General features: G+C 33.8%; 82 protein-coding genes and 1 pseudogene. 42 read left to right on the top strand and 41 right to left on the bottom strand.

Annotation, left to right across the window (positions count from 1 at the left end; all coding sequences use genetic code 11):
• Positions 1–1359 (top strand): annotated as a pseudogene (locus tag ABS764_RS16085) (hypothetical protein); the annotation flags it as partial.
• A 145-nt stretch (positions 1360–1504) separates the two neighbouring features.
• Positions 1505–2020 carry a hypothetical protein gene (locus ABS764_RS16080; RefSeq protein WP_408082814.1) on the top strand — a complete coding sequence of 172 codons (516 nt, stop codon included), beginning with the start codon at positions 1505–1507 and terminating at the stop codon, positions 2018–2020.
• 54 nt (positions 2021–2074) lie between these two features.
• Here the strand turns inward: ABS764_RS16080 and ABS764_RS16075 are convergent, their stop codons facing one another.
• Positions 2075–3025 carry a TerC family protein gene (locus tag ABS764_RS16075; RefSeq protein ID WP_408082813.1) on the bottom strand — a complete coding sequence of 317 codons (951 nt, stop codon included), beginning with the start codon at positions 3023–3025 and terminating at the stop codon, positions 2075–2077.
• 137 nt (positions 3026–3162) lie between these two features.
• Entirely contained in the window at positions 3163–4179 is a 1017-nt protein-coding gene (locus ABS764_RS16070; protein WP_408082812.1) for a glutamine synthetase beta-grasp domain-containing protein, read from the bottom strand.
• 272 nt (positions 4180–4451) lie between these two features.
• Here ABS764_RS16070 and ABS764_RS16065 point away from each other — a divergent pair, with 272 nt between their 5' ends.
• The 3 genes from ABS764_RS16065 (at position 4452) to ABS764_RS16055 (ending at position 8452) form a co-directional block, all read left to right on the top strand.
• Positions 4452–6641, top strand: a complete 2190-nt coding sequence (locus ABS764_RS16065; RefSeq protein ID WP_408082811.1) for a glutamine synthetase III family protein — start codon at positions 4452–4454, stop codon at positions 6639–6641.
• 158 nt (positions 6642–6799) lie between these two features.
• Positions 6800–7978 carry an AIR synthase related protein gene (locus tag ABS764_RS16060; RefSeq protein ID WP_408082810.1) on the top strand — a complete coding sequence of 393 codons (1179 nt, stop codon included), beginning with the start codon at positions 6800–6802 and terminating at the stop codon, positions 7976–7978.
• A 108-nt stretch (positions 7979–8086) separates the two neighbouring features.
• Positions 8087–8452, top strand: coding sequence for a hypothetical protein (locus tag ABS764_RS16055; RefSeq protein ID WP_408082809.1), 366 nt, complete (start codon positions 8087–8089; stop codon positions 8450–8452).
• A gap of 47 nt (positions 8453–8499) precedes the next feature.
• Here the strand turns inward: ABS764_RS16055 and ABS764_RS16050 are convergent, their stop codons facing one another.
• Positions 8500–9984: a PAS domain-containing protein gene (locus tag ABS764_RS16050; RefSeq protein WP_408082808.1), complete on the bottom strand. Its 1485-nt coding sequence runs from the start codon at positions 9982–9984 to the stop codon at positions 8500–8502.
• Positions 9985–10069: 85 nt separating this feature from the next.
• A complete protein-coding gene (locus ABS764_RS16045; protein WP_408082807.1) occupies positions 10070–11965 on the bottom strand; it encodes a heavy metal translocating P-type ATPase in 1896 nt (631 codons plus the stop codon).
• A gap of 276 nt (positions 11966–12241) precedes the next feature.
• Between ABS764_RS16045 and ABS764_RS16040 the strand changes: the two genes are divergently transcribed.
• Complete coding sequence (locus ABS764_RS16040; protein ID WP_408082806.1) at positions 12242–12682, top strand: hypothetical protein; 441 nt, start codon at positions 12242–12244, stop codon at positions 12680–12682.
• Between the two features lie 60 nt (positions 12683–12742).
• On the opposite strand, the gene ABS764_RS16035 is transcribed toward ABS764_RS16040, so the two are convergent.
• The 7 genes from ABS764_RS16035 to ABS764_RS16005 form a co-directional block, all read right to left on the bottom strand.
• Complete coding sequence (locus ABS764_RS16035; protein WP_408082805.1) at positions 12743–12964, bottom strand: hypothetical protein; 222 nt, start codon at positions 12962–12964, stop codon at positions 12743–12745.
• Between the two features lie 169 nt (positions 12965–13133).
• On the bottom strand, positions 13134–14303 hold the full coding sequence (locus tag ABS764_RS16030) for a peptidylprolyl isomerase (protein ID WP_408082804.1): 1170 nt from the start codon (positions 14301–14303) through the stop codon (positions 13134–13136).
• A 36-nt stretch (positions 14304–14339) separates the two neighbouring features.
• The gene (locus tag ABS764_RS16025; RefSeq protein ID WP_408082803.1) at positions 14340–15458 is read right to left on the bottom strand and encodes a peptidylprolyl isomerase; all 1119 of its coding nucleotides are present in this window, start codon (positions 15456–15458) and stop codon (positions 14340–14342) included.
• A 17-nt stretch (positions 15459–15475) separates the two neighbouring features.
• Positions 15476–16138 (bottom strand): gliding motility-associated peptidyl-prolyl isomerase GldI, encoded by a 663-nt coding sequence (gene gldI, locus ABS764_RS16020; RefSeq protein WP_408082802.1) that lies wholly within the window; start codon positions 16136–16138, stop codon positions 15476–15478.
• Positions 16139–16143: 5 nt separating this feature from the next.
• Positions 16144–17148 carry a DHH family phosphoesterase gene (locus ABS764_RS16015; protein WP_408082801.1) on the bottom strand — a complete coding sequence of 335 codons (1005 nt, stop codon included), beginning with the start codon at positions 17146–17148 and terminating at the stop codon, positions 16144–16146.
• A 69-nt stretch (positions 17149–17217) separates the two neighbouring features.
• Positions 17218–18465: a voltage-gated chloride channel family protein gene (locus tag ABS764_RS16010; protein ID WP_408082800.1), complete on the bottom strand. Its 1248-nt coding sequence runs from the start codon at positions 18463–18465 to the stop codon at positions 17218–17220.
• Between the two features lie 111 nt (positions 18466–18576).
• A complete protein-coding gene (locus ABS764_RS16005) occupies positions 18577–18963 on the bottom strand; it encodes a RidA family protein (RefSeq protein WP_073246716.1) in 387 nt (128 codons plus the stop codon).
• A gap of 240 nt (positions 18964–19203) precedes the next feature.
• On the opposite strand from ABS764_RS16005, the gene ABS764_RS16000 reads away from it, so the two are divergent.
• The 12 genes from ABS764_RS16000 (at position 19204) to ABS764_RS15945 (ending at position 33406) form a co-directional block, all read left to right on the top strand.
• On the top strand, positions 19204–19803 hold the full coding sequence (locus ABS764_RS16000; protein ID WP_408082799.1) for a hypothetical protein: 600 nt from the start codon (positions 19204–19206) through the stop codon (positions 19801–19803).
• A 145-nt stretch (positions 19804–19948) separates the two neighbouring features.
• Complete coding sequence (locus tag ABS764_RS15995; RefSeq protein WP_408082798.1) at positions 19949–20623, top strand: hypothetical protein; 675 nt, start codon at positions 19949–19951, stop codon at positions 20621–20623.
• Positions 20624–20747: 124 nt separating this feature from the next.
• On the top strand, positions 20748–22277 hold the full coding sequence (gene guaA, locus ABS764_RS15990) for a glutamine-hydrolyzing GMP synthase (protein WP_408082797.1): 1530 nt from the start codon (positions 20748–20750) through the stop codon (positions 22275–22277).
• Between the two features lie 111 nt (positions 22278–22388).
• Positions 22389–24266 (top strand): LysM peptidoglycan-binding domain-containing protein, encoded by a 1878-nt coding sequence (locus ABS764_RS15985; RefSeq protein WP_408082796.1) that lies wholly within the window; start codon positions 22389–22391, stop codon positions 24264–24266.
• 11 nt (positions 24267–24277) lie between these two features.
• Entirely contained in the window at positions 24278–24511 is a 234-nt protein-coding gene (locus tag ABS764_RS15980; RefSeq protein WP_408082795.1) for a DUF3820 family protein, read from the top strand.
• Positions 24512–24654: 143 nt separating this feature from the next.
• Positions 24655–26268 (top strand): CTP synthase, encoded by a 1614-nt coding sequence (locus tag ABS764_RS15975; protein ID WP_408082794.1) that lies wholly within the window; start codon positions 24655–24657, stop codon positions 26266–26268.
• Between the two features lie 65 nt (positions 26269–26333).
• The gene (gene yidC / locus ABS764_RS15970; protein WP_408082793.1) at positions 26334–28226 is read left to right on the top strand and encodes a membrane protein insertase YidC; all 1893 of its coding nucleotides are present in this window, start codon (positions 26334–26336) and stop codon (positions 28224–28226) included.
• A 93-nt stretch (positions 28227–28319) separates the two neighbouring features.
• Positions 28320–29033: a toxin-antitoxin system YwqK family antitoxin gene (locus ABS764_RS15965; RefSeq protein ID WP_408082792.1), complete on the top strand. Its 714-nt coding sequence runs from the start codon at positions 28320–28322 to the stop codon at positions 29031–29033.
• A gap of 103 nt (positions 29034–29136) precedes the next feature.
• Positions 29137–30324, top strand: a complete 1188-nt coding sequence (gene mnmA / locus ABS764_RS15960) for a tRNA 2-thiouridine(34) synthase MnmA (protein WP_408082791.1) — start codon at positions 29137–29139, stop codon at positions 30322–30324.
• 86 nt (positions 30325–30410) lie between these two features.
• Positions 30411–32024 carry a S8 family peptidase gene (locus ABS764_RS15955; RefSeq protein WP_408082790.1) on the top strand — a complete coding sequence of 538 codons (1614 nt, stop codon included), beginning with the start codon at positions 30411–30413 and terminating at the stop codon, positions 32022–32024.
• 7 nt (positions 32025–32031) lie between these two features.
• Positions 32032–32976: an NAD(P)H-dependent flavin oxidoreductase gene (locus ABS764_RS15950; RefSeq protein WP_408082789.1), complete on the top strand. Its 945-nt coding sequence runs from the start codon at positions 32032–32034 to the stop codon at positions 32974–32976.
• 10 nt (positions 32977–32986) lie between these two features.
• Positions 32987–33406: a hypothetical protein gene (locus ABS764_RS15945; RefSeq protein ID WP_408082788.1), complete on the top strand. Its 420-nt coding sequence runs from the start codon at positions 32987–32989 to the stop codon at positions 33404–33406.
• 69 nt (positions 33407–33475) lie between these two features.
• Here ABS764_RS15945 and ABS764_RS15940 read toward each other — a convergent pair whose 3' ends face one another.
• From ABS764_RS15940 to ABS764_RS15925, 4 genes are all read right to left on the bottom strand, one after another.
• The gene (locus ABS764_RS15940) at positions 33476–35446 is read right to left on the bottom strand and encodes a DUF3857 domain-containing protein (protein WP_408082787.1); all 1971 of its coding nucleotides are present in this window, start codon (positions 35444–35446) and stop codon (positions 33476–33478) included.
• Entirely contained in the window at positions 35443–37380 is a 1938-nt protein-coding gene (locus ABS764_RS15935) for a DUF3857 domain-containing protein (RefSeq protein ID WP_408082786.1), read from the bottom strand. The genes ABS764_RS15940 and ABS764_RS15935 overlap by 4 nt, the downstream gene beginning before the upstream one ends.
• The gene (locus ABS764_RS15930) at positions 37355–40609 is read right to left on the bottom strand and encodes a hypothetical protein (protein ID WP_408082785.1); all 3255 of its coding nucleotides are present in this window, start codon (positions 40607–40609) and stop codon (positions 37355–37357) included. The genes ABS764_RS15935 and ABS764_RS15930 overlap by 26 nt, the downstream gene beginning before the upstream one ends.
• A 63-nt stretch (positions 40610–40672) precedes the next feature.
• Positions 40673–41110 (bottom strand): DUF4268 domain-containing protein, encoded by a 438-nt coding sequence (locus tag ABS764_RS15925; RefSeq protein ID WP_408082784.1) that lies wholly within the window; start codon positions 41108–41110, stop codon positions 40673–40675.
• Between the two features lie 86 nt (positions 41111–41196).
• On the opposite strand from ABS764_RS15925, the gene ABS764_RS15920 reads away from it, so the two are divergent.
• Together ABS764_RS15920 and ABS764_RS15915 are read left to right on the top strand one after the other, a co-directional pair.
• Positions 41197–41847: an NUDIX hydrolase gene (locus ABS764_RS15920; RefSeq protein WP_408082783.1), complete on the top strand. Its 651-nt coding sequence runs from the start codon at positions 41197–41199 to the stop codon at positions 41845–41847.
• 61 nt (positions 41848–41908) lie between these two features.
• Positions 41909–42721, top strand: a complete 813-nt coding sequence (locus ABS764_RS15915) for a lysophospholipid acyltransferase family protein (RefSeq protein ID WP_408082782.1) — start codon at positions 41909–41911, stop codon at positions 42719–42721.
• On the opposite strand, the gene ABS764_RS15910 is transcribed toward ABS764_RS15915, so the two are convergent.
• Entirely contained in the window at positions 42722–43726 is a 1005-nt protein-coding gene (locus ABS764_RS15910) for a DUF3810 domain-containing protein (protein WP_408082781.1), read from the bottom strand.
• A 168-nt stretch (positions 43727–43894) separates the two neighbouring features.
• Here ABS764_RS15910 and ABS764_RS15905 point away from each other — a divergent pair, with 168 nt between their 5' ends.
• Entirely contained in the window at positions 43895–45358 is a 1464-nt protein-coding gene (locus ABS764_RS15905; protein WP_408082780.1) for an aminoacyl-histidine dipeptidase, read from the top strand.
• Between the two features lie 78 nt (positions 45359–45436).
• On the opposite strand, the gene ABS764_RS15900 is transcribed toward ABS764_RS15905, so the two are convergent.
• The 11 genes from ABS764_RS15900 to ABS764_RS15850 all read right to left on the bottom strand — a co-directional run bounded on the left by ABS764_RS15900 (position 45437) and on the right by ABS764_RS15850 (position 54837).
• Positions 45437–46201: a carboxypeptidase-like regulatory domain-containing protein gene (locus tag ABS764_RS15900; RefSeq protein ID WP_408082779.1), complete on the bottom strand. Its 765-nt coding sequence runs from the start codon at positions 46199–46201 to the stop codon at positions 45437–45439.
• Positions 46202–46287: 86 nt separating this feature from the next.
• Entirely contained in the window at positions 46288–48153 is a 1866-nt protein-coding gene (locus ABS764_RS15895) for a DEAD/DEAH box helicase (RefSeq protein WP_408082778.1), read from the bottom strand.
• Positions 48154–48359: 206 nt separating this feature from the next.
• Positions 48360–48938: a non-canonical purine NTP diphosphatase gene (locus ABS764_RS15890; RefSeq protein ID WP_408082777.1), complete on the bottom strand. Its 579-nt coding sequence runs from the start codon at positions 48936–48938 to the stop codon at positions 48360–48362.
• Positions 48939–49211: 273 nt separating this feature from the next.
• Positions 49212–50720, bottom strand: coding sequence for an FMN-binding glutamate synthase family protein (locus ABS764_RS15885; RefSeq protein ID WP_408082776.1), 1509 nt, complete (start codon positions 50718–50720; stop codon positions 49212–49214).
• Positions 50721–50865: 145 nt separating this feature from the next.
• Positions 50866–51663 carry an NYN domain-containing protein gene (locus ABS764_RS15880; protein ID WP_408082775.1) on the bottom strand — a complete coding sequence of 266 codons (798 nt, stop codon included), beginning with the start codon at positions 51661–51663 and terminating at the stop codon, positions 50866–50868.
• Between the two features lie 153 nt (positions 51664–51816).
• Positions 51817–52329: a pyridoxamine 5'-phosphate oxidase family protein gene (locus ABS764_RS15875; RefSeq protein ID WP_408082774.1), complete on the bottom strand. Its 513-nt coding sequence runs from the start codon at positions 52327–52329 to the stop codon at positions 51817–51819.
• Between the two features lie 18 nt (positions 52330–52347).
• Positions 52348–52728: a SpoIIAA family protein gene (locus ABS764_RS15870; RefSeq protein WP_408082773.1), complete on the bottom strand. Its 381-nt coding sequence runs from the start codon at positions 52726–52728 to the stop codon at positions 52348–52350.
• A gap of 127 nt (positions 52729–52855) precedes the next feature.
• A complete protein-coding gene (locus ABS764_RS15865; RefSeq protein WP_408082772.1) occupies positions 52856–53206 on the bottom strand; it encodes a DUF2200 domain-containing protein in 351 nt (116 codons plus the stop codon).
• 35 nt (positions 53207–53241) lie between these two features.
• Positions 53242–53442, bottom strand: coding sequence for a YqaE/Pmp3 family membrane protein (locus ABS764_RS15860; protein ID WP_408082771.1), 201 nt, complete (start codon positions 53440–53442; stop codon positions 53242–53244).
• Between the two features lie 8 nt (positions 53443–53450).
• On the bottom strand, positions 53451–54260 hold the full coding sequence (locus ABS764_RS15855; RefSeq protein WP_408082770.1) for a DUF695 domain-containing protein: 810 nt from the start codon (positions 54258–54260) through the stop codon (positions 53451–53453).
• A 139-nt stretch (positions 54261–54399) separates the two neighbouring features.
• Entirely contained in the window at positions 54400–54837 is a 438-nt protein-coding gene (locus tag ABS764_RS15850) for a hypothetical protein (protein WP_408082769.1), read from the bottom strand.
• Positions 54838–55129: 292 nt separating this feature from the next.
• Here ABS764_RS15850 and ABS764_RS15845 point away from each other — a divergent pair, with 292 nt between their 5' ends.
• Both ABS764_RS15845 and ABS764_RS15840 read left to right on the top strand, forming a co-directional pair.
• Complete coding sequence (locus ABS764_RS15845) at positions 55130–56398, top strand: aminotransferase class I/II-fold pyridoxal phosphate-dependent enzyme (protein ID WP_408082817.1); 1269 nt, start codon at positions 55130–55132, stop codon at positions 56396–56398.
• Between the two features lie 120 nt (positions 56399–56518).
• Entirely contained in the window at positions 56519–56995 is a 477-nt protein-coding gene (locus tag ABS764_RS15840) for a hypothetical protein (protein WP_408082768.1), read from the top strand.
• Between the two features lie 65 nt (positions 56996–57060).
• On the opposite strand, the gene ABS764_RS15835 is transcribed toward ABS764_RS15840, so the two are convergent.
• Positions 57061–58179, bottom strand: coding sequence for a GTP cyclohydrolase (locus tag ABS764_RS15835; RefSeq protein ID WP_408082767.1), 1119 nt, complete (start codon positions 58177–58179; stop codon positions 57061–57063).
• A gap of 14 nt (positions 58180–58193) precedes the next feature.
• Entirely contained in the window at positions 58194–59147 is a 954-nt protein-coding gene (locus ABS764_RS15830) for a transporter (protein WP_408082766.1), read from the bottom strand.
• Between the two features lie 120 nt (positions 59148–59267).
• Between ABS764_RS15830 and ABS764_RS15825 the strand changes: the two genes are divergently transcribed.
• The 5 genes from ABS764_RS15825 (at position 59268) to ABS764_RS15805 (ending at position 65251) form a co-directional block, all read left to right on the top strand.
• Positions 59268–59549, top strand: a complete 282-nt coding sequence (locus ABS764_RS15825; RefSeq protein ID WP_408082765.1) for a DUF4834 family protein — start codon at positions 59268–59270, stop codon at positions 59547–59549.
• A 45-nt stretch (positions 59550–59594) separates the two neighbouring features.
• Positions 59595–62018 (top strand): YfhO family protein, encoded by a 2424-nt coding sequence (locus ABS764_RS15820; protein WP_408082764.1) that lies wholly within the window; start codon positions 59595–59597, stop codon positions 62016–62018.
• 47 nt (positions 62019–62065) lie between these two features.
• Entirely contained in the window at positions 62066–63352 is a 1287-nt protein-coding gene (locus tag ABS764_RS15815) for a glycosyltransferase family 4 protein (RefSeq protein WP_408082763.1), read from the top strand.
• 9 nt (positions 63353–63361) lie between these two features.
• Positions 63362–64831: a lipopolysaccharide biosynthesis protein gene (locus tag ABS764_RS15810; RefSeq protein ID WP_408082762.1), complete on the top strand. Its 1470-nt coding sequence runs from the start codon at positions 63362–63364 to the stop codon at positions 64829–64831.
• Positions 64832–64960: 129 nt separating this feature from the next.
• A complete protein-coding gene (locus ABS764_RS15805; RefSeq protein WP_408082761.1) occupies positions 64961–65251 on the top strand; it encodes a hypothetical protein in 291 nt (96 codons plus the stop codon).
• A gap of 57 nt (positions 65252–65308) precedes the next feature.
• Here the strand turns inward: ABS764_RS15805 and uvrA are convergent, their stop codons facing one another.
• The gene (uvrA, locus tag ABS764_RS15800; protein WP_408082816.1) at positions 65309–68095 is read right to left on the bottom strand and encodes an excinuclease ABC subunit UvrA; all 2787 of its coding nucleotides are present in this window, start codon (positions 68093–68095) and stop codon (positions 65309–65311) included.
• A 285-nt stretch (positions 68096–68380) separates the two neighbouring features.
• Here uvrA and ABS764_RS15795 point away from each other — a divergent pair, with 285 nt between their 5' ends.
• Positions 68381–68965, top strand: coding sequence for an RNA polymerase sigma factor (locus ABS764_RS15795; RefSeq protein ID WP_408082815.1), 585 nt, complete (start codon positions 68381–68383; stop codon positions 68963–68965).
• A gap of 55 nt (positions 68966–69020) precedes the next feature.
• Positions 69021–69164: a hypothetical protein gene (locus ABS764_RS15790; RefSeq protein ID WP_408082760.1), complete on the top strand. Its 144-nt coding sequence runs from the start codon at positions 69021–69023 to the stop codon at positions 69162–69164.
• A gap of 58 nt (positions 69165–69222) precedes the next feature.
• Here the strand turns inward: ABS764_RS15790 and ABS764_RS15785 are convergent, their stop codons facing one another.
• Entirely contained in the window at positions 69223–69870 is a 648-nt protein-coding gene (locus tag ABS764_RS15785; protein ID WP_408082759.1) for an endonuclease III domain-containing protein, read from the bottom strand.
• A gap of 152 nt (positions 69871–70022) precedes the next feature.
• Between ABS764_RS15785 and bcp the strand changes: the two genes are divergently transcribed.
• Entirely contained in the window at positions 70023–70475 is a 453-nt protein-coding gene (gene bcp, locus ABS764_RS15780) for a thioredoxin-dependent thiol peroxidase (RefSeq protein ID WP_408082758.1), read from the top strand.
• Positions 70476–70845: 370 nt separating this feature from the next.
• On the opposite strand, the gene ABS764_RS15775 is transcribed toward bcp, so the two are convergent.
• Both ABS764_RS15775 and ABS764_RS15770 read right to left on the bottom strand, forming a co-directional pair.
• The gene (locus tag ABS764_RS15775; RefSeq protein ID WP_408082757.1) at positions 70846–71676 is read right to left on the bottom strand and encodes a hypothetical protein; all 831 of its coding nucleotides are present in this window, start codon (positions 71674–71676) and stop codon (positions 70846–70848) included.
• A gap of 216 nt (positions 71677–71892) precedes the next feature.
• On the bottom strand, positions 71893–73347 hold the full coding sequence (locus tag ABS764_RS15770) for a TonB-dependent receptor (protein ID WP_408082756.1): 1455 nt from the start codon (positions 73345–73347) through the stop codon (positions 71893–71895).
• Between the two features lie 102 nt (positions 73348–73449).
• Between ABS764_RS15770 and ABS764_RS15765 the strand changes: the two genes are divergently transcribed.
• Positions 73450–74214, top strand: coding sequence for an MBL fold metallo-hydrolase (locus ABS764_RS15765; RefSeq protein WP_408082755.1), 765 nt, complete (start codon positions 73450–73452; stop codon positions 74212–74214).
• Positions 74215–74224: 10 nt separating this feature from the next.
• A complete protein-coding gene (locus tag ABS764_RS15760; RefSeq protein WP_408082754.1) occupies positions 74225–74725 on the top strand; it encodes a hypothetical protein in 501 nt (166 codons plus the stop codon).
• 89 nt (positions 74726–74814) lie between these two features.
• On the opposite strand, the gene ABS764_RS15755 is transcribed toward ABS764_RS15760, so the two are convergent.
• From ABS764_RS15755 to ABS764_RS15740, 4 genes are all read right to left on the bottom strand, one after another.
• Positions 74815–75768, bottom strand: coding sequence for a transketolase family protein (locus tag ABS764_RS15755; protein WP_408082753.1), 954 nt, complete (start codon positions 75766–75768; stop codon positions 74815–74817).
• 61 nt (positions 75769–75829) lie between these two features.
• Positions 75830–76684 carry a transketolase gene (locus tag ABS764_RS15750; RefSeq protein WP_408082752.1) on the bottom strand — a complete coding sequence of 285 codons (855 nt, stop codon included), beginning with the start codon at positions 76682–76684 and terminating at the stop codon, positions 75830–75832.
• A gap of 408 nt (positions 76685–77092) precedes the next feature.
• Positions 77093–77650, bottom strand: a complete 558-nt coding sequence (locus tag ABS764_RS15745) for an RBBP9/YdeN family alpha/beta hydrolase (RefSeq protein ID WP_408082751.1) — start codon at positions 77648–77650, stop codon at positions 77093–77095.
• Positions 77651–77885: 235 nt separating this feature from the next.
• A complete protein-coding gene (locus ABS764_RS15740) occupies positions 77886–79448 on the bottom strand; it encodes a protein adenylyltransferase SelO (RefSeq protein ID WP_408082750.1) in 1563 nt (520 codons plus the stop codon).
• A gap of 390 nt (positions 79449–79838) precedes the next feature.
• Between ABS764_RS15740 and tgt the strand changes: the two genes are divergently transcribed.
• From tgt to ABS764_RS15705, 7 genes are all read left to right on the top strand, one after another.
• A complete protein-coding gene (gene tgt, locus ABS764_RS15735) occupies positions 79839–80969 on the top strand; it encodes a tRNA guanosine(34) transglycosylase Tgt (protein WP_408082749.1) in 1131 nt (376 codons plus the stop codon).
• 63 nt (positions 80970–81032) lie between these two features.
• Entirely contained in the window at positions 81033–82121 is a 1089-nt protein-coding gene (locus ABS764_RS15730) for an LptF/LptG family permease (protein WP_408082748.1), read from the top strand.
• Positions 82108–82998: a DMT family transporter gene (locus ABS764_RS15725; protein WP_408082747.1), complete on the top strand. Its 891-nt coding sequence runs from the start codon at positions 82108–82110 to the stop codon at positions 82996–82998. The genes ABS764_RS15730 and ABS764_RS15725 overlap by 14 nt, the downstream gene beginning before the upstream one ends.
• Positions 82999–83173: 175 nt before the next feature.
• Positions 83174–85114 carry an LTA synthase family protein gene (locus tag ABS764_RS15720; protein WP_408082746.1) on the top strand — a complete coding sequence of 647 codons (1941 nt, stop codon included), beginning with the start codon at positions 83174–83176 and terminating at the stop codon, positions 85112–85114.
• Between the two features lie 218 nt (positions 85115–85332).
• Complete coding sequence (locus tag ABS764_RS15715) at positions 85333–86286, top strand: acetyl-CoA carboxylase carboxyltransferase subunit alpha (protein ID WP_408082745.1); 954 nt, start codon at positions 85333–85335, stop codon at positions 86284–86286.
• Between the two features lie 143 nt (positions 86287–86429).
• A complete protein-coding gene (gene dnaB, locus ABS764_RS15710) occupies positions 86430–87974 on the top strand; it encodes a replicative DNA helicase (RefSeq protein ID WP_408082744.1) in 1545 nt (514 codons plus the stop codon).
• A gap of 32 nt (positions 87975–88006) precedes the next feature.
• A complete protein-coding gene (locus ABS764_RS15705) occupies positions 88007–89269 on the top strand; it encodes an asparagine synthetase B (RefSeq protein ID WP_408082743.1) in 1263 nt (420 codons plus the stop codon).
• A gap of 94 nt (positions 89270–89363) precedes the next feature.
• Here ABS764_RS15705 and rplT read toward each other — a convergent pair whose 3' ends face one another.
• The 4 genes from rplT to thrS form a co-directional block, all read right to left on the bottom strand.
• On the bottom strand, positions 89364–89708 hold the full coding sequence (rplT, locus tag ABS764_RS15700) for a 50S ribosomal protein L20 (RefSeq protein ID WP_035633036.1): 345 nt from the start codon (positions 89706–89708) through the stop codon (positions 89364–89366).
• 173 nt (positions 89709–89881) lie between these two features.
• A complete protein-coding gene (gene rpmI, locus ABS764_RS15695; RefSeq protein ID WP_007810722.1) occupies positions 89882–90079 on the bottom strand; it encodes a 50S ribosomal protein L35 in 198 nt (65 codons plus the stop codon).
• A 118-nt stretch (positions 90080–90197) separates the two neighbouring features.
• Positions 90198–90755, bottom strand: a complete 558-nt coding sequence (gene infC, locus ABS764_RS15690; protein WP_373862918.1) for a translation initiation factor IF-3 — start codon at positions 90753–90755, stop codon at positions 90198–90200.
• A gap of 16 nt (positions 90756–90771) precedes the next feature.
• Positions 90772–92718 carry a threonine--tRNA ligase gene (gene thrS, locus ABS764_RS15685; protein WP_408082742.1) on the bottom strand — a complete coding sequence of 649 codons (1947 nt, stop codon included), beginning with the start codon at positions 92716–92718 and terminating at the stop codon, positions 90772–90774.
• A 204-nt stretch (positions 92719–92922) separates the two neighbouring features.
• On the opposite strand from thrS, the gene ABS764_RS15680 reads away from it, so the two are divergent.
• Together ABS764_RS15680 and ABS764_RS15675 are read left to right on the top strand one after the other, a co-directional pair.
• Positions 92923–93525, top strand: coding sequence for a biliverdin-producing heme oxygenase (locus ABS764_RS15680; protein ID WP_408082741.1), 603 nt, complete (start codon positions 92923–92925; stop codon positions 93523–93525).
• Positions 93522–95783 (top strand): ATP-binding protein, encoded by a 2262-nt coding sequence (locus ABS764_RS15675; RefSeq protein WP_408082740.1) that lies wholly within the window; start codon positions 93522–93524, stop codon positions 95781–95783. The genes ABS764_RS15680 and ABS764_RS15675 overlap by 4 nt, the downstream gene beginning before the upstream one ends.
• Positions 95784–95957 lie beyond the last annotated feature (174 nt).

Raw genomic sequence — 95957 nt, 5'->3', positions numbered from 1 at the left:
GTGACAACTACTTATACCGTAACTAAAACGCATATTGCTTCCGGTTGTAGTGATACTGACGAAGTAACTGTGACAGTGAATAAAGTGTTACCAAATGCTAATGCAGGAAATGATGGGCTTATCTTATGCGGTACAAGTACTGTATTGCTTTCAGGGTCTTCGACTACTCCAGGAGCTACGTTTGCCTGGGTAGCCAGCAATGGAGGTAATATTGTTTCAGGTGCTGATACAGCGACTCCAACTGTTAATACTGCCGGTACTTATACTTTAACCGTTACTAATCCGGCTAATGGTTGTACAGCTACTGATGATGTCATGGTAACTGTTCAGGTTTGTTCCGATGCATTATGTACTTATACCCAAGGTTACTATGGAAACATTGGTGGTATGTCTTGTGCTCCTGATGGATTAGGTGGATTTGCGAGTTATACAACCAAATCGCTTATCGAAAAAGCCTTGGCTAATTATGGAGGCGCTATGTATATTGGTATAAAAGATGTTCGCCATGTTTCAGTCATGAATACGATGACAGATATTGATGCAGTTATAGCGGTGTTGCCAGGTGGTGGCATGAGTAAAGTGCTTCCTACCGGACCTAATAATGGATTGCATTCAATAAGTAATCTTCCTCAAAGTTTGTTGAGAGATGGAAACATTAATAATACTTTATTAGCGCAAACTATTGTTTTAGGTTTGAACTTAGGAATCAATTCGAATTTGGGTAACTTTGAACTACAGGCTGGAACTTTTGCAACCGCAGATTCTGAAGGAGGTTGCGGATCTGATACCGCCAAAGCACGTTCTTGTAATCCTGATGGTACAGCAAATAATGAATATGAATTTTATAGTATTCCTGCTAATATTGTAACTGCTTTAGGCGGTAATGCTACTGTTCAGGGATTATTTGCCTTAGCAAATCAGGCTTTAGGTGGCGGAAGCACTAATGGAGTATCGTTAAGTGCTATTGCAGATGCGGTTGATAAAATCAATAATGCTTTTGATGGTTGCAGGATACCAATGGGTTATGGTATTCAGCCATTAGAGTGTCCGGTAATTGAGCCCGTTGCGTCTGACTTAACAGCTAAAACAATTGAAGCTGCCGGTTTTATTGCTTACCCTGTTCCAATTGAAGGGCAATTGTCAGTACAATGTACTTTTGATTATACTTCCGGTGTTACTATTGAAGTGTTTAATAGTAAAAATCAATTGGTTTATACTAAAACAGAAGCTCAATGTACTAATGGTACAATAATTACATTAGATTATAATTTTAATAGCGAACAACAACAGGTTTTCTATATAAGATTAACAACTAGCGAGGGATCTACAGTTCATGATGTAATATCTGCTGCTAAATAGTTACTAATAAATTTAAATTAAAGGAGTACCCGTTTGTGTAACGGGTACTTTTTTTATTGGTAAAAGAGAAAAGTTGTTTGTAAATTAAATTTTGGCACAATTAATGAATAATAAATTACATATCTTAATCATAAAAAAAAATATCATGAAAAAAATAATAACACTTTTTGCCTTTGTTGGTCTTTTGGCTTTTTCTGCTTGTTCATCTTCAGATGATTTTGATGAAGATAATGATACTATTCCATTAGTTTTTGAAATTGAAAGTGAGGATTTTGTATTTAATAATGTTGATGGTTATAACTTAAGTTATACTTTTCAACAATGGATAGGAGATGATTTGTATGATGATGAAACGGTTCTGATTTACAGGCTTGAGGATGTTCTTAATTCAGGTGCTCCGGTATGGCAGTTGATACCAAGAACGCTTTATCTTGATGAAGGAGAGCTTGATTATGATTATAATTTTAGCCCAATCGGATTTAAAATTTTTGCCGGAGGTAATTATAATTTGAATTTAACGCCTCAATATTTAAATAATCAAACTTTTAGAGTTGTTATAATTCCTGCAGTTTTTGCAACTTCATTAGATACAACTAATTATAATGAAGTGATGAATACCTTAAAACTGTCTGAAAATCAGGTTAAAAAAGTCAAATTGTAAGAGCTTAATTTAACACAAAAAAAGGAAATCTTTCGGATTTCCTTTTTTTATGTGTTATACTTTTTTCTTGCGTTTTTCTTTTCGAATCGAAGCAATAATCCCCGACAGCAGAGCAATTGCAATAAATGCTAAAGAAGCCCATTCCGGCAGGTGTATAAATTTATGAAGTATCATTTTTAAACCCACAAAGGTTAAAATAGCAATTAAGCTATATTCTAAATAACTGAATTTTTCCAGCATATTTGCTAAGAAGAAGTACATAGAACGTAGTCCTAAAATGGCAAAAATATTCGAACTAAATACCAAAAAAGGATCGGAAGTAATTGCTAAGATAGCCGGTACGCTGTCTAATGCAAAAAGAACATCCATTACCTCAATAAGAATCAAAGCTACAAATAACGGTGTAGCGGTATTAATGTTGTCGATTTTAACAAAAAAATGCTCTCCTTCAATTTTTGTTGTGATTGGGGTGAGTTTTCTTAAGTATTTGTATATTGGTGAGTTGTGCGGATTGTATTCATGGTCTTCTTTTGTGAAAAACATTTTGATAGCTGTGTAAATCAGGAAAGCACCAAACAAATAAGTCGTCCAGGCAAATTTGTTGATAATCATAACACCAAAATAAATCATAAGACCTCTAAAAAGGATAGCACCAATGATTCCCCAAAATAAGACACGATGCTGGTATTTTTTAGGTATTCTGAACGAAGAAAATATAATAGCAATTACAAATATATTATCGATACTTAAAGAGAGTTCGATCAGGTATCCTGTGATGTACTTCATTGTGGCAGCCATCGGTTTCAGATGATCCGGATTTTCTATATAATGATTTTGGTATAACCAATACACAACACCTGAAAAAAGGAAAGATAAGGAAACCCAGATTCCGGTCCATTTTCCGGCTTCTTTGGAACTAATTACATGAGGCGTTTTGTTGAATACTCCAAGGTCAAGTGCCAGAAATATTAAAATTGCTGTTAAAAAACAAATCCAGACTAGCATAGAAATTTTTTTTGATGATTTACAAAGATAATTTTTTGAACTCTATTATGTGTTTATTCTTTGTTAATCTGTTTATTGATTAATAAAAAAAGTGCCTCCATTTCTGAAGGCACTTTAGTTTTATAAAGAAGCAATTATTACAATGCAGATTTAACTGTTTTGATAATTCTTGCAGCAATTTTGTATGGATCACCGTTAGAAGCTGGTCTTCTGTCTTCTAACCATCCTTTCCATCCTTTTTGAACAGTCATTAAAGGAATACGGATAGAACATCCTCTGTCAGATACTCCGTAAGAGAAATCGTTGATAGAAGCAGTTTCGTGTTTACCTGTTAAACGTTGGTCGTTGTAAGCTCCGTAAACAGCAATGTGTTCTTTAGTTACAGGACGGAAAGCCTCACAGATTTTTTCGTAAACTTCCTGAGAACCACATGTTCTTAATACTTCGTTAGAGAAGTTAGCGTGCATACCAGAACCATTCCAGTCAGTATCACCTAGTGGTTTTGGGTGGTATTCAATATAGTAACCATATTTCTCAGTCAAACGGTCTAATAAATATCTTGCAACCCAGATTTCATCACCTGCTTTTTTAGCTCCTTTTGCAAATAATTGGAATTCCCATTGTCCGCAAGCAACCTCTTGGTTGATTCCTTCAAAGTTGATTCCTGCAGCGATACATAAATCAGCATGCTCTTCAACTAATTTTCTACCGTGAGTGTTTTTTCCACCTACAGAGCAGTAGTACATTCCTTGTGGAGCAGGATATCCTCCAACAGGGAAACCTAATGGTAATAAAGTTTTAGTATCCATGATGAAATATTCCTGTTCGAAACCAAACCAGAAATCATCATTGTCATCATCAATTGTAGCTCTACCGTTAGATGGGTGTGGAGTTCCGTCAGCATTCATAACCTCACACATAACTAAGTATCCGTTGATGCGGTCTGGATCCGGATAGATAGCAACTGGTACTAAAAGACAATCAGAAGAACCACCTTCAGCTTGTCTTGTAGAAGAACCGTCAAAAGACCAGTTACCAATTTCTTCTAAAGTTCCCTGAAAATTTTCATGCTCTTCAACTTTAGTTTTGCTTCTAAGATTTTGAGTTGGTTCATATCCATCTAACCAAAGGTACTCTAACTTTATTTTTGCCATAATAATATAAATTAATTTTCTTTATTTTAACTGAGGTGCAAATATATAATAATTTTTTTAGTGCTGAAAACCCTGGGGTATCTTTTGTTTGAATGAATGTTATTTTTCACATTACTATATTTTGGTGGGGGGTATATTCAAAAAAAAGCAATTTTGATACTAAATAAAATATAATTTGATAATGGCTCATCCTTCTTTTTTTAGTTCAACTTTCTTTATCTTTGTGTTTTTTAATTATAAATTGATTATTAACAGTTTAAAAAACACTCCTGATGTCAACAATACGTTTTCAAGCGCTACAAGAAGCTTCTAATAGAAAAGCAGTACATTTTGAAGAAACAAACAGAAAGTCAAGCATTTTTGGCTCAAATGTATTTAATGAAAAAGCAATGAAGCAATATTTGACTTCGGATGCATTTAAAGCGGTACAGGGAGCTATTGAAAGTGGTACAAAAATAGACAGAAAGCTGGCAGATTATATTGCTATGGGTATGAAAGAATGGGCACTTGCCAAAGGAGTTACTCATTATACCCACTGGTTTCAGCCTTTAACCGGCACAACAGCTGAGAAACATGATGCTTTTTTTGAAACTTCTTTTGATGGTAGTGATCCTGTAGAAAAGTTTGGAGGAGCTCAATTAGTACAACAGGAACCGGATGCTTCGAGTTTCCCTAACGGCGGAATCAGAAACACATTTGAAGCCCGAGGTTATACTGCCTGGGATCCAACCTCTCCTGCGTTTATTTATGGTACAACATTGTGTATTCCAACAGTTTTTATTTCTTATACAGGTGAGGCTTTAGATAATAAAATTCCTTTATTAAGAGCTCTAGCAGCTATGGATGAGGCAGCTACTGAAGTCTGTCGTTATTTTGATAAAAACGTAAAAAAAGTTACCGCAACTTTGGGTTGGGAGCAAGAATATTTTCTGGTAGATAAAGCCTTAGCGCATTCCCGTCCTGATTTGATGATGACCGGAAGAACATTGTTAGGACATACTTCAGCTAAAGGGCAGCAACTTGATGATCATTATTTTGGGTCGATTCCTACACGGGCTTTGACTTATATGCGTGATTTGGAACAGGAATGTATGTTGCTTGGAATTCCGGTAAAAACCCGTCATAATGAGGTGGCTCCTAATCAATTTGAGTTGGCTCCTATTTTTGAAGAAACTAATTTAGCGGTAGATCATAATTGTCTTTTGATGGATATTATGCAAAAAGTGGCTGAGCGCCATGATTTTAAAGTGTTATTGCATGAAAAACCTTTTAAAGGAGTAAATGGTTCCGGGAAGCACAACAACTGGTCATTGGCAACAGATACCGGGGTGAATCTATTGAGTCCAAGTAAAACCCCAATGAGTAATTTGCAATTTCTGACTTTCTTTATTAATACAATTAAAGCGGTAAATGATTATGAAGAATTACTTCGTGCATCGATTGCAACGGCAAGTAATGATCACCGTTTAGGAGCTAATGAAGCGCCACCGGCCATTATTTCGGTATTTATTGGAGAACAACTAACGAAGGTTTTAGCCGAATTAGAAAGTGTGACCAGAGGGAAATTATCCCCTGAGGAGAAAACCGATTTGAAACTCAATGTAGTTGGGAAAATTCCGGAAGTAATATTAGATAATACAGACAGAAACAGAACGTCCCCTTTTGCCTTTACCGGAAATAAATTTGAGTTTAGAGCAGTGGGTTCTTCAGCAAACTGTTCCAATGCAATGACTACTTTAAATACTATCGTTGCTAAGCAATTACGAGATTTTAAAGTAGAAGTAGATGCTTTGATTGATTCGAAAGCAATGAAAAAAGACGATGCAATCTTTAATGTTTTAAGAGAATATATCAAGGTTTCTAAAGATATTCTTTTTGAAGGTGACGGCTATAGTGAAGCCTGGGAAAAAGAGGCTAAGAAAAGAGGATTGAGTAATTTTAAAACTACTCCGGAAGCTTTAAAAGCCAGAGCATCAAAACGAGCCTTGGATTTGTTTTCTGAACTAGGGATTATGAATCATGTGGAAGTAGAAGCGCGTTACGAAATTGAATTAGAAGAATACACTAAGAAAATCCAAATTGAAAGCAGAGTCTTAGGAGATATTTCTAAAAATCATGTGATTCCAACGGCTATTCGTTACCAAAATACTTTGATTGAAAATGTAAAAGGTCTGAAAGATATTTTTGGCAATGAATTTGAATCTATAGCTAAAGAACAAATAGGTCTGATTAAAGAAATTTCACTTCATATTGAAGGCATTAATGCTAAAGTGGAAGAAATGCGAAATGAAAGAAAGAAAGCTAATATGCTTAACAATGCTCAAAAAACGGCAGAAGCTTATTGTAATAAAGTAAAACCGTATTTTGAAATTATTAGAAACCACTGCGATAAATTAGAATTATTAGTAGATAATGAGTTGTGGACCTTAACTAAATACAGAGAGTTGTTGTTTACGAAATAAATAGAAGTTAGAGGTTAGGCGTTAAGAGTCATGGGTAATGAGAAGCAACTCTTAAAACATAACTCTTAACACCTAACTTTTCCTCCTTTAACTTCTAAAAAATAATTATCTTTGCCGCAAAACCAAGTTGCCTTAATGCAACTACACAATTACAATTCATGAGTTCAGATACTTCAAAAAGATATGCACAAAGAGGTGTTTCGGCATCTAAAGAAGATGTACATAATGCTATAAAAAACATAGATAAAGGATTGTTTCCTCAGGCATTTTGCAAAATTGTTCCTGATTATCTAACCCAAGACGAAGAATATTGTCTGATTATGCATGCCGACGGAGCTGGAACTAAATCTTCGCTGGCTTATATGTACTGGAAAGAGACAGGAGATATTTCTGTCTGGAAAGGTATTGCTCAGGATGCATTGATTATGAATATTGATGATTTATTGTGTGTAGGGGCAACCGATAATATTTTACTTTCTTCAACTATCGGAAGAAATAAAAACCTAATTCCTGCCGAAGTAATTTCGGCAATTATCAACGGAACTGAAGAGTTAATTCAGGAGTTAGCTTCTTTTGGAGTTAGTATCCACTCAACTGGTGGTGAAACTGCCGATGTGGGTGATATAGTTCGAACTATTATTGTCGATTCTACTGTTACAGCCCGAATGAAACGTTCTAAAGTAATTGATAATGCTAATATTCAGGCTGGTGATGTCATCGTTGGATTGGAATCTTTCGGGCAGGCTTCTTATGAAAAAAGCTATAATGGCGGAATGGGAAGTAATGGATTAACATCCGCTCGTCATGATGTTTTTGGGAAATATTTGGCAACAAAATACCCTGAAAGTTACGATGCTGCTGTTCCTGAAGAATTAATTTATTCCGGTCAGGTAAAATTAACTGATGCAGTAGAAAATTCTCCAATCGATGCCGGACAATTAGTGCTTTCTCCAACGCGTACTTATGCGCCAATTATCAAGAAAATTTTAGACCAATATTCGTCTGATGAAATTCACGGTATGGTTCACTGTAGCGGTGGAGCGCAAACTAAGATTTTACATTTTGTAGAAAATTTACACATTATAAAAGATAATTTATTCACAGTTCCACCTTTGTTCCAATTAATTCAGGAGCAATCAAAAACGGATTGGAAAGAAATGTATCAGGTATTCAACTGTGGACATCGTATGGAAATTTATGTTCCTGAAGCCGTAGCACAGGATATAATTGCTATTTCAAAATCATTCAACGTAAACGCTCAAATTGTTGGTCGTGTTGAAGCTTCGGATAGTAAAAAGCTGACTATTATCAGCGAATACGGGACTTTTGAATATTAATTAGGGAGTTGCTAAGAAACTAAGACGCTAAGTTACTGAGATTTCATATTTCAGTTTATAAAGTATCTCAGTACCTCAGAATCTTAGAGCCTCAGAAACTTTAACAACATGTACGAATTAGTTTTTTGGAAATATTTAGAAGAAGTTTATCTGAATCATCAGGAGGTCTATGAAGCTATTGGTGAACAGGAAACCATTGATGGATTAGAAGAACTTCCTTTATCTGTTATTATGAACCGAATTGCTTCTGTCTTTTCCAAATGGGAACGAGTAGATGAGAACAGCTGGAAAAATAATGACGGAGTAGGTGCTTTTCAGGTAAAAACAACTGCTCAGACGGTTGAAATAGATTGTTACGGAACATCCGGAAAAACCATGGATAAATTAGTAGATATTATGGAAGAATTTAAATGTCCTCTTTTTGACCCTCAAATTCCGGCCCGATATGACGAAATGTACGAAGAGGAAGAGTAAAATACAAAAGCGTTAAGATTTAAACTTAACGCTTTTTTTTGTTTTTATCACTTTTTAGTGGTGTCGTTTGTATCGTTCTCTTCTTCTTTATTTTGTTTAGGAGTGTTTTTAAAACCAATCAATTTACGGTATTTGGTTTCAGTTTCTTCAAGTTCTTCCTCCATTTTTTTGTATTTGCTAATATCTTTAATGGTTATTACCGCTGCAATCACTTTATTGTCCTGATCAATCAAAGGACGTCCACTAATGAGCACTCTTCTTTTTTCACGGGAATCAGGATCCCAGAGTACTAAATCTACATCGTCAGTGATTTCACCATTAAATGCGCGTTCCATAGGTAAATTTTGTGCAGGGAATATGGTTTTCTCATCGGGGAAATAGAGTTCAAAATGGGCTGTTAAATCAGTCGAGATTTTATCATCTTCTTCAATGCCAAAAATATCATTTGCCATATAATTAGCCAGAATTACTTTTTTATCCGCATTAGCTACTATAACTCCTTCGCCAATATTTTCAACTATAACCCGTAATTTTTCTTCATTTTCAGACAATTCATCTACGGCTTTTTGCTGTTCCTGTTCCAACTTCACTTTTTCAGTGATATCTCTGGCTGCAGAATAAATAATTCCTTCTTTGAGATCAATACTGCTGTTCCAGTCCAGCCATCGGTAGCTACCGTCTTTGTGTCGGATTCTGTTTTTAAAACTGATAACCGTGTTGCCTTTTTTTATTTTGGAAAATACTTCATCTGAAACTGAACGGTCATCCGGATGTGTGAGATCTATAAATTTTATCTCATCCATGTCTTTTTGAGTGTATCCCAGTGTATTTGTAAATGCAGCATTTATTTTGATAAAATGATTGTTTTTAGCAACGGTAAAAATATCAAAAGACATATTGAAAAAAGCATCGGTGGCTTTTAAAGAATCCTCCAGTTTTTTTCTTTCCGTGATATCAGTAGAAATCCCTCCGATTGCATAGATTCTTCCTTTAGCATCAAACAACGGAAATTTTACAGCCAGATAGGTATGAGGACCGTCTTTTTCCTGGATGGTTTCTTCGGATTTTAATTCGACTAATTTTTTTGCTACTTCTAAATCAGAATTCCGGTAAATTTCAGCAGTTTCTTTTGGTAAGAAATCAAGGTCTGTTTTTCCGATAATCTTATCGTTTTCGGTTCCGAATAATGTGTCAAAATGTTTGTTGACTAATAAGTATTCCCCATTTAGTTTTTTTATAAAAATAGGATTCGAAGTATTATCAATAATAGATTGTAGTAATTGTTGGTTTTCTTCCAGTCTTTTTTGTACTGTTTCCTTAGCTTTTAATTGTGCTCTGATAATAAAATAAACTACAATTAATAAAAACGCAGAAAGTATAAACAGTATTATTTCTATTACTTCAAGTTTAGAGTCCATTGTAGTATCCCGGTCAGGATCTAATCGCATCAGGAAAATAAATGCGGCGGTTATGACAACAAACAGATTAATAATAAAACCAGGAAATATTTTTTTTTCAAGTGAAATGTTCATGATGAAATAATTTTTATTTGGTTTTATGAAGTTAACAAATATTATTCTGATTCCCGGTTTTTGCTTTGTAATTTCAGCAAAAGTCTCATGGCTTTACTTTTTCAAATCGCATTAAATTTAAACTGAATATAATGACAATCAGAGTTACCCCTACATCAGCTGCAATGGCCAGTACTAGATTACTGTATCCAAAAACAGCCAGTAAAATAAATACCAGTTTTGTTATAATAGCACCAAACGTATTGATTTTTATTTGCTTTATTGTCTTTTTACCCAGTCGCACAAGAAATGGAATTAAGGAAAGCTGATCATTCATTAAAGCTATATTAGCAGTTTCTATTGCGGTATCACTTCCTGCGGCTCCCATGGCGATTCCTACGGTACTCAATGCGAGTGCAGGCCCATCATTAATGCCGTCTCCTACCATCGCAATTTTATCATACTGCTGCAATAATGCTTTTATTTCTTCTGATTTTTGTTCAGGTAGTAAACCGCCAAAAGTTTTTGTAATCCCTACTTTTCGGGCTACATAATGTGCCGCTTTTTCACTGTCGCCGGTAAGCATAATAACCGAGATGTTTTGTTCCTGTAATTGTTTAATAGCATCATAACTATCCGGTTTAATTTCATCGGTTAATCCGATAATGCCGTTCACTTCTTTGCCAAAACTAATAACTACACTTGTTTTGCCTTCACCGGATAATTTAGCTACAATAGACTCTACTTCTTCAGATATAGTATTGTATTCCCGGATAAAATCTAATTTGCCAATCATTACCGTATCTGTGCGACAGGCTTCCATTTTTGCAATAGCTCCTTTTCCAATGACGGTTTTAAAATCTTTTGCTGTCTGAGGCTGAAAACCTTCTTCTCTGGTAGCTTTGATGATGGCTTGCGCCAATGGATGCTCTGAAAATAATTCAGCTCCGGCAGCACAGGAAAGTAGTTCCTGACGGCTGGTTCCCACCAGTGGAAAAACATCTGAAACTACAGGATTTCCATAAGTAATTGTTCTGGTTTTATCCATGGCAACAGCCTGGATATCCGCTAAGGCTTCGATATATTTCCCTCCTTTGACCAGAGCACCTTTTGCGGAGGCATTCCCAATAGCAGCATAAATGGCCACCGGTGTAGAGATGACTAATGCACAGGGACAGGCAATTACTAAAAGTGTTACGGCCTGTTGAAGCCAATGATCAAAATCTAATTGAAGCAGAAATACAGGAATAATAAAAATTAAAAGGGCTATCCCGATAACAATAGGTGTATAGAGTTTGGAAAAACGCTGAATAAATTTTTGAGTTTCACTTCTCGCAGCTCCGGATTCAAAAGTAAGTTGGATAATCTTGGCAAAAGTAGTATCCGTAGAACGTTTAGTGGTTTTGATTTCAATAAAACCATTGCTGTTGAGTGTTCCTGCAAAAACAGTATCACCCGGTTGTTTATCTTTGGCTATAGGTTCGCCTGTTATCGCTGATTCATCGATTAAACTTGTTCCCCAGGTAATTTCTCCATCTAGTGGAATAATTTCCCCGGCTTTAATCTGGATAATGCTTCCTGGTTCAATTTCTTCAATAGGTATTTCCTTATTTTCTGTTTTTACAAATGCAGTTTTAGGAATGCTTTTGATTAATTTATTAAGAGCAGATTTTGAGTTTTCCAGCCCAATATCTTCCAGACGTTCCCCTAAAACATACAATACAATCACAACGGCTGCTTCAGGATATTGCCCCAGATAAAGTGCGGCGATTACTGCAATAGTCATCAGTAAATTAATACTGCTAAAATTTAGTTTTAATAGTGATTGTAATCCTTTAAGGATGACCTCATAACCAATTATAATTATGAAAGCACTAAAGACAAATGGCTCGTAGGGCATAGGCAAATGGATTCCCAGAAGGGATAATATTTCAAGAATGATTACAATGGTAACACACAGGAGTAAAAAAATAAACTTTTTATCTTTTAAAGGTAAATTCATAGGACACATTTTTTATTCGAAAGTAAGTTTGGAAATAATATTTATTTTCTTCGAATTTTAGCGCAAAATTGCCAATGGTATTAGATTGACCATCTTTTAAAACAATTAGATGAAACCATTTTGGATCATTTCATCTAATGACTTTATTTACTAATTTACTGAAAATTTATGTTACCGCCTTTATCTTTAATAAAACCTTAAGATTATATAATATTGCTTCACGGGAAATGTGTAATAAAAGAAAAAGTTTGCGACATTTGTACAAAATACGAAATAATGAAAATAAACCTTAAAAACGGAATTGATAAACTCATTTTCGGTATGAAGCAAAAAGATGTGGAAGCCGTTTATGGAAAACCTGACAGAAATTATAAAGACGAAGATGATAATATAATTTTTGTATATAATAAATTCAAAATGCGTCTGACTTTTTACAAAGACGAAGATTTTAAAATGGGTTACATCGTAGCTTCGGCTGCTAATTTAGAATTATTTGGCAACAAAGTTATAGGCAGAAATATAAAAGACGTGAAAAAAGATTTAGCACCGAAAGGCATTACAAAATTCGCTCAGGAAGAATTTGATACTTTTGAAAACTATTTTGATGAAAACCATTGGTTGTTATTTCAAACCGAATTTAATGAAGTTGTCAAAGTTGAAGTAGGTGCAATTATCAATGATAAAGACGAATTTGACTGGAAATTTGGAAAAAAATAAATTTACCTTTAATAAAAAAAACGAACCCTTTCATTTTTTAGATTGAAAGGGTTTTTTTAGTTATTTTGATTTATTCAGGCTATATAAACCACCTCCTAAAAGTAATACTGCAAAGCCAACATATAAATACCCTTTTTGTTGTCCCGACTCATCAGAAGCTTCAATTTTTATACCCAGAAAATTAATCTCATTAGTGTTTTCCTGTATTTTATTTATTCCTATATAACCTATGAATAAACTAAGAATGATTAATACGACTGCAATAATTTTGGATAGATTCATAATTTTATGTTTTTTGAATTTATCTAATATAATAAAAAAAATAAAGACAGCAATAGCAGAAAACGGTTTAGTTACATGTTTGATGAAATTAAAAAGCGATTTTCAATCATTTCCATAAAAAAAGTCCGCTTTGCATTTACAAACCGGACTTAATTTTATAATTCGAAAGTTATTTTGTTGTTTCTGTTTGTTTGTCAAAAATTTCTATTTCAAAAATTAGTGTGGCATTAGGTGGTATCACTCCGCCGGCACCACTTTCTCCATAAGCTAATCCGGCAGGGATAAAAGCAGTAATTCTATCTCCAAAAGAAAGCAAATCTATTGCTTCAATGAATCCCGGAATCATACCGTCTTTTTTGCCTGCTTCAAAAGGAAAAGGTTTATAACCGCCCTGCACGGCTCTCATTTCGTTATATTGATTATAGGCTTTTGCCACTTCTTCGCGGCTGCTGTCAAATAGTTTTCCGTCTTCTAAAAAACCTGAATAATGAAAATATATAGTACTGCCGGGTGTGGGTTTAACGCCTGCTTCTTTTTTGGTTATTTTATAAGCCAAACCCGATGGAGTAGTGGTTGCCGTTGTTTTTAAATTAGCAAAAAAAGCGGCTTTCTCAGCTGTTAAAGCGGCCATTTTTTCTTTCTGTATTTTCTCGGCCTCGGCTTTAGCTTCTGCTTCTTTTCTTTCTTCTTCGTCTTTATTGTTGTAATAATCAGCAAATACTTTTTCGGCTTTGAATTTCTTGGCTAATTTGCCTTTTTGAGTAATAGTGATATTTTTAATAACGTCATCCTGAGTAATACTGTTGACTACATCCATTCCTTCAATAACATGACCAAAAATAGTATGTTTTCCGTTAAGCCACGGCGTATCTTTGTGGGTGATAAAAAATTGGCTTCCGTTTGTTTTCGGACCTGAATTGGCCATTGCGAGTATTCCGCCTTTATCAAATTTTAATTCAGATATAAATTCGTCTTTAAAAGAATAACCGGGTCCTCCGGCGCCAGTTCCTTGCGGATCACCACCCTGAATCATGAAATCACTAATAACACGGTGAAATTTTAAACCATCAAAGAAAGGTTTGCCTTTTAATTTCTTATCAGTTACAAATTCATTTTTGCCTTGCGCCAGACTAATAAAATTGGCTACTGTAACAGGTGTTTTTTGAAAATCTAATTCCAGAATTATAGCTCCTTTATTAGTGTTTATTGTTGCAAAAATACCATCTTGTTTAATAGGTTTGGCTTTTTCAGTTTTTTTGTTAACCAGTTTTTTGGTAGTTTCCTGTGCCTGTAGATTTGCTAAAGCAAAAAAGGCTAAAAATAATAATTTCAGTTTCATTGGGTGTAATTTATGCTAATAGTTTTTTTACAGGGATTAATTGGCCGATATTAACTCTATTTCGAAAGTCAGATTTGCATATGGAGGTATAATATCGCCGGCACCTCCGGCTCCGTAAGCCAGATGGGAAGGGATAAATAAAACGGCTTTGTCTCCCGGAACCATTTTAGTAAGTCCTTCTATAAAACCTGGTATCAAACCGTCTTTTCTTCCTGCCTGAAAAGGAATGGGTTGGTAACCGCCTTGTTCTGCTCTGGCAGGATCGTATTTTCCAAAAGCACGGGCTACACTTTCAACCGAAGTGTCAAATAACCTTCCGTCTTCCAGAAAACCGGCATAATGGATAAAAAGAGGTGTACCTTTTACAGGCTTTTTACCACTTCCTTTTTGAGTAATAATGTATTTTAGTCCCGAAGCAGTTTTAGTTGCTTTTGCTTTTAAAGCATCAAAATAAGCTGCTTTCTCTTCAATTACTTTGCCATATTTAGCTTCATATTCTTGTTGGTTTTTTGCTTCAAGATCCATTTGCTCTTTTTGCTTTTTGGATTCAACAGAAAAATAATCATAGAAAGTTTTAACAGCATTGAATTTTTTTGCGGCTTCTCCTTTACGGATGATAGTAATGGACTCGATTAAATCATTTTCTTCAATTTTATTGACAACTTCCATTCCGTTGTCTACTACATGACCAAAGATGGTGTGTTTGTTATCCAGCCATGGAGTTGGAACATGTGTGATAAAAAACTGACTGCTGTTTGTTGCAGGACCGTTATTAGCCATTGCTAAAAGTCCTTCTTTGTCAAAAACTAAGTCGCTAAACTCATCTTTAAATTTATAACCGGCATCTCCCGAGCCTGTTCCCAGCGGATCTCCTGCCTGTATCATAAACCCTTTAATAACCCGATGGAATTTTAAACCGTCATAAAACGGACGTCCTTTAAGATGTTCGTTCGTGACAAAATCATTTTTTCCTTCGGTAAGTGTAATGAAATTAGCAACAGTAATAGGTGCTTTTTTGTAATCTAATGCTAAATAAATATCCCCTTTACCGGTTTCAATTTTGGCATATAAACCATCAGCTAAATTTTTATTTTCTTCTTTACAACAAATAAAAGTTGTAAGGAGAAGTAAGGCAAATAAAACGGTTTTTTTCATAATAGATTATGTTAAACTTATTGTTGTAAGGTATCTTGTGCCGTCGGTTTGGTTTTCAGAATGACTTTTTTTCTTTTTTTAATACTGTCTAAATTTAAAGAGCTATTTTGCTCTAATTCCTTCCTGTAAACAGCTTCAGGTTTGAAATCATTTAAAGTTACTGTGCAAATTAAAGGCTGATTAGGACCAATTTTTTTATTATCACCATGATAGCCATAGGCGATATGGGAAGGAAACAGAAAACTGACTCTTTCATTTTTACGCATCAGTTTGATGCCTTCTCTTAATCCTGTCATGATTTCCTGTTTGTCTACGCGATACACCTGAGATCTCAATTCTACTTCGGTGTAGATTATATTGCCATCAAGATCTTTTAATTCATAATTAAAAAAAGCCACATCGCCTTTTTTAGGTGTTAATGTATCCGAGGTATTTCTTGTTTCATAAGTATACCAGTAGCCTTTTGTAGAAGCAAAGTAGCTAATATTAGGATTTTTTTTCATTACAGCTGCAATGCGATCTTCTTCAGTAGCAATTAGTTTTTTATTTCTTTCTACTGATTTTTTCATAAAAACACCAGAGGCTCTTGATACGGGACGTCTTGCATCCTGATGCTGTTTACAGGCTGAAAAACTAATGCAGAAAAGACAACATACAACAATTATTCGGATGACTTTCATAATGTTTATATGGTTAAGTTGTGTACTATTTTTTCAAATTTTTGGATGGTTTCTTCCATAGATATTTCTGATTTCCCTCCGGCAGCATTCCGATGTCCGCCACCGTTAAAATAAGTTCTTGCAAATTCATTTACATCAAACTCTCCCTGAGAACGGAAAGAAATTTTAATAATGTTTTCGTCTGCGTTTTCGATAAAAATAGCAGTAAACTGAATTCCCTTTATGCTTAAACCATAGTTTACAATGCCCTCAGTATCACCTTTTACATAATTGAAACTATTTAATTCTTCCTGAGTTAAAGTAGTGTAAGAGGTTTTGTATTCCGGAATTACTTTTAAGTTTTGCAATGCTTTTCCAAGTAATTGCAGGCGGTGGTACGAACTATTGTCGAAAAGCAGGTTAGGGATAGCAGTATTTTCTACACCTAAATCAATTAATTCGGCTACAATTCTATGGGTGTTTCCGGTAGTGTTTGGGAATCGGAAGGAACCGGAATCGGTTAAAATTCCTGTATAAATACAAGTTCCTATGGTTTTGTCTATTTGGTCTTTTTTATCTAAAAGCGAAATAAAATTATATATCATTTCGCAGGTAGACCCAAAAGAAGTATCGGAATACATATAAGTTGCATAATCATCCGGTTTCTGATGATGATCAATCATTATAAAAATGGTGTTAAGCACTTCCAGCACTTTTTCCATTTCTCCAACACGGTGAAAAGCATTAAAATCAAGTGTAAAAACAATATCGGCCTGTTCTAATATACAGGTACAGTTTTCTTTGTTTTTTTCAAATATTTGTACTGTTTCTGAACCTGGTAACCAAGCTAAAAAATCAGGAAATTCGTTGGGCGAAATTACAGTTGCCTGGTGATTGTTTTTTGTTAAAAAATGATATAATGCTAAGGTTGAGCCCATAGCATCACCATCAGGATTTCTGTGCGGAATAATAGCAATTTTTTTTGGCGTAGCCAATAAGGATACTATCGCTTGTATATCTTGTATTTTCATAGGTTGCGAATTTACATTTTTTTAATGTAAACTATGAAATCATTTAAAAATTAACTTCTTTTTTAGAACTTAAAAATACTTTAGCCGGCCTGCTTTTATTTTTTCGTATAAATGGTATTTTACTCCCCGGGCATTTTGGGAATGATAAATACCTACAGAACCCGAAGCGAGGTACGCGATAAAGCAGGCAATTGCTATAAAAATGGCACTTTCAATACCAAAAAGTTCGATGCCCATAACGGTGCAGGCAACCGGAGTGTGTGTAGCACCTGCAAACACTGCAACAAATCCCATTCCGGCTAAAAGTGCTATTGGTAAAGGAATAAAAACCGATAAAGCACTTCCTAAAGTGGCGCCTACAAAGAATAAAGGAGTTACTTCACCGCCTTTAAATCCGGCTCCTAAGGTAAATCCGGTAAATAGTATTTTGAGTAAAAAATCATAATATTCGTTGGGTTTGTTAAAAGCTTCGACGATGTATGGAACTCCTAGTCCCATAAATTTGACAGCATCGAAATAATAAAAAACCAAAGCTAAAATAACTCCTCCGGTCAAAGGTCTCAATGGTGGATAAGAGATGATTCTTGAAAACAAAGAGCCCCAAAAATGGGTACTTCTTGAAAACAGCATGGCTGCTAAGCCAAATAAAAGGCATGAAGGAATAAGCCAGAGGAAATTATGAAGAGTTAGCGGTGGTACAACAGGAATACTGTAAATGGTATGATGAACGCCCCAGAGTTCGACGGTATAAAAAGCAAAATATGCCACTACAAATGATAGAACGGCGCTTTTCAGACTAAATTTAGACGATAAAATAACTTCAAGTGCAAAAATAGCTCCGGCAAGTGGTGTGCCAAAAACAGAAGCAAATCCGGCACTGATACCTAAAATAATAAGAGTTTTTCTGTCGGAATTATCAAGGTCGAATATTTTTGTAAATTGATCAGCAATGGCGCCTCCCATTTGTACAGCTGTTCCTTCACGCCCCGCTGATCCTCCAAAAAGATGCGTAAAAACAGTTCCAATCAGTACAAAAGGAGTCATTTTGAATGGAATTACTTTTTGAGGAAACCTGTATTCTTCTAATAAAAGATTATTACCTTTTACAACATCTTTACCATAATAATGATACAACATTCCAATTAATAAACCCCCAATGGGCAAAAGTCCAATAAGCCAGATATAATCTGTTCTAAGCTGAGCTGCCCATTCTAAAGCGACTAATAAAAAAGCAGAAGCCGAACCGGAAAATAAGCCTATTAGAGCACAGATTAAAATCCATTTACCAAAAAGGAAAATTGTTTTTTTTAAATCCATTATTGTTTAGGGTCTTTGAACTTGTTTTATAATCTCCGAGCGCAATAAAAGCAGTTTTAGTAGTCTAAAAGCTGCTTTTATTGCGCTCGGAGAGAGACTTTAGAATTTTAATTATTCTGCGATAACAGCAGTTAATTCAATTTCAACAAGATATTCAGGAGCTACTAACTGGTTAATTCCGTAAAAACCGGTCGTTGGTTTGATGTCTTTAAAAAATGTTGCATGAGCGGTTGCTACTGCTTCAAAAGTACTTACATCAGTTGTGAAAATACGGGTACGAATCACATCTTTCATGCTTGCATTTAAATCCTCTAGTACTTTTTCAACTCTTTCTAAAATATTTAAGGTTTGAGCATGAGCGTCATCTGCTTTTACTTTGTCACCATCAACAATAGCTACAGTGCCTGAAACTTCAATAATGTTTCCTATGCGTACTGCACGACAATATCCCATTTTGTCTTCCCACGGCGATCCTGTTAAGATGTTTTCTCTTTTCATTTTAATGTATTTAATTAGTTTTTAGAGGAATACGCCTCTGGTTTAAGTTTTGAATATGTCGTGCAATTTATAAAAAATACTAAAATAAAAAACATACATAGCTATAAACCAATATTGCATTTGTATTTTTTTTTGATAGACTGTTTTTACAATAAAATCGTAACTTTATTGTTATCTATTAGGATTAAGTTCAGAAAAGTTGTTTTTTTGGATATAGTTTATAATTAAATTTATAAAAAGATGAATCAATATTTTAGTTTTAAAAGTCAGGTTTTTATTTTAGGTTTGATGTTCGGAGTTCTTTCTACAGCTTATTCTCAGGAAGAATTCAAAACATTTAAGGCAGCACCCATTAAAAAGAAAGAGGTGAAAGCTGAAGAAAAGAAAGATGTCAAAATATCTACAGCAGATTATAATAAAATCAAATCGTATGTGATAGAAGATGTTGCCGAAAATACCTATGAAGTTCCAAAAAGAGAAGAGTATGATGCTGAAAAATTAGCACAGAGAAATCAGGATTTAGGAGTGGTTAAAGTAGCTTCAGGAATTGCAAAAGTGAGATACCGTGATGCAGCTTATGTGGATGGAGATAAAGTAAGAGTGTATCTGAATTATGTGATCATTCAGCCGGAAGTGCTTTTGAATGGTGAAGAACAAGGTTTTGATATTGAATTGCAAAAAGGTGTGAATCGTATCGATTTTGAAGCAATTAATGAGGGATATGCTGCACCAAATACAGCCGAATTTAAAATCTTTGACGATGCCGGAAATGTACTTTCATCCAATCAATGGAATATTGCAGAAGGTTACAAAGCAACTATTATTTTAGAAAAAGAATAAGATTTTTATTCTGTGAGGTTAAAATTTCTTTAATGTTCCTGCGAGATTTGTTTTGTAAAATTAAAGCTTGGTATATTTGTTGATACTCAGGAAGTAATTAATAAAACAAAGTTGGTATAATATGAAGCAGTTTCTGTTGTTTATAATGATATGTTTTACATGGATTAATACCTATGGTCAGAGTGACTTTGGTTCTGTGAAATTTAAAGCTATTGCACCATTAAATACAGCGCCGGTACCTAAAGAAACCAAACCATCAAATACGGATGCTCCGTTAATAAAAGCACCGGATCTTTTTAAAAAACCAGATGTCGTTTTGCCTTCTGGCTCTAAGTATAAAATTGGAGAAACAAAATCTTTTTCGATGGAGCAAACCAATAATTTTGCTAATCCGGGAGACCGGGTGAAAGAGAAGATGACGAAAGATTTGGATAAAACACTCATTAAAGAAGGTTTGAGAGAAGATGATCGTCTTTTGGTAAAAATTGATAAAAACTTTGGAGAAATCAGGACTAAATCTAAATATTTTGTTGTTAAATATCGTGATTTTGTATACATAGATGGCGATTTGATTAAAGCAACAATTAACGGCCAGATGATAGGAGATATAAAGGAATTGTACTCCAGTTATGGTCAGTTTATTTTTGATTTAAAAGAGGGTTTCAACACTTTTGAAATGGAAGCTTACAGTAAAGGAACTTCGGGAGGGAATACCTGCGAGTTTAAAATCTATGATGACAAAGGAGTTTTAGTTCGTTCGGAGTTTTGGGACAACTGGGATAAGGGTGTTAAAGGAAAATTTGTTATTGTAAAAGAATAATGAAAAGATTGGTTTAGGGCTTTTTTTTCGAAAAGAAATCTGGTATGAAAACAGAAAATAAAAAAAATAAAAAATTTCAAAATTCCGTTTTTCCATTCCAAATTTTAAAAGTAATTTTGCGCCCATGCAACACAACGTACTTATTTTAGATTTCGGGTCGCAATACACTCAGCTGATTGCGCGTAGAGTTCGCGAATTAAATATATTCTGCGAAATTTTTCCATATAATAATTTTCCATCGGATTTATCCAGTTATAAGGCCGTAATTTTAGGAGGAAGTCCTTTTTCTGTTCGCGCAGAAGATGCTCCACATCCTGATTTATCACAAATTAGAGGAAAATTGCCAATGCTTGCCGTTTGTTACGGAGCACAATATTTGTCTCATTTTAGTGGAGGTGAAGTGGCTGCGTCTAACACCAGAGAATACGGCAGGGCTAATTTATCCTATATTAAGGAAGGTGAAGTATTTTTTGAGGGAGTTTCTCCAAACAGCCAGGTTTGGATGAGTCATAGTGATAGTATCAAAGCTTTACCAACTAATGCTGTAAAATTAGCAAGTACCCACGATGTGGAATTTGCGGCTTACAAAATTGAAGGGGAAACTACTTATGCTATTCAATACCACCCAGAAGTGTATCATTCTGCTGATGGTTCAAAAATGTTAGAGAACTTCTTAGTGAAAATTGCTGAGGTTCCTCAAAACTTTACACCAAATGCTTTCGTTGAGGAGATTGTAGCTGAAATGAAAGAAAAAATCGGAAACGACAAAGTTGTTTTAGGTCTTTCAGGAGGTGTAGATTCTACTGTAGCGGCAGTTTTATTAAACAAAGCAATCGGTAAAAATCTGTATTGTATTTTTGTAAATAACGGTTTGCTTCGTAAAAATGAGTTCCAAAGTGTATTGGATCAATACGAAGGAATGGGATTAAACGTTAAAGGAGTAGATGCTTCGCAACGTTTTTATGATGCTTTAGCAGGAGTTATTGATCCGGAATTGAAAAGAAAAGCCATCGGAAATGCTTTTATCGAAGTGTTTGATGATGAATCACATAAAATTGAAGATGTTACCTGGTTGGCTCAGGGAACAATATATCCTGATGTAATCGAGTCTGTTTCTGTAAAAGGACCATCGGCTACTATCAAATCACATCACAATGTGGGTGGTTTGCCGGATTATATGAAATTAAAAGTGGTGGAACCTTTGCGTATGCTTTTTAAAGATGAAGTACGCAGAGTGGGAGCGACTTTAGGAATTGATCCGGAATTATTAGGAAGACATCCTTTTCCAGGGCCAGGATTGTCTATTCGTATTTTAGGAGATATTACCTTAGAAAAGGTACAAATTTTGCAAGATGTAGATAAAGTTTTTATTGACGGATTGAAATCTTGGGGATTGTATGATAAAGTATGGCAGGCAGGAGCTATTTTGCTTCCTGTAAATAGTGTTGGAGTGATGGGTGACGAGCGTACTTACGAAAAAGTAGTAGCGTTACGTGCTGTAGAATCTACCGATGGTATGACTGCTGACTGGGTTCATTTGCCTTATGATTTCTTGATGAAAGTATCTAATGATATTATCAACAAAGTAAAAGGAGTGAATCGTGTTGTTTATGATATTAGTTCAAAACCACCAGCAACAATTGAGTGGGAATAATAGAAACCTGTTAGTTTCTTAATTATTATAAAAACGGTATCAGATTTTAGAATAAAATTTGGTGCCGTTTTCTTATCTTTAGTACAATAATTTTTTAAAAGAAATAATCGAATGAAGTGTTTTTTTGCCATTTGGATTCCTGTTTTACTGTTCGCTAATGCTGTTTTTTCGCAAGAAATGATCACTCATAAAGTAGAGCGGGGAGAAACGATAACTGAAATCGCTAAAAAGTATCAGGTAACTCCTTACGATATTTATAAACTAAATCCGGATGCTCAGGATAAGCTGAAACCCAGAATGAAGCTTTTGATTCCTTCTAAATCAGGACTTACAGTTGCTGCTGCTCAGGCTCAAATTGCACATAAAGTTTTGCCTAAAGAAACTTTATACGGAATTGAAAAAAAATATGCTATTTCGGATGCTGATTTGAAAAAAGCAAATCCTTTTTTAGAAACAGATGGTTTGCAAATAGGTCAAACTTTAGTGATTCCGTCTAAAAATAAAGCAACGCTACAAAAAGCAATTTATCATGATGTACAACCAAAAGAAACGAAATATTCGATTGCTAAAAAATATGGAATTACGATTGCGGAATTAGAAAGGAAAAATCCTGAGATTATACCTAATCTTACTATTGGTTATCATTTGTTAATCAAAGGAAATCCATCAAAAAATGAAAGTACTCTTCAAAAGGAAGCTGCTTCTGTTTCAGTAAAAAAATACAATACTTATCAGGTAAAGCCTAAAGAAACCTTGTATAGTTTGTCAAAAATGTTTGATTTGAGTCAGGACGAGTTGGTAAAACTAAATCCGGAACTTAAGAATGGTGTTGAAATAGGAATGCTTTTAAAAGTGCCTGCAAATACTTCTTTTCCTGCGATTCAGGAAAATAAAGTGTATGCTGATTTGAGTCCTAAAAATGTGGGAGGACGTAAAAAGATAGCTTTGTTACTGCCTTTTAATGTCTCCAGAGTAGAAGGGGATACCGTAAATTCGATGACAGAACGATTGAAAAAAGACAAGTTTTTAAATATGACACTGGATTTCTATGCAGGAGCTTTGATGGCAATAGACTCGGCTAAAACACTGGGATTACCAATCGATGTCAGTATATATGATTCTGAAGAAACCAAGTATAATTCCAATGCTGCAGCTATTATAAATACTAATAAATTACAAACAGCCGATGCATTAATAGGTCCTTTTTATCAAAATAATGCCGAAGCTACAGCCCGATTATTAAGCAGTTATAATGTGCCTGTGATTTCGCCTTTGTCAAAAGACTCCGGTAATCCAATAGCAAATTTATATCAAACTGTACCTTCAAATGATGTGTTAAAAACTGCTATGTTTGATTATATGCGTTCTAAACGCGGAAACGTTGTGGCTGTTGTTGACAGAAAAAAAAGTTCGATGAATTTATATCTGGCTCAGAACCAGCCTGATGTAAAGCTGGTAGCATTGAATGAAAACGGTAATATTTCTGCAGAAAGTCTGAGAAATACGCTTGTTACAGGAAGGATGAATTATGTATTAATGGAGACGGCCAGTATCTGGATGGTTAAAACAACTATTGCAGCTATGCTAAGTGTTATGCCGGATTATCAGGTGCAATTAGTAGTGTTAGAACCTAATGATGCATTGGATTCTGATGAAATCAAATTTTCAAATCTGGTAAAATTAAAATTAATGTATCCTTCGGTAACAAGAGATAATACTTCGCCGGAACGTATTGCTTTTGAAAATAAATTCAGAAAGCAGAATTTTATTTCGCCTAGCGATTATGCTACCAGAGGATTTGATGTTACTTTTGATACTATGATGCGTTTAATGCAGAATAAATCTTTTGAAGATACTGTCAATACTACCGCTACTGAACAATTTGAAAACAAATTTGAATATTATAAAAAAGACGGTATGGGTTATGCTAATAAAGGAGTTTACATTTTGTATTATGATACTGATCTGACCGAAAAAACAGCAAACTAAATCTTTTTTTGATGGATGCAAATCAACAGAAATTAGTAAAACTGGCGTATGCTAAAATGCCTTTTGGGAAATATGAAGGTCGTTTTTTGATTGATTTGCCCCAATATTATGTGGTCTGGTATCATAATAAAGGATTTCCAAAAGGAGAATTAGGTGAACAATTACAATTGATTTATGAATTAAAATTGAACGGATTAGAAGAATTGATACGAAATATTAAAAAAAGATACCCAAAACCTCATTGATTTAAGAAATTAATGAGGTTTTTATTTTTGCATTCATAAAAGTCAAATTTAGAAATTATCTCATTTCCAAATTAGCATAATCTAAATTTATAATCGTATTTTTGCCACGTTTTTTACACAACTACAATACAAACTAGAACAGCATGAATCAGACAAAATATATTTTTGTTACCGGAGGGGTTACTTCATCTTTGGGAAAAGGAATTATAGCAGCATCGTTAGCAAAATTATTACAGGCAAGAGGATACAGAACTACTATTCAAAAATTTGATCCTTACTTAAATGTTGACCCGGGAACGTTGAATCCTTATGAACACGGGGAATGTTATGTAACTGATGATGGAGCTGAAACTGATTTGGATTTAGGTCATTATGAGCGTTTTTTAAATGTTCCTACTTCTCAGGCTAATAATGTTACAACAGGAAGAATTTATCTTTCCGTTATCGAAAAAGAGAGAAGAGGAGAATTCTTAGGGAAAACAGTTCAGGTTGTTCCGCATATCACTAATGAAATTAAAGACAGAATGCAATTGCTGGGAAAATCCGGTGATTATGATATTGTTATTACTGAAATTGGAGGAACGGTAGGGGATATTGAATCGTTGCCGTATATAGAATCGGTGCGTCAGCTGGTTTGGGATTTAGGAGAAAATAATGCTATTGTAATTCATCTGACTCTGATTCCTTATCTGGCAGCTGCCGGGGAGTTAAAAACAAAGCCAACACAGCATTCTGTAAAAACGCTGATGGAAAGCGGAATTAAAGCTGATATTCTGGTGTGTAGAACAGAACATGAACTTTCGCAGGAATTACGCAGTAAGTTAGCTTTGTTTTGTAATGTGAAAAAAGAAGCGGTTATTCAGTCTATCGATGCATCTACTATATATGAAGTACCTAATTTAATGCTTGAAGAAGGATTAGATATTGTTGCTCTGAAAAAGCTAGATCTGCCTAAAAAAGCTGCTCCTGATTTAAAAACCTGGAATACTTTTTTAAAGAGATTAAAAAGTCCAAAACATACTGTGAATATCGGTCTGATTGGTAAATATGTAGAAATGCAGGATTGTTATAAGTCTATTTTAGAGGCTTTTATTCATTCTGGTGCTGCTAATGAGACTAAAGTAAATGTAGTTTCTATTCACTCCGAATATATTGATGAAGAAAATATAGCTGATAAATTCAAAGATATTGATGCTATTCTTGTTGCTCCGGGTTTTGGAGAAAGAGGAATCGAAGGAAAAATTGCTGCAGTGCGTTATGCGCGTGAAAATAAAATGCCTTTCTTCGGAATTTGCCTGGGAATGCAAATGTCGGTTATTGAATATTCCAGAAATGTATTAGGGTATGCTGAAGCAAATTCGACTGAAATGAACGATCAGACCTCGCATCCTGTGGTGAACTTAATGGAAGAGCAAAAAAATGTAACTGATAAAGGCGGAACAATGCGTCTGGGAGCATGGAAATGTGAGATAAAACCGGATACTCTGGCTTACAGAATTTATGGGGAAACTACTATTTTTGAGCGTCATCGTCACCGTTATGAATACAATAGTGCCTATGTATCTGAGTTAGAAAATGCAGGATTAAAAGCTTCAGGTATCAATCCGGATACAGGATTAGTAGAAATTGTAGAAATTGAAAATCATCCTTTCTTTATTGGAGTTCAATACCATCCTGAATATAAAAGTACGGTAGCAAATCCACATCCTCTTTTTGTGAATTTTGTTGCTGCGGCTGTAAAAGCAAGAAAAAAATAGTAAAGTATTCTGCATTAGAATAAAAATAATCTGACCCAATAAGTCATAAAATAATTCATATAAAAATGGAAGAAAAAAAGTTTGACCCCAATTCGTTAATTGGTTTTGTATTGATTTTCGGTATACTGCTTTGGATCATGTACCAAAACAAACCTTCTGAAGCGGAACTGGCTGCAGAAAAAGCCAAAAAAGAATTGGTTGTTAAAGATACTAAAACGCAACAAAATGCAGCAAAATTAGTTACTGCTCCGGTAGCATCAAATGATACTCTGCAATTGGCAAAACTTCAAAAAACTTTAGGAAGCTTTGCTTATTCTGCTACTTTGCCGAGTGCGAAAGAGGAATTTACTACCATTGAAAACAAATTAGTAAAACTTAAAATAGCAAATAAAGGAGGTTATATTGCTGAAGCAACTCTGAAAAATTTTGAACGTACTAAAAAAGGATCAGGAGAGTTAGTCAAATTAATTAAGGATAATAATGCACAATTTAATTTAGAATTAGCCACTGCGGATAACCATACTTTAAACACAAAAGAACTTTATTTTGAACCAACTTTGACTAAAAATGGTGAAGACCAAATTTTGACAATGCGTTTAAAAGCAGCCCCTAATGCTTATTTAGAATATAAATATGTATTAAAAGCAAATGATTATATGCTGGATTTTGATATTCAGACACAAGGTTTGGGTACTATTTTAAAAACAGCAAAACCGTTACAGTTAGAATGGGAATTTAAAACCTATACTAATGAAAAAAGTATCTCTTATGAGAACCGTTATTCTGAAATATATTTTGAATATGAAGATGGTAAAAGCGATTATTTAGGTCAGGGACACGACAAAACAGAAACAGCGGAAGAGGTTAGTTATGTCGCTTACAAACAACATTTCTTTTCTTCTATTTTATTATCATCAACTCCTTTTGCAACAGCAGAATTGTATTCTGATAATTTAGTGAATGATGAAGAGATTGATACTACTTTTACCAAGCATTTCAAAGCAGTAATGCCACTGGCTTTCAAAAATGGAGAGATTGATCAAAAAATGAATTGGTATTATGGTCCTACCGATTATAAATTATTAAAATCTTATGACAGAAATTTAGAAGACATTGTAGCCTTAGGCTGGGGAATTTTTGGTTGGATTAACCGTCATCTGTTTATTCCAACTTATGGATTTCTGAGTATGTTTATTTCACAGGGATGGGCTATTGTATTGTTTACTATTTTAGTAAAATTACTAATGTCTCCTATTACGTATAAGTCGTTCCTGTCTCAGGCAAAAATGAAAGTGTTGCGTCCAGAAATCACTGAGATTAGTGAAAAATACAAAGACGAACCAATGAAAAAGCAACAGGAAACTATGAAGTTGTACAACAAAGCCGGTGTGAATCCAATGGCGGGTTGTGTACCTGGTTTACTGCAAATGCCAGTTTTTTATGCTTTGTTTCAATTTTTTCCATCAGCTATTGAGTTAAGACAAAAAGGATTCTTGTGGGCAGATGATTTGTCTTCATTTGATTCGGTTTATAAATTACCTTTCCATATTCCTGCTTATGGAGATCATATTAGTTTATTCCCAATTTTAGCCTCTATTGCTATTTTCTTTTATATGAAAATGACAACCGGAGATCAGCAAATGGCAACACCACAACAGGAAGGAATGCCTGATATGGCTAAAATGATGAAAATAATGGTGTACATTTCGCCATTAATGATGTTGTTGTTCTTTAATAGTTATGCGTCAGGATTGAGTTTGTATTATTTTATTTCAAATACCATTACAATCGGAATCATGTTAGTAATCAAGAATTACATTATTGACAGTGATAAGATTCACGCTCAAATTCAGGAAAATAAAAAGAAAGAGCCTAAGAAACAAAGTAAGTTTCAACAAAAGCTTCAGGAAGCGATGGCGCAACAGGAAGCGATGAAAGCGCAAAAGAAAAAGAAATAATATAAGACTAAAAAAATCTCGTTCATTCGGGATTTTTTTAGTTTACAGATAATTATAATCCGAATCATTCGTTTAAGTTGTTAAAATAGTTTTATGAAATCAATATCTAAAATAAGGTTTGTTTTTTTATTGTTTTTAAGCTTTTGTAATCTTCAGGCACAGAAAGCTTACAATAATCTGGATGCCAATGGGAAAAAAGATGGTGTATGGAAAGGTTTTTATGCGGAGTCTCAAAGACCTCGGTATGAAGGAACTTTTTCGCATGGTAAAGAAATAGGGGAATTTAAATTTTTTGATGATACTAAAGCTGGAACCGTAATTGCTACCCGAACTTTTAATCCCGATGATAATGCAGCTTATACGGTTTTCTATGATCAGAATAAAAATAAAGTCAGCGAAGGGAAGGTAGTCAATAAAATGTTTGAAGGAGAATGGAAATATTACCATAAAGACTCTAAAAGCATTATGACATATGAGCATTATAAAAATGGAAAATTAGAAGGGTTGCGTTCTGTATTTTTTCCAAGCGGAAAAATTGCCGAAGAAACCCATTATAAATCAGGTTCAAAAAATGGCAGTTCTAAAAAATATTCCGAAAGAGGAGTTGTTTTAGAAGAAGTTGCTTTTAAAAATGATCAATATGATGGTGAAGCTGTTTTTAGGGATGTTGACGGCAATATCGTTTCAAAAGGTAAATTCACTAACGGAAAAAAAACCGGTATCTGGCAATTTTTCGAAAATGGAAAATTGACTGCAGAAGAGAATTTGAGCCTTTATAAATCAAAAGAAACGGCAAATAAAAAATAGTTCTTTTATTCTTAAATGTTTTTTAGTATACAAACGAAATGTGATAATGAACAGAATCGTTTGAAAACTTTGTACCTTTGCAGGCATTAAAAATAAATTTATAATGAAACGTGTTGTAGTAGGACTTTCTGGTGGTGTAGATTCAAGTGTTGCAGCTTATTTGTTGCAACAGCAAGGTTATGAGGTTATTGGGCTTTTTATGAAAAACTGGCATGATGATTCGGTAACGATATCTAATGATTGTCCGTGGTTAGAAGACAGTAATGATGCTTTGTTAGTAGCTGAGAAGCTGGGAATTCCGTTTCAAACCGTTGATTTAAGTGAACAATACAAAGAAAAAATCGTTGATTATATGTTCAACGAATATGAAAAAGGAAGAACTCCTAATCCCGATGTGCTGTGTAATCGCGAGATAAAATTTGATGTTTTCATGAAAATTGCCTTAAGTCTTGGAGCCGATTATGTGGCTACAGGACATTATTGCCGCAAAAGTGAAATTGATGTTGACGGAAAGCCGGTTTATCAATTACTGGCCGGTGTTGACAATAACAAAGATCAATCTTATTTCTTGTGCCAGTTGTCACAGGAGCAATTAGCCAAAGCGCTTTTTCCTATTGGAGAATTAACCAAACCTCAGGTTAGAGAAATTGCAGCCGAAATGGAATTAGTTACTGCAGAAAAGAAAGATTCTCAGGGATTGTGTTTTATTGGTAAAGTACGTCTTCCGGAATTTTTACAACAAAAATTACAACCTAAGCCGGGAATAATTGTCCAGATTGATAAAAATAATTCCGTTTATGACATTGGAATACCTAAAGGTTTGTCAGATGAAGAAACCTTGTCTCTGGCAGCAAGTCCAATTGCTTATACACCGGATATGGGAAAAACTGTAGGCAGACATCAGGGAGCACATTATTTTACCATCGGTCAGCGTAAAGGCTTAAATGTAGGAGGAACTGCTGAAGGTTTATTTGTGATAGCTACGGATGTTGATTCGAATATTATTTATACCGGAATGGGAAGCCATCATCCGGGTTTGTTTAGAAAAGCTTTATTTGTAGAAAAATCTGAAGTGCATTGGATTCGTGAAGATTTGGCTCTGGCCAATGGAGATTCGATGAAAGTAATGGCCAGGATTCGTTACAGGCAGCCTTTACAAGAAGCCACATTACATCAGTTTGCATCCGGAATGTATGTTTCTTTTGAAGAGCCACAGTCGGCTATAACCGAGGGACAATTTGTAGCCTGGTATCAGGAGGATGAATTATTAGGTTCCGGAGTGATTTCTTAGTGATACTTTCAGAAAAAAATAATAAATTTAAGTGATTAATTCTTTTATAGATTAATCACTTTTTTTTTAAAACGGTATCACACTTTATGAGAAAGTCTCGTTTGTTATTTTTTCTATTATTTCCTCTTTTTGTTTTTTCGCAGGAAGAAGCCTGGGTATATTTTAATGCTAAAGCAAATGAGCATTATTTTTATAACAATCCGTTAAAAATGCTTTCACAGCGTGCTTTAGACCGGAGAAATATTCAAAATATTGCTTTGGATTTTAAAGATATTCCTATCGATCAGAATTTTATTAGTATCATAAAAAAGGTTTCGGGAATCCAAATTATGGCTAAGTCTAAATGGATGAATGCCATTCATGTAAGAGGTTCTCAGAATGTAGTGAATGCATTAAAAAAGTATGGTTTTGTGTCTAAAATAGATTTTGCTAATCCTGTTTTAAATCAAACCAATAAAGGTTCTAAAATTGTTGTTAGGAAAAACAAGCATTTAAAAAAAGAAAAGTATATCTCTGCTGATAATGAAACTGCTGATTTGCAAATAAAAATGCTAAACGGACAGGTTTTACATCAGCAAAAATATACCGGTTCTGGAAAAATAATAGCTGTGCTGGATGCCGGTTTTTTAGGTGTTGATAAAATAGTTCCGTTTAAACGGTTAAGGGATAATAAACAAATTTTAGGAGTTTATAATTTTGTAACCAGAAGTGATGCTGTTTATACTAAGGATTCCCATGGTACCAATGTGCTTTCCACGATGGGTGCTTATACTGAGAATTCATTAACAGGTACAGCGATAGGTGCTTCTTATTATCTGTTTGTTACCGAAGATATAAGTGCTGAAAATCCGGTGGAGGAATCACTATGGGTGGAGGCTGCTGAAAAAGCAGATAGTTTAGGAGTGGATATTATAAATAGTTCATTAGGGTATACGGAGTTTGACAATCCCGCATATAATCATACTTATGAACAAAGAAACGGAAGTACAGCTTTTATTTCTCAAGGAGCCGAAATTGCTTTTAGCCGCGGAATGCTTGTAGTTGTTTCGGCAGGAAATGAAGGAACAACTAAGGATCCCTATATAGGAGCTCCGGCAGATGCTGCTTCTGTTATTGGAGTAGGAGCAGTAAATGAAAATAAAAATCGGGTAAGTTTTAGCTCTGCAGGTCCCACATCTGATGGTCGGATAAAGCCTGAAGTAATGGCTCTGGGGCAAAATACAGTAGTGTCTGATGAGAATGGAAATAATATTTATCTTAATGGAAGTTCTTTTTCGGCTCCGCTTATTGCCGGAATGCTTGCCTGTTTGTGGCAGGCCTATCCAGAGAAAACAAATCAGGAAATAAAAGAAATGCTGCTTGAATCATCTGATAATTATAATACACCGGATAATCTGTATGGTTATGGAATTCCTGATTTTAATTTGGCATTAGCCAACAAAGCAAATTTAAAAAATGAAAATCTGCAGTATTTTGTCGCTTATCCCAATCCTGCCTCTGATGTTGTTTCTGTTCGTTTTCCTACTGATTTTAATAAAGGGAAAATACTTTTTTATAATGTACTTGGACAAAAAGTTTTAGAAAGTAAGGTACTGGATTTAGAAACCAATTTTTCTTTAGAACCTTTAAGTAAAGGACTTTATTTCTATCAAATTGAATCGGATTTCATTTCCAGATATGGGAAAATAATTAAAAATTGATTGGCAAATGAACAGAATAACAACATTATTTAATATAAAATATCCTTTGATTCAGGCGGGAATGGTTTGGGTTAGCGGTTATAAATTAGCCAGTGCAGTAAGTAATGCCGGAGGTTTGGGATTGATAGGTGCCGGTTCAATGTATCCGGAAGTTTTAAGAGAACATATTCGCAAATGTAAAAAAGCTACTTCGAAACCTTTTGGTGTCAATATTCCGATGCTGTATCCAAATATCGAAGAAATCATGAAGATAATTGTTGAAGAAAAGGTGCAAATCGTGTTTACTTCGGCAGGAAATCCTATGACCTGGACACCTTATTTAAAGGACAATGGAATTACAGTAGTCCATGTGGTGAGCAGTACCAAGTTTGCGTTGAAAGCACAGCAAGCAGGAGTAGATGCCGTCGTTGCTGAAGGTTTTGAAGCAGGAGGGCACAATGGTCGCGATGAAACCACTACTTTTACTTTAATTCCGATGGTGAAAGAACAAATAAAAATTCCTATTATTGCAGCCGGTGGTGTAGCCAATGGAAACGGTATGCTGGCAGCAATGGTTCTGGGGGCAGATGGTGTGCAGGTAGGAAGCCGGTTTGCTGCTTCAACAGAATCTTCGGCGCACGATAATTTTAAGAAAATAATTCTGGATACAAAAGAAGGTGGTACCCAATTAACATTAAAGGAATTAACACCCGTCAGATTGATAAAGAATAAGTTTTTTAAAGATATTGAGGAATTATACACCCACTGTCCAACTGTAGAAGATTTGTCCGGATTATTAGGAAGAGCCCGTGCTAAGAAAGGTATTTTTGAAGGTGATGTAGATGAGGGAGAATTAGAGATAGGTCAGGTAGCCGGATTAATTCACGAAATAAAGTCAGCTGAAACTATTGTTTTAGATATGATGCGGGAATATGAATTTGCTAAAAAACAAGTTGCCAATTTTTTATTTTAAATAAGTCAAAATGACACAAAAAAAAAGCTTTTATTTTTACATCACTTTATTGTTTTTTGCAATTGGTTTCCAGCAATCTTATAGTCAGGTATATCGATTCAGGACTTCAGGATTCAGTGTTTTAGAGAAAAATGAGAATGGAAAATGGGGGAAATGGTCTGAGTTGGGATTAGTTAATATTGCTGTCACTTTAGATACTGACAAGAACAGGATTGTAGTATATTCTCAAAATATTCAATTGTATAATATACTAGTTTATCAGCCTGAATCTGAATCTGAAAGTGATTTAGTGTATTCTTTTAGCTGTAAAGATAACGATGGTGTTGATTGTACAGTTTCAATTATTACCCGTAAAATGCAGAAAAACCGCAAACAACTTTATATCACTTATCCCGATCACGTAATTGTGTATAATATTTTTGCGATGTAAAAAAGGCGATTCAAAAATTACTTTTGAACCGCCTTTAATTATTTATTGCAAAATGATTTTGACTTTTTATTAATTGGATAGAATTACTATAATCTTATTAAAGTCCGCAGCTGCATTTATTACTGCTTTATAATCTTCAAAACAAGATAAAGGATAGTTTATTATATTGTAGTATTCGGTGTTTTCTACAACAATTTCATTGTCTTTTTTATTGTAATTGCTTAAGAAAGCAGCTTCTGTTTTATTGTTTATGTTTGTTTTGAAATCCATGTTGAATTTTTCTAAATTCTGAATTGTAGCACCTTGAGGTAAAATTATTTTAATTTTACGGGTGTAAAAATGTGGATAATCAATTTCTACAGGGAGCGCTCTTTTGTTTTCCTGATAAAACTCCATTTGACGACCGATAATTTGACCAATTGAAAATAAATATTTATCACCTGCTATTTGAATAAGATCTTTTCCTTCAAAAGTTAAATCTAAAATAAATGGTTTTTTACCTATATTTTCGACACCATCATTACTGGCTGTTAGCGTTTTGTATTCTGTTTTAACAGAATAATTTTCGGCAATATCTTTAAGGATGGTTTGATATTGTTCTGCAGGGTAAAAATCTTTGATAGGTTGCATATTAAATCCTGAATAACCTCCAAATGAAAGCTTACTGGTAATATTCGGATTAGCAATATCTTTTGTGAAATCGACTATTATATCCATATAATCATGAGAAATTTCAGTTCCCGGAATTTCAATAAAATTCACATCACTAATTACCATAGTAGTTCCTGCAAATTCTTTTTCCTTGATGAAAAGACCATAGTTATTGCCCAAAAATTTTGGAAAAAGAGGAATTCTAAATTCAACTTCTCTTGGACTCAGGTATTTCTTTATATTTGGAAAATAAAGTAAAAAATCATTTAGGTTTTCATAACTTTCGAAATCTTTGTCAAAAGGTATTTTATAGCGGCTTGTTGTAAAGACTACATTGTTTTCAATTTTAAAATTTTTCAAAACGGCTTTGTATAATTTTAAAATATCAACTTCATTAGCTTGTTTTGATTTGATGATATCTATTAGATTTTCTTTAGAGTCTATAAATCGTTCAAAAGTTATTGTTTTTTTGATTTTGTTTTCAATATTCCAAATTTGTTCTTGTTCATCATTGGATTTTGTAATTGTAGCACAAAAATCTTCAATTGATTTTTGCTCTTTTTTATCTAGTGCAGTATTAATACGGTTGTGTACATTAGTTGCAAATTCTTTATAATTATAAAGATTCTTTGCGCCGTTGTTATTGTTTGCATCTAATTTATATCTGAAAAGTTTAATTTGAACATCCCAATTCGAATACTTTTCGTCATTATCTAATGCTGCAATATCTTTTTCATTAATAGTAAGTACAGCTTTATCTGCTATTTCGTTATCATTAAGTATTGGATTGCTTAAACCATTATAAGTTTTAGTTTTGAATACTAAGTATTTTGGGTAAATTAGTTGAAAGTTTAGATTACTAATAGGAAGTTGCGCTTGCATTTTTATGGTTTTTCCTTTTAGGTCAGGGTTTTCTTCGAGTAAATATATTTTTTCAATTATTGCACCTTTCTCCAGACCATTAACTGCAAAGTAATTGTATTTAACACCTCTCTCTTTATCTATTTCTTCTTTGATGTCTTCTGGATTTAAAGTAATTACAGAACCATTTTTTAAAAGAACCCTTAGTTTGTTCATTAAAATGGTTTCGTTATTTCCAAATGAAATATAGATTTTATTGTTTCGTTCTATTGCTTCATCAGAATTGATAAATATTTTTTCATGTTTAAGGTGGTATTGTTTTGCAGAATTACCATTAACTACAATTTCAATTTTTTCCGTACAGTCCAGAACTACTTCTTTACTGTTTTTGTAAAGTGCCGGAATTTCTATTTTATTTGGTTTTTCTAACCAGTCATAATTTTTAAAGGAGAAGTCTTGACCATAGTTGATTGTAACATTGATGAATAAGAGCAATGTTAGAATGGTTTTTAAATTTGTTTTTTTCATATTTTTTTTGATAAAATTAGGACTTGGTTGTAATTTGTTTTTAATGCTTTTATACTTGAATTCCAGAGTTCAAAGTCAGATTTGTTTAAGGTTAGTTTTTTCTGAATTAAATTGATGTTTAGGTTTATATTTCCGTTTTTTAATTCATAAATAAAATCAGCTTTTATACAATCATTGTTTATGCTAAAATTCTTTGGTATTTGTTTTATACTATAATTTTTTGGGATTTCTAAATTGTAATTTTTACTGAATTGTGTTAGGTATTCAAAATCAAAATTTGAAATTCTGTTTTTTTCAATTAGAAAGTCATCAAAAATTTTGTCCAGAAATAAATTAATATAAAAATCAGAATCTAATTGTATGATGTAATTATCTAAATCAAAATTGTAATTTATAATATAGGGTTTGTCTTTGTCATTTCTGTTTTCTTCATTGTATTCTATTAAATTAAATTTATTAGAGCCTTTTAAAACTAAGTTTTTAATAGATTCAAATCTGGTTTTATTATAAGTTTCTCCAATTTTCATTAGTGTATGGCTTCTGTTGTAGCCTTCAAGTTTTAATTTTCCTTTTCCAATTAGTTTATTGTCTTTAAGACTAAGGTTTACATCATCCGATATTTTGTTTTTTTCTGCAGGAACAATAGGTACTTTTACAATTTTATATTTTTCATTTTCATAAAGTAGGGCTTCTTTTCCCTGGATAAAGGCTGTTGGAATACCGTAATTGGTTTCGTTATCAGTGGCATCAAGAAAAATATAATTGTCATTTTTTTTAAATACCGCTATCATGTGATTGTCAACGGCAGGAGTGGGTAAATCATTATAAGTGTAAGGTAAACTTCTTGTACCAATCCAGGCTAGAGTTACATCTTTTATTTCGGCATATTTTGCCATAGAGTTTATCATGTTTCCCATGTCTTTACAATCGCCAAATTTGCGTTGAAAAACTAAACTTGCTTCACGAGGGATGAAACCTTCATAACCATTTTCAAAAGCAATGTATTTGATGTTTTCTTTTACCCAATAAAATATTGCTTTTATCTTTTCTTCATCGGTTTTTTTGTTCTTTGTAATTTCTAATGTTAAGTTTTTTAAAAGAGTATCTTCTTCTTTGTTTAAGTCTTTAATGAATCCTTTGTAATAGGAATAAAGATTATCGATATTACCCAATACATTATTAGTTTGATTATCTATAACATAATTTTTTATATAGAAATTGATATGAGGAACTATGTACAAATAACCAGGAGCATTGTTTTCGTATTTTAAAGGTTTAATATCTGTCAATGTCCATTTGTAAATCCATTTTCCTTTTTTTTCAGATTTTGAAAACACAATACTATTATTAGGATCATTAAAGATTTTGTATCCAATTTCTATGTTTTTTTCAGTAGTTATTTCAAGTGTTGAATTTTGAATTGGTAATTCATCACCAAAAATAAACTTATGTAATAAATAAGGGTCAATAAATTCAGTTTGATAATTGTACACTTTTTTAGAACCTGTTTCCAGATTGTTAAAAGTGAGTTCACGTACCATTACATCATCAAAGAAAACACTTCCGTTTTTTGAAGATTTTTCATTTGATTGGGTTACTTTTATTTTTTTTTCTTTTCCATTATCATTAAACAGTGCATAAGCATCATAGTTGTTTAGTTTTACTAAATTGGAATAAGAAAATGATTCTTTATTGTTTTGAATACCATTTTCGGAGAGAATCATTGACTCAAAATGGTTGTCTTGTATTATTTTTAATTTTTTATTTTCTATAGATATATTATAGGATTGTTGGTTGTTGATTATAAGTTCATTATAGTCAGGATACGTTCTTTTGTATTCAGTAAGTGTATTTTGAGCAAGAGTACTTAAGCTAAAAAAACACGATGAGAATAAATAAATAAATAGCTTATATTGAAATTTCGAGTAATTCATTAGAATCATATTTTTTAGTTGAATTTAGTTTTCCGTTAGTATAAATTAAAGTTTTACCATTTAGTTCGTCATTTTTATATTCTGCGGATATTTTTAGGCGTCCATTTTCTTCAAAAAACTCCTGAATTCCATCATAGTTATTGTTTAAGAAATGCTCTTTTCTATAAATATTTCCATTAGAATAATATTCAATTCGTTCGCCGTTTATTAAACTGTTGTAATAATTACATTGGTATTCGGTTTTCCCTTCAGCATTGTTAATTATGAATTTCCCATCAGTTTCCCCATTAACCAGATTCATTTGCATCGCTATTTTTCCATTAGGGTAATAAGCTGTAATGTTAGCGTTTTCTTTGTTAATGATAGTTTTAGATAATGGATCATTGTTTTTATTTCTGGCAATGTAATATACCGGACTATCGTTTTGGTAAATTATTGTAAGAAGCAATTCTCCTTTTTGATTGTAATAGGAATAGTCGCCTTCTTTGGAATCGTTAATTTTGTTGTACTCAGAGAGTTTGGATTTATTATGATAGTAATGCGTTATTTTTCCATTTTCAACACCATGAGTAGAGGTGTATTCAGATCGGAGGTTTCCGTACAAATCATAATTTTTGGATGTGCCATTAGTGTATCCTAAGAAATAATTACTTTCATATTTTATAGTTCCCAATGGACCATAATATTTATAATTACCGTGTAAAAGACCGTTGATATAGTTCGCATCTACAATAGTATTGCCTAATTTGTCTTTTTCAGTATAAGTGCCATTGAAAATACCATTTGCAAGTTGGAAGCTACGTGTTATTGTACCATGAAATAAATTAGTGGTAAATATTCCAGTTTTGTTTTTATAGTCAAATTCATTTTCAAGTTCTCCTTTTTCATTGTGAATTTTAGTATTTGTCGCAATTCCGTCAATATAGATAGAATGTTTATAAATATTTCCGTTTTGCCAATATGACTTATAATCATAATTTAAATTTCCATCGATATAGTAACCTTCTTCGTTTAAGGTGCCGTCAGGATGATTAGTTTGGTAAGGACCATGTTTAATGTCATCTGTATAATAGTGAGTAGAAGTTAATTTGCCATTTTCATAAACTTCATATTTTCCGTTAATTTTATCATTAGTAAAGTTTTTTATACTGTTTACACTTCCGTTTCTGTTAATGGTTTTACTAATGCCATTTAGAACACTATTGGTATAATTTTCCTCTAACCTTTTTGTGCCTGAAGGATAGTAGTACAGCCAAAGGTCATTCTTTTTTCCATTGCTGTAATTACCGGAAACCATTTTAGTTCCATTATAATCGGCCATATCGAATTTGTTATTCAACAAATTAGTTTCAATTGGTTTTGGAGTGTTTAATGAATATTGTGTACCTGAATTGATTTCTCCGGACTTAAATTTTTCTGTATAATATAAATTTCCTTCAATATCGTAGTAGTTATAATTTTCTAATTGCTCTTTGTCATTATAAAAGGCCTGACTTGATTTTTTTCCATTAGAATAATAGTTCGTTAGATTTTTTAATTTCCCATCGATATAATTAAGTTCTTTTTCTAATAATGAATTAGCATAATAAGATTTATAAAAATCCTTTATTTTACCTTTATTATAGATTGCTTCAGATTTGATGGTTTTGTCGTTGTAATATTCTAAATATTCTCCATCAAGTATGTCGTTCTCATAATTCTCGATTGCAGTTAAATTGCCTAATTCATTAAAGGTTTTGAAAGCTCCATTTAGTTTCCCATTCAAATAACTGATTTCAGATTTTAATTTACCATTTTCGAACAAACAAACATATTTCCCATTTCTTTCTCCATTTGTAAAGTTAACTTCACAACTTTTACTTCCATTAGGGTAAAATGAAGTGCTGATGCCTTCTAAGATTCCATCTTGGTAATTTTCTATTATACTTACACCTCCATTTTGATAATAAGTAGTTCTCGTCCCATTTAATTTTCCGTTTTTAAATGTTTTTTCTTCAGTTAGTTGCCCTTCATTATTATAATATTTTTGAAGTCCGTCTAATTCATTGTTCACAAAGTTTAATTCACCAATAAGAAGACCATTTTTATTCAGGTATTTGTATTTTCCTTCGTATTTTCCGTTAATTACCTTCCCTACAAGATAAGGCTCGTTATCTTTTAAAAAAGTAATAACTTCTTCCTCTTTTCCAAATAAATCTTTTTTACGTTTTGCGAAAAAATACCAAAAATCCTTGCTGTAAAAATTCTCTTCAAAGTATGTTATTTTTTTCTTTTGCTTATTTAATTCTTTTTCCAGTTTGTCTTGATAGGATAAAAGCATGTAGTATGAAAATCCTTCAAAATAGTTTTTTTCAACCATTTCTTTAATCCATGGAATGTAAGTTGTTTCAAAAAAACCATCACCCATTTTATGTTCAAGAGTGTATTCGGATACTGCTTGTACTTGTCTAATGATTACATCATCAATTTCAGATTTTATTTTATAAGCTTTATTTAGAGGTAATTGATTTCTTAAAATAGTTTCTATTTCTTCGAAATTATCTCCGTTTTTTGAAAAAATGAAATTATTTTTAACCAGATAGTTTTCACCATATTTCGCATTTAATTGTAGCACTGCTTTTTCTGCAAATTTTCCATTTGGAGACAGTATAAGATAACTCATTAAAGCAAGAGTTCCTTCGGTTATTTTTCCATTTTCAAATGCAATCAGACCTAATAAATAATGTGCAGAAGAATAATTTGGATTGATAGTGATAACTTGCTTAAGTAAATCAATAGATTTTTGAGTTTCTTCTTTTCTGATATATAAAATCGCAAAATTGTATAAAAAAGAAGCAGAATTTGAAAGATACTGTTTTCCTTCATTAAAGATTTTTTCGGACAATTCGTATTCTTTGTTATCACTCAGAAAAATACCATATAGTGTATAAAGTTGCGGACTTTTTTGCATCTGTTTGGTCAGATACAAATTTTCTAAAAATGACTTAAATTCGTCCTTTTTATTTAAGGCATTCAGGCATAAAGCTTTTTCGTACTGTGCTATGAGATATTTAGGGTCGGTAGGATTTATTTTATTATATTCAACGATTGCATCGTCAAATTTTTCTAAATCATATAAATTGATTCCTTTTTTTATAATGGAATCATTATTGTATATGTCAGAAAAATTGTTTTGAGAATATGTTTTAGCAATAACGTTAATTAATACAATTAAGAAAAAATGTTTCATTTTGAATTTATATTATTTTTCAAATATAATTTTTTTTCTTGATTGTAAGAATATGATTGTTTTTTAATTTTCAATATCCTTTATAAACTCATCATATTCCAGATAAAAACGCTCCAGAGCATCCATTTTTTCATTGAAAAAATCAAAAATAATATCCCAGTGATTGCGGTTGCTAAAACCAACGCCTGATTTTTCAACCCAAATCCTGCTAATGGTTTTTCCATTTTCTAAAACATAGTCTTTTTCGAATACTAAATCACTGATGAATTCTTCCTCTAAAATGTTTTTTAAAGCTTCTAACTTTTCAAAGTAAGCAATTCTCTTTTCGGTATTGCGAGGCTCAATGTCTATAAGTACCTGCGCTTTTTTGTTGTCCACATAAAATTTAAAAGAGAAGTCTTTAATTTTAGTGTCATATAACAACCATTTTCGCGGGTATTTTTCGGCAAATGTCACCCAGAATTCTCTCTTTAAGCGTTGCGTTTCTTCTTTACTGTACATTATATTAAGCTTTCATCTTTAGAAATTTGTTCAGGCTTCTTTTCTAAAGTATATTTATGTTTTATTTGCAAAAATAGACTTTGATTATGGATTTTCAGCATTTTTTAAAAATTATACCTAATTTAGTTCAGGCATCACTTCCGGCTTTTGCTTCTCATGAAAAAATGATGCCTCTTGAGCGCAAACAGCTTTTGAAGAAAATTAATCTGGAAGAAAAACACCCAAGAGAAGCTGCTGTAACGATGTTGTTTTATCCTAAAAATCAACAAACTCATCTTGTACTTATTGTCCGCAATTCATATGAAGGCGTTCATTCCGCACAAATTGCTTTTCCGGGTGGTAAATTTGAAACAGGAGATATAAATTTAAGAGAGACTGCTTTAAGAGAAACAGAGGAAGAGATTGGAATCAGTCGCAGTAAAATCCAAATAGTGAAAGATTTTAGTCCGTTGTATATTCCGCCAAGTAATTTTATGGTGTATCCTTTTTTAGGGGTTTGTACCGAAGAACCGGCTTTTATTTTGGATCCTGAAGAAGTAGCGTCAATTATTGAATTGCCTCTGGAAGTTTTTCAGGATGATGCTATTTTATCTGTCGAAAATTTGTCAACGTCATATGGGGCTTTCATTGAAGTTCCGGCTTTTAAGATTGATGAACATATTGTGTGGGGAGCTACTGCAATGATGCTCAGTGAATTGAAAGATGTGTTGTTAAGCGTTTTTGAGGATGCTGAATAATAGAGCGCTTTCTATTATTTTTGTAAATTTATAAGCTAACATTTAAAATTTAAAACTGTTTATGAGACTTATTAAAAGAAATCCTTTTGGACACATTTTATTTCTAAAAAAATGGCTGATCCGTTTTTTTGGAAGTTTTACTCATAGACGCTATCGGGGCTTTAATGAATTACAGATTGAAGGTTCGGAGATTATTCGAAAATTACCAGATACTAATGTGCTTTTTATCTCTAACCATCAAACTTATTTTGCTGATGTGGTGGCAATGTTTCATGTTTTTAATGCCAGTTTAAGCGGACGAATTGATTCAATTAAGAATATTGGTTATTTATGGCAGCCTAAGATGAATATTTATTATGTTGCCGCTAAGGAAACCATGCGTTCGGGGCTGTTACCTAAAATATTATCTTATGCCGGAGCCATTCCTGTTGAAAGAACCTGGCGTTCTGAAGGGGTAGATGTGACGGAGAAAAAAGCGGTAAACCCGAATGATACCGAAAACATAAAAAAAGCGCTGAACGACGGTTGGGTTATTACTTTTCCGCAGGGAACTACCCGTTCTTTTAAGCCTGTCAGAAAAGGTACCGCACACATCATTAAACAACATCGTCCTATAGTAGTGCCGATTGTTATTGATGGTTTCAGACGCTCATTTGACAGAAAAGGAATCCGAATGAAAAAGAAAGGAATTTTACAGTCTTTTATCATTAAAGAACCGCTTGCTATTGATTATGAAATGGATACCATTGACGAAATTGTAGAAAAGATAGAATATGCCATAGAACAGCATCCTTCTTTTTTAAAGGTTATTCCAGCTGAAGAGTTAGAAGAACAGGAACAATTAAACAAATTGCGTCAATGGGAAATAGAATAATTATAAAGTTTTATTTTTATAATAATTCACTAATAAATCAACAAATTTACTATAACTGTTTATTCCTTCTTCCTGTTGGTTGATTTTTAAATAATGGTCATAAAAAGTATGGAATCCTCTTTCTACAGGGGTTTGGTACTGCATCCAGAATTGTTCTGTTTCCTTATAGTTTTTTATGATTCCGGGATGAATGGTTTTTAATAATTCCTGATGAACTTTTTTATTTCTAAGATACCAATTGTTCATACAATACCGCAATGCAAAACTGTAACCGGAATATTTAAAATATAAATCGTCATTGTTTACCGAAGCAAGAAAGCCAATAAAGTTGCATTCACTTTCACTGGCAAATCCCATTTGATGTGCCATTTCGTGACAACTGGTTGTGGGTAAATTGTACATAGGCATTAAATAATTTACCTGAGCTTCATTAGTAAACGGATTTAAATAACCACCAAAACCCATGTAAGTTAAAGGTAAACTAAACAGGGATTTTTTTATACTTTGATTAGTATAAGTAAAGGCAGGGTGTTTTTTTGCCAGATTTTGATAACCATTCCTGTTTTTTTGAAAAGTGGCTTCATGCGTATATGGATAGACCACTTTTAATCGGTTATTTTTAGTGATGCGGTTTTGAATTTGATTCGTTTTTGCAATAACTTTTTTGGTGAAATCTAATAAATCAGCATCAGTATAATCACGCTCAATTTTCATTTTTTCAAAAAGAGGAACTCTGTAATAATTAATTGCCCAGGTAAAATAAAAGAAGAAGTGAAAAACAGAAACAAAACTCAATATCTTTAATAACAGGTTTTTCCAGTTTAATTTCCAATTCTTCCGGTTGTTCCAAAACCATTTTACACAAAATACAATCAGTATAAAATATAAAATATCGCCCACTGAAAACGGAATCCATCCCAATACTATTCTCAAAAAATCAGAAAGTAACGGATATAGTCCGTTGCTGTAAAAAGATTCTACTAATTCGGGGAAAAAAAAGAGCATTTTTAGAATCAGAATCTGAAAAATAAGCAGTATTGGTAATAAATATTTTCTTTTCAAAATGACATTTTATAGAGTTGTAAATATAATTACAATAATTAATTTATTATCCGAAAAGGATTTTAAACTTTGTAACTTTGAGTTTTTAAATCGAAAATACAACACAACAATATGAGTCAGGAAATACGGAATTTAGAACCACAGGTTTTGTGGAATAATTTTGCCAGTCTTAATGCAGTCCCAAGGCCTTCAAAGAGAGAAGGACGTGTAGTGGCATTTATAAAAGACTTTGGTAAGAAGTTAGGATTAGAGGTTTTTGAAGATAAAGTTCAAAATGTAATTATCAGAAAACCGGCAACGACGGGAATGGAGAATCGCAAGCCTGTAGTTCTACAGGGGCATTTAGATATGGTGCATCAAAAAAATGCGGAAACCGTTTTTGATTTTGATACACAAGGAATTGAAATGTATGTAGATGGTGACTGGGTGCGTGCTAAAGGAACAACTTTAGGAGCAGATAATGGACTGGGAGTTGCAGCAATTATGGCTGTTTTAGAAAGCAAAGATCTCGCTCATCCTGCTATTGAAGCCTTATTTACAATTGACGAAGAAACAGGAATGACGGGTGCCATGAACTTAGAAGAAGGTTTGTTACAAGGGCAAATTTTGTTGAATCTGGATACTGAAGAAGATGATGAAATCGATATTGGTTGTGCCGGAGGTGTTGATGTCACTGCCGAAGCAGAATATGATGAGGAAGAAACTCCGGAACATTCGGTAGGATATAGCATAACTGTTAAAGGACTTAAAGGGGGGCATTCCGGGATTGACATTCACAAAGGTTTAGGAAACGCTAATAAAATTATGAATAGGCTGTTATTTGACGGTTTTGATAGTTTTGGTTTGCAAATTTCTGAAATAAAAGGAGGAAGTTTACGTAATGCAATTCCGCGTGAAAGTGTAGCAAAAGTGATTATTGCTTCGGTTTATGATGAAGCTTTTGTGTTTGATATGCAGCAAATTGTAGGCGAAATTAAAAATGAACTGAAAACTACTGAACCGGATTTAGAAATTGTTTTCGAAAAATTAAAAAATACACCTGCAAAAGTGATGCCTCCAATGGCGCAATATTACTTTGTAAGGTCAATGGCTACTGCTGCAAACGGGGTGCATAGAATGAGTGCAGATTTTGATAATCTGGTTGAAACTTCCAATAATATTGCAAAAGTTGATTTGGGTAAAGGGAAATTATCAGTGCAGTGCTTAACGCGTTCTTCGGTTGAATCGGCTAAGTTTGATTTGGCTAATGAGCTGCGTTCTGCTTTTGAATTAATGGGCTGCGAGGTGGAGGTTTCGGGTTCTTATCCCGGATGGACACCTAATGCGCAATCGGAGATATTGGATGTTTTAGTTCCAATATATGAAAAGCTAAATCAAGAAAAACCTAAAGTAGTGGCTTGTCATGCCGGTTTAGAATGCGGGATTTTAGGCGCTAATTACCCGGATATGGATATGATTTCTTTTGGTCCTACTATTCATGGAGCTCATTCACCCGATGAAAGAGCAAGTATTACTTCTTCCCGGAAATTCTGGAAATTTTTAGTAGAGATTTTGGCAAACATTCCGCTAAAATAATAGTGTAGCAGTGTACTGTTTTTTAATCTAAAAAAAATCCTCAATTATTTCAATTGAGGATTTATCTAAACTAAAACTTTATTTTTTCAAAACTTTATATTGTTCATAACAGCCGCTTATGGCATCCATAATTTGGAGGTCATTGGCAGTTTGAATGAAAGACTCCGAATAATTGCATCGTTGTAAAATTTCAGGAATTTCATTTTTATCTATACCCAGCAGCACTGCCAGTGTTTCGCGGTCAAATTTAGATTCTAAAAGATTTCTTACGGTGTCGTCTTTTTTGATTTCTTTTAATTTTTTTAACTCAGTGGCTTTTTTTCCAAAGAAATTATAAAGCATATCGGCAGGGTTGAATATAGAACCCAAAACTTTTCCAAAAGCTCCCGGAGAATATTCACCTGCTTCATAACCATTGTTCAGTCCTGAAATACTGTATTGATAATTTTTGTTGATAGGAATCGTTTTAGAATCCACTTCTAAATAACCGGTGAGGTTAAAGGGACGGATAACAACCTCTTCTAACGCAATTGCTTTTTCGGTCAGATATATTTTAGCTATTTTGTTTTTTATCCAGTCATTTGTTACTTTCACTCGTAGTGACTGAAATCCTAAAAGAGACAAATGTAAGGTGTCGTTAGGGTGGATATCAATTTCAAAATATCCGTTCATGTCAGTTCTGGAACCTCTTACTCTGTTGATATTGATGATGTTTACACCTGATAAGGGAGATTTAGTATTATCGTTATAGATATAGCCGGTTACTTTTTGGGAAGTAATTTGATCCTGAGCAAAAGTGACTGTAGAGAATACTATAAAAAAGAAAACTACAAAATATTTCATAAACTGGTTTAAAACTTTAAAAGTAATAAATCGGCTTTAAATATTTTGTAGTTTATTATTTTAATTATAAGAAAATTAACGAATCGTTAATCTCTTCTTGGTCTTCTTGGTCTTGGAGCATCACCAAAACTTTCCGAGCGTCTTGCAGGCCTTTCTGAAGAACCCCCTTCACGTCTTGAAGCACCTCTGTCATTTCTGAAACCACCTTCTCTTGGAGCTGAATTTCTGTCACTTCTAAAACTGCCTTCTCTGCGTGGAGCAAAACTTCCTTCGCGTCTTCCGCCTTCACGTCTTCCGCCTGAATTTCTTCCATTATGATCACGTCTTCCGCCACCATCATTTTTAGAAATCTCAACATTGATACGACGACCTTCTAACTGTACGTTGTTCAGTACTTCCATTACTTTGTCAGTATGTTCCGGATCAGTGTTAAAGAAAGAGAATCCTTCTTTTACATCCACTTTGAAAACATCATCACGACCTAAGTCTAATGTTTCTTTCAGGTAATCTTTTAATGACATCCAGTCAAAATTATCTCTGGAACCAATGTTTACAAAATATCTTGTAGCACCGCCATTATTGTTTTCTCTTGGTGCACGGTCATCTCCACGATCACGTCTGTCAGATCCTGAAGCAGAAATATCTCTTGTTTTCTTATAGTAGTTTATAAAACGGTTAAACTCAACAGAAACCATTTTCTTAATTAACTCTTCTTTAGACAAACCTTCTAATACATCATTGATAGCCGGTAAGTAGTTGTCAATTTCATGATCTACTTCAGTATCTTTAATTTTATTTGCTAAGTGTAATAATTGGATTTCACAGATTTCAATTCCTGACGGAATTGTTTTTTCTTCAAATTTTTGTTTGATGATTCTTTCGATAGAAGAAATCTTGCGTAATTCACTTTTTGTTACAATTACAATAGAAGTTCCTAATCTTCCGGCACGACCTGTTCTTCCTGAACGGTGGTTGTACGTTTCAATTTCGTCCGGCAATTGATAGTTTACTACGTGAGTAATGTTATCAACGTCAATTCCACGAGCCGCTACATCTGTTGCAACAAGCATTTGGATTTGTCTACCACGGAAAGATTTCATTACCCCGTCACGTTGTGCCTGAGATAAATCTCCGTGTAAAGCTGCAGCGCTGTATCCGTCTTCGATTAGTTTTTCGGCAATAGCTTGTGTATCACGTTTTGTACGACAGAAAACCACTGAGAAAATGTCAGGGTTTGCATCAGCTAAACGTTTCAGAGCTTCGTAACGGTCACGGGCATTTACCAGATAAAATTCGTGAGAAACCGTCGCAGAACCAGAGTTTTTAGTACCTACGGTAACTTCTGCAGGGTTAGTCATGAATTGTTTTCCAATTCTGGCTACTTCCGCAGGCATAGTTGCAGAAAACAACCAGGTGTTTTTTTCATCCGGTGTTGTTGAAAGGATGTTTACGATGTCCTCATAGAATCCCATATTCAGCATTTCGTCTGCTTCGTCCAGAATACAATAATTAATCTGAGTGATGTTTACTAATCCTCTGTTAATCATATCCTGCATTCTTCCTGGTGTAGCTACAATAATTTGAGCTCCTCTTTTAATTTCTCTGGCTTGTTCTGTAATACTAGCTCCTCCGTAAACTGCTACCACATTAATACCTTTTTCGTATTTAGAGTAGTTTTTAAGTTCGTTGGTAATCTGTAAGCAAAGTTCGCGCGTTGGAGATAAAATCAACGCCTGTGTATTTCTGTTGTCGGCATCAATTTTTTGAATAACTGGAAAACCAAAAGCTGCCGTTTTCCCTGTCCCTGTCTGAGCCAACGCAACTAAATCTGTATCTTTTTCCAATAATAGGGGAATCGCTTTCTCCTGTACTTCTGACGGATTCTCAAATCCTAGATCTAAAATCGCCTTCAGTAACGATTCACTCAATCCTAATTGTTCAAATTTATTCATTATGTATTTTTAAAATAGGGTGCAAAATTACTGTTAATAATCCATATAAACTAATGCATTTCTAAGTTTTAATGATTTAATATCTTTTGATTATCAGAAAGTTATGTTTTTAAACTTAAAACTGTGCCTTTGGTTTATGAATTTTAATGGTAAACAACAAGTGTATTTTAGAAAAAAATAAATAAAAATTGTTGGATTTTAAATAATTATTTTGTTTCTGTTAAATAAGAAATGAGTAATTGGGTAGCTTTGCCGCGATGGCTGATTTGGTTTTTTATTTTTAAATCTAAATCAGCAAAAGTTTGCTGATAGTCTTCGGGCTGAAAAACTGGATCATATCCAAATCCTTGATTTCCTGATTTTTCCATCGTAATTTTCCCCTTTGCTATTCCGGTAAATAATTGTTGTTTTCCGTTTACATTTAATGCAATTACAGTTTTAAATTGTGCGGTACGGTTGTTTTTGTCTTTGAGATTTTCCAGCAAAAGATTCATATTGTCTTCTGCATTACGTTGCATCCCTGCATATCGTGCAGAATATACACCTGGTGCTCCGTTTAAGGCTTCCACTTCCAGTCCGGTATCATCAGCAAAACAGTCATAACCGTATTTTTGAGTTACATAATTAGCTTTCAGTATGGCGTTTCCTTCTATAGTGTCAGCTGTTTCAGGAATTTCTTCATGGCAACCTATTGCTTCGAGACTCAAAACCTCAATTGTTTCAGGTAATAGTTGTTGAATTTCTTTAATTTTATTTTTGTTATTGGATGCGAATACAAGTTGCATAATTTAAGATTTTAAGAAATGGTGATATTTAGTATTAAATATTGTATAACTAGCTGTTATTCAGGTTAATTAGATGTTAAATTGTTTCTGGAAACAAAATTATTATGAATAATTGCCGTATCTTTACACTGTGGTTTTGATTCACTATGTGTGTATGTTAATTTGGGTAGAAAAATGAAAACACACTATCAACACCTTTTTAGTTAATTATATAAGTTGAGAATAGTAAATCAAAACCAATGTTGGAGGGCTTTAACAGCCCTCCTTTTTTTTTTAATGCTGGCTGACATTTGTTAAATTATTGGGGAAATACAAATCAGAAAGATGAGAGAATTCATCACCACGCATAAAAATAGAAATATCAGCTTCTGCAAAACTGGTTTTTCCTGCTGCAGCCAGCAATTCATTAGCCGCATGAAGGGTATTTCGATGATAATGATAAACCCGCTCAGATTTATCTGTTACTACTAAACCTTTCATCAGCATTTTATTCTGGGTAGCTACACCTGTAGGGCATTGATTGTTATGGCAACGCAATGCCTGAATACATCCCAGTGAAAACATGAATCCTCTGGCGCTGTTGCACATATCTGCTCCTAAAGCAATAGCATGTAAGACAGAATAACCGGAAATAATTTTACCACTTCCTATTATTCGTATTTTATCGCGGATGTTGAGATTAACCAATGTTTTATTAACAAATATTAAAGCGGGCTCAAAAGGCATTCCCACACCATCAGAAAATTCTAAAGGTGCAGCTCCGGTTCCTCCCTCAGCTCCATCTACAGTAATAAAATCCGGATAACAATCTGCAGCGATCATTTCGTGACAAATGGCTTCAAATTCACTTGTTTTTCCGATACAGAGTTTGAATCCGATGGGTTTTCCATTCGATAATTCGCGCAGACGGGCAATAAATTCGATTAAGCCTCTGGCGTCAGAAAAAGCACTGTGAGCCGGAGGAGACAGAATCAGTGTATGGGGTAGTACGCCTCTTATTTTTGCAATTTGTTCCGTGTTTTTAGCTGCTGGTAATACTCCGCCATGACCTGGCTTGGCACCTTGAGAGAGCTTAATTTCAATCATTTTTACATTCGGATAGCTTGCTTTTTCTTTGAATTTTCCTCCGTCAAAATTTCCTCTGTCGTCCCTGCAGCCAAAATAGCCTGTTCCTATTTGCCAGGTAACATCGGCACCCTGTAAATGAAAATCAGTTAATCCTCCTTCTCCTGTATTGTGATAGAAATGGCCTCTTAAAGCACCTTTGTTTAATGCTAAAATTGCATTTTCGCTTAATGAACCGAAACTCATCGCAGAAATGTTCAGCAACGAAGCTGAATAAGGCTGTTTGCAGTCTTTTCCTCCCACCATTACGCGAGGTAATTCTTCATTTACTTTGGTTGGGAATACAGAATGTTTAATCCCTTCATAATTCGTATGATTTATATTTAATTGTGTTCCAAAAGGAGTATTAGAATCAATATTTTTAGACCTTTGATAGACCAGAGAGCGCTGATTGCGTGAAAATGGTTTCCCGTCGGTGGAGCGCTCGATAAAATACTGTTGGATTTCAGGTGAAATGCTTTCGAAAATATACCTGAAATACCCTATAATTGGGAAGTTTCGGAGTATAGCATGTTTTTTTTGTACACTATTATAAAATCCTATACCTATGAAAACCATCATTATTACAGAAAACAAATACGATGTTTCCATGTAATAATTGAAAAATAATGAAATGGCTAATAATGAAATTCCAACGATGAAAATTTGCTTTCTCATTTGATAATTGATTTAAATTGCAGGCAAACACAAATTTAATCCAAAAAGGATTGGAGTTACTTATAGAATCTTTTAAAATAACCTTAAATTTCGGAGATGTACTGTGTTTAAAATAGCCGTTTAACTGTCTTAATATGAGTATTTATTAACTAAAACGTAAACGGACATAAACATGTTTTATCCCTTTTTTGTCTGAATCTCTTTCATCTATTTCAAGAATATCTGTGAGCGATTTTAACATGGGGGTCAGTTTTGTAAAACCGTAATTTCTGGGATCAAACTCGGGTTTTTTCTTTACAATCAGATTTCCTACGTCACCTAAGAAGGCCCATCCGCTATCATCGGCAATATCGTCAATCGAATCTTCAATAAGATCAATTGTAGGTTCGTCTATTTTGTTTAGCGGTTTTTGTACAGGCTTTTCAGTTGTTTTAACAGTGGTTTTTTCAACTGGTTTTTTAGAATCTACTACCGTTTTAGCTGTCTTTTTCTTAATTGCACCATCTAAAACTTCGATAAATATGAAGCGGTCGCAGGCACTGATAAAAGGTTTAGGTGTTTTTTGTTCTCCAATTCCGATGACTTTCATGCCGGATTCTCTTAATCGGATGGCTAAACGTGTAAAATCACTGTCACTGGAAACAATACAAAAACCGTCCAGTTTGCCTGAATAGAGTAAATCCATCGCATCGATAATCAGTGCGGAATCTGAAGAGTTTTTGCCTGTGGTATAACCATATTGCTGGATAGGAGTAATAGCGTGTTCTAATAAAACGCCTTTCCAGCCATTAGCATTGGGTTTGGTCCAGTCGGCATAGATGCGTTTTGTTGTCGGAGTTCCGTATTTAGTGATTTCTTCCATCATTCCCTTTACATTGCTGTATGGAACATTATCGGCATCAATTAATACGGCTAATTTGAGTTCTTTTGTATTTTGTGGCATTGCATTTTTTTAAGTGAGCTAAAGATAAATATTTTACTTTAGTTTTTGTTCTGTTTGCTGTTATTTCATTTTGCGTTCTTTTAAACAGAAAAAGGAGAAGTTTTTTGCTTCTCCTTATTTGATACTATTTTTACAGAAGAGTCAGGTTGTTTTTTATCTGATATTCAGATTTCCTTCAATTCCGTCACTGTTGTCCGTTGTTGATCCTGTTAAAGCGGCACCAATAAAGCTTAGCATTGTTACAAATTTACCGGCTTTGGTATCCCAGTAATAAGTTTCTTCTGGTGTAACTCTGATTACGGTTACTTTAGGATCTTCTTTTCCATCTTCAAACCATGCATTAGCCAGTGAGCTCCATTGTTCTTCTATTGTATTTTTGTCTTTATAAATAAAAGCTTTACCGTAAATTGACAGGTATTCGGCGTTTCCGTTATTCATAAAAAATAACTGTACTTTATTCTCTTCTTTTATTTCAAAATTTTTATTGCTCTCGGAGCTGCTTAGAAACCAAAGATTTCCTTGTTTGTCGCATTCCTGAAGACTCATCGGACGGGAATTCATTGGAAGTTCAGTTAAGTTGGTACAAAACATACAAACTCTGGCGCTTTCTGATAATTCTTTTAATTTTTCAATGGCTTTGGTCTGTGTTAAATTTTCTATTGACATGTCTTAGATTTTTAAAAGTTAATGATTGTTTTCTGTTCCGTCAGCACACCAAAGAATGGCGGTGTCTAATTCGTTCTTTGAAAAAGATCTGAATTCTCCGGGCATCAGAACACTAAATATTTCGGTAAAATTTTGCACATTGTTATTGTCTGTAACAATAGCGCAACGATTCCATTTGGAGAGGTTTTTTATTCCAAGAAGTAAGTCCTGCAGCCAGGCTTTAAAAGTGAAATCTCCAATTTCAGTATTGAGATACAAAAGGTAGTTTAATTCATTGAAAATTTTTACTTTTTGTTCCGCAGTGGGGAAGACCACGTTTTCAAAATCGGCCTGGGTTACCGTGCCGCGTGCTTCAAAAGCAGCAACATTATCGGGTGTGTTTTGTAGTATAGCTATCATGACTGTTTTATTTTAAGTCAAAAATATCACTTCTATACTTTTGGTATGTTACAGATTTTTACCGAATTATTACAGGATTTTGTTTGGAATCCTGAAACGTGATTCGGTTAAGAGGGAGTTAATTGATCTAACTGCGTAGAATTTTTTCCATTATTTTTCCTTTAGCTAATTCATCTATTAATTTGTCCAGATAACGAATTTGCTGCATCAGTTTGTCTTCGATTTCTTCTACACGATAGCCACATATCACGCCTGTGATTTTAGAAACATTCGGGTTTATTTGTGGTGCCTGAGCAAAGAATGTTTCAAAATCAGTTTGGTTTTCCAGAATATGTTGCAAGTTTTGCTCATTGTATCCGGTAAGCCAGAAGATAATGGTGTCTACTTCCTGTCTGCTACGTCCTTTTTTCTCTGCCTTAGCAATATAGTGCGGATAAACTGAAGCAAAAGGCATTTTAAATACTTTGTGATTCTTCATTTTTATTAAATAAATTTTAAGTGCTACTTGCAGACTTAGGTTTTAGATTTGATAGCTTTTATCAGTTCTTTATTTCTTTTATTAGCTCTTGCATTTTGTAAAGAGATGACTCCCCAAATGGCAGCAGGAATCCAACCAATAAGAGTTATTTGTAATACTAAACAAAGAATTCCAGTTAATATCCTACCTCTTAAAAAGAAAGAAACGAACGGAAAGAAAATGACAATTAAGGTCATGGTTTTTGTTATTTCACAACGTAGGTTTCCCATCCGTCATAATCACCCTCTAATTCTTTTGCTCTTTTTCTTAATTCTAAAGTGATTTTGCTAATTGATTCCGAGTCAACTTTATCATCTCTTGAAATATGTAATTTGAATGGTTTGTCAGGATCGTCAATTTTTTCTTTGTTTTCAATTTTAAATCCGTTTTTGGCTATTCGTTTTTCAAATAAGTCTCTGTTTTTTTCATTCGAAAAATAGATCCAGTGATCTACCTGTCTTGATTTTGTTAAATCATCGCCTCCATTTTTTAATTGTTCAATTACTTTTTGATTTGACATGTTTTCTTGTATTTCTTCATTTGGATACAGAAAATTTAGATAAGCATCCCAGTTTTTGTCGGGTTTAATATTTATATAGTATTTATAATTGCTGTATTTGTTTTTGTAAAGTGCTGTTAGTTTAGACCTAATTTGAGTTGTGTCGTTGATGTAGTAATAATTTAATCTTTCGCATTGATAAGTAAAAGTTCCTGCCAATTCCGTTTTTGTTATTTTAGATATTGTAGTCTCAACTTCATCTGAAACTTCGTAAAGCTTACTGAATTCCTCTTTTTCAGGAAAACCATCTTTATTGCAATTCGAGAAAGTTACTCCTGTAATTAGAATGTACGCTAAGTCGGTTTTTGGAGCAACTTTTTTTAAATCCATATTCAAAGTTGTAGAGCCTGCACCGTTTTCATAATTGGCTATATACGCATCCCAATTACTGTCATCTGTTTTTTGTGTTTCCTGTGATTTAGTGTTGCAACTGATTAAAAAAAAAGAGGAATCCAAAAGCTATAATATTCTTCATGTATTAATTGATTGTAAGATTTTGAGTGTTTAATAGTGCGCAAATTAGCGTGAGCGTGACTCGCGCGCGAGCTGGGTACGGAATGCAATTTCGCACCATCTGGTTTTTTTAATTTCAATATTAGGTTAAATACAGTTTTAGATCTATTAATAGTCCAAAACCAACGAGTGTTAAACTTGCCATAGGTCCAGACATAATGCAAGCTAATGCAGTCTGTCCGTCTCCATTGCAAGCTAAATTAATGCCTATAATTAGGATTAAACCTAATGTGTTTACCAAAGTGTAAAGTATTAAATTCCAAAATCTAAAATTATATTTAATGTGTTTTTCTGATTTAAAAGAAATTTTGTCAATTTTATAAGTGTAAATAGTAATTAATAAAATACTTAATAGTATTGAAGTCCAAAGAACTATTTTGTAACCTGTTTCGCAGTTATTAGTAAAACTTTGTATTCCCATAGCAGTAAGTATGCCTGGAAATAATGTGAAAATTGGAAAGATAGGAATTAATGAATAAAGTGCATTTATAAAACCAAATTCGGTAAATCTAAAATTCATAAGTGTCAATTACAGTTGTTGCTAACTTATTTTATACAGGAAACAAACCTTTTGTAATATGCACTTAAAATCGGGTATATTAGTTAAGGTTTGTTTGTTTTTTATTGTTTTTCAAATATATTCATTTTTTCTTACAAAAAATATAAATCTCATTTCATTTAAAATAGAAAGTCATTGAAAAAATACTAACATAAATAGCTCCTGAAAATAAATTTAGCTTAAAAGGTGCTAATAAAATTTAAATAATTATTTTTGCAAACTGTTAAAATTAATGTTATTACATCACGATAGTATGGTAAAAGATTTATTCGAAAGAATTCAGAGCAATAAAGGACCATTAGGGAAATGGGCTTCGCAAGCAGAAGGATATTTTGTATTTCCTAAATTAGAAGGAGAATTAGGGCCTAGAATGAAGTTTGCAGGAAAAGATATTTTGAACTGGAGTTTGAATGACTATTTAGGTCTGGCCAATCATCCTGAAGTGCGTAAAGCTGATACTGATGCTGCAATTCAGTTTGGTGCGGCTTACCCAATGGGTGCGCGTATGATGAGTGGTCACACAACTTATCACGAACAATTAGAAAAAGAATTGGCTGAATTTGTAATGAAAGAATCAGCTTATTTATTGAATTTTGGGTATCAGGGAATGGTGTCTATTATCGATGCCTTGGTAACTAAAAATGATATTATTGTATATGATGTAGATTCGCATGCCTGTATTATTGATGGTGTTCGTTTGCACATGGGTAAGCGTTTTACTTATAAGCATAACGATTTAGATAGTATGGAGAAAAACCTCCAACGTGCGACTAAAATGGCTCAGGAAACCGGAGGAGGTATTTTATTTATTACCGAAGGTGTTTTTGGAATGCGCGGGCAACAAGGAAAATTGAAAGAAATTGTTGCTATGAAAGAGAAATACAATTTCCGTTTATTAGTTGATGATGCACACGGTTTTGGTACTCTTGGAAAAACAGGTGCCGGAGCAGGTGAGGAGCAAGGCTGTCAGGACGGAATTGATGTTTATTTTTCAACTTTTGCAAAATCGATGGCTAACATTGGAGCATTTGTAGCGGCTGATAAAGATGTTATTGATTATTTAAAATACAACTTGCGTTCGCAAATGTTTGCTAAGGCATTGCCTATGATTCAGACTTTGGGTTCTTTGAAACGTTTAGAGTTATTGCGTAAATCTTCTGAGATTAAAGATAAATTGTGGGAAAACGTAAATGCGTTACAAAACGGATTGAAAGAAAAAGGATTTAATATTGGAGATACAAATACTTGTATTACTCCGGTATATCTTGAAGGAAGTATTCCAGAAGCTATGGTGATGGTAAACGACCTGAGAGAGAACTACGGTATTTTCTTGTCAATCGTGGTTTATCCGGTTATCCCTAAAGGAATTATCTTGTTAAGAATGATACCTACGGCTTCTCATACCTTAGCTGATATTGAGGAAACATTAACCGCTTTTGAAGCTATCCGTGAGAAATTAGTAAACGGTACTTATAAGTCTATTGCTGAAAAAACAACAGTAGATATGGAAGCGCAAGCTTAATACAATTAAAATTTAGATTCTCTTTATGGGAATTATATAAAAGAATCCATTCATTATATGAGTGGATTTTTTTTGTTAAAAAATATCTTTACATTATATTAATTTTAAAAAATTATAACTATGAAAGTGATATATATACTTAGTAATGTAGTGTTGTTTGTAATTCTTGCTTCTTCTTGTATGAATAAAAAAACTGATCAGGTAGTTGTAGCTCCGCAGCAAGCAGAAGCGCCAATAGAAACACCTAAAAAAGAATGTTATCAGGCTGTAATTGAAAAAGACACGCTGAGGCTGACACTTGATATCAATACGGTCAATGATGTGAATGGAGAATTAGATGCTTCTTATTTTGAAAAAGACAGAAGTTTTGGGACGCTTTTAGGAAATATGCGCGGAGACACCATTTTTGCCGATTATAAGTTTGAGTCTGAAGGAAAGACTTCTATCCGTGAAATGGCTTTTATTAAAAAAGATTCTAATACCTATGTTGAAGGTCATGGTGAAATGATTGATGCTAACGACAGAATGGCTTTTAAGGATAAAAGCAAAATTAAATTTGATGGAAATATTGTGTACCACAAAATTAATTGTGAATAATACTTTTACTTTTGTTTCAAATACCAAAAAAAATATCCATTAGGCTATACTAATGGATGTTTTTTTTAAAGATCTTTTCTAAATGTTTTTCTTCTGCAATGTACTTTAGGATCAAAGTGTTTCCATAAATTATGAATAGCAATATTGTCTGCTAATTCAGGAGTTCTATAGCAGTTTTCAATACCTTTTTCTTTAAAAGTCTCATAATATTCATTGAAAATTATAGCGGTTACTGCTTTATTCTGATACTCAGGATGCACACCTATTAAGTAAAAAAGCATGTCTTTGCTTTGTTTTTTTGCTTTAAGCAAATGAAATATTCCAAAAGGGAATAGTTTTCCTTTTGCTTTTTGTAAAGCTCTTGAGAAAGAAGGCATTACGATGCTGAAAGCAATGATGTTCTGGTCTTTGTCTTCTACAAATTTGATGTATTCCGGATTGATAAAACTGATGTATTTTTTCTTGAAATATTCTTTTTGGACTTCAGAAATAGCGACAAATGAAGATAGATTTGCATAAGAAGTATTAAATAAATCAAACATTTTATCGACATAAGGCATGACTTCTTTGGTGGATTTAAAGTTCAAAGCTTTTAATTGGTATCTTTTTTTAACCAATTCGTTTGCTTTTTGAAAAAACTCCGGTTGTACATTCGAAAACGGAAATTTACTTTCTACATATTCTTTTTCGGTTACATAACCCAGTTGTTCAAAATGAGCAGCATAATAAGGGTGATTGTACCAGGTTACCATCGTTCCCAGCTGATCAAATCCCTCAGTCAGAACACCTACTTTATCTAAATTAGAAAATCCCATAGGGCCTTCAACATATTCCAGATTGTTTTTTCTGCCCAGTTCGTATACTTTTTCCAGTAAAGCCTCAGTTACATTGATGTCATTAATCACATCAAACCAGCCAAAACGCACTTTTTTCTTTTGCTGACCATTAACTTCAGCCCAATTAATAATAGCAGTGATACGTCCTGCCATTTTACCGTCTTTATAGGCAATGTAAAAATAAGCTTCTGCATTATCAAAAGCAGGATTTTTAGTTTTGTCAAAAGTTTCTAATTCGTCGTTAATTAAAGGCGGAACCCAAAATTCATTGTCTTTGTATAAAGAAAAAGGAAATTTAATATATTCGGTCAGTTCTTTTTTTGTTATTGCTTCTTTTATTGTAATCATTTTTTTTGTTTTCTTTATTCTATTGCGTCTTTTCTTTTTTGATCTCTTTTGGCTGCTTTTCTTACTGATTTTGGCTGAGAGGAGCTGTCTTCTATTTTCATTCGTACTTCCTTATAATTGGTGTCATAACGCCATGAAAAACCTATTCCTCCATAGAAAACTGTAGGCGTGTCTTTTAAATTATGGCTTATGGATGCGTCTATCTGCATATTTTTATTAATTAAAAAAGCAGCTCCGCCACGCAGGATGGCATCACTGTAAAAATCGCTCTTAAATCCCTGGTTTTCTATGAATCCGGACCATTTTCTGCTAATGCCTTTGGTTAAAGTGATGATATAACCATAACTTGGGTAATCTGTGCCAATATAATCAGCAATAATATTGGTTACAAAAACCCATGAACCATCACCCAAATGATTTTGGGTAACCAGCATCACCTTAGGAGAAATCATCGCATCGGGAGTAAAAGCATACGGATTATTTTTAGTAGTAAAATTGGCACCGGCAAAAACAGAAACAGCAGGAATTAATTGGTGCCAGTTAAAAGAATGATTGGCTTTCCAGCTGTAGATATTTACCTTTTTTTCATAATTCTTATAAGGATCATAAATGAGGTATTTGGCTCCCAGAATACTTTGTTTTAAAGCTGATTTATTATATTGGTTAAAAGCGGTTACAAAATCTTCGTTTTGGTATTGAAGATTAGCAACCAGTTCTAATCTTTCCATTAAAAAACCATACCGTAAATCAAGATCTATCCCATACCCATTAGCATCATAACCTAATAATCGGTGGTTTTCATTAATGCCGTAAATACCGGTTTCTATCTGAATTACCGATTTTCCCACTGCGTACGCAGACATAGATTCTCCAGGTCTGTTAGAGTTAATTTCGTCGGTGTGCTGAGCATAATTATAATTGACTAATAAGCTTAGGGCTAAGACTAATAAAACTTTAAATGAAGGCATGTTGTTTGGATTTTAAAAGTGATAGGCTTTCCAAATGTACTATATTTTATTATTTATTTAAGAATGATATTCCAATTTTGAGCGTAGTATTTGTTAAATTTGCTAAAAAATATTTTTATTATGCAATTGGCTTCTTTTTCAGGATTTATAAGAACATTATTTTATATCATAGCTTTCTATTATATTTTTAGGTTTCTGGCAAAATTATTTCTACCATTGATAGTTAAAAAAGTAGTGGAGAAGGCAGGAGAAAATATGTACCAGCAACAACAGCGTGAACAGCAGAATTCCTGGCAAAAAAAACAGAATGACGAGACTGTTATTTATAATACGGATAATGTAAAGAAACCCAGGGAAACCAAAAAAGTAGGAGATTATGTGGATTACGAAGAAATAGATTAAATTTGCCTCAATAGTAATCCATATTTAAATAAAATTCCCGAAAAATTGAAAATAATAAATAAGTTATATCCGCACGCTATTGCCATTTTAGGTTTTATTTTAGTTTCTCTCATTTATTTTTATCCCGTACTTCAGGGTAAACAGATTTTCCAATCCGATATCGCCCAGTATACCGGAATGGCGAAAGAACAAAATGATTTCAGGGCTGTAGAGCATTTGGAGCCCTATTGGACGAATTCGGCCTTTGGTGGAATGCCTACGTATCAGTTAGGAGCAAAATATCCATATGATTTTATAAGTGTATTGGATCATGCTTTACGTTTTTTACCGCGTCCCGCTGATTATTTATTTCTGTACTTCTTGGGTTTTTATGGTTTGCTTTTGGTATTAAGGATTGATCCTTTGAAAGCCTTTTTTGGGGCTGTAGCCTTTGGTTTTTCAACCTATCTTATTATTATTTTAGGTGTAGGACATAATGCTAAGGCACATGCTATTGCTTATATGCCATTAGTTATTGCCGGTTTTATACTGGTTTATAAGAAAAAATACATTTGGGGTGGTTTGTTAACGATGGTGGCAACAGCATTAGAAATCAACGCTAATCACTTTCAGATGACTTATTATCTGTTGATTTTCCTGCTGATACTTTCCGTTTATTATACGTATGTAAGAATAAAAACTAAAGAATTCAAAGCCTTATTGACTTCGTTTGGTATCCTGGCTGTTGCAGGTTTTTTTGCTCTGGGCGCCAATGCGACTAATTTAATGGCTACAGCAGAGTATGCGGATTTTAGTACCCGTGGGAAAAGTGAATTGACTTTTAATCCCGATGGCTCCAAAAGTACAGATACGAGTGCCATGACCCGCGATTATATTACTGAATACAGTTATGGGATAGCAGAGAGTTTCAATTTGATTGCACCACGACTTTTTGGTGGTTCTAATCATGAGGCTCTGGGCACCGACAGCAGTATGTATAATTTTATGATAAGTCAGGGGGTTCCTGCCGGACAGGCAGCTGATTTTGTCAGCGGAATGCCAACCTATTGGGGCGATCAGCCTATTGTTGCTGCTCCGGCATACATTGGTGTCGTAGTTTTCTTTTTAGGAATTTTGGCTTTAATCATAGATGAAAGAAGAATAAAATATGTTTTCCTTTCCGGGGCTGTTGTAGCATTATTACTTTCGTGGGGTAAAAATTTTCCAACCTTAACAGATTTTTTTATTGATTATGTGCCACTTTACAATAAGTTTAGAGCCGTTTCTTCTATTCAGGTTATTTTAGAATTATGTTTTCCTGTTTTAGCGATAATGGGATTACAGTCTTTTTTTAAAGCAGATAAAAATAGGCAATGGGAAGGTTTGTGGCAATCAGCAGCAATTGCTTTAGGGACTGTTATTATTCTGTTCCTGTGCAAGGGCATGTTTAGTTTTACAGGAGCAAGTGACAGTTATTTTTCTGAAAGTTACGGACCAAGTTTTGTAGATGCGCTTGTAAGCGACAGAAAAACGCTTTACAGTGCAGATTTGTTACGTTCTGGTTTCTTTATTGTTTTAACTTCAGGAATCTTATGGTTGTTTTTCAAAAACAGAATTGCACAGACAACGGCGCTGATTCTCGTTGGATTATTTATGGTTTCTGATTTATTCTTTGTTGCTAAAAAATATGTTTCGGCAAAAGATTTTGTCAGTGGCAGAGAAGTTGCGGTTCCTTTTGAGGAAACTCCTTCTGATGCTCAAATCCTCAAAGACACTACTCATTACCGTGTTTTTGAAGTAAATGGTAATTTTTCAAGTGCCAGAACTTCTTATTTTCATAAATCGATTGGTGGTTATCATGCTGCAAAACCAAGACGAATGCAACAATTATTTGACTACCAGATTGCAAAAAATAATTTGGAAATACTCAATATGCTTAACGTAAAGTATGTTATCCAGACCGATAAGGAAGGAAAAGAATTTCCTGTTGTTAATCCGGATGCTAATGGCAATGCCTGGTTTGTGAACGAAGTAAAATTAGTGAATAAAGCCAATGACGAAATGAAAGCACTGGATCATTTAAACACTAAAAAAGTAGCTGTTTTTAATTTGAATTTATACGGAAGTAAATTTAAAAATGCACGTTTAAAACGCAATATGGATACTACAGGGACTATTCAGTTACGTACCTATAAACCGAATTATATCAGATATATTTCAGATAGTAGAAATGAAGGTTTAGCCGTTTTCTCGGAAATTTATTATCCAAATGGCTGGAATGCTTACGTAGACGGAGTGAAAACAGAACATTTTCCGGTAGATTATGTTTTAAGAGCCATGATGTTGCCTAAAGGGGTTCATACTGTAGAATTCAAGTTTGAACCGGAAGTAATTAAAACCGGAAGTATTATTACACTTATTAGTGGTGCAGGAATGTTATTTTTACTAATTGGAGGGGTTTATTATCAAAGGAAAAATAATCTGGGGTAAGTGGTTGTTTCGGTTTTTATTTACGTTTAAACTTAATTATTAAGGCTTTGGATTCAAAAAAACTTTTGATTATTACCTATTATTGGCCGCCTGCCGGAGGTCCCGGAGTGCAACGCTGGTTGAAATTTGTAAAATATTTACCTGATTTTGGTGTTCAGCCAATTGTATATATTCCCGAAAATCCTACATATCCAATTGTGGATGAAAATTTACTTCAGGAAGTTTCTAATCAAGCAATTATTCTGAAGCAAAAAATTTTTGAACCTTACCAACTGGCTTCGTTTTTGTCTAAAAATAAAACAAGAAAAATGAATTCGGGGATTATTCCTAACCAAAAGAAACAATCTTTTTTAGATAAAGTTCTCTTGTGGATACGCGGTAATTTATTTATTCCTGATGCTCGTTTTTTTTGGGTAAAACCATCTGTTTCTTATTTAGAAAAATATATTGTTGAAAATAATATTGAAACTATTGTTACGTCAGGTCCACCCCATAGTTTACATCTTATCGGATTAGAATTAAGGCAAAAGCTAAATGTAAAATGGGTTGCTGATTTCAGGGACCCCTGGACTACAATTGGTTACCATAAATCGCTGCGGTTGTCTGATTTTGCAGCTCAGAAACATAAAGATTTAGAATCTAAAGTTTTAAATACTGCTGATTCCATTATTGTCACCAGCAAAACTACAAAAGCAGAATTTGAATCACTGACCACAAAGCCTGTTGCAGTAATTACAAATGGGTTTGATGTTGAAAAAGCAGAAAAACAGCCATTGGATTCCAAATTCAGTCTGGCACATATTGGTTCTTTTCTTTCAGCCAGAAATCCTAAATTACTATGGGAATCTTTAACGGAATTGTTAGATGAGATTCCGGATTTTAAATCACATTTAGAAATTAAATTAATTGGTGCTGTGAGTCAGGAAGTTCTGGATACCATAGCTGCTTCCGGTCTGGATTTATATCTGAATAACCTGGGATATGTTTCGCATGACGAAGCTGTGTCACATCAAAGAAAATCACAGGTTTTATTACTTATCGAAATTGATTCAGAAGAGACCAGAAGCATAATCCCCGGTAAATTATTCGAATATATGGTTTCTAACAGACCTATTCTTGCTATTGGACCTCAGGGCTCTGACTTTGCCGAAATAGTAACTGATACCAATACAGGAGTATTTTTTGATTATTCTGAAAAAGTAAAACTTAAAAAGTTAATTTTGGACTTTTATAATCAATACCTGGAAGGGAAGTTAGAATCTCATGGTGTAGGTTTACAAAAATATTCAAGAAAAAATTTGACCGGACAGTTAGTACAACTTCTAAATCTCTAGTTTCTATAAATGGGAATCGTTTTAAATCAGTCTTTAAAGAATACTATAATTACGTATATCGGTTTTGGTATCGGCGCAGTGAATACCATTTATTTATATCCTTTTTTTTTGGGTGCAACCTATTATGGTTTAGTTAATTATGTGCTTTCTGCTGCAGCTATTATTATGCCTTTGTTGGCCTTTGGAATGCAGAATACATTAGTTAAGTTTTTTTCTCAATGTAAAAATGAAAATGAAGAAAATCGATTTTTGTCATTTGCAGTTGTATTACCGCTATTATTGTCAATTCCTTTATTGTTAATTTGTTGGTACTTTTATAATGATATAGCTGTTTATTTATCCAGAGAAAATAAGATTGTAAAAAGTTATTTATGGATAATTCCATTCATTGGTTTATGCATGGCTTATTTTGAAATTTTCTATTCCTGGGCGAGGGTACAAATGCACTCGGTATTTGGTAACTTTATTAAAGAAGTAGGCTTAAGATTGTTTTCTTTAATATCCTTATTAGGAATTTATTATAATTGGATTAATGTTGAACAATTTGTTTATCTCACAGCTGCTATTTATTTTGTAGCTTTCTTAGTTACTATGTTGTATGCTTTTTATCTTAAAAAACCGAGTTTACAATTGACAATTCCTCATAATTCTAAAGATATTTTAGTGTATACTTTCTTTATTATTTTATCAGGAGGTGTTGCTAATTTATTATTAGATATTGATAAAATAATGCTCAATCAGTATATCAAAATTGAAAATATTGCTTATTATTCGGTGGCTACTTACATTGCATTGGTTATTTCGGTACCCAGCAGAGCTATGCACCAAATTGTATATCCGATTACCGCTAAGTTAATGCATGAAGAAAAACACGATGAACTGAATGATCTCTATAAAAAAACTTCTATCAATCTGCAAATTGTAGGCGGATATGTAATGCTTTGTATTTTTGTAAACATTAATCAGTTATATGAAATGATTCCACCGGAATATGGAGGAGGAATATATGTCGTATTTATGATTGGCTTATCTAAGTATTTTGATTTGATATTAGGAAACAATAATGCTATTATCTTTAATACTAAATATTACAGAGCTGTTTTATTTTTAGGTGTTGTCTTAGTTTTTCTTACAGTGGCTTTAAATATGATTTTTATTCCGTTGTACGGAATTTTGGGATCGGCTTTTGCTACTCTCTTGTCTATAACTTTATACAGTCTGGCTAAGTTAGGTTTTGTTGTCAAAAGACTGCATTTATATCCTTTTACGAATCAGACACTCTATTCTTTAGGCTTGACCTTTATTTTGTTTATGTTGTTTTACTTTTGGGATTTTCCATTTAATTCTATCATTGCAATTTGTTTAAAATCAATACTCGTTAGTCTGGCTTATGTGTATTTAAATTACCGATTTGTGATTTCCCACCAAATCAATGAAGTTATTGATGGTTTGTTGAAAAAGTTCAAAATAATAAAGTGATTTTTTACAAAAAAAGTTTTAATAATGTGTTAATCACTAAAAGTGGGTATATGAAATCCTGATTTATGGTATTAATTTTGTGAAAGAATATACTTTATTAAAGTATAACAAGATTAAAACACCCCAATTATGATAAATATTCTTGATAAGCCCGAAAATTTAAAGTTAAATGAGGTTTTGGATAAAAAAATTAAGAAAGGTTTTGTTGTACAGGAAGTCAATAATAAGTTACCTTTTGTAGTACTATCCAAAAAGCCGACAAAAATTAATCATCATTTAAATTTTTTAATTTCTTGTGTCACTTTTGGTTTGTGGTCTATTCCCTGGATATATAAAAGCATAGAAGCTAAAAAAGAAAAAAAAATTATAATTGCTATTGATGAAGATGGAAATACTTTCGAAGATAGATGTTATAGTTAAAGAGTTTTAAACTTTAAACAAAAAACTCCGTCTCTAATAAGGCGGAGTTTTTTTGCTTTATAATTTTTCTTTAAGATATTGAGCTGTAATTGATTTTTTGTTTTTTACAACTTCTTCTGGAGTTCCTACAGCTAATAATTGTCCGCCATTTTCTCCTCCTTCAGGTCCTAAATCGATAATCCAGTCGGCACATTTAATTAAATCGAGATTATGTTCAATTACTAATAAAGAATGCCCTTTTTCTATTAAAGCATCAAAAGAAGCCAATAGTTTCTTGATATCATGAAAATGTAAACCGGTTGTAGGTTCGTCAAAAACAAATAAAGCTTTGTCTTTAGTAGCTCCTTTTACCAGAAAAGAAGCGAGTTTGATACGTTGCGCTTCTCCACCGGAAAGCGTAGAAGAGGACTGACCTAATTGAACATATCCTAAACCAACATCCTGTAATGGTTTTAACTTTTGAATAATTTTATTTTGCTTATTTTTTTCAAAAAAAGAAACAGCATCATCAATAGTCATTGTCAAAATATCATTGATGTTTTTGCCTTCATATGCTACTTCGAGTATTTCTTTTTTAAAACGTTTTCCGTTACAGGTTTCACAGGGCAATTGTACATCGGCCATGAATACCATTTCTACATTAATAGTTCCTTCGCCACTGCAGGTTTCACATCGGCCGCCATCAACGTTAAAAGAAAAATGCTTGGGTTGATAGCCTCGGATTTTAGACAGTTTTTCTTTAGCAAATACATCTCTGATATCATCATACGCTTTAATATAGGTTACAGGATTTGAACGGGAACTACGACCAATAGGATTTTGATCTACATATTCAATATGTTTTATTTGCGAAAAAGAACCTGTGATTTCGCTAAACTGTCCTGCTTTTTCTCCCGCATTATCCAGTTTTTTCTGCATGGCAGGAAACAGAATCTTCTTGACAAGTGTGCTTTTTCCACTTCCCGAAACTCCGGTAATTACCGTTAAAACATCCAGCGGGAAAGTAACATCAATGTTTTGAAGATTATTCTCTCTGGCTCCTTTTATTTCGATAAAATTTTTAAAAGGACGGCGTTTTTTAGGAACAGCAATTTCTAAATCTCCGTTGAGGTATTTTGCTGTTAAGGAATTGGACTGTAATATTTCTTCAAAATTCCCCTGAGCAACTAATTCCCCTCCAAAAGTTCCTGCTTCGGGACCAATATCAATAATCATATCGGCCGCTTTCATAATATCTTCATCATGTTCTACTACGATTACGGTATTTCCTAAATCACGTAAAGACAACAATACTTTTATTAAACGTTCACTGTCTTTTGGGTGTAATCCAATACTGGGTTCATCCAGAATGTACATAGAGCCCACTAAACTGCTTCCTAATGAAGTTGCTAAGTTGATACGCTGCGATTCTCCTCCCGAAAGTGTGGATGAATTTCTGTTCAGCGTTAAATAATCCAAGCCAACTTCTGTTAAAAATGACAACCGGTTATTGATTTCGACTAAAAGTCTTTTGGCAATTTGTTTTTCATATTCATCTAAACTGATGTTTTTAAAGAAGTCAACTAAATGTCTAATTGGCAAATCAACTAAATCAGAAACCGTTTTTCCGTTGATTTTTACATAAGAAGCTTCTACACGCAAACGCTTTCCTTTACAGCTTTGACATTTGGTTTTTCCACGGTAACGTGACAGCATCACGCGGTTTTGGATTTTATAATTTTTAGCTTCCAGTTCCCTGAAAAAATCATTTAAACCTTCAAAATAAGAATTTCCGGTCCAGATTAATTCTTTTTGTTCTTCGGTTAACTGAAAATAAGGTTTATGTATAGGGAAATCAAATTTGTAAGCGCTATTGACTAATTGATCGCGATACCAGCTCATGCTTTCACCACGCCACGGAAATATGGCATTTTCATATACCGATAAACTGGTGTTTGGTACCACTAATTCGGCATCAATCCCAATGATATTTCCGTAACCTTCGCATACCGGACAGGCTCCATATGGATTGTTGAAACTAAATAAATGTACATTTGGTTCGAGGAAAGTGATGCCGTCTAACTTAAAATTATTGGAATAATCCAATCGCTTTTCTGTATTTAATTCCTGTAAATAGCAAATTCCCTTTCCCTCATAAAAGGCAGTTTGTACCGCATCGGCAAGACGGTTATAAAATTCTTCTTCGTCTTTAACTACAATCCGGTCCACAATTAAAAGAATATCTTTATTGTCTAATGAATGTTGGTTTACTTCGTCCAGACGCACGGTTTCATTATCCACTAATATTCGAGAAAAACCCTGTTGGAGTAAAACTTTTAATTTGTCTTCCAGTTGTCTTCCTTCTTCCAGATGAATAGGGGCAAGCAAAAGCCATTTGCTGTTAAGTTCTAATTGTTTAACATCATTGATAACATCCGAAACCGTATTTTTCTTCACTTTACGACCCGAAACCGGTGAGTAAGTCCGTCCAATTCTGGCAAACAAAAGTTTCATGTAGTCGTAAATTTCCGTTGATGTTCCTACGGTAGAACGGGCATTACTGGTATTTACTTTTTGTTCAATGGCAATAGCCGGAGCAATTCCTTTGATGTATTCTACTTTTGGTTTGTCTAATCTGCCAAGGAATTGTCGCGCATAAGAAGACAGGCTTTCTACATAACGGCGTTGTCCTTCGGCATACAAAGTGTCAAATGCCAGACTGGATTTTCCTGATCCGGAAAGTCCTGTAATTACCACTAGTTTGTTACGCGGAATTACTACATCAAGGTTTTTTAAATTGTGAACCTGAGCACCTTTTATTATTATATTTTTCTTTGGATCTATTTTCGAAAAGTCAACTTGCATAAAAATATTGATTTCTACAAAAGTAATCATTTTCCAGATGAGAAAAGAATCTGCCTAAGCCATAAATAAAGTGTCGTTTTTTACTTTTATCAGTTGTAAAATATCTATTCTTTAAATAAATAAATCGTTTTTATATCATTTTTCTGTTTTTTATTTGCCGAACAAAACAATTATTTGTTAAATTTGGACAGTTAACAATATGAAAAAATAAAAGCGCCTATAGTAAAAAACTACTTTTTAGAAAAAATACCCAAATTTAAACTCATACTAAAAAGTATTATTATGATAGCTGATATTCAAATTCCTGACGCTTTGTTAGTACAGGATTATGTAGCAGGCAATGAAGATGCCTTAGCTACTTTAATTAAAAGACACGAATCCAAAATTTACGGTTTTATATATTCAAAGGTATCTGACAGAGATGTTGCTAATGATATTTTTCAGGACACTTTTATAAAAGTAATTAAAACACTGAAATCGAACTCTTATAATGAAGAAGGAAAATTCCTTCCGTGGGTGATGCGTATTTCACATAATCTGGTCATTGATTTTTTTAGAAAAAATAAAAAAATGCCTTTGTACAGAGAGACAGAAGAGTTTTCCGTTTTTTCTATTATGACTGATGATTCTCTTACAATAGAAAATCAGTTAATTGCGGATCAGGTAGAACTGGATATTCAGAAATTAATCGAAGAACTCCCCGAAGATCAAAAAGAAGTTTTAATCATGCGTATGTATAAAGACATGAGTTTTAAAGAAATTTCAGAAATTACAGGAGTTAGCATCAATACTTCTTTAGGCAGAATGCGTTATGCGTTGATGAATTTGAGAAAAGTAATTGATAAACACCAGATTATTTTAACCAATTAAACAATATTTAAATACATGTCACGTTCTATTCTAACACCTTTAATTAAAATAGTACATGGCAAAAATTTACTCTAAAAAAAATCAGCTTATTTCAAACATGAAACCTAAAAAAGAAGTTATTTCTTTTCTTTTGAATTATTCAAAAGCGCTTCACATGATTAAAGTGGCGGACAACAGTTTTGAAATTATTGCAAATTAATGAAGCTGGTAACAGCTGTTTTGGTAAATCTCACTAATATTTTTTAAATTAGTGAGATTTACTTTTTATACCCCTCTAAGGCAGTTTTACGACCAATGGTTCTGGTAATAATATCTTTTTCCAGATTCAAACCACGGGCTGGCGAATATTCCCTTCCGTACCAGATAATCTGTAAATGCAATTCGTTCCATAGTTCCTCAGGAAATAAGCGTTTGGCATCTTTTTCAGTTTGCACCACATTTTTTCCATTGGTCAGATTCCAGCGGTACATTAACCGATGAATATGTGTATCTACAGGAAAAGCAGGAACCCCAAAAGCCTGCGACATCACCACACTGGCTGTTTTGTGTCCCACAGCAGGCAATGATTCCAAGGCTTCAAAGCTTTGCGGAACTTTTCCGTCGTATTTTTCAATCAATATTTGTGACAAACCATGAATCCCTTTTGATTTCATGGGGGATAAACCACAAGGGCGAATAATTTCCTTAATTTCTTCTACCGACATCTTTACCATATCATACGGATTATCCGCTTTCGCAAAAAGCAATGGCGTAATTTGGTTCACACGCACATCCGTACATTGAGCTGATAACAAAACCGCAATCAGCAATGTATATGGATCTTTATGGTCTAGCGGAATAGGAATAACAGGGTAGAGTTCTTTTAACGTATTTATAACAAATGTTACCCGTTCTTGTTTGGTCATTTTTATTAAGTTACTGAGTTATTAAGAGTCTAAGTTTTAAAGACTTTTTTCGAATGTAAAAATACTATTATTTAGTTTTTGAATTGGATTAGAACATCATTTTTTATAAAACTTAGTATCTTAGCAACTTAGTAACTCAGCAACTAGAAAAAATGACAACATTAAAAAAAGGCGATAAAGCACCCGATTTTTTTGGCACAGACCAGGACGGAAAAGCACATCAATTAGAAGATTATAAAGGAAAAAAACTGGTGGTTTTCTTTTATCCAAAAGCCAGTACGCCAGGTTGTACCGCCGAAGCCTGCGATTTAAGAGATAATTTTGAGCGTTTTCAGGCTAGCAATTATGAACTTCTGGGTGTAAGTGCCGATTCGGCAAAAGCACAAGCCAAATTCAAAGATAAATACAAATTCCCTTTTCCGTTATTAGCCGACGAAGAAAAAGAAGTCATTCAGGCATTTGGCGTTTGGGGACCTAAAAAGTTCATGGGACGTGAGTACGACGGTATAAACAGAACCACTTTTATAATCGACGAAAACGGAATTATCGATGAGGTAATTGAAAATGTAAAAACCAAAGAGCACGCCAGTCAGATTTTGAAATAAACAAAAACGCCAAGAGAAATATTTTTTCTTGGCGTTTTTGTTATTGAAATTGTAAAAAGTAGAGTTTTGTACTGCTCCGCAAAGTCTCCGACTTTGAGGTACTGTTTTTCGATTTTCAATCGACATTTTTTAATGGATTATCTGTCAGAGACAGATTAATACATCCTCAAAGTCGGAGACTTTGCGGAGCTGGTTAAGGATAAATACGCCCAATTTTGTCATTCCGAAGAATGAGGACACGAGCGATAGCTAACTGGCGAAGCAATCTCATCAAGTAGCTCTACAAAGTGTTTCTATTTAGTCATTGTTGTGGGCAAGGAAAACATTTCCGCGCAAACTTGTGTTGTTATATCTGAGCGGTCGGGGGCAATTAAATTATTTGATTGATGTTTCTAATATATTTACTTTTTTCAATTAATATTTCTTCTAAATTAATTTCTGGCTTATAATAAGTAATGAATGTTTCACAGAAATAATTGTGATATTTTGCAACCCAAGAATATTTATCAAAAACTTTATAATTGTCAATATGTGATGTTAAACATTCTTCAATAATATTTTTATGTTCTGTAATTTCATTTAAGATATACTCAGTTGGATGCTCATATTCATAAAATATTATGTATAGATAATTGATGAAATGGAATCCATCTATATCAATAAGGTATTCTTTATTTTGTGGCGAATATTTTTTATCAGCATAATAATTGATATGTGTTTTTACAATGTCTACTACTTCGTTTGATAATATTATTCTTGGATAAATTGCTTTTTCGGATTCTAGTTTATAAGACTCGATTAAAGCAGGGCCAAGTACAATGTTTTCGTCCATACATAAATCACTTACACTAATTGCGCCTCTGATAAATATTTTTGATTTAATAAATGTATATTGTATATGAGATAATACTTCAAATATATTTCCTAATTCAGATTCTCCATATTCATCGAACCAAGGGTGACCAAAAACAAAGTTATCGGTGAAAATTTTTAACTCAAAACTTTTCATATCCTCTTTGCCTGACAAATCATGCATATATTCTATATGTTTCAACTCTTCAGTAAGCGTTTTTAGGTATGAATTAAAAAAAGTTAAGTCGTTTTGGATAATTTTTTCACTAAACCCTAAAATATCAATGTAGGCACAAAAACTTTTTCTAAACAGTAAATTTCCATCTTTGTCTTTATAAATTTCTTTCATGCTATTTTGGAATAATTGCTTAAACTTATATAATAAGATATAAGAATTAGATTTAGCAACCTTAAGTTGACTTACTTGGGGATAAATAAATATCAGATTTTTTATATTTTTCCAAAAATAGGATATTTATTTCAAAAATTAGTAAAGAAAGATTTAATAAACCAAAAACGCCACAAAAGAAATTCTCTTGTGGCGTTTTGTATAATTGTTATAGTTTTATTCAACTAATGTTTTTTCAGGATTATAACCAAAAAGGCGTTTATCCTTTATAATTTCAGAAACTCCCGCAGGAAGCATTGGTTCCCAGCCGGGAACTCCATGGCTAATCATTTTAAGTACTTCACGAGAGAATACTTTTAGGTTTTCAGGGTTGTAATCTTCCACATCAATTACTTTTCCGTTGAATTTAAAGAATTTGTACAATTCTTTCATTCGGGGATGTACTTTCAGGTTTTCAGAAGTAGTAATTTCTCCATTTTCATCTAACATAGGGTATAAGAATACTTTCATGTCTCTGAAGAATAATTTACCAAAAGCTTCCAGAATTCCACCACTTAAATGACGGTAATATTTCTCATCAAAAATATCAACCAGGTTGTTGACTCCCATGGCAAGTCCCATTCGGGCTTTGGTATAATTAGCAAAATATTCCACCACTTTATAATATTCCTGAAAGTTCGAAATCATTACCGTTTGTCCCAATGAACAAAGTAATTCGGCACGATCCATAAAGTCTCTTTCGTCAATTTCACCGTCTGAACGCAGGTTAGACAAGGTAATTTCGAAAATAACGAGAGTGTTTTCTTTGTCTACTTTGTTTTCCTCAATAAACATACGCATCGATTTCTCGTACATATCCATGTTTACCTTAGTAACGGGACGGAAACTTCCTCTTAAAGCCAACAGGTTTTTCTTGTATAAAATAGAAGCCGGAAGAATGTTTTTTCCTTTTGGGTTGAACATTACGGCATCGGTCATTCCGTTTTTAACCAGTTGCAAACTGATTAAACGGTTATCAACATCAGCAAAGCGTGGTCCGGAAAAATTAATGGTGTCAATCTCCAGTTGGTCTTTGTCCAGGTGATCGTATAAATAGCGCAACAGTTTTTTAGGATCATTGTATTTATAATAAGCTCCGTAAATTAAGTTTACGCCCAGAATTCCAAGTGTTTCCTGTTGTAATTTGGCATCAGTTTCTTTAAAACGAATGTGAAGTATGATTTCGTTATAATCTTCGTTAGGATCAATCTGATAACTAATTCCAACCCAGCCGTGCCCTTTAAATTGTTTTGCAAAATCTATTGTGGCTACCGTATTGGCATAACTAAAAAACATTTTGTTAGGGTGCTTTTCTCTGTTCAGTCGTTTTTCAATAAGACTTACTTCGTGCGAAAGCATTTTCTTTAGTCGGTTTTCGGTAACATAACGACCGTCTTTTTCAACCCCATAAACAGCATCACTAAAATCTTTATCATAAGCTGACATTGCTTTTGCTATAGTTCCGGATGAACCACCGGCTCTAAAAAAATGTCTTACGGTTTCCTGTCCTGCGCCAATCTCGGCAAATGTTCCATAAATATTTTCATTTAAATTGATACGTAGTGCCTTGTCTTTTATCGAAGGGACTTGTGCAATTACTCTGTCTCCTTTTAGTTTTATTTCGCTACCCATTTTTTTAGTTTAAATTTATGTTTTTGCCTGATGTTACAAAGTTAATTAAATAGCTAGCCTAATAAAAGAGAAATAATCCTATTTTTGTGAAAAAAATAAGATTTGAAGGTATATTTTTTAGGTACAGGGACTTCTCAGGGTATTCCGGTTATAGGAAGTGATCATCCCGTATGTAAAAGTACGGATAGTAAGGACAAAAGACTTCGGGTTTCAGTATTAATCCGATGGGATAATTATTCCTATGTTATTGATTGCGGACCTGATTTCAGGCAGCAAATGCTGGCTTCTGACTGTCAGAAAGTAGACGGAATTATTTTTACGCATGAGCATGCTGATCATACAGCCGGTCTGGATGATATCCGGCCTTTTAATTTTAAACAGGGTGAGATGCCTATTTATGCACATCAAAGAGTGCTGGAAGACATGAAAAGCCGTTTTGGTTATGTTTTTGAAACGGTGAATAAATATCCGGGAGCGCCATCTGTAAAAACAATTGAAATTGTTAATAATGAGCCTTTTGCGATAGGAAACAAATTAGCAATTCCTATTGATGTACTCCATGGTAATCTACAGGTTTTTGGGTATCGCATCGACGATTTTGCTTATCTGACTGATGTTAAAACCATTGCTGATGCAGAAATTGAAAAATTAAGAAATTTGAAAGTGCTGGTAGTTAATGCTTTGCGTGAAGAGCGTCATTTTTCACATTTTAATTTACAGGAAGCATTAGATTTTATTGCGCTGGTAAAACCCGAAAAAGCTTATCTCACCCACATTAGTCATATTTTAGGATTCCATGAAGAAGTACAAAAAAGACTTCCGGAAAATGTTTTCCTGGCTTACGATAATTTAGAAATCACCCTATAATATTTTTACAATGAAGAAATCTTTTCTGCTCTATGCTTTTATTTTATTAGTATTGATTAATGTTTTTACCTATTCTTTTTTAAGTAACGAAGTGAAGTTTGAGCAAAACAGATATGAAAAAACAACAAAAAGATTAAGAGATAGTCTGAATTCTGTTACTGCTCAATTAAATGATGCGAATTATTTTTCTTTGGAACATAATGAAAATGCTCAGAACTATTTTGATTCGGCTCTGGCCAATAAAACAATTGCTTACGAGAAGTTAATTCCGATAGTGACCGAAAAATTAATGGATTTTAATGCGAATTCAAAAGGTAATCCTTATACAGGACAAGACCAAATTGGTGAAAATAAATTTGTAATCAATAAAGTAAAAGTGCTGAACCACCGTTGGATAATTGCTGATTATAGTGATGGTAAAATATGGGGCGAAGTCTTACTGAAATATTTTGTCAACGAAGATGAAACTATTTCTTTTGAAGTCATTCAGTCTTTGCTTTATGCGAAGTAAAAAAAATAGTCATAACTAAAAAATCCCATTCGCCGCGACGAATGGGATTTTTTATATTTCAGTTCCGAAAGCTATCGGATTGGGACAAATTATTTTCTGGCAATAACTCTTTCTACTGCTTCAACAATAGCTTCATTATTCAGTTTGTATTTTTCCATTAATTGAGCTGGAGTTCCGGACTCACCAAAACTATCTTTAACAGCTACAAATTCCTGCGGAGTAGGATTGTTTAAGGCTAATACACCTGCAATACTTTCTCCAAGACCGCCAAGATAATTGTGCTCTTCAGCAGTTACAATACATTTAGTTTTAGCTACAGATTTTAAAATAGCTTCTTCGTCAAGCGGTTTAATTGTGTGAATGTTGATTACTTCAGCAGAAATTCCTTTTTCTTCTAATTTTTCAGCAGCAATTAAAGCTTCCCAAACTAAGTGTCCTGTAGCAACAATAGTCACATCAGTTCCTTCGTTTAACATGATGGCTTTTCCAATTACGAAAGGCTCGTCAGCAGGAGTAAAGTTAGGTACAACCGGACGTCCAAAACGCAAATATGCAGGACCGTGATGGTCAGCAAGAGCAATAGTAGCTGCTTTTGTCTGGTTGTGGTCACAAGTATTGATAACCGTCATTCCCGGTAACATTTTCATCAAACCGATATCTTCAAGGATTTGGTGTGTAGCTCCGTCTTCTCCTAAAGTTAATCCGGCGTGAGAAGCACAGATTTTTACATTTTTATCAGAATAAGCAACAGACTGACGAATTTGGTCGTAAACCCTTCCTGTAGAAAAGTTAGCAAAAGTTCCTGTAAAAGGAATTTTTCCACCAATTGTTAAACCTGCAGCGATTCCAATCATATTTGCCTCAGCAATTCCGATTTGGAAAAAACGCTCCGGATGATTTTTCTTGAAATCATCAAATTTTAATGAGCCAATTAAATCTGCACAAAGTGCTACCACATTTTCGTTTTTCTGACCTAATTCAGTCATTCCCACTCCAAAACCAGAACGGGTATCTTTACTTCCTGTATTTGTATATTTTTTCATTGTTTTCTTTTGAGTTACTGAGCCACTACGACTCTGTGCTAAGAGTTTTAAAATCTAAAATTTAATAATCTGAATTGCCTCCAGTGTTATAATTTTGTCCTAAAGCATTTTCCAGTTGCTCATCATTTGGTGCTTTACCATGCCATGCATGACTGAACATCATATAATCAACACCATTACCCATTTCAGTATGCAATAAAACACAAACCGGTTTCCCTTTTCCGGTTCTGGCTTTAGCTTCGTTCATTCCTCCAATGATCGCTTCAATGTCGTTTCCTTTTGTGATTTCAATAACTTCCCAGTCAAAAGCTTCAAACTTCGCACGAAGACTTCCCATTGCTAATACTTCATCCGTAGTACCGTCAATTTGTTTTCCGTTTAAATCTACAGTGGCAATTAAGTTATCTACCTTTTTAGCAGATGCATACATAATTGCTTCCCAGTTTTGTCCTTCCTGCAATTCCCCGTCACCGTGAAGAGTATATACGATATGATTGTCGTTGTTTAATTTTTTAGCCTGTGCTGCTCCAATTGCTACAGACATTCCCTGACCAAGAGAACCTGATGCAATACGTACTCCCGGTAAATTATCGTGAGTAGTTGGGTGACCTTGCAATCTTGAATTTAACAAACGGAAAGTAGCTAATTCAGCTACCGGAAAATAACCGCTTCTTGCTAAAACGCTATAGAAAACAGGTGAGATGTGTCCGTTTGATAAAAAGAATAAATCTTCACCAATTCCGTCCATGTCCCATTCTTCTTTGCGGTCCATTATGTTTTGATACAAGGCTACCAAAAATTCGGTACAACCTAGAGAACCTCCTGGGTGACCTGAATTAACAGCGTGTACCATTCGAAGGATGTCTCTTCTTACTTGGATAATTAAATCGTTTAATTGTTGAGTGTTAGGTTTCATTTTGAGTGTAAAAGTTAAACTGATTGCAAATGTAAATTTTATTTTGCCGTAAGACAAATGATTTTTATAATTGTTTGACAGCAATTGGAATGGGTAGGAATGTTCTATAGAAAGTTTTGATTCTCTTTGAAACAAAACATATCGATTTTATAAATGTAAAATCAACACTAATTTTTTTAAATTGATTTTAGGAATCCATTGTTATTAGTGATGTGATGAAATTTAAGAAGTTTATTTTTTTAGGTGTTTTAATTTTTGAAATGCATTCACAGAATTATTTTTCAGAATTAAATTTTTTTGAAAGAAATTATTTTTACAACAATTTTGTTTTTGATTGTTATAAAATAGGTTTTTAATCAAACGTTGTAGTACTTTAAGGTTAAACAAAAAATCCTGAAAGAGTGTTTGTTATTTTTGATTTTTAGTAATTTTCTCTAGTAAATTTTCTAAAATTTGTTGTCCTTCTTCCCACAGACCTAGTTGTGATGCCAGATTCAAATGCCCTTTTGGACCTACATTATAAAAATCACTTCCCCATTTTTGTGCTAAAAATTCGGCTCTTTTTGCCGAAATATACGGATCGTTAGCACTCGTAATCACAATAGAAGGATATTTTAATTGGTCTAAAGGAATGGGGGCGAAGTTCCATATTTCTTCCGGAGTATGTTCAGGAGATTCTACATCGGCGGGAGCTACGAGTAAAGCACCGGCAATTTTGCTGGTATCATTTTTTTGGGACCAATGCATTACTAAGGAAACAGCTAAACTATGCGCCACAATTACAATAGGTGTTTCAATGGAATTTATAGTTGCATCCAGATTTTTTAACCAATCTTCTAATTGCGGTTGATTCCAATTATTCTGAACTACTTTCGTTGCATTTGGAAAATGTTGTAACCAGTTGTCCTGCCAATGTCCTGTAGTCGAATCGCCTAATCCAGGTACAATTAATAAGGTGTGTTTCATGGTGTTTGAAGAGGGATTTGTTTCTTTAGAAAATAAATTAGAACCCGGTGGGCGTAATTAGTTTTTGATGATAATTTTTCGTCAGTTCGAGTGATTTTCGATAGAAAATTGTATCGAGAACAAGAAAAATTTTATTGAAAACGGTTCTCGATACATTTTTTGTTTCGTTATACTGCACAAGAAACACTCGAACTGAAGCTTTTAATAATTACACCAAACGGGTTAAATTGAATGATTAAGAACTACAAGACAACATAGAACAACCTACTTTGTTTCTTGCCCAATCAGGGCGCTTGGCGAACCATTTTTTCATGTTTTCCTGTTCGGAATAAGGATTTTTTAATAGATTGAAAAGTTCATCAATCAGATTATAATCTCCTTTATCAGCTGCATCAATGGCTAGCTGTGCCATGTAATTGCGCAACACATATTTAGGATTGATTGCATTCATTTTTTCAGCGCGTTCGGTATCAGTTTCATTCTCTGATTGTAAACGAAGACTATATTTTTCAAACCATTTATTCCAGGCTTCGTTAATTTTAGGCAATTCCTCAATAGAATTGTAAAAGGCATCGTTTATGATTGCTAAACCTCTTTCCGGATTTTCTTTTTGAAAACGACTTAGGTTTCTGAAGAAAATTGTCATGTCGGTTTCAGTTAAATGTAAATTGTTTTCTAATTCCTGAATTAAATTTTGATCATCATTATTTTCGGTAAAAAGACCAATTTTAGAACGCATCATGTTTAGGTATTTGCTTTCGAAAGAAGTGCCAAAATCAGCCAACACTTTTTCTAAACCTTCTGTCTCATTGATAAGAGGATATAAAGCATTGGCAAGTTGGTACAAATTCCAAAGTACGATATTGGGTTGGTTCCCATATCGGTAGCGTTTGTGCTGGGAGTCGGTAGTGTTAGGAGTCCAGCCATAGTCGTATCCTTCCAACCAGCCGTAAGGTCCGTAATCAATCGTCAATCCCAGAATGGACATATTATCAGTATTCATAACGCCGTGTACAAAACCTACTCGTTGCCAGTGAATAACCATTTCCAGACTGTTTTCGGCTACTTTCCTGAAAAATTGCAGGTAGCTCTCTTTAGAAGGCTCGCCTAATTCCGGGTAAAAATGTTTGATGGTATAATCGACAAGTATTTTTAAAGTTTCAACATCATTACGTACTGCAAGGATTTGGTAATTTCCAAAACGCAAAAAACTGGGAGCAATACGGCTGACGATGGCGCCTTTTTCATAAGCAGGATTACCATTATACAATACATCTCTTAAAACTTCATCACCTGACAACGCTAAAGACAACGCTCTTGTGGTAGGGACGCCCAAATGAAACATGGCTTCACTGCATAAATATTCTCGGATGGAAGAGCGTAAAACGGCTAAGCCGTCAGCGGTTCTGGAATAGGGTGTTTTTCCGGCACCCTTGAGTTGGATAGCCCAACTTTTATTGTTGTGAACGATTTCAGTTAAATTGATCGCACGACCATCGCCTAATTGTCCTGCCCAGTTTCCAAACTGATGTCCGCCGTAACACATGGCATAAGGTTGTGTATTTGCCAAAACTTCATTTCCGGTAAATACATTTCTAAATTCCTCGGATTGTGCATCTTCTTGAGATAATCCTAAGTTTTCAAGCATTTCCGGGGAAACGTGAATGATTTGGGGACTAGCTGTTTTTACGGGTGTTACAAATGAAAAACAAGCCTGCTCCACCTGTCTGATGTAGTTTTCTGAAATGGGGTCGGCGGGTAATTCTTTATTGAAAGTGTCTTGTATGTTGAGTTTCATTGTGTTTGTAATTATAGATATTACAAAGTTACGAATATAAGTTCCATTTTTTGAACCCTCTAAGTTTATTCAGAATTAGGGTTTTTAAAAGTTAATATAAGTTGTGAAAGATAAGGAAGGCTTAATTAATTTCTTAATAGTGAAAAAATACATTGCTTTTTGCGTAAGGGATAGCAGTGGAAATCCTTTTATTTTTCTCGTTTTTTACGAGAGAAATAAAAGATTGTAACGGATAGCCCGACCCTGATGTAACGCAGTGGAAGCAGGGACACGCCCAAAGCTTTTTTGGGAAGTCTTACTTTGCTGTTAAAAAGATGTAGCTTTTTTCTAAATTAAACTATCTTTGCGCTCCCGAATAGTCGGGAGAACAATTTGGGAGAAAACCTTAATATGAAGTTTGATTTATTACAAAAAGACCCACTTTCAAAAGCCAGAGCGGGAAGTATTACCACAGATCACGGTGTTATTGAAACGCCTATTTTTATGCCGGTAGGCACCGTTGCCTCGGTAAAAGGCGTGCATCAAAGAGAGTTGAAAGAGGACATTAATCCTGATATTATTCTGGGAAACACCTATCATTTGTATTTGCGTCCGCAAACTAAAATTTTAGAAGCCGCTGGTGGATTGCATAAATTCATGAACTGGGATCGTAATATTTTGACGGATTCGGGAGGTTATCAGGTGTATTCACTTTCAAATAGCCGAAAAATTAAGGAAGAAGGGGTTAAGTTTAAATCGCATATTGACGGTTCTTATCATACGTTTACGCCGGAGAATGTAATGGAAATTCAGCGTACAATTGGAGCTGATATTATTATGGCTTTTGACGAATGTACACCTTATCCGTGCGATTATAATTATGCGAAGCGTTCTATGCATATGACGCACCGCTGGTTAGATCGTTGTATCAGCCATCTGGATAAAGTGCCGGTAAAATATGGTTACGATCAGGCTTTTTTTCCTATTGTTCAGGGAAGTACTTATAAAGATTTACGACGTCAGTCGGCAGAATATATTGCTAATTCCGGTCAGGTAGGAAATGCTATTGGCGGACTTTCAGTAGGAGAACCGGCTGAGGAAATGTATGCGATGACCGAGGTAGTTACTGAAATTTTACCGGAAGACAAACCAAGATATTTAATGGGAGTGGGAACGCCAATTAATATTTTGGAAAATATCGCTTTAGGAATTGATATGTTTGATTGTGTAATGCCAACCCGTAATGCCAGAAACGGAATGTTGTTTACGGCTAACGGAACCATCAATATCAAGAATAAAAAATGGGAGGATGATTTTTCTCCAATTGACGAAATGGGAATTACATTTGTAGATACAGAGTATTCCAAAGCTTATTTGCGTCATCTATTTGCTGCCAATGAATATTTAGGAAAGCAAATTGCTACGATTCATAATCTTGGTTTTTATATGTGGTTAGTACGTGAAGCCAGAAAACATATTATTGCAGGAGATTTTAGAGCATGGAAAGAGATGATGGTAAAAAATATGAGTCAACGTTTGTAATTTTGTGGATTTGGTTAATGGTTTAATCAAATCAGCAAATTAATAAATCAACAAATCAGTGCTATGTTAACAATATTAGACAAGTATATCCTGAAAAGATATTTAGCCACTTTTGGGGCTATGTTGTTGATGTTTATCCCAATCGGAATTATAATTGACGTTTCGGAGAAGATTAATAAAATGATTGAAAATAAGGTTCCGTTTATAGAAATAGCAACCTATTACTATCATTTTACTATTTATTTTGCGAATGCTTTATTTCCCATATTTCTGTTTTTATCGATTATCTGGTTTACATCCAAGTTAGCCAATAACACTGAAATTATTGCCATTTTAAGTTCCGGAATCTCTTTTACACGTTTTTTAAGACCTTTTATTATAGGAGCTGCAATAGTTTCTGTAGGAGTTTTATTGATGGGGTTTTATATCGTTCCCAGAGCCAGTGAAGGTTTTAATAATTTCCGCTATACTTATTTAAAATCGGGCGGAAAGGAACAAATGACAGGTGATAATACTGATGTCTACAGACAACTGAATGATCATGAGTTTTTGTATGTCAGTAATTTTAATACCTCTTCTAAAATGGCTTTTAATTTTTCTCTGGAGCGGTTTAATAAAGAGAAAATGGTTTCTAAAATTACGGCCAGCAGGATCAAATGGAATGAGAAAGACAGTACGTATACGCTGTATGATTACTCTAAAAGGACTGTGGGTAAATTAGGTGATAAAATAGAATCGCTGCCTGAAAAGAATGTAAAGTTTACATTTGAACTGGAAGATTTGACTCCTGTTGTTTACATTGCTGAAACCCTGCGTCTTAATGAACTGATTGATTTTATTGACAAGGAAAAGAAGCGTGGTTCATCTAATATTAATACGTATATGGTAGTTTTATATAAAAAATTCAGTGTTCCTGTTTCAGCATTTATTCTGACTATCATTGCTGTGGCGGTTTCTTCTATGAAGCGAAGAGGAGGTATGGGAATGAATCTTACTATAGGAATTGCAGTGGCTTTTGGTTTTGTATTTTTTGATAAAATTTTTGGTGTGTTAGCCGAAAAATCTACTTTTTCTCCTTTTGTGGCTGTTTGGTTTTCAAATATTGTTTTTGGAATTCTGGCGATATATTTATTGCGTAATGCCAAACGATAAACTTAAAAGTTATCTTAATCTTCATTTAATTGTTTTTATTTGGGGATTTACCGCCATCCTAGGTGCATTGATCACTATTGCTGCCGATATAATAGTCTGGTATCGCATGCTTTTAGCTGCTTTGTTTTTGGGGATTTATATTTTATTTTCAAAAAAATCTTTCAGAATTCCATTCGATTCCTTGCTTAAACTAGCTTTAGTAGGTTTGCTAATTGCATTGCACTGGATTTTTTTCTTTCATGCCATACATGTTTCTAATGTATCTGTTACTCTTTCGGTTTTTTCATTGGGAGCATTTTTGGCTTCGCTGCTGGAGCCTTTGTTCTATGGACGAAAAGTATTAGGGTATGAAGTGTTCTTTGGTTTGATTATCGTTATGGCACTGGCAATTATTATGCAGGTTGAAATTGCTTATTTAGAAGGAATGCTGTTTTCTTTTATAGCCATAGTATTAGGTGTTTTATTTACATTATTTAATGGTAAATTAATTCAGAAACATGATTCGGCAGTAATTACTTTTTATGAGTTTCTTGCCGGAATATTTTTCATCTCGTTTTATTTTATCATTCAAAATAAATTTACACAGGATTTCTTTATTGTGACTGAAAATAATTGGGTTTTGTTATTTATTTTGTCGTCTGTTTGTACTGCTTATGCTTTTACAGCATCGGTAAAAGTTATGGAAAAATTAAGCCCTTATACCGTAATGTTAACGACTAATCTCGAACCTGTATACGGAATAGTTCTGGCTTATTTTATTATTGGTGAAAAAGAAAAAATGAGCCCTTCTTTCTACATAGGAGCTTTTATCATTATTGTAACGGTTATTCTGAATGGCATTTTAAAACACCGTCGTACTTTAAAAACGGAAAACTAAATTGACTTATTTTAAAAAAAATTGGAGAAGTTTAACTCTGGTTGTTTTAGTGTTTGTTTTTTTTGTTTGATTTTCAAAATCAATTTCTTAACACAGTAAGGTAATTGTTTTATGTTTAGTTAACATCAAACATTATTTATTTTATATTTGCACGATTTTACTCAATTCCATTAAAATGCAACAACACTTACGTCTGAACGAGTACAAAGTTTTATTATACAGACTTTCGTTAGCCTATCTTTTTTATTTTATATCCCGTGTCCTTTTTTTCTTTTACAATATGGATTTACTGGAGATTGATTCGGTTATGGATTTTCTGCCCCTCTGTTATTATGGTTTGCTCTTTGATACTTCAGCCATCTTATATGTAAATATATTGTTTATTGCTTTATCGATTTTACCTGTTTTTAAAAATACTAATCAGGGCTTTCAAAAGTTTCTTTTTTACCTTTATTTTGTAACCAACCTTCTGGCGTATTCGACTAATTTTATAGATTTCATTTATTATAAATTTACTTTTGCGCGAACCACCATAGCTTTTTTAAGTGTTTTGGAAAATGAAACAAATAAGGCAACTTTGCTTTTTGACTTTTTGTTGACGTATTGGCACGTTTGGGTTTTATTTGTTTTGTTTTCTTCACTTTGGATTTATTTGTATAAAAAAGTCACTGTTAAGGATTTTGTGCCCACTAAAAAGAAATATTATTTTGGCTTTTCTATGGTGGGATTGGTGTTAATAAGTTTGTTTACCGTTCTAGGTATACGCGGATGGCAATATGAGAAGAAAACACAGCCCATCAATCTTATGGATGCTAATACGCATGTAAAAAATATAGCGCATGTTGATATTGTATTAAATACTCCATTTGCATTAATCAGAACTTTATTTAGCAATCATTTTTCAAAACCTGATTTTAAAGACGTGAACCAGCAGGTAATCCTGAAGGAAGTTGTACCTGTAAAACAATATCATCACAATCATAATCCGATAACTAAACCAAATGTCGTGATAATGATTTTAGAGAGTTTTAGCAGAGAGTATCTGGGAGCTTTTAATAAAAATTCTAAAATACCTGATTATAAAAGTCACGTTTCTTTTTTAGATTCCCTGTCGCAGCATAGTATGATTTATACAAATGCTTACGCAAATGGCAGGCAATCGGTTCATGCAATGTCTTCCATTTTAGCCGGAATTCCGTCATTTAAGGATGCTTTTACATCATCACCTTATCCAAAACAAAAAATAGAATCTCTGGTTTCAGTTTTAGAAGGACAAGGATACAACACCTCTTTTTTTCATGGTGCTGTAAATGGTTCTATGGGGTTTTTAGGTTTTGGGAAAATTCTGGGTATTGATAATTATTATGGAAGAACTGAGTTTAACGATGATTCTCAATTTGATGGTTACTGGGGGATTTGGGACGAGCCTTTTCTTCAGTATATGAAGAATACTTTGGATAAAAAGAAAACTCCTTTTTTTGCTACTGCCTTTACACTTTCTTCTCATGAACCATTCCTTCTTCCGGAAAAATATAAAAATAAATTTAGAGAAGGAGAAATGCCTATACATAAATGTGTGGAATATACTGATTTTGCCCTCAAACGTTTTTTTGATGAAGCTAAAAAAGAACCTTGGTTTTCTAATACTATTTTTGTTTTCGTAGCCGATCATTGTAATAAACCTTATTATGATGAATACAAAAAACCTGTTAATCGTTTTGCAATTCCTATTATGATTTATAAACCCAACAGTGATCTTGTGGGGGTTGATAATGATTTGGCTCAGCAAATAGATATTTACCCTACAATTTTAGATCTTATAGGGTATTCAAAACCTTTCAGGAGCTGGGGTAAGAGTTTGTTTGATAAAACTTCAGTTAAGCCCTTTGTAATTAATTCTACCGGTAGTATTTATCAATTTTCAAGAGGGAATTATATCTGTACTTTTGATGGTGAAAAAGCTGTTGGTTTTTACCATAAAGATGACAAAGAGCTGAAAAACAATCTTATAGGTAAAAGAAATGCTGAAATGAATGCAATAGAATTAAAGTGTAAAGCTTTTATTCAGGATTACATGGAAAGAGTGATTGATAAAAAGTTAGCAACAATACAATAATTACATTTTAATCTGTACTGTAAAGAACAACAGAATAGCTCTTTCTGAAAATTTTTTTATTGATTTTCAGTCGGATGAGGTTTTAGGTCTGTTTTTTTTAAGAATAGCATAATTGATTGTATCTTTGTAAACTGCTACTAAAATAAAAAATAAGCAGGTGTAAATGATTTAATATTTTATATTTGCACTTCCAAATAAAATAATAACGCACAAGTCCTATGGAATATTTAGATTTTGAGCTTCCAATAAAAGAACTAGAAGATCAGTTGGAAAAATGTCAGGTAATTGGACAGGAATCAGAAGTTGATGTCACGTCTACCTGTACACAAATCAATGAAAAACTGATTGAAACTAAGAAGAATATCTATGAAAACCTTACTGCATGGCAACGTGTACAATTATCCAGACATCCCAGCAGACCTTATACTTTAGATCACGTTAGAGGGCTTTGCGGAGATACTTTTTTAGAACTTCACGGAGACAGAGGTTTTAAAGATGATAAAGCTATGATAGGTGGTTTAGGGAAAATTGGCGGACAATCTTTTATGATTATTGGTCAGCAAAAAGGATATAATACTAAAACACGTCAATATAGAAACTTTGGGATGGCTAATCCTGAAGGCTACCGTAAGGCTTTACGATTAATGAAAATGGCAGAAAAATTTGGAATTCCTGTTATTACTTTAATCGATACACCGGGAGCTTACCCTGGATTAGAAGCAGAAGAACGTGGACAGGGAGAGGCTATTGCCAGAAATATTTATGAAATGGTATTGCTTAAAGTACCAATTATTACAATCATTGTTGGTGAAGGTGCTTCTGGAGGTGCATTAGGGATAGGAGTAGGGGATCGTGTATATATGTTGGAGAACACCTGGTATTCGGTTATTTCACCTGAATCCTGTTCGTCCATTTTATGGAAAAGCTGGGAGTATAAAGAAAGGGCAGCAGATGCTTTGAAATTGACTTCAGCTGATATGAAAAAACAAAATCTGGTAGATGATATAATTCCGGAGCCTTTGGGAGGTGCTCATTATGACAGAGAAACTACTTTTAAAACAGTAGAAGAATACATCTTGAAAGCATATAATGACTTGAAAGTTTTATCAACAACTGATTTAATTGCTCAAAGAATGGATAAATATACTAAGATGGGAGAATTCAAAGAATAATCATTCTGTTTTATAAATTTAATCCGTCCCGTTAGTAAACGAGACGGATTTTTTTTGGTTATAAACAAAAAAGAATGAGTTATAAACATAGAGATGTAATAACTAAACTGTATTTTTTTTAAAATTTATGTTACTTTCGTAGTATGGAAAATTTCAAGAATGTTAAGCCTGTAAAGGTAGATAAAACAACAATTATAAATCTGGAAAAAGGGAAGTTGCCTCCTCAGGTTATTGAATTAGAGGAAGCTGTACTAGGCGCTATGATGATTGATAAAAAAGGGGTTGATGATGTAATTGATATCCTTCAGCCTGACGCATTCTATAAGGATTCCCATAAACATATTTTTGAAGCAATTGTTCAGTTGTTTACCGAAACGCAACCTATCGATTTATTAACGGTTTCTGCACAGTTAAAAAAAAATGGGAAATTAGATTTAGCAGGAGGAGATTTTTACCTCATACAGCTTACTCAGAAAATATCTTCTTCGGCACATATTGAATTTCATTCCAGAATCATTCTTCAAAAATTTATTCAAAGAAGTTTAATTCGTATTTCGTCTGAAATTATTGAAGAATCCTATGATGAAACAACTGATGTTTTTGATTTATTGGATAAAGCGGAATCAAAACTTTATGAAGTTACTCAGGGTAATATTAAACGTAGTTCAGAAACGGCACAAAGTTTAGTGCTTCAGGCAAAGAAACGTATTGAAGAAATTAGTAAAAAAGAAGGATTAAGTGGTGTTGAAACCGGTTTTACTAATCTTGACAAGCTTACCTCAGGCTGGCAGCCTAGTGATTTGATAATCATTGCGGCACGTCCTGCAATGGGTAAAACAGCCTTTGTATTATCGATGGCACGAAATATGGCAATCGATTATGGACATGGTGTAGCTATCTTTTCTCTAGAGATGGCATCAGTACAATTAATAACCCGTTTGATTTCCTCAGAAACAGGTCTGTCATCAGAAAAACTGCGTACAGGTAAATTGGAACCACACGAGTGGACGATGTTGAGTACAAAAGTGAAAGATTTAGAAAAAGCACCATTGTTTATTGATGACACACCTTCACTTTCTATTTTTGATCTTAGAGCAAAGGCCAGACGTTTAGCCTCCCAACACGGAATAAAGATTATCATTATCGATTATTTGCAGTTGATGACTGCTGGTGGAAATGGAAAGGGCGGTGGAAATCGTGAGCAGGAAATTTCGACAATTTCCCGAAATTTAAAAGCATTGGCTAAGGAATTGAATGTTCCTGTTATTGCACTTTCTCAGCTGTCTCGTGCAGTTGAGACGCGAGGTTCCAGTAAGCGACCTTTGCTTTCTGACCTTCGTGAATCGGGGGCGATTGAGCAGGATGCCGATATTGTATCGTTCCTGTATCGTCCTGAATACTATAAAATTGATGAGTGGGATGATGATGAAGCAGCTCCAACAGCAGGTCAGGCTGAAATTATGATTGCAAAACACCGTAATGGTGGTATTGAAAATGTTCGTTTAAAATTCTTAGGGCATTTAGGTAAGTTTGATAATTTAGATGATTTTGGTAGTGGTTATGATGATGATTTACCTTCGTCAATGAATCAGGATGATAATTCTTTTATTACTAAAAATCTGCCTTCGCCTCATGAAGCCTTTGGAAGTAATCTGAATGATGATGATGATGACGATATGCCATTTTAATTTAAAGCGCTATATTTGAATAAAACATTCCAATGCTTTTTAGAAAAATAGCCATTCTTACTATTGTTTTAGTTTCTTTCTCTGCGAAAGCTTCTTTTATTCTGTTGCCCATGGATGATACTACGCAACAGAATCATTTAAAAGCTTACGGAATTACCTATTGGTGTCTGGATAAAAAGTATAAAGCCAGTTGGTTGTTAAACTATCGTGGTGGTTCTTTTTTATTGCCTGATGCTACTGAAATTAGAAAGGAATGTCAGATTAGAGGGGTTAGTTTCGAAGTACTCACTGATAGTGAACAACAGTCTGTTCTAGATGAAATTGCAAGTCCGTCACAAAATATGGAAAATGTAATTCTGGAAAAAGCTCCCAAAATAGCCGTGTATACTCCAAAAGGGAAGCAACCGTGGGATGATGCGGTAACTCTGGTTTTAACTTATGCCGAAATTCCTTTTACTGCTATTTATGATGAAGAAGTTTTAAGCGATCAGTTGATTCTTTATGATTGGCTGCACTTGCATCACGAAGATTTTACCGGACAATATGGTAAATTTTATGGCTCTTATCGAAATGTACCCTGGTATATCGAACAAAAAAAAGGAGCCGAAAATTTGGCAAGTCAATTAGGATTTACAAAAGTTTCACAAGAGAAAGGAGCTGTAGCTAAAAAGATTAGTGATTTTGTTATTGGCGGGGGATTTATGTTTGCCATGTGTTCTGCAACAGATAGTTTTGATATTGCTTTATCAGCACATGGTGTTGATATCTGCGAACCTATGTTTGATGGAGATGCCAGTGATGCAAATTATCAATCTAAACTAGATTATCATAATTCTTTTGCTTTTAAAGATTTTATTCTGGAGCGACGACCTGAAAAATATGAGTTTTCAGATATTGATATGACTGAAAAACGAAATGTTCCTATGGAGAAGGATTATTTTACTCTGATGGAATTTTCGGCTAAATGGGATCCGATTCCCTCTATGCTTTGTCAGAATCATACCCAGCTGGTAAAAGGATTTATGGGGCAAACCACGGCTTTTGATGCTAAATTAGTTAAATCTAATATTCTGGTTTTAGGTACTTGTGAACTTAATGGAGAAGCAAGATATATTCATGGGCAAAAAGGAAAAGGAATGTTTAGTTTTTTTGGAGGACATGATCCTGAAGATTACCAACATAAAGTAGGGGATGCTCCGACAGTATTGGATTTACACCCTAATTCACCTGGGTACCGATTAATTTTAAACAATGTTTTGTTTCCTGCTGCCAGAAAGAAGAAACAGAAAACTTAATAGGTTAGGATTTCATATAAAGTAAAAAGCCTCAATCGTTAGATTGAGGCTTTTCTATGTAAGTAAGTAATCCTAAATTGAGTTGATAAAACGTTTATTTTACTTTATTAAGTACAGCTTTGAAAGCTTCTGGGTGGTTCATAGCTAAATCTGCAAGAACTTTTCTGTTCAATTCGATTCCGTTAGCTTTTACTTTCCCCATGAATTGTGAATAAGACATTCCTTCTAAACGGGCTCCGGCGTTGATACGTTGAATCCATAAAGCACGGAAATTTCTTTTGTTCACTTTTCTGTCGCGGTATGCATAGCACATTGCTTTTTCTACCGCATTCTTTGCAACTGTCCAAACGTTTTTACGTCTGCCAAAGAAACCTTTGGCTTGCTTCATTATTTTTTTTCTTCTTGCTCTTTTAGCAACTGAATTTACCGATCTTGGCATAATTTTATTGTTTTTTTTGTAGCAGGCGTCCCGAATTTAATCAAGGGAGCTTATAGCCATACTCCAAGGTTATAATTTAATTTTTTTAACCTAAAGAATAAAAAGTTAGAGGTTAGAAGTTAGGAATTATGAGTTTTTAAAACTCTTAACGAATAACTTTTAACGATTAACAATTATATAATTCTTAATTGTTGTTTGATGCTTTTCATATCTGTAGAGTGAACTAGCGCTGAGTGAGTCAAAGCTAATTTACGTTTTTTAGATTTTTTAGTCAGAATGTGACTTTTAAAAGCGTGTTTTCTTTTAATCTTTCCAGAGCCAGTAACTTTAAAACGTTTCTTAGCGCTAGATTTGGTTTTCATTTTAGGCATTTTTTCCTAGTGTTTTAATTTATTCTTACTTACTTATTTGTTTTTGACTGACTAAGGATTTAAGAAACAGAGTTGCTGAGTTTTTATCAGTCACTCAGCAGCTCAGGTACTTAGTGTCTTATTTTTTCTTCTTAGGAGCAATGAACATAATCATTCTCTTTCCTTCAAGAACAGGCATTGCTTCTACTTTACCAAATTCTTCTAAATCGGTAGCTAATCTTAATAATAAGATTTGACCCTGATCTTTATAAATAATAGACCGTCCTTTAAAGAATACGAATGCTTTTAATTTAGCGCCTTCTTTTAAGAATTTTTCAGCATTCTTTCTTTTAAATTCATAATCATGCTCATCAGTCTGAGGACCAAAACGAATTTCCTTAACAGTTACCTGTGTAGATTTGGCTTTCAGAATTTTGTCACGCTTTTTTTGTTCGTAAACAAATTTCTTGTAATCCATAATTTTACATACCGGAGGATCCGCATTAGGAGAAATCTCGACTAAATCTAATTCGAATTCATCGGCTAATCTTAAAGCTTCTGAAAGTTTAAAAACTCCCGGCTCTATGTTTTCTCCTACAAGACGTACTTCTTGCAGACCACGAATGTTATTATTGATTCTATGGGCATCTTTTTTTTCTACGCGAGGTTGATAACCTCTGTTACTTCTTATTGCTATGACTTTAAAATTTAAGTTAAACTGTAAATACTTTTAATGTTTTATTTATTTCTTCGTTTACAATCGAAACAAATTCGTCAATTGTAACGGTAATATTTCCTTTTCCTTCCTGACCATGACGACGGATCGAAATGCTTCCATTTTTCTCTTCTTCTTCGCCTACAATCAGCATAAATGGGATTTTTTGCATTTCAGCATCCCTAATTTTCTTACCAATTGTTTCGTTTCGGTTGTCAATTAGCCCGCGAATTTCGTGATTTTCTAGCAAATCTAAAACTTTTTTAGCATAAATTTCATATTTCTCGCTCAAAGACAAGATAATAACCTGTTCAGGCATTAGCCAAAGAGGGAAATTTCCTGCTGTGTGTTCTAATAAAATGGCTATAAAACGTTCCATTGATCCAAAAGGAGCTCTGTGAATCATTACCGGGCGGTGCAATTCGTTATCTGATCCTTTGTAGGTTAGGTCAAAACGCTCTGGAAGATTGTAATCAACCTGAATGGTTCCTAATTGCCATTGCCTTCCTAGTGCATCTTTTACCATGAAATCTAATTTTGGACCATAGAATGCTGCTTCTCCGTATTCGACTACGGTATTTAATCCTTTGTCTCTTGCAGCATTGATGATTGCATTTTCAGCTTTCTCCCAGTTTTCATCAGTACCAATATATTTTTCTCTGTTCTCCTGATCTCTTAATGAGATTTGAGCAGTAAAATTTTCAAAACCTAATGAACCAAAAACGTAAAGTACAAGATCGATTACTTTTTTAAATTCTTCATCTAATTGCTCCGGAGTACAAAAAATATGTGCGTCATCCTGAGTGAATCCTCTTACACGAGTCAAGCCATGTAATTCGCCGGATTGTTCGTATCTATAGACAGTACCAAACTCAGCATAGCGTTTTGGTAAATCTTTATAAGACCACGGTCTTACATTGTAAATCTCACAGTGATGAGGACAGTTCATTGGTTTTAATAAAAACTCTTCTCCTTCAGCCGGAGTATTTATAGGTTGAAAACTGTCTGCACCATATTTCGCATAGTGGCCAGAGGTGACATATAATTCTTTTTGTCCTATATGTGGAGTAACAACTTGTTCATATCCTGCTTTCTTTTGTGCTCTTTTTAGAAATTGCTCTAATCTGTCTCTTAACGCTGCTCCTTTTGGCAACCATAAAGGTAAACCTTGGCCTACTTTTTGAGAAAAAGCAAACAACTCTAATTCTTTACCTAATTTTCTATGGTCACGACGCTTTGCTTCTTCTAGCAAAGCTAAATATTCAGTAAGTTCTTTTTGTTTTGGGAAAGAAGTACCGTATACTCGTGTCAATTGCTTGTTTTTCTCATCACCACGCCAGTAAGCGCCTGCAACACTCATTACTTTCATTGCTTTGATAATTCCTGTATTTGGGATGTGTCCTCCACGACATAAGTCAGTAAAAGTATCATGGTCGCAAAAAGTAATTGTTCCGTCTTCCAGATTCGAAATTAATTCTGTTTTATAAACATTGTCTTTGTATAATTCTAGAGCTTCTGCTTTAGTAACAGGGCGTAATTTGAATTCATGCTTTCCTCTTGAGATTTCAAGGACTCTGTCTTCAATTTTCTTAAAATCAGCTTCGGTAATTTTTTGCTCTTCAAAATCTACATCATAATAGAATCCGTTTGCAATCGCAGGACCAAGTGTTAATTTGATCCCTGGATACATCTCTTCTAGTACTTGTGCCATTACGTGCGAAGTAGAGTGCCAGAAAGCTTTTTTTCCTTCCTGGTCGTTCCATGTATATAATGTAAGACTGCCATCCGTAGTCAAAGGTGTAACGGTTTCAATAGTTGTACCATTGAAAGAAGCAGAAATTACATTTCTAGCAAATCCTTCGCTAATGTTTTTAGCAACATCCATCGGAGTTACGCCTGGCGCATACTCTCTAACTGACCCATCGGGTAAAGTAATCTTAATCATTCTTTAAATTTTATGGACTGCAAATATAAATGATTTGCAGTAACTTCAATAATAGCTTTTGTATAATTTTCACTAAGAAAATAATGGTTTTTTAAAATAAAATAGAGCGTATGGTAATTGTGTAGAGTTTTTCAAGTAATTTGATTATTTTTGAAAAATAACTAAGTTTAATAAAATCTTTACGTATTATAACCCCCATTTTTAATGATAAACTCTCATAGTTCAACTGTATCTCAAGTCTCTTTTGTAGATAGACTTAGATTGTCTACTTCTGCTCTCCACAAACAATTAGAATCGCTGTCTTTGTCTCAGCTAATTGTTTCTCCGGAAATTACTGTTCAAAAATATGCTGAATACTTACAGATCATGGAACCTGTAGTAAGGGATATTGAATTAAAGGTGTACCCTGTGATTTCAAATTTAATTTCTGATATTAATAGGAGGAAGAAATTGAGTTTAATACGAGAGGATTTGAAAGTGCTGGGTTTTTCGATAACAAATATTAGTACAGAATTTGATGCTGATTTTGAAATTCCGTTTGCATTGGGAATTATGTATGTATTAGAAGGGTCTTCTCTTGGAGGCAGAGTTATATTGAAAAATATTGAAAATCAATTGGGATTTACTGCTGAATGTGGTGCTCAGTACTTTGCCGGTTATAAAGAAAATACAGGATCTTTGTGGAAAAGTTTTGTTTCGGAAATGGTTCGGTATGAACAGGAACAGGGCTGTGGGGATGTAATCATTGAAGGGGCTAATTTTGCCTTTAGGTTAATTTTTGAGTATTTAGAAACCGGTAATAAATGAAAATAAGGGATATTGTAAATAGGGATATTGTTAATTTGATTAATTGTGAAAATGAACCAATCCATATTCCGGGAAGTATTCAGCCTCATGGTTTTTTAATTGGTTTGACAAAAGAATTTAAAATTATTTTTTGCAGTGAAAATCTTTCGGATTATCTGTCTTTTAAATATACAGAAGTTTTAGGGAAAAGTTTTAAGGATGTTTTTGGTGTAGAAAACTTTAATGTAATTAATGATTCTGCTTTAGAAGCAAATGTTCTTCAGTTGAAGATGAAACTGGAAAATAAGAGTTTTCAGTGTTTTTTTCATCAAAGCGATGATTGTTACATTTTCGAGGCAGAGCCTTGTGGTGTTAAAACAGATTCTGTTACAGATGTTTATAATCAGACACTTCAGTTTATAAATTATTTGAATACTACACAATCACTCAAAAGTCTCTGTGAGATGGTTGCTCGTGAAACGCGTTCGTTGACAGGTTATGATCGTGTAATGGTTTATCGTTTTGATAAAGAATATAATGGTGAAGTCTTTGCTGAAAGCTGTCGTGAAGATTTGGAGCCGTTTTTAGGTTTGCATTATCCGCATACTGATATTCCTGTCCAGGCAAGAGAGTTGTATATGCGCAATGTGTTAAGGTTGATCATGGATATGGATTATACACCTGTGCCTATATATACTATAGATGATGGTAGTGGCAGGAATTTAGATTTGAGTTTGTCTATATTGAGAAGTACTTCGCCGATACATGTCGAGTATTTGAAAAATATGGGAGTTGGTGCAACATTGACTATATCATTAATACATCAGGGGAAATTGTGGGGATTGATAGCCTGTCATCATTATTCCTCAAAAAATCTTACTCCAGAAATAAGATTGGCTGCTCAGCTTCAGGGGCAGTTTATTACCTCTCAAATTGATGTGAGGCAGTCAAACGAAGAATATGAGGTTTCCAGAAAAACTAATAATGCTCTGGAAAAAGTTACCGGTCTTGATTTGCCTCCTATTATGGAGTCGTTCAAAATTATTAGTGTTAGTCCTGAATTGCTTAAACTTTGCAATGCTTCGGGTGTTTCATTGTATATAAATGGAGAGGTTTATAAAAATGGAATAACGCCGCCAGTAAGTGTGATTCCATCTTTGTCTGATTGGCTTTTTGAGCATTCTAATGATAGTAATTTTGCTACAGATAAAATTATTGATTTTATTCCAACAATGAAATCGGTATGGGATAGGGTTTCTGGAGTTGTTTATTATTCTTTAGGTAAAAATAATTCTATTATTTGGTATCGAACCGAAACTGTAATCGAGGTAAATTGGGCTGGAGATCCGAATAAAGCAATTATTAAGGATGCAAATGGATTGCATCCCAGAAATTCTTTTGCGAAATGGAAGCAAATCAGTAAAAATAGAAGCACTCCGTGGTTGTATCCGGAACTGAATGTTGCGGCAAAATATGCGCACGCTTTACAGAAGCAGATTAATCTTATGTTGTTGAGTGATGAAGAGATGAAATACCGTAAGCTGAGTGAGAAATTGAAAGAGAGTAATGAGGAGCTGCAGAATATAAATTGGATTAGTACACATGATCTTCAGGAGCCTTTGCGTAAAATACAGGTTATTTCCTCTATGGTTTTGTTTAAGGAAAAAGACAATATGAGTGAAAATATGATTGATTCATTATGTAGAATGAATAAGTCAGCAATGCGTATGCAAAATTTGTTAGCAGATATTCTTAAATATACTCGGATTAAAAACTCGGATAAGGCATTTGAGTTGGTAGATATGAATAGGATTCTGGAAGAGATCCTTTTTGATTTAAAAGATAATATAGTAGATGCAGATGCGGAAATTGTTGTTTCTGACTTACCTCATGTATATGCAGTACCTTTTCTGATGAAGCAACTTGTTTCAAATATTCTGTTGAATTCTCTTAAGTATTCTTCTCCGGATAGGAAGCCACTTATAAGTGTTTCTGTCGAAAAAGGGGTTAGGGATTTGAATTATGGGGATTCGACATATTTTAAGTTTGTTTTTAAGGATAACGGAATAGGTTTTCATCAGGAATATGCTGAAAATATATTTAATATATTTACCAGATTGCATAGCCAGAACGAATATATGGGTTCAGGAGTAGGATTGGCATTGTGTAGAAAGATTATTCAGGCTCATAATGGTTATATAACGGCAAAAAGTTCTCTAGGCAACGGAGCTGTATTCGTGGTTTATTTGCCATATAAGAGAGATGCTGAGGTAGATTAGTCTGATTTGATAATAAATTAGTTTTAAATCATCTGTTTTTCAGTATGTTAAAAAATAAACAAAAAATAGTTTAAAAAAAACCTTGTTTAAACGAATAAAGTAACTACTTTTGCACCCGCAACAACGCAGACGTTCATATAAAGACTGGCAAGAAAAACGAATTTAAATCAAACG

The sequence above is a fragment of the Flavobacterium plantiphilum genome (assembly GCF_046000495.1).
Lineage (GTDB): Bacteria > Bacteroidota > Bacteroidia > Flavobacteriales > Flavobacteriaceae > Flavobacterium > Flavobacterium plantiphilum.
The sequence above is the reverse complement of the archived record's forward strand: the minus strand, read 5'-3'. Positions and strand labels throughout refer to the sequence as shown.

Bases quoted from the DNA above. Each gene is read 5' to 3' on its own strand.
- ABS764_RS16050 (WP_408082808.1), bottom strand. From the start codon at position 9,984: ATGAACATTTCACTTGAAAAAAAAATATTTCCTGGTTTTATTATTAAT.
- ABS764_RS15680 (WP_408082741.1), top strand. From the start codon at position 92,923: ATGATAAACTCTCATAGTTCAACTGTATCTCAAGTCTCTTTTGTAGAT.
- gldI (WP_408082802.1), bottom strand. From the start codon at position 16,138: ATGAAAGTCATCCGAATAATTGTTGTATGTTGTCTTTTCTGCATTAGT.
- yidC (WP_408082793.1), top strand. From the start codon at position 26,334: ATGGAAGAAAAAAAGTTTGACCCCAATTCGTTAATTGGTTTTGTATTG.
- uvrA (WP_408082816.1), bottom strand. From the start codon at position 68,095: ATGCAAGTTGACTTTTCGAAAATAGATCCAAAGAAAAATATAATAATA.
- ABS764_RS15755 (WP_408082753.1), bottom strand. From the start codon at position 75,768: ATGAAAAAATATACAAATACAGGAAGTAAAGATACCCGTTCTGGTTTT.
- ABS764_RS15715 (WP_408082745.1), top strand. From the start codon at position 85,333: ATGGAATATTTAGATTTTGAGCTTCCAATAAAAGAACTAGAAGATCAG.
- ABS764_RS15775 (WP_408082757.1), bottom strand. From the start codon at position 71,676: ATGAAAGAAATTTATAAAGACAAAGATGGAAATTTACTGTTTAGAAAA.
- ABS764_RS15835 (WP_408082767.1), bottom strand. From the start codon at position 58,179: ATGATTACAATAAAAGAAGCAATAACAAAAAAAGAACTGACCGAATAT.
- ABS764_RS15895 (WP_408082778.1), bottom strand. From the start codon at position 48,153: ATGAATAAATTTGAACAATTAGGATTGAGTGAATCGTTACTGAAGGCG.
- ABS764_RS15880 (WP_408082775.1), bottom strand. From the start codon at position 51,663: ATGCCACAAAATACAAAAGAACTCAAATTAGCCGTATTAATTGATGCC.
- ABS764_RS15840 (WP_408082768.1), top strand. From the start codon at position 56,519: ATGAAAGTGATATATATACTTAGTAATGTAGTGTTGTTTGTAATTCTT.
- tgt (WP_408082749.1), top strand. From the start codon at position 79,839: ATGAAGTTTGATTTATTACAAAAAGACCCACTTTCAAAAGCCAGAGCG.
- guaA (WP_408082797.1), top strand. From the start codon at position 20,748: ATGCAACACAACGTACTTATTTTAGATTTCGGGTCGCAATACACTCAG.
- ABS764_RS15965 (WP_408082792.1), top strand. From the start codon at position 28,320: ATGAAATCAATATCTAAAATAAGGTTTGTTTTTTTATTGTTTTTAAGC.
- ABS764_RS15845 (WP_408082817.1), top strand. From the start codon at position 55,130: ATGGTAAAAGATTTATTCGAAAGAATTCAGAGCAATAAAGGACCATTA.
- ABS764_RS15940 (WP_408082787.1), bottom strand. From the start codon at position 35,446: ATGAAAAAAACAAATTTAAAAACCATTCTAACATTGCTCTTATTCATC.
- ABS764_RS15785 (WP_408082759.1), bottom strand. From the start codon at position 69,870: ATGACCAAACAAGAACGGGTAACATTTGTTATAAATACGTTAAAAGAA.
- ABS764_RS15805 (WP_408082761.1), top strand. From the start codon at position 64,961: ATGATAAATATTCTTGATAAGCCCGAAAATTTAAAGTTAAATGAGGTT.
- ABS764_RS15875 (WP_408082774.1), bottom strand. From the start codon at position 52,329: ATGTCAATAGAAAATTTAACACAGACCAAAGCCATTGAAAAATTAAAA.
- ABS764_RS16005 (WP_073246716.1), bottom strand. From the start codon at position 18,963: ATGAAAAGAGAAAACATCTTAACAGGATCGCCGTGGGAAGACAAAATG.
- ABS764_RS15760 (WP_408082754.1), top strand. From the start codon at position 74,225: ATGAAGAAATCTTTTCTGCTCTATGCTTTTATTTTATTAGTATTGATT.
- ABS764_RS15750 (WP_408082752.1), bottom strand. From the start codon at position 76,684: ATGAAACCTAACACTCAACAATTAAACGATTTAATTATCCAAGTAAGA.
- ABS764_RS16000 (WP_408082799.1), top strand. From the start codon at position 19,204: ATGAATCAATATTTTAGTTTTAAAAGTCAGGTTTTTATTTTAGGTTTG.
- ABS764_RS15675 (WP_408082740.1), top strand. From the start codon at position 93,522: ATGAAAATAAGGGATATTGTAAATAGGGATATTGTTAATTTGATTAAT.
- ABS764_RS15935 (WP_408082786.1), bottom strand. From the start codon at position 37,380: ATGAATTACTCGAAATTTCAATATAAGCTATTTATTTATTTATTCTCA.
- ABS764_RS16055 (WP_408082809.1), top strand. From the start codon at position 8,087: ATGTACGAATTAGTTTTTTGGAAATATTTAGAAGAAGTTTATCTGAAT.
- ABS764_RS15995 (WP_408082798.1), top strand. From the start codon at position 19,949: ATGATATGTTTTACATGGATTAATACCTATGGTCAGAGTGACTTTGGT.
- thrS (WP_408082742.1), bottom strand. From the start codon at position 92,718: ATGATTAAGATTACTTTACCCGATGGGTCAGTTAGAGAGTATGCGCCA.
- ABS764_RS15900 (WP_408082779.1), bottom strand. From the start codon at position 46,201: ATGAAATATTTTGTAGTTTTCTTTTTTATAGTATTCTCTACAGTCACT.
- ABS764_RS15980 (WP_408082795.1), top strand. From the start codon at position 24,278: ATGGATGCAAATCAACAGAAATTAGTAAAACTGGCGTATGCTAAAATG.
- ABS764_RS16025 (WP_408082803.1), bottom strand. From the start codon at position 15,458: ATGAAAAAAACCGTTTTATTTGCCTTACTTCTCCTTACAACTTTTATT.
- ABS764_RS15740 (WP_408082750.1), bottom strand. From the start codon at position 79,448: ATGAAACTCAACATACAAGACACTTTCAATAAAGAATTACCCGCCGAC.
- ABS764_RS15790 (WP_408082760.1), top strand. From the start codon at position 69,021: ATGGCAAAAATTTACTCTAAAAAAAATCAGCTTATTTCAAACATGAAA.
- ABS764_RS15925 (WP_408082784.1), bottom strand. From the start codon at position 41,110: ATGTACAGTAAAGAAGAAACGCAACGCTTAAAGAGAGAATTCTGGGTG.
- ABS764_RS15955 (WP_408082790.1), top strand. From the start codon at position 30,411: ATGAGAAAGTCTCGTTTGTTATTTTTTCTATTATTTCCTCTTTTTGTT.
- ABS764_RS15865 (WP_408082772.1), bottom strand. From the start codon at position 53,206: ATGAAGAATCACAAAGTATTTAAAATGCCTTTTGCTTCAGTTTATCCG.
- ABS764_RS15945 (WP_408082788.1), top strand. From the start codon at position 32,987: ATGACACAAAAAAAAAGCTTTTATTTTTACATCACTTTATTGTTTTTT.
- ABS764_RS15915 (WP_408082782.1), top strand. From the start codon at position 41,909: ATGAGACTTATTAAAAGAAATCCTTTTGGACACATTTTATTTCTAAAA.
- ABS764_RS15920 (WP_408082783.1), top strand. From the start codon at position 41,197: ATGGATTTTCAGCATTTTTTAAAAATTATACCTAATTTAGTTCAGGCA.
- ABS764_RS16045 (WP_408082807.1), bottom strand. From the start codon at position 11,965: ATGAATTTACCTTTAAAAGATAAAAAGTTTATTTTTTTACTCCTGTGT.
- ABS764_RS15725 (WP_408082747.1), top strand. From the start codon at position 82,108: ATGCCAAACGATAAACTTAAAAGTTATCTTAATCTTCATTTAATTGTT.
- ABS764_RS15810 (WP_408082762.1), top strand. From the start codon at position 63,362: ATGGGAATCGTTTTAAATCAGTCTTTAAAGAATACTATAATTACGTAT.
- ABS764_RS15730 (WP_408082748.1), top strand. From the start codon at position 81,033: ATGTTAACAATATTAGACAAGTATATCCTGAAAAGATATTTAGCCACT.
- ABS764_RS16065 (WP_408082811.1), top strand. From the start codon at position 4,452: ATGTCAACAATACGTTTTCAAGCGCTACAAGAAGCTTCTAATAGAAAA.
- ABS764_RS16015 (WP_408082801.1), bottom strand. From the start codon at position 17,148: ATGAAAATACAAGATATACAAGCGATAGTATCCTTATTGGCTACGCCA.
- ABS764_RS16035 (WP_408082805.1), bottom strand. From the start codon at position 12,964: ATGAATCTATCCAAAATTATTGCAGTCGTATTAATCATTCTTAGTTTA.
- ABS764_RS15745 (WP_408082751.1), bottom strand. From the start codon at position 77,650: ATGAAACACACCTTATTAATTGTACCTGGATTAGGCGATTCGACTACA.
- rpmI (WP_007810722.1), bottom strand. From the start codon at position 90,079: ATGCCTAAAATGAAAACCAAATCTAGCGCTAAGAAACGTTTTAAAGTT.
- ABS764_RS15720 (WP_408082746.1), top strand. From the start codon at position 83,174: ATGCAACAACACTTACGTCTGAACGAGTACAAAGTTTTATTATACAGA.
- ABS764_RS15985 (WP_408082796.1), top strand. From the start codon at position 22,389: ATGAAGTGTTTTTTTGCCATTTGGATTCCTGTTTTACTGTTCGCTAAT.
- dnaB (WP_408082744.1), top strand. From the start codon at position 86,430: ATGGAAAATTTCAAGAATGTTAAGCCTGTAAAGGTAGATAAAACAACA.
- mnmA (WP_408082791.1), top strand. From the start codon at position 29,137: ATGAAACGTGTTGTAGTAGGACTTTCTGGTGGTGTAGATTCAAGTGTT.
- ABS764_RS15825 (WP_408082765.1), top strand. From the start codon at position 59,268: ATGCAATTGGCTTCTTTTTCAGGATTTATAAGAACATTATTTTATATC.
- ABS764_RS15910 (WP_408082781.1), bottom strand. From the start codon at position 43,726: ATGCTCTTTTTTTTCCCCGAATTAGTAGAATCTTTTTACAGCAACGGA.
- ABS764_RS15705 (WP_408082743.1), top strand. From the start codon at position 88,007: ATGCTTTTTAGAAAAATAGCCATTCTTACTATTGTTTTAGTTTCTTTC.
- ABS764_RS15850 (WP_408082769.1), bottom strand. From the start codon at position 54,837: ATGAATTTTAGATTTACCGAATTTGGTTTTATAAATGCACTTTATTCA.
- ABS764_RS15905 (WP_408082780.1), top strand. From the start codon at position 43,895: ATGAGTCAGGAAATACGGAATTTAGAACCACAGGTTTTGTGGAATAAT.
- ABS764_RS15860 (WP_408082771.1), bottom strand. From the start codon at position 53,442: ATGACCTTAATTGTCATTTTCTTTCCGTTCGTTTCTTTCTTTTTAAGA.
- ABS764_RS15830 (WP_408082766.1), bottom strand. From the start codon at position 59,147: ATGCCTTCATTTAAAGTTTTATTAGTCTTAGCCCTAAGCTTATTAGTC.
- ABS764_RS15975 (WP_408082794.1), top strand. From the start codon at position 24,655: ATGAATCAGACAAAATATATTTTTGTTACCGGAGGGGTTACTTCATCT.
- ABS764_RS15890 (WP_408082777.1), bottom strand. From the start codon at position 48,938: ATGCAACTTGTATTCGCATCCAATAACAAAAATAAAATTAAAGAAATT.
- rplT (WP_035633036.1), bottom strand. From the start codon at position 89,708: ATGCCAAGATCGGTAAATTCAGTTGCTAAAAGAGCAAGAAGAAAAAAA.
- ABS764_RS15950 (WP_408082789.1), top strand. From the start codon at position 32,032: ATGAACAGAATAACAACATTATTTAATATAAAATATCCTTTGATTCAG.
- ABS764_RS16040 (WP_408082806.1), top strand. From the start codon at position 12,242: ATGAAAATAAACCTTAAAAACGGAATTGATAAACTCATTTTCGGTATG.
- ABS764_RS15770 (WP_408082756.1), bottom strand. From the start codon at position 73,347: ATGGGTAGCGAAATAAAACTAAAAGGAGACAGAGTAATTGCACAAGTC.
- ABS764_RS16080 (WP_408082814.1), top strand. From the start codon at position 1,505: ATGAAAAAAATAATAACACTTTTTGCCTTTGTTGGTCTTTTGGCTTTT.
- ABS764_RS16070 (WP_408082812.1), bottom strand. From the start codon at position 4,179: ATGGCAAAAATAAAGTTAGAGTACCTTTGGTTAGATGGATATGAACCA.
- ABS764_RS16060 (WP_408082810.1), top strand. From the start codon at position 6,800: ATGAGTTCAGATACTTCAAAAAGATATGCACAAAGAGGTGTTTCGGCA.
- ABS764_RS16030 (WP_408082804.1), bottom strand. From the start codon at position 14,303: ATGAAACTGAAATTATTATTTTTAGCCTTTTTTGCTTTAGCAAATCTA.
- ABS764_RS16010 (WP_408082800.1), bottom strand. From the start codon at position 18,465: ATGGATTTAAAAAAAACAATTTTCCTTTTTGGTAAATGGATTTTAATC.
- ABS764_RS15870 (WP_408082773.1), bottom strand. From the start codon at position 52,728: ATGATAGCTATACTACAAAACACACCCGATAATGTTGCTGCTTTTGAA.
- ABS764_RS16075 (WP_408082813.1), bottom strand. From the start codon at position 3,025: ATGCTAGTCTGGATTTGTTTTTTAACAGCAATTTTAATATTTCTGGCA.
- ABS764_RS15885 (WP_408082776.1), bottom strand. From the start codon at position 50,720: ATGAGAAAGCAAATTTTCATCGTTGGAATTTCATTATTAGCCATTTCA.
- bcp (WP_408082758.1), top strand. From the start codon at position 70,023: ATGACAACATTAAAAAAAGGCGATAAAGCACCCGATTTTTTTGGCACA.
- ABS764_RS15930 (WP_408082785.1), bottom strand. From the start codon at position 40,609: ATGAAACATTTTTTCTTAATTGTATTAATTAACGTTATTGCTAAAACA.